Source organism: Mycobacterium neumannii, assembly GCF_002245615.1.
GTDB lineage: Bacteria > Actinomycetota > Actinomycetes > Mycobacteriales > Mycobacteriaceae > Mycobacterium > Mycobacterium neumannii_A.
The window spans coordinates 56145-137681 of the sequence record NZ_NKCO01000014.1; the positions used below are offsets into that span (position 1 = coordinate 56145).

The window sequence follows — 81537 nt, forward strand, 5'->3', positions numbered from 1 at the left end:
TCACCTCGGTCTGATATGTGGGCCTGGAATCCGGCCTCGCGGCGCGGTCACGCGTTTGCCACAACCAGCACGGCCGCCACGCGTGCCCCAATGGTGTGCAGCACGCGAACCGACTCGGCGGCGGTGGCGCCGGTGGTGACGATGTCGTCGACGACGAGCACTTCGTCCGCGACGGGCCGCACGACCCGGACCCGGCCGCCGATGTTGCGCTGCCGATCGGCGGTGGACAGCCCGACCGAATCCGCCACGAGAGCGCGTGTGCGCAGCGCCTGGACGACGCCCACCCCCGGCAGGTCGACGACAGCGGTACGCGCAATCCGAGTCACCGGGTCACCGCCACGCCGACGGGCCGACCACCGGCGGGTCGGTGCGGGGACCACCGTCAGCGGGGTATCGAGAAGACCCCAGGTCAGCAGGTGGGAGAGGCCGGCCCGCAGCGCCCCGGCAAGCGGGCGCAGCAGATCATTTCGGCCGTGCTCTTTGACCGCGATGACGACTGCTCGCCGCGGCCCCGCGTAACGGCCCAGGGAGTACACCGGGACGCCGGGATCCACGCGCGGCGAGACGAGGTGCGGATCCTCTGCCCTGACCGTCAGCGTCGCCGCGCACGCCGCGCACCACCGCGTTGACGGTGCGCCGCAGCCGCCGCACTGCAGCGGGAGAACGAGATCGAGCACGCGGTCAGTGTGGCGGTGGTGGGTGACACGGGTACTCCGTGGGCATGCAGGACCAACGGGAGTCGTGGATCGTCGATTGCCTGGTGAGTGCGTTCGCCGATCTGATGAAGGCCGATCCAGATGCGTTCCGGACCAAGTTCCGCAAGATGGCGGCCGAGCCCTTCGCCTTCTTCCGCGGCAGCGCGTGCGTCTTCTACGGCGACGTCGCCGCGCGCGAGGACCGCTGGGCCGACGAGCGCACCAGCCGGGTGTGGATCCAGGGCGATCTGCACACCGAGAACTTCGGCACCTACATGGACGGCGAAGGCACGCTTATCTTCGACGTCAACGACTTCGACGAGGCCTACATCGGTCACTTCACCTGGGACCTGCAGCGGTTCGCGGCCAGCGTCGCGCTGATGTGTTGGCAGAAGGCGCTGTCGGACCACGAGATCAGCAGGCTGATAAACACTTTCGCACACGCCTACGTCGATCAGGTGCGGTGGTTCCTGCAGGCCGACGACGACACGGGCTTCTCGTTGAATCTCGACACCGCACGCGGCGCCGTGCTGTCCGCGTTGCAGAGTGCGCGATTGTCGACGAGGGCCGAGATGTTGGATCGTCTCACCGTGGTCGACGACTGGGACCGACGCTTCCGGGACGCCGCGGGCGTACGCCGACTCGAGGACGCCGAACGCGACAACGTCGAGGCCGCGTTCGTGCGATACCTCGAGACCATCCCCAAAACCAAACGGTTCCAAGGCATCACCTACGACATCAAGGACGTGATCGGCAAGACGGGTCACGGTATCGGCAGCGCGGGTCTGCCGACCTACACCGTGCTGATCGAGGGATTCAACCAGGCGCTGGACAACGACGCCGTGCTGTCGATGAAGCAGGGCAACATCGCGGCGCCCAGCCGTGTCGTCGAAGAGGCGGGCCTGGGCCGGCATTTCAAGCATCACGGCCACCGAACGGCGGTGTCACAACGTGCGCTGCAGGCGCATGCCGATCCGCTGCTCGGCTACACCGACATCGACGGCGTCGGGTTCGTCGTGAGCGAGTTATCGCCGTATGCAGCTGATCTCGACTGGAGCGAGTTGACCGAACCGGACGAATTGGACGAGGTGATCGAGCAGCTGGGGCGGGCGGTGGCCAAGGTGCATTGCGTCGGGGATGCCGACAGCGACCAGAAGGTGGTCGAGTTCCAGACCGAGGAGGCGATCGACGCGGTCATCGGCGACCATGTCGACGAGTTCTCGGCCGACCTCGTGACGTTCGGGCTTCAGTACGCCCGCATCGTGCGTGACGATCACCGCCATTTCGTCGAAGCGTTTCGCGAAGGCCGCATTCCGGGGGTCACGTCGACCTGACCCGGTCAGCGCAAGACGATCGAATCGCCTTGCAATGTCACTGGTTTCGACACCAACGGACGCGTTGCCGGTCCGTTCGCCACCGTGCCGTCCAGGTTGAACTTGCTGCCGTGGCAGGGGCAGTTGATCGTGGCGCCTGCGACGTCGCGCACCGTGCACCCGGCGTGAGTGCAGGTGGCCGAAAATCCCACGAAATCACCCGCCGTCGGTTGCGTCACCACGGTCTGGTCGACGATGACACCTCCGCCGACCGGGACGTCGGCGACGTTTGCGAGGATCGCAACCGGCGCCACCGCGCTACCGGTCGTCGTCACGGCCGACTCCTCGGCGGCGTCGGGATCCTTGCCGTACGTGCTGCAGGCCCCCAACGCGGTACCAGCGATTCCGAGCCCCGCACCCGCAAGGAATTGTTTGCGTCGCATAGCGATTCCTTTCCTCAGAACCTCAGCCCGCTGGTCTGGAAGAACCACAGCGCCGAAGTGAGCCAGACGTAGACCAACCCGAAGAACACCAGTCCCCCGACGACGGGAAGCACCCAGCCGTGAAGCCCGCCGCGCGTCAACAGGATCATCTTGGTGACGAAGACCCCGTAGAAGAAACAGCCGAACAGCGAGTGAAACAGCACCCGGCTGTCGGTTTCGGCGAAGCCGAGAGCGTAGAGGCAGTGCACGGCCACCGGCACAGTGGCCAACACCGCCAACCGCCCCGACCACTTGTGGGCCGTTCCTATCCACGTCGGCGCGCGCCCACCGGGCGTCAACCGGTACATCACGAACGCCGAGAACAGTTGGAACAGCGCCAACGCAATCGCGAGGGTGGCCAGCCACGACTTCACCGCCGTGCCGCTGGAGAACCCCGCCACGTTGATCGAGAAGAATTGCGGCTCATGGATCTTGCCGAACACTCCGAGCGCGACGGCGACCATTGCGCCGAGGCTGACGGCGATCAGCATCCCCGCTGCGCCGGTGTTGCGGGTGGCGACGGGATCAGACATCGCTGCCGCCGCTCTCCCGCTCGTACACAAGGAGGCCGGCGCGCGCTTCGGCTGCCGGCGCGGTGAACACCCAGCTCTTCTCGCCGATCGTCAGCAACCCCTTCACCGCATTGCCCTCGAGATGGCCGTCGAGAACGCTCACCTAGTCCTGGCTCGTCGCGTTGACGACACCGTCCTCGGCGTCGCCTCGGAGCCACACCTCGACCGAGTTGCCGTCACAGGCGTACGCGATCGCCTTGCCGCCGTCGAGCGATATCTCCAACGTGATCACGCCGGTCGCGGTCGGCACGGTTCCGACGTAGTCAGCCTTGGCCGGGAAGCCCGTCGCAGGCGGTGACGGCGTGGTCGTCGGCGCCGCAGCGCTCGGCGTGGTGACCGATTCCGCCGCCGGGGCGGCCACGGGCCCTTGCTCCTGAAAAACGTTGCCGAGCCACAGCGCGATCCCGAGCACGGCGACCGCGCCCAACGTGATCAACGGACCGCGAGTCTTCATCTTCACTCCTGGCTGATAGCAAACGCCTGCGGCGTCGTTCTGTCAGCACAACGAGACTCACCCGCAGACGGTTCACGGAACCTGCCGCGAAATCTGCGCGGGGGTCGGCTGTCAGCCCGGCAGCACGGGTTCGGCGCCGGGCACCAGCAGCGGACGCACCTCGGCCCACGCCGGATCGTCCTCGGCCACCGAGCCGGACAGTTGCACGACCCCGCGGGCGTCGGCCACGTACACCGTCGACGGGTTGGCCGCCACGGTGGTGACCGGCATCAGCAGGTTGCGGCTCGGCCCGTCGGAGTTAACGCCGTCGAGGTTGACGTAGGAGACCGGATGCGCAGGATCGGTGCGACTGACCACGATGTCGTCGCCGGTGCGCCATGACAGCGACACCACGGTGTTGCCCAGGCCGTAGCCCAGGCGTCGCGGGTAGGTCAGCGCGTAGCCGCCGCCGGGGGTCTGTTCGACACCGGCCAAAACGACCCGGCCGTCGATCACCATCGCCGCGCGGGTGCCGTCGCGCGACAGCTGCAGTTCGGTGATCACGCCGGGAAACCTGCTCGACACCAGCGTGGAGTCGACCGGTATGCGCGCCGGCTGGCCCGACGCGTCCTGGATGACACGCACGACGTTGTTGCCGTCGATCACCACCCACACCGCGTTGTCCAGCGACCAGCTCGGCCGCGACAGGCTTCGGGCATCCAACACCTGCGACGCGGCCCCGCCGAGCGCGCCGACCCACATCGACGACGCCATATCCGGTGCGTCCGGCCGCACCGTGACGATCGACGCCACCTCCTGGCCCGTGCGGGACACCGCCGCCGCGGTCTGGTTCGGCATCTGCCCGAACTGTCCGGGAACCCGCGGCGCCCGCCGACCGTCGAGCGCGACCAGCGAACCGCCCACCAGCGCGTGCAGGCCCGCCGCCACTCCCGAGGCCGCGCCCGGGTCGGTGGCCGCCACGTCGGAGGTCTCCCACCCGTCGGTGAACCGGTCGTCGAGGGCGGCGCCGTCGGCGTTGATCACGTACGGCCCGTTGACCCCCGCACGGGACAGCGTCCAGATGAGTTGCGCCGCAAGCAGTTGCCTGCTGTGCGGATCGGTGGTCGACAGGTTGTCCAGATCGATTTTGGCGCCGCCGTAGCCCCGGCCGACGCCCATCTTGCCGCCGTCGGCGCGGGTGACCGGGCCGCGCAGTTTCAGTGGCGGTTCGAGGAGATTGCGGACGGTCTTGGCCATCTCCGGTCGCGGCCCGGCGATCAGCTTGCTCACCAGTTCGGTGGCCAACTGGTCGGGATCGGACACCGCGACATAGCGCGGATCGGGCACCACGGTGCTGCCGGTCGGGTCGACGAAATACAGGGTGTTGCGTCGATAGGTGGCCTGAAACTGCTGCCAGTCCAGGAAGACGCCGTTCGGCAGCTTGTCGATGCGCCAACCGTCGGCGGTCTTGACCAGTTCGATCGGCCCCGGGTCTGGCAGCGCGCCTTCCCCCGTTTCGAACACACCCATGTCCGACAGCGATCCGAGGATGTCGGCGCGCATGGTCACCGACACCCGGTCGGGACCGCGCGTCTCGACGAACACCACGTTGTCGATCAGCAGCGCGCTGCCCGCGTCATCCCACGCTTGCGAAGCGGATTCGGTCAGGAACTGGCGCGCAGCCAGATGCCGGTTCGCGGGATCGGCGGTGGCCTTCAGGAATTCGCGCAGCAACACGTCGGGATCCATGCCCGGAGTCGGCTTGGGCAGGCTCGGCGGGGCGGGCCGGTCGACGGTTCCGATCGCTTGCGGCGAGGACGAACTGGGCACGCCCGCACAGCCGGTGAGAACCAACGCCAGCACGCTCAGGACTGCCAGCAGGATTCTCACACGGACTCCTGCGCGGGTTCGCGATCGTGGCTGCGCGGCGGCGCATTGTCGGGTCCAACGGGTTTGAGCGGCAGCGGGCTGGTGGTCACCTTGTGCCCGCGGACGAGCGGCAGCGTGAGACGGAAGCAGGCGCCGTTACCCGGCTCACCCCAGGCCTCCAGCCTGCCCTGGTGCAGGCGGGCGTCCTCGATGCTGATCGCCAAACCGAGACCTGTGCCGCCGGAACGACGCACCCGCGAGGGGTCCGACCGCCAGAACCGGCTGAACACCAGTTTCTCCTCGCCGGGCCGCAGTCCCACCCCGTGGTCGCGGACGGTCACGGCGACGGTGTCGTCGTCGGCGGCCATCCGGATGCGGACAGGTTTGTGCTCGGCGTGGTCGATGGCGTTGGCGATGAGGTTGCGCAGAATGCGCTCCACGCGCCGCGGGTCGACCTCGGCGATGACCTCCTCGGTGGGCATGTCGACGACGAGTTCGACGTCGGCGTCTTGGGCCAGGTGCCCGACGTTGTCCAACGCGCTTCGCACCGTCGACCGCAGATCCAGCGACTCGACCGACAGCTCGGCGACACCGGCGTCGTGGCGGGAGATCTCCAACAGATCGTTGAGCAACGTCTCGAACCGGTCGAGCTCGCTGACCATCAGCTCGGTGGACCGGCGCAGCGCGGGATCGAGATCCTCGCTGTGGTCGTAGATCAGGTCGGCGGCCATGCGCACTGTCGTCAACGGGGTGCGCAGTTCGTGGCTGACGTCGGAGGTGAACCGGCGCTGCAGGTTGCCGAACTCCTCGAGTTGGGTGATCTGGCGGTGCAGGCTCTCGGCCATGTCGTTGAACGAGACGGCGAGGCGGGCCATGTCGTCCTCGCCGCGCACCGGCATGCGTTCGGTGAGGTGGCCTTCGGCGAACCGCTCGGCGATGCGCGACGCGGAGCGCACCGGCAGCACGATTTGGCGCGCCACCAGCAAGGCGATCGCGGCGAGCAGGCCGAGCAGCACCACGCCGCCGGTGGCCATCGTCCCGCGCACCAGCGCGATCGTGGACTCCTCGTTGTTGAGCGGGAAGATCAGATAGAGCTCGAGGTTGGTCACCGATGACGACGTCGGACTGCCGACGATCAGCGCGGGCCCGGAGAAGCCGTCGGTGTGCACGGTCGCGTACTGATAGCTGACCTGGCCGGCCTTGACGAACTCCCGCAGCGTATTGGGCACCTGCTGGACCGGGCCTGCCGCGGTCGCCGCACGCGGCCCGTCACCAGGCACCACCAGAACCGCGTCGTAGGTTCCCGCCAGGCCCGGTTCGGCGTCAGCGCTGCGATCGATCAGCGTGTTGCGCGCCAACTGCAGGCTGCTGTCGAGCGAGCGGGTTTCCTCACCGCCGACGATTCCGCTGACTGTGGTGCGTGCGCGGTCGATCTGCTCGGTGGCCGCGCGGACCTTGACCTCGAGGATGCGATCGGTGATCTGGCTGGTCAGTACGAACCCGAGCACCAGGATCACGGCCAGCGACAGGCCCAACGTCAACGAGACGACACGCAGCTGCAAGGAGCGCCGCCACGCCAAGCTCAACGCCCGGCCCAGCGCTCCCAGCCCCCGCACCAGCGGCGCCGAGCGCCGATGGATGCGTCGTCTGGAGCTGAAGATCACGGCGCCCGCCGAGCGGTCAACAGGGCGACCGCCAAGCGGTCGGGGTCACGACCACGGCCGACAGCCGTGCATGTCACGGCGGTCCGGCCTTGTACCCCACTCCTCGAACAGTGAGCACCACCTGCGGGTTCTCAGGGTCCTTCTCGACCTTCGCCCGCAACCGTTGGACATGCACGTTCACCAAACGGGTGTCCGCGGGGTGTCGATAACCCCACACCTGTTCGAGCAGCACATCACGAGTAAACACCTGCCGCGGTTTGCGCGCCAACGCCACCAACAGGTCGAACTCCAGCGGGGTCAGCGAGATCTGCTCGCCCTGACGGGTGACCTTGTGCGCGGGCACGTCGATGTCGACGTCGCCGATCGACAGCATCTCGGCCGGCTCGTCCTCGTTGCGCCGCAGGCGGGCCCGCACGCGGGCGACGAGCTCTTTGGGCTTGAACGGCTTCATCACATAGTCGTCGGCGCCGGACTCCAGGCCCAGTACGACGTCGACGGTGTCGGTCTTGGCGGTCAGCATCACGATCGGCACGCCGGAATCCGCGCGGAGCACCCGGCAGACGTCGATGCCGTTCATGCCGGGCAGCATCAGGTCGAGAAGGACCAGATCGGGCCGCAGCTCGCGGACCGCGGTCAGCGCTTGGGTGCCGTCGCCGATGACGGCGGTGTCGAAGCCTTCGCCCCGCAGCACGATGGTGAGCATCTCGGCGAGCGACGGGTCATCGTCGACAACCAGAATCCTTTGCCTCATGGAGACCATGGTGTCACCGAATTGCGATAAACCCCGGCTACCACACGGCGCGTTTCGCGCTTTGACCGGCGAATGGCGCCGAACGGGGCTAGTGAGCGTCCAGTTCGGCGGCGAGCGCGACCGGATCGACGTCGGGTCCGGCGACCTTCCAGCGGCCGCACCACTGCGATGCGGCCAGTGCGGCGTAGACGTCGGAGGTGCGTTGCTGTAGCCCGCCGTCGCGCTCGTAGGCGTCTTTGGCCCGGTCCACCTCGGTGTTGGCGCGCTGCTCGGCGCGCTGGGCCGCCAGTTCTACGGGCACGGCCAGCAGCACCTGTGCGTGCGGCCGCGGAAGCGCGAGGCGCTCGTACTCCAGGGCGCGCACCCACTCGACGACCTCGCCGTCGGCGCCCTGGCGAAGGCGCGCGGCGCTGTAAGCGGCGTTGGACGCGACATAGCGGTCCAGGATGACGACGTCGTAGGTGTCCTGCAGGCGCTCGATCTCGGCTCGGGCGCGGGCACGGTCGAGCGCGAACAACACCGCCATCGCGTACACGGAGTCGGCGAGGTCACCGTGGGATCCGTGCAGCGCCTCGGCGGCCACGTCGGCCTCCACCGACTGCCCGTAGCGCGGAAACGCCAGGCTCGTCACCGTCCTGCCCTCGGCTTCGAACGCGGTTCGAAGTCCGTTGGTCAACGTGCGCTTACCCGCTCCGTCGACCCCTTCGATGACCATCAGCACGGCTGTGAGACTAGCTTTGCCCAGTCGCCGCCCGCGCCATCAGACGTCGTGTTCGGCCGGATCGGGGGCCGTCTCCCGAGAGATCGCCCGGAGGCGTTCGAGGTCGGCCGGGTGAAGGTCGGCTTGGGCGGCCATCGCGTCCATCAACAGCTCGATCTGGCGGCGCAGCGCGGGCACGTACTCCTCACAGTGCTCATTGTGCGCATGCGCGATGAGCATGCGCAGCACGCGCAGCACGGTGGCGACGACGTTCGGCTGGCCCACCGAGCTCTGGCGAATTTGGTCGAACGCGTGCGCGACGTACTCCTCGTGCGACAGATCCCACGGGCGAAGAAGGATCCTGTCGTCAGGTCCGCACACCGCTGGCGGTGGCATGTCCGCCGTCAGCAGTTTGCGCATCATGCTGCCGAGGCGCAGCATCACGTCGGCCGCGGTGGTCGGGTCGTTGATGGCGGGGCTGAGCGCACGCAGGGCGATGTCGACCAGTTGGCGGATCCCGAAGTCGACGTCTTGCTGCATGGTGCGGATGTCGGCCACCTCCACCGTCGACATCAGCTTGCGCTCGACGCGGTCAGGATCGGCCGGCTTCGGCCACAGGGTCATCAGTACCTCACCCTGATGGATGTAGGCGCCGGTGCGGGTCTCCAATCGCACGACGGTCGCGGGCGGGACGGCGGCGAGGATGTATCTGCTCGCCGACTGGGTGACCCAGCCGTCGCTGCCCGCATGGACCGTGAGGTGCTCGCCCGTACCCGGTGCCGGCGGGTGCGGGGCCGGTGTCTCCATACGCGTCTGCCGCGCCTGCTCGTCGATGACTGTGTCGGCCTCCGCGGCGATGGTGCGCACCACCTCCCCCACCTGGAGGCCATAGGCCAGCCGATTGAGGTAGGCGATGATCAACAGCACCGTCACCACCGCCAGCACGACCGCCGCCGTCATCGACACCCGCGGCGCATTCGACATCGGGTCCCCGCTGATATGGCGAAGGGTCAGCACACAGAACACGAAGGTGCCCACCAGCAGGCCTATCACCGACTGGCTGAGCCGGTCCCGGATGAACGACCGCATCACCCGGGGGGAGAACTGGCTGCTGGCCAGCTGCAGGCTGACCACCGTAAGCGAAAAGACCACCCCGGCGGTCGTGATGGTGGCGCCGGCGACGGTGCTCAGTAACCACGTCGCCGCATTGCTGTTCATCTCGAGTGTCAACGGCAGCGAAGTGTCCACGCCGATGACGTCGTCGAGATAGGCCGTCACCTCCGCTAAGGCGATGCCGCCCACCAGGACCAGCGCGGGCAGCGCGAAGAGGCTTTCGCGGAAGTGGTAGAGGGCGGTGGAGATCCGCAGCGCCGACGGTCCGCTGAAGGGACGCATCATACCGTCGTGCACCTGATGTGTTGTGCGCCATGCCATTTGCTTGGGACAGGTGCGCCCTTGCTGCGCTCCCATGGGCAGAGTGGTTGGAGAGCGACGCGACTCGGCGGCGTCGCGCCGCCTCCGACCGAAGGACGGATGGTGAGGGTCGTCATGGTTCTCCCGGTGTAACAGAATGCCTTCGCCTACCTGGAGTTCCGGCTGCCGGTGTGGAGCGCCTCCTGCCAGTCCGGCACCCGGGGCAGCCCACTAGGACCGCGCCGACAGCATCCTGCGAGCCGGGCATGGCCTCGGGTATACACCAAGCAATGTCAACCGAAACGCCTCTGCTGCTGGTGCTTGACCTCATCGGCACGTTCGCGTTTGCTCTCAACGGCGCCCTCGTCTCACTGCGCGCAACGCGTCTGGACATCTTCGGCGTCGTCACCGTTGGCATGCTCACCGGCCTGGGCGGTGGCGTCATCCGCGACATCCTTCTCGATTCGCTTCCGCCTGCGACCTTCGTGGACTGGCGTTATCTGGCCGCGGCAGCGGGCGGCGGCGTCATTGCGTTCGCCCTGAGCCCTGCGCTCGAGCGGTTCACGATGCCCATCACCATCGCCGATGCCGTGGGGCTGAGCGTGTTCGCGGTGCTCGCCGCCTATAAGGCGCTGAACCTCGAGTTCGGCGTCCTTCAAGCGGTCATCGTCGGCACCATCACCGCCGTGGGCGGAGGGACCATCCGCGATGTGGCGATCGGGCAGGTGCCCACGGTGTTCCGCAGCGAGCTCTATGCGATACCGGCGATGACCGGCGCGGCCTGCGCGGCGATCCTCCACGGGCTCGGCGTCCAGAGCATCGCGGCGACGCTGAGTGCCGCGGGGGTGTGCTTCGTGATCCGCATCGTGGGCGTGCAGTTCGATCTCCACGCGCCCCGTCCCCCTTGGCAACGTTGAGGCCCACTGGCCCAGTCAGAACCGCCCGCAGTTAGACGCTGTCGGCACACCCTTGAATCGGTCCGCGATCCACTGCATGGCGGGTTCACCGTCGACCAGCATGGGCAGGCCGTGGTTGACCATCGCCTTGTTGAGGAACGGCGGTTGTTCGTTGGTGCGCGCCTCGACGTCTGCGCCCTGAGCGCACCAGTCGCGACCCATCTGCATCGCCGGCGCCCACGGGACCAGCGGGTCGTACCGGTTGGCGTTGATGAGTACGGGCGCATTGGGTTTCATGCGGCCCAGCTTCTGCTCGTCGAACAGCGACTTGAACGGCTCCTGCTCGACGAGTTCGAAGATGTCCTGATTGAAGTACGGCTGCAGGTGCCGGAACATGAACTTCGTCAGCGTCTCTGCGACGCACTGGTCCTGCACCTTGAAGAGCATGTCGGCGCCGCGCGGTGTCAGCGTCGCCCGGATCGCCGCCTCGTGTTCGGGGTAGGCCGTCATTACCCCGTTCAGCGCATAACCCACCGCTCCGATCAGCATGCTGCCGTCGATGAACGGGAACAGCGCCTTCAGGTCGGCGGGCGGCGCCCCGGCGTAGGAGCCAACCACGTCGAGTTCGGGGGCGTAACTCTCGGCCATCTCCGCTGCCGACGCCGCCGCACCCCCGCCTTGTGAGTAACCCCAGAACGCCAGCGGGCCGTCGGGGGCAAGCGAGGTGCCGGGCAGCTTCTTGGCGGCGCGGGCCGCGTCGAGCATCGCGTGGCCCTGCGACACCCGGTTCGCGTAGGTGTGCAGCCCCGGGGTGCCCAGGCCCTCGTAGTCGGTCATGACGATCGCGAACCCGCGCGCGACCATCGTCGCGACGAACAACTCCTCGTAGTTGAACGCGATGTCGAGGTACGGCGACCAGTGGATACCCTGATTGAACTGCCGCGACGGTGCGCACTGATCACCCTGGCCCTGGGTGCCCGGCCCGTAGACGATCAGCGGCCGCGGCCCGCCGAACGGCCACGGCGCATGCGGTTCGAAGTACGTGCCGGTGACGACGTTCGGGTTTCCCCGAGCGTCGTTGCTGCGGTACATGATTCGTGTGCCGTCGGCCATGATCATGCCGAGTTCGCCGGACGGTTCGAGCACCAGGCGCGAGGGCTCCGTGCGGACCAGATCACCGGGTTTGCCCGGCGGCAGCGGATCCGGCGGCGTATAGAACGCCTGGTATTCGTCCTCGTTGAAATAGGGGTGGTGATCGTCGATGGTCGGGTCGTCGGCCGCTGCGGGCGCGGGGGTCCCGAAGAAAAAGACCATGAGGGCAATCGCGATTCCGACGATGCGACCCATCGATCGGACGTTAGCAACGAAAATCGTTTCATGAGGCCTGTTTCCGGCTCAAGCCTCGCGCCATGGCGGTCGAGCGATGAGTTCGCGCGCCGGCGCAAGTCTGCTTACCCGAAACCCTTTCGTGACGAGGAGGCGCTGGGAATGACGACTCATGCGGTCGGAACGCGTGAACAGTGGCGAACGGCCTACGAGCGGCAGCTGGCCAAGGAGAAGGAGCTGACCCGCAGGGTCACCGAGCTGGCGCAGGAGCGGCAGGCGCTGCCGTGGGTGCGCGTGAACAAGCAATACGAGTTCGACACCACCGCGGGCCGTCGCACGCTCGCCGAGCTGTTCGACGGCAGATCACAGTTGATCGTGCGGCACTTCATGCACGGGCCGAAGACCCCAGAGGGCTGCCCGGGATGCACCTTCGAAACGGACAACCTGGTCGGCGCGGTGGCTCACCTGGCCCGGCGCGACGTCACGTTCATCCTGTCGTCGCGTTCGCCGTTGCCGGTGTTGACCGCCTACAAGCAGCGGATGGGCTGGGACATCGAGTGGGTGTCCTCCGGCGACACCGACTTCGACGCCGACTTCTTCAGCTACATGCACGTCCCGACGCCGCGCCGCGACTTCGGATCGGGCAGCGGCAGCATGCTCGACGTGATGGAGCTGATGGCGCTGAGCTGTTTCGCGCTGGAGGACGGCGTCGTCTACCACACCTACTCGACCTACGATCGCGGCACCGAAGCGCTGAACGCCACCTGGCAGCTGTTGGACCGCGCGCCCAAAGGCCGCGGCGAGGATTTCTCCGACTGGCCGCGCAAGCGCGACGAATATCCGGCGTAGCGCCGCTTGGGGGTTGCTGCACGCCTCCTGTGAACCTGCTTGGGAGGCAGCGCATCAGCCATCGCCCGGTTCCACACTGGCAGTCACACCCTGATCGAAGGAGCCCGTCCGATGTTCGGAACCCGTAGGGCGTACCCGCTCTGGTTGGCCGTCGTGGCCGGCGCCGCGCTGCTCGGCTTGTCCCCGTTGGCCAACGCCGAGCCGGCGAACTGCACCAGCGCCGATCTCGAAGGCGTCCGCGCCGGGGTCGACGCGTCAACGTCGGCCTACTTATTCACCCATCCTGACCTCAACGGCTTCATGAGCACCCTCAGAGGCATGTCGCGTGAGGGGGTGGCCGAGCAGGTGACGGGATACATGGCCAGCCATCCGCAGGAGAACGCCGAGATGGCGGGTATCCGGCAGCCGCTGATGGACCTGAAGAACCACTGCGGGGGATTGGACCCGACACCCTAACCACTGCAGCACAACCCGTCCGGGGCCCCGAGAACGAAAGCCCCCGGCACGCGGATGTGCCGGGGGACCTTCGGGTGACGATCAGTAGCGGTAGTGCTCGGGCTTGTACGGGCCCTCGACGTCGACACCGATGTACTCGGCCTGCTCCTTGGTGAGCTTGGTCAGCTGACCGCCGAGTGCCTCGACGTGGATCTTGGCGACCTTCTCGTCGAGGTGCTTGGCCAACCGGTACACCGCGTTGTCGTACTCGTCGTTCTTGGTCCACAGCTCGATCTGGGCGATGACCTGGTTGGAGAAGCTGTTGCTCATCACGAACGACGGGTGGCCGGTCGCGTTACCCAGGTTGAGCAGCCGGCCCTCGGACAGCACCACGATCGACTTGCCGTTGTCGAAGATCCACTGGTCGACCTGCGGCTTGATGTTGAGCTTCTTGGCGCCCGAGCGCTCGAGGGCGGCCATGTCGATCTCGTTGTCGAAGTGGCCGATGTTGCCCAGGATCGCCTGGTCCTTCATCGCGCGCATGTGATCGAGCGTGATGATGTCCTTGTTGCCCGTCGAGGTGATGACGATGTCGGCCTCGCCGATGGCCTGCTCGACGGTGACCACGTCGAAGCCGTCCATCAGCGCCTGCAGCGCGTTGATCGGATCGATCTCGGTGACCGACACCCGCGCGCCCTGGCCTGCCAGCGACTCCGCGCAGCCCTTGCCGACGTCGCCGTAGCCGCAGATCAGCACCTTCTTGCCGCCGATCAGCACGTCCGTGCCGCGGTTGATGCCGTCGATCAGCGAGTGCCGGGTGCCGTACTTGTTGTCGAACTTGCTCTTGGTGACCGAGTCGTTGACGTTGATCGCCGGGAACGGCAGCTCACCGACGGCCTCGAACTGGTAGAGGCGCAGCACGCCGGTCGTCGTCTCCTCGGTGACGCCCTTGACCGACTCTGCGATCTTCGTCCACTTCGTCTTGTCGGTCTCGAAGCGCTCGCGCAGCACCCCGAGGAAGACCTTCCACTCCGCCGGATCGTCGTCCTCGGCGGGCGGAACCACACCCTGCTTCTCGTACTGTGCGCCGCGCAGCACCATCATCGTGGCGTCGCCGCCGTCGTCGAGGATCATGTTCGCCGGCTCGCCTTCCCAGGTGAGCATCTGCTCGGCGGCCCACCAGTACTCCTCGAGCGTCTCGCCCTTCCACGCGAACACCGGGGTGCCCTTCGGCTCCTCCGGCGTGCCGTGCGGGCCGACGACGACGGCCGCGGCGGCGTGATCCTGGGTGGAGAAGATGTTGCACGACGCCCAGCGGACGTCGGCGCCCAGCGCCGTCAGCGTCTCGATCAGCACCGCCGTCTGCACGGTCATGTGCAACGAGCCCGAGATCCGCGCGCCCTTGAGGGGCTGCACGTCGTGGTACTCCTCGCGCAGCGCCATCAAACCGGGCATCTCGTGCTCGGCCAGGCGGATCTCCTTGCGGCCGAAGTCGGCCAGTGACAGGTCGGCGACCTTGTAGTCGATCCCGTTGCGGGAGTCGGCCTTCAGCTCAGTCATGTAGAGCCCCTTTTCATTCGTCATTGCCTATGAGCGCACAGATGTGCGCACGGCGACATCCATGTAGACATCCAAAGCCTGCGGGCTCGCGGGACAGGCGCTTGTGCGGTGAAACCGGCCGTGGCGCTCTGACAGCTAAGGAATATCGATAACACCGTAGCGTTCGGCGAAGGGCGTCATCAATCGGGCCAGGTCACGGGCCACGTCGTGACCCTGGGCGGGCGATGCGCTGGGGTCGGCTTCCGGCGGCATCGAGACGTAGCTCATCGCGAGCCGGACGATGGCCCTGGCCAGCACTCCGGCATCCTCTTCGCTGGTCTTCACCCAGCTGTCGACGAACGTCTGCGTCAGCCGCCGACTGCAGTGGATGATGATCGGACCGCTGTCGGTGGTGATGAGCTGTAGCAGATCGGGCTTGGCCTCGCCGGTCAGCAACGAGATCACCAGCGGGTCGGCTGCCGACTCGGCGAAGAAGTCGCGGAAGCCCTGGCTGAACGCGGCGAAGACGTCGCCGACGTTGCCCGCGATGGCGTCGTCGATCTGGTCGACGAGCCGGTCGGCCAGGCGCATCGCGTATGCCTGCGCCAGCCCCTGGCGCGAGCCGAACTCGTTGTAGATGGTCTGCCTGCTGATGCCTGCCGCCTTGGCGACGTCGGCCAGGGTGATCGCCGACCAGTCGCGGGTGAGCAGCAGTTCGCGCATGCCGTCCAGAATGGAATCGCGCAGCAGCACCCTCGACGCTTCGGCGTACGGGATGCGCTGCGCGGTCCGGCGCGGGCTGTTCACACGCGCGAGACTAGTCGTCACGGACGCGCGACCTCGACCATCTCGAAGTCGGACTTGGCCGCGCCGCAGTCCGGGCAACTCCAGTCATCGGGAATGTCGTCCCACCGTGTGCCCGGGGCGATCCCGTCCTCGGGCCAGCCCTTCTCCTCGTCGTACTCGAATCCGCACTGCACGCAGACGAACAGTTTGTAATCCATCTGTTGTTCCTTTTCTCGGGTTGGGGGTCATATCGGTTCGAAGTCGACCTTCTCCCGCACGGCGCAGTCGGGGCAGCACCAGTCGTCGGGAATCTCGCTGAATGGTGTGCCGGGTGAAAAGCCCTCCCGCGGAGCGCCTTTGGCCTCGTCGTAGACGTAGTCACAACCCGGGCAGCGGTAGGCGGTCACTGAACCGTCCCCGCGTACCGGGCCACCGCCTTGTCACGCACGCGAGGGTGGATGTTGACCCGCGCGATGTCGCCGTCGTAGTGGTCGAGCACCCGATGATCCATCACCTTGCGCCACAGCGGCGGGAAGTACGTCAGCGCGATCATCGACGCGTAACCGCTCGGCAGGTTCGGCGCGCCCTCCATGCTGCGCAGCGTCTGGTAGCGCCGGGTCGGGTTGGCGTGGTGATCGCTGTGGCGCTGCAGGTGATACAGGAACAGGTTGGTCACGATGTGATCGGAGTTCCAGCTGTGCGCCGGCGCGCAGCGCTCGTAACGGCCGGACTCGAGTTTCTGGCGCAGCAGCCCGTAGTGCTCGAGATAGTTGACCGTCTCGAGCAGCGTGAAGCCGAACACCGCCGAGATGACGATGTAGGGAATCAAGGCCCAGCCGAAGACCGCGATCAGCGCGCCGTAGAAGACCGCCGACATCGCCCAGGCGTTGAGGACGTCGTTGGACCAGTGCCACTTACTCTTGCCTGCGCGCTCGAGCCGCTTGGCCTCCAGCTCCCACGCCGACCTCAGTGATCCGAAGACGCTGCGCGGCAGGAACTCCCAGAACGTCTCACCGAAACGGGCCGATGCGGGGTCCTCGGGGGTCGCGACGCGGACGTGGTGTCCGCGGTTGTGCTCGATGTAGAAGTGGCCGTAGCAGGTCTGTGCCAGCGTGATCTTGGCCAGCCACCGTTCCAGCGAGTCCTTCTTGTGTCCCATCTCGTGGGCGGTGTTGATGCCGACTCCGCCGAGCAGGCCGACCGACAGCGCCAGGCCGATCTTGGCGGGCCAGCCCAGTCCCCCGTCGAAGCCGAGCCAACTCAGATCCGACGCGGTGAACAGATAGGCGCCGACGATCACGCTGGCGTACTGGAACGGGATGTAGGCGTAGGTGCAGTAGCGGTAGTACTTGTCGTTCTCCAACCGCTCCATCACCTCGTCGGGTGGGTTCTGCCCGTCCGGCCCGAACTTCAGATCCAGTGCAGGCAGCAGGATGTAGAGCAGGATCGGCCCGATCCAGAACGGCACTTGCGCGGCGGCGTGCCAGCCCCACTGGTTGAACGCCCAGACCAGCGGCAGCATGACGAACAGTGCCGTCGGCGCGATCAAGCCCATCAGCCACAGGTAGCGCTTCCTGTCCCGCCACTGTGCGATGCCCGGTTCCGGTGTCGTCTGCGTGGTCATTGCCCGCCTCCTGGAGTGAGTGCCATCACGTCTTGAGGTTGACTATAAGCCGCAATTTGTCTGCTGTCTAGACACAACAGTAGATTTTGTAAAGCATCTTGGTGCGCGATGACCCGCGAGCGCCCAACCTTGGACAGCCCGGCCCCCGCGATCGGGTTGCGCGCTCGCGCAGGTGTGGCGGGCTACGCCGAGAGTGTCTGGCTTTCGCGGCGGCCGAGCACCGAGTGACGGCGGCCGTAGAGGAAGTAGATGACGACACCGATCGCCATCCAGATCAGGAAGCGGATCCACGTCAGCGCGGTGAGGTTCAGCATCAACCACACGCACGCCACGATCGAGGCGATCGGTAACCACGGCACGCCGGGCACCCGGAAGCCACGCTCCAAGTCGGGCCGGGAGCGTCGAAGCACGATCACGCCCGCGGACACCAGCACGAACGCGAACAGCGTCCCGATGTTGACCATCTCCTCGAGCTTGCCGATCGGGAACACCGACGCGGTGATGGCCACCAGCACGCCGACGATCAGCGTGATGCGCACCGGCGTGCCGTGACGTCCGGTCCTGGCCAGCCCACGCGGAATCAAGCCGTCGCGCGACATCGCGAAGAACACCCGCGTCTGGCCGAGCACCAGCACGATCACCACTGTCGTCAGACCCGCGAGCGCACCGATCGAGATCACCTTTGCCGCCCAGTCGATCCCGTTGGCGCTGAATGCCGTTGCGAGGTTGGCTTTCTCCCCCGCCTCGCGCAGTTCGGTGTAGTGCACCATGCCGGTCAACACCAGGGCCACCGCGACGTAGAGCACCGTGACGATCCCGAGCGAGGCCAGGATGCCGCGGGAGACGTCGCGCTGCGGGTTCTTGGTCTCCTCCGCGGTGGTGGCCACGACGTCGAACCCGATGAACGCGAAGAACACGATGGAGGCGCCGGCCAACAAGCCGTACCACCCGTAGCTGCTGCCCTCGGCGCCGGTGATCAGCGAGAGCAGCGATTGGTCGGTCCCCCGTCCGCCTTCCCCGGGTTCGGCCGGCGGCACGAAGGGCGAATAGTTTGCCGCCTTGATGTAGAACGCCCCGACGGCGACGACCAGAAGCACCACGGCCACCTTGATCACGGTGATCGCCAGGCTGACGCCGGCGGAGAGCTTCGTCCCCAAGGCCAGGATGGTGGTGACGAAGGCGATGATCAGCAGTGCGCCCCAATCCAATTGCACCACACCGAGATCCGCTGTCCCGCCGCCGAACTCGAACACCTCGCCGAGGTAACTCGACCATCCCTTCGCGACCACCGCCGAGGCGACCGCGAACTCGAGGATCAGGTCCCAGCCGATGATCCAGGCGATGAACTCGCCGAATGTCGCGTAGGAGAACGTGTAGGCGCTGCCCGCGACCGGAACCGTGGAGGCGAACTCCGCGTAGCACAGCGCGGCCAACCCGCAGGCGATCGCGGCGAGGACGAACGAGATCGAGATCGCCGGCCCGGTGATGTTACCGGCGGTCGAGGCGGTGATCGTGAAGATACCCGCCCCGATCACTACGGACACCCCGAACACGGTGAGGTCCCACCAGTTCAGGTCCTTGCGTAACCGGGTGTCCGGGTCATCGGTGTCCGCGATCGACTGCTCCACCGACTTCGTCCGCCGAGCCATCGCACGTCCTCCCGTTGGGTCCGTTTCGGCAATCTACCGAGTACCGTGCACCCAATGGGGCGGAGTTATAAACACGTGGCCGTGATCGGGGGCAGTCTCGCGGGCATGTGCGCGGCCCGGGTCCTCTCGGACGTCAGCGATCGGATCACCATCTACGAACGCGACGACCTGCCCGACGATCCCGCCAACCGCGCGGCCGTGCCGCAAGGCCGCCACGTGCATCTGCTGATGGCCCGCGGCGCCGAGGAGTTCGAAAGCCACTTCCCCGGCCTGCTCGCCGACATGGTGGCCGACGGGGTGCCGATCCTGGAGAACCGGCCCGACTGCATCCACTTCGGCGCGGCCGGCCACGTGCTCGGCACCGCACACCGGTTGCGCGACGAGTTCACCGCCTACGTGCCCAGCAGGCCGCAACTCGAATGGCAGATCCGCAAGCGGGTGAAGGACATCGACAACGTCGACTTCGTACACGCCGGCGTCGTCGAACCCGTCTACGACGCCGCGCTGGAGCGGGTGACCGGTGTGCTGCTCGATTCGGGTCAGATCGTCGACGCCGATCTGGTGGTCGACGCCGCCGGCCGAGGCACCCGACTGCCCGCGTGGCTGGAGAAGTGGGGTTACTCGCGGCCGGCCGAGGAAACGGTCGACGTCGGCATCGCCTACGCCAGCCACCAGTTCCACGTCCCCGAGGGCCTACTGGCCGAGAAGGTCGTGGTCGCAGGTGCTTCGCGAGAACAACCGCTCGGCATCGGCATGCTGTTCTACGAGGACGGCAACTGGAACGTCACAGCCTTCGGTGTGGGCAAGGTGCCGCCACCACAGACCGTCGAGCAGATCCTCGACCTGGCCGACGAGATCCTGCCACCGCACGTGTCGTCCGCGCTGCGCCAGGCCACCCCGCTGGGCGAGACGGCGTTTCACCGGTATCCGACGAGTCGGTGGCGCCGCTACGACACCCTGGAGCGCTTCCCGGCGGGCATCATCCCGTTCGGCGACGCCGTGGTCAGCTTCAACCCGACATTCGGCCAGGGTATGACCATGACGGCGATCCAGGCCGGCAACCTGCGATCCGTGCTGGCATCCGGGGATCCGGACGTGGCCGGTCGGCTCGCGAAGGCGACCGCCAAGACGACGTGGCCGGTCTGGGTGATGACGGCCATCGGCGATCTTTCGCTGCACAATGCGACCGGCGAGTCGAAGTGGTGGTACAAGCCGGTCGGCGGGCTGTTCGATCAGTTCCTCGGCGCCGCGGAGACCGATCCCGTTCTCGCCGAGTGGTTTCTACGCCGGTTCAGCCTGCTCGACAGCCTCTACATGGTGCCGTCGCCGCGACTGGTGGGCCGCACCATCCGGCACAACCTGCGGCTGTGGCTGGCCGAGAAGCGGGCGGGCAAACAAGCGGTCAGGGTGCCTCAATCGGCGTGAACCTCGCGCAAGCGGGTAATTTCGTGGCCATGACGGAGACGCGATGAGCGCGGGACTGTTCGGGCTTCTCGACGACGTCGCGGTGCTGGCACGGTTGGCCGCCGCATCGGTCGACGACATCGGGGCGGCCGCGGGACGCGCGACCGCCAAGGCGGCGGGCGTCGTCATCGACGACACCGCCGTGACCCCGCAGTACGTTCACGGGCTGGCCGCAGAGCGCGAACTGCCGATCATCAAGCGCATCGCGATCGGCTCCCTGCGCAACAAGCTGCTGTTCATCCTTCCCGCCGCGCTGTTGCTCAGCCAGTTCCTGCCATGGCTGCTGACACCGCTGCTGATGCTCGGCGCGACGTATCTGTGCTACGAGGGCGCCGAGAAGGTGTGGGGGCGTATACGGGGCCACGACCACCACGCCGCCCCCGTCGCGGAGGTGGGTGAGGACGCCGAGAAGTACATGGTGACGGGCGCCATCCGCACCGATTTCATCCTGTCGGCGGAGATCATGGTGATCGCGCTGAACGAAGTGGCCGATCAGTCCTTCTGGCCGCGGCTGATCATCCTGATCGTCGTGGCGATCGTGATCACGATCGCGGTGTACGGCGTCGTCGCCGGCATCGTGAAGATGGACGACATCGGGCTGCGACTGGCTCAACGCAGTTCGACGTTCGCGCAGAAGATCGGCCGCGGCCTGGTGGCCGGGATGCCGAAACTGCTTGCGGCGCTGTCACTCATCGGCACGGTCGCGATGCTGTGGGTCGGCGGCCATATCCTGCTGCTGGGAACCGACGAGTTGGGCTGGCACCTGCCGTACGGCTTCGTGCACCACCTCGAGGAGATCGTCCGCGATGCCGTGGGCGGCGTCGGCGGCGTGCTGGCGTGGCTGGTCAACACGGCCGCGTCGGCGGTCATCGGCCTGGTGGTCGGCGCGATCGTCGTCGCGGTGGTGCATGTGTTGCCGTTCGGCCGCCGCCCCAAGGAGGACGCGGCGCACTGAGCGTTAGATGCCGACCGTCGCGCGGAACAGCTTCGTCGGTTCGGTGGCCGCCAGCCGGATCGGCCCCTCGTCGGCGGGCACCCACGCCGCGGATCCCCGGGTCAGCGTGACGGTGCCACCCTTGGCGTGCACCACCGTCGAACCCTCGGCGCACAGCAACAGCTGCGGACCGTCGTGCCGCGTGGGCGCGTCGATTTCGTAACCGAGCCTGTCGGCGTCGATGTCGAGCACCGACAGCGAAAACTCCTGAGCCGGTGTGCGGTACACCCATTCGATGCCGTCTTCGACGTTTTCGGGCCGGACCACCACGTCCTCGGCGGGCGTGAAGTCGAGCACCCGCAACAACTCGGGGACATCGACGTGCTTGGGCGTCAGCCCACCGCGTAACACGTTGTCGGAGTTGGCCATCACCTCGACACCGACACCGCTGAGATAGGTGTGCAGGTTACCCGCGGGCAGGTAGATGCCTTCGCCGGGACTCAGGGTGATGCGGTTCAGCAACAGGGACGCCAGCACACCGGCGTCACCGGGATACCGTTCGCCGAGTTCGAGCACCGTCTTTGCCTCGGCCGCGAATTCGTCTCTGCCCGAACACACGTAGTGGATGGCCCCGTCGATCACCGCGGGCACCAAGACGTCGACATCGGGTTGCGGCGCGGTGATCCAGGTCGTGAACAGCGCGCGCAGTCCGTCACCGTCCGGTTGACCGGAGAGCAGGTTGACGAACGGATCGAGATCGCTGACCTCGAGCGCACGCATCAACTCGATGGTCCGGGCCACCGGCCGGAAGCCGGCGAGCGCCTCGAACGGCCGCACGGCGACGATCAATTCGGGCTTGTGGCTGGGGTCGCGGTAGTTGCGGTTGGGTGCCGAGACCGGGATACCGAGCCTGTTCTCCCGTTCATAGCCCTCCACCGCCTGCTCGGCGCTGGGATGCGCCTGCAGCGAGAGCGGCTCGTCAGCGGCCAGCACCTTGACCAGAAACGGCAGCGCCTCGCCGAAGCGCGCGCAGACCGCCGCGCCCAACTGCCCCTCGGGATCGTCACGCAGCGCATCCAGTAGCGAAAGCTCACCGGCTTCGGTCTCCAACATGGCCGGGTCACCGGGATGGGCGCCGAACCAGAGCTCGGCTTCGGGATGTGCTGTGGGACTGGGCTTTCCAGTGAACTCGGCAATGTCCGTGCGCGAACCCCAGGCATAGGTCCGCACCGCTCCGCGTAGCAAGTGCACTTGGCTAACCTCGAACTAGTTTCAGGTAGACGGCGGTCATCTCCAAGCGGACGGCGAGCATGGCCAACTGTTGTTCCATGCTGCCCGCCGCCGTCGACGCGTCCGGCACGGCTGCTGCCTCCGGCAGTTCCGGCACGTCCTGGGCGCTGATCACATCGACATCGTCCAGATCCGCGGCCCGGGCGGCGACGATCGGTTGCTCGGCATCGGTGGTGAGCACGAATGTGCGCATCCGCCGGGGAAGCGGACCGTCGATCTGTTCGTCGTGGAACATCGACTGCTCCCGGTCCGCCGCCGACGTGCCTCCCATGCCGCCGCGCAGCACCACGAGCGCATCGGCGAAGCCGGCGGCGGCCACGACCCGATGGGCGACGCGCAACATGGTGGCCGCGCAGTGCCGGGCCAGCGCCAGCGTCGCCGCGCTGTCGCCGGCCAGCACCACTTCGCGCTCCGACATCCGTTCGGCCAGTGTCTTGGCCGGATTGGTGAACAGCTCTCGGTTCGCGCTGTTGCGAAGCGCCTCGGCGTCGAGTTCGTCGGCCATCGCGTGGAGATCGACGTGCATGGTGGGGTCGACGACGTCGAGGGTGGCCAGGCCTGCGGCGAGGTAGCGCACGAACCCGAAGTCGTCGGGCACCCACACCCTGGGCGACAGCACCGCCGCCCGCCCGGCCGCGACGTCGCGCAGCGGCCCTTCATACGGCGCGGCGACCACGATGCGCGCCCCGCGGCGCACTCCGGTGGCGGCCGCGTTCACCAGAGCGGGATCGCCCGGGTCATCGCCCGCGACGACCAAGACATCCAATGGGCCGATCCACGGCGGCACCTCGGAGGCGACGACGATGGGCGCGGCCACCGATCCGCCCCATGCCGAAGCGAGCAGCGATCCGGCAGTCTCCGCATTGCCGCGACCGGCGACCCAGATCACCGTCCGCGGTGTCCCGTCGGTGCGCAGCGAATCGAGTTCGCCCTCCGCGAGCGCGGCGGCGGTGGCACGCACCTGGGCGCCCGCCATCGACGCGGCGCGCAGCAGCCCGTCGCGGTCGGCGCCGAGCAGTGCGTCGACGTCGTCGAGGTCGATGATGGCGGCCGAAGGAGACGGCCCGGTGGTCACGTGACCACCTCGGAGTTGGACGGGAGTCGCCCACGGACGGTGTCGGAGACCTGTCCGACGATCCGGTCGACCTCGTCGGTAATGCGGGCTTCGACGTTGAGTCGCAGCAGCGGTTCGGTGTTGGACATGCGCAGGTTGAACCAGGTGCCCTCACCGAGGTCGACGGTTACACCGTCGAGGTGGTCGATGGAGTGGATCCGGTTGCCGAACGATTTGAGCACCTCGTCGACGCACCGCTCGGCGTCGGCGACGGTGAAGTTGATCTCGCCGGACGCCTCGTAGCGCTGGTAGTCGGCCATCATCTCCGACAGCGGCCGGTGTTGTTCGCCGAGCGCGGCCAATACGTGCAGGGCGGCCAGCATTCCGGAGTCGGCGCCCCAGAAGTCGCGGAAGTAGTAGTGCGCCGAATGTTCTCCGCCGAAGATCGCACCGGTCTCGGCCATCAGCGCCTTGATATAGGAGTGCCCGACACGGCTGCGAACCGGCGTACCGCCGCGCTCCGTCACCAGTTCGGGCACTGCCCGCGAGGTGATCAGGTTGTGAATCACCGTGGCGCCGATCTCCCTGCCGAGTTCCCGCGCAGCGACCAACGCGGTCACCGCTGACGGCGAGACCGGATGCCCTTTCTCGTCGACGACGAAACACCGGTCGGCGTCGCCGTCGAACGCCAGGCCGATATCGGCGCCGGTCTGCAGGACGAAGGCCTGAAGATCGGTCAGGTTCGCCGGATCCAGCGGATTGGCTTCGTGATTGGGGAACGTGCCGTCGAGTTCGAAGTACAGCGGCTCCAGCGTGATACCCGAGATCGGTCCGAGCACCGCGGGCGTGGTGTGGCCTGCCATGCCGTTGCCCGCGTCGACGGCGACCTTGAGCGGTCGCAGGTCGGCAAGGCTCACCAGCGAGCGCAGGAACTCGCCGTAGTCGGCCAACACGTCGCGGTCGCTGATCGTGCCGTCCGCACCGTCGTAGCCGGGGACGCCGGCGATGACCTCTTCGGCGATGGTCGACAGGCCGGTGTCCTTGCCCACGGGTTTGGCGCCGGCGCGACAGAGCTTGATGCCGTTGTAGGCGGCCGGGTTGTGGCTGGCGGTGAACATCGCGCCGGGGCAGTCCATGAGGCCCGACGCGAAGTACAGCTGGTCGGTCGAGGCGAGTCCGATCCGCACCACGTCGAGGCCCTGGGCGGTCACGCCGTCGGCGAACGCGTCCGCCAGTGCGGGTGAGCTGGCCCGCATGTCGTAGCCGACGACGACCTGCGAGGCGCTGTCTCGGACGAGGCGGGCGAAGGCGCCGCCCACGTCGGCGACGAACGACTCGTCGAGTTCCGTACCGACCAAGCCGCGCACGTCATAAGCCTTGATGACGCGATGAACCGCCGCGGCGGGCCGGGACATTAGGACTCCTTGTGACACGGACTACTACTGGCGCCAGCCTAACGGTCCGGCCAGACGTGCACGTCGGCTAGTCGGTGGGGTCCGGCAGCACCCGCAGATGGCCTCGGCGGCGGCCGTTGGACTCGGGTCGCCTGGCAGGCGGCGCCATCAGCGAGCCTCCAGGTGCACCGGTGACGGGGTCGGAGAACCCGGTCGCCATCCGGTTGATCGGCGGAGCGACGTCGCGCCCCTCCCGGACCGCATCGGCCAGCGCGACGAGGTCGTCTTCGTCGGGGTGTGAGGGCAGCGGGCCGGCGTGCCGCACCAGTTCCCACCCGCGGGGCGCGGTGACGCGGCCGGCGTGCACGACGCACAGGTCCCATGAATGCGGTTCGGCCACCGTCGCGAGGGGGCCGACGACCGCCGTGGAGTCGGCGTAGACGAATGTCAGCGTCGCGACCGCATAGTGCGGACACCCGGGCCGGCAGCAGCGACGGGGAACGTTCACAGCGGAAGGCTATCGTGGCCGCACTCCGCATGCCGCCGGACACGCGCAGCCTGCCGACGGCCGATCTCGAACCGTTACGATCCAGTTCATCGCGCACGAAAGGAGCACCCAAGCGGTGGCCAAGCGTGGACACATGCGCGCGCGCCGGGGTCGCGGGATGCGCGGGCCGTTACTCCCCCCGACCGTGCCGGGCTGGCGCAGTCGCGCCGAGAGGTTCGACATGGCGGTGCTGGAGGCCTACGAGCCGATCGAGCGGCGTTGGCAGGACCGGCTGGCGACACTGGACGTCGCGGTGGACGAGATACCACGCATTGCGCCCAAGGATCCCGACAGTGTGCAGTGGCCGCCGGAAGTGATCGCCGACGGGCCGATCGCGCTGGCCCGGCTGATCCCGGCGGGCGTGGACGTCAGGGGGAACGCAACACGCGCGCGAATTGTGCTGTTTCGCAAGCCAATCGAGCGGCGGGCCAAGGATTCAGTCGAGCTCGAGGAGCTGCTGCATGAAATCCTGGTGGCTCAGGTCGCCACATATCTGGGCGTCGAGCCTTCCGTCATCGACCCGACGATCGACGACGACTGATCTCGCGGCTCAGATGATTCCGCGCTTGAGGCGGCGACGCTCGCGCTCTGACAGGCCGCCCCAGATCCCGAAGCGCTCGTCATGCGCCAACGCGTAATCCAGGCAGGCGTCGCGCACCTCGCAGCCCTGGCAGATGCGCTTGGCTTCGCGCGTCGAGCCGCCCTTCTCCGGAAAGAACGCCTCGGGGTCGGTTTGGGCGCACAGCGCCTTCTCCTGCCAGAGTTCGTCCTCCGGTGTCAGTGCCGGCGCCACATCGATCGGGTCGGGCACCAAACTCAGCTGGGGACGCCGGGGCGTCTCAACCGGTGCCGGTTCCGAATGGGCGTGCGGCGCGCTGTCTACTGAGCCGAAGACTCGGCTGTCGAACCGAACCAGACGATCGAAATCGCCGTACTCAAAAGACATCTTCCGCCTCCTCACCTGGTCTCGTTGATCCCCTATAAGTGGCCCGCAGAGATGCGGAACACTTCCAATTCGAACAAGTGATCGAATCTCGGTCTGCGGCACCGGAACCGGATGGCCTACCGGGAAATGACACTGCTGTGATTACACACGCGTCAGTCGCCCTGGTCAAGCTCTAGAACAGGAATTCATACCATTCCGTGATCGAAATACGGCGAGTCGTGACCTCGGCGTGTCCATCACACTCCCGCCCACCGGCCCGGGCCGCCACTCCTGCCCGTACCGAATTCGGTTGGACGGCCTACGCTCGGTCGATGTGAAGGTCACCGTACTGGTCGGCGGCGTCGGCGGCGCCCGCTTCCTACTTGGCGTGCAACATCTGTTGGGGCTTGGGCAGTTTGGTGGCGCTAAAGGTACTGCTGGGACTGATGATACTGCTGAGCACGAACTGACTGCAGTGGTCAATGTGGGTGACGACGCGTGGATGTTCGGCGTGCGGATCTGTCCGGACCTCGACACCTGCATGTACACCCTCGGCGGAGGTATCGATCCCGAACGCGGCTGGGGACATCGCAACGAAACCTGGCATGCCAAGGAGGAACTCGCGGCCTACGGCGTGCAGCCCGATTGGTTCGGCCTCGGCGACCGGGACCTGGCGACACATCTCGTCCGCAGCCAGATGTTGCGCGCGGGCTATCCGCTGTCGCAGGTGACCGAGGCGCTGTGCGCGCGATGGGCCCCCGGGGCCAGGCTGCTGCCCGCCAGTGACGACCGCAGCGAAACCCACGTCGTCATCACCGATCCCGGACCCGGCGAGTACGCCGGCGAGAAACGTGCCATCCACTTTCAGGAGTGGTGGGTGCGATACCGGGCGAAAGTACCAACGCACAGCTTCGCTTTCGTCGGCGCCGAAAAAGCCACTGCCGGACCCGGCGTCGCCGAGGCCATCGAAGCCGCCGACGTCGTGCTCATCGCGCCGTCCAACCCGGTGGTGAGCATCGGCGCGATCCTGGCCGTACCCGGTATCCGCGGCGCGCTGCGTTCGACACCGGCGCCGGTCATCGGCTACTCCCCGATCATCGGCGGAAAGCCGTTGCGCGGCATGGCCGATGAATGCCTGTCGGTGATCGGCGTGCCGAGCACGTCCGAAGCCGTCGGCAGGCACTACGGCGCGCGCTCCGGTGTCGGCATTCTCGACGGCTGGTTGGTGCACGACGGAGACGGCGCGGCGGTCGACGGTGTCGAGGTGCGTGCGGTGCCACTGCTCATGACCGATCCCGAGGTCACCGCCGAGATGGTTCGCGCCGGAATGGATTTGGCAGGCGTGAAGCCATGAGCGGCGACCATGGCTCAACGGCGCCGCCGAGCGGCGACCATGGCTCGGCCGCCGCGGTGGAGCTGCTGCCCGTTGCGGGGTTGCCCGAGTTCCGCCCCGGCGACGACCTCGCCTCGGCGATCGCCGAGGCCGCGCCGTGGCTGCGCGACGACGACATCGTCGTGGTCACCAGCAAGGTGATGTCGAAGTGCGAGGGCCGCATCGTCGACGCGCCGATCGACCCCGAGGAGCGCGACGTGCTGCGGCGCAGGCTCATCGACGCCGAGGCGGTCCGCGTGCTGGCGCGTAAGGGACGCACGCTGATCACCGAGAACGCGATCGGCCTCGTTCAGGCCGCCGCGGGTGTCGACGGCTCCAACGTCGACTCCGCCGAACTCGCGCTGCTTCCAACCGATCCCGATGCCAGCGCCGCGGCACTGGCGTCGGCGCTGCGCGAGCGGCTCGGCGTGACGGTCGGCGTCGTCGTCACCGACACCATGGGCCGGGCCTGGCGCAACGGGCAGACCGACGTGGCGATCGGCGCGGCCGGCGTGACCGTGCTGCACGGTTACGGCGGTTCGGTCGACCGGCACGGCAACGAACTGATCGTCACTGAGATCGCGGTCGCCGACGAGATCGCCGCGGCAGCGGATCTGGTGAAGGGCAAGCTGACCGACATCCCGGTCGCGGTGGTGCGCGGGTTGCGGCTGCCCGACGACGGTTCCACCGCGCGCCGGCTGGTTCGGGCGGGCGAGGAGGACCTGTTCTGGCTCGGCACCGAGGAGGCCATCGCGCTCGGCAGGAGTCAGGCGCAGCTGCTGCGCCGGTCGGTGCGGCAGTTCACGGCCGAGCCCGTGGACGCCGAGCTCGTGGAATCCGCTGTCGCCGAGGCCCTCACTGCGCCGGCGCCGCATCACACCCGACCGGTGCGGTTCGTGTGGCTACAGGATCCCGCCCGACGGGAGGTCCTGCTGGATCGGATGAAAGACAAGTGGCGCGCCGACCTCACCGCCGACGGGCGCGCCGCCGACGCCGTCGAGCGTCGCGTCGAACGCGGCCGGATCCTCTATGACGCACCAGAGGTCGTCATCCCATTTTTGGTGCCCGACGGCGCGCACGACTATCCGGACGCCGACCGCACGGCCGCGGAGCACACGATGTTCACCGTCGCGGTCGGCGCGGCGGTGCAGGCGCTTCTGGTGGCGTTGGCGGTGCGGGGTGTCGGGAGCTGCTGGATCGGGTCGACGATCTTCGCCCCCGACATCGTCCGTGAGGAGCTCGACCTGCCCCACGACTGGGAACCGTTGGGCGCGATCGCGATCGGCTACGCGCAGGACGGGCCGTCCGGCCCGCGGCCTCCCGTGCCGACCGACGAACTGCTGGTGCGCAAGTGAGCCTGCACGCATCAGCGGTGGAGGTGCTGAGCCGTTGGCGCGCACCGGATCCCGCACAGGACACCCTGCGGCACGCGGTGCTGGCGTTCTTGGCGGCCCGACCCGACGGTTGCCTGCGTGAATGCGTCGCGGGCCACGTCACCGGGTCGGCCCTCGTGCTCGACCACGCCGGGACCCACGCACTGCTGACACTGCACCCCCGGTTCGGGCGATGGCTGCAACTCGGCGGGCATTGCGAGCCGACCGATCCCGATGTCGTGACGGCCGCACTGCGAGAGGCCACCGAGGAGTCCGGCATCGGTGGTCTCACGATCGACCCGACCATGGCCGCGCTGCACGTCCACCCCGTCACGTGCTCGCTGGGGGTGCCGACCCGTCACCTCGACATGCAGTTCATCGTCCACGCGCCCGTCGACGCCGAAACCGCCATCAGCGACGAGTCTTTGGACTTGCGGTGGTGGCCGCTGGACGCGCTGCCCGAGGATTGCGACTTCGGTCTCACCCAACTGGCGGCGGCCGCCCGCGCCAGGTGATTTCGGTGTCATCCGTTGCGCTCAGCGCAACCAACGACACCGAAATCGCGGGCTAGACGTCGGTCGAGAACCGGATCCCGCCGTCTGGGATCGTCACGCCCGGCCACACGCGTGCACCGCGCAACAGTTCGCAGCGGGCACCGATGTCGGCGCCGTCGCCGATCACGCCGTCGCGGATCAGCGCGCGCGGGCCGATGCGGGCCCCGAACCCGACGATCGAGCGTTCGATCACCGCGCCGGCGCCCACCCGCGCGCCGTCGAAGATGACCGCGCCGTCCAACCGTGCGCCCCCGGCGATCTCGGCACCTCGACCGACCACCGCGCCGCCGATCAGCAGCGCCCCCGGTGCGACGCTGGCGCCGTCGTGCACCAGCTTTTCACCGCGGTGCCCGCCCAACGCGGGTGACGGCGCGATACCGCGCACCAGATCCGCCGACCCCCGCACGAAATCCTCCGGTGTGCCCATGTCGCGCCAGTAGGTGGAGTCGACGTAGCCGCACACCCGGAGCCCGTCGGAGAGCAGGCCCGGGAACACCTCGCGTTCGACCGAAAGCGCCCGGCCCTTGGGGATGCGCTCGATCACCTCGCGCTTGAACACATAGCAGCCCGCGTTGATCTGATCGGTCGGCGGGTCCTGGGTCTTCTCGAGGAAGGCGGTCACCATGCCGTCGGAATCGGTTGGCACGCAACCGAATGCCCGAGGGTCACCGACACGCACCAGGTGCAGCGTCACGTCGGCGGCGTTGTCCTCATGCGAGTTCAGCAGCGCGCGAAGGTCGGCACCCGACAACACGTCGCCGTTGAACACCAGCGCGGTGTCGTGGCGCAGCTTGCCCGTGACGTTGGCGATGCCGCCGCCGGTGCCCAGCGGTTCGGTCTCGACGACGTATTCGATCTGCAGGCCGAACTTGGACCCATCGCCGAACTCGGACTCGAACACCGCGGCCTTGTACGACGTGCCCAGCACGACGTGCTCGATACCGGCCTCGGCGATGCGCGACAACAGGTGCGTCAGAAACGGCAAGCCGGCCGTCGGCAGCATCGGCTTGGGCGCGGACAGGGTCAGCGGCCGCAGCCGGGTGCCCAAACCACCGACGAGGATGACGGCATCGACGTGTGCGGGATTCACTTGCGCCGTCCTTTCGCCCGGTTGCGTCGTGAGCTGCGGACCACCAGGCCCGCACGCGCGGCGAGCGAGCTTCGGATCGTCCACCGCAGCGGACCCTGCCACCACCTGGGGTACCGATCCGCGAGGAAAGTGTAGGTGCTGGTGTGATGGGCGGCCAAGTTGCGCGCGGGGTCCTTGCCGGTCGCGTGCCCCTTGTCGTGCAAAACCTCGGCGGCCGGCACATACACGTTCTGCCAGCCCGCCCGCGACAGCCGATCACCGAGGTCGACGTCCTCCATGTACATGAAGTAGCGCTCGTCGAAGCCCGAGATCTCCTCGAACGCCGACCGGCGCAGCAACAGACACGATCCCGACAGCCAGCCGACGGCGCGTTCGCTGGGCTCCCGGCGCTCTTGGCGGTATTCGGCGGTCCACGGGTTGGACTTCCAGAACGGTCCCACGACGGCGTGCATCCCGCCGCGCACGAGGCTGGGCTGGTGCCGCGCCGATGGATACACCGAACCGTCCGGGTCGCGGATCAGCGGGCCGAGCGAACCCGCATGCGGCCAGCGGGCAGCGGCCTCCAGCAGGATGTCGATGCTGCGCGGACCCCACTGCACATCGGGGTTGGCCACGATGAAGAAGTCGTTGTTGTCCGAGTCCGTCAGGTACTCCGCGACCGCGCGGTTCACCGCGCTGCCGTATCCGAGATTGCCGCCGGTGGGCAGCAATCGGACGTTGGGATAGCGTGCGAGCGCCTCTTCGGGTGCGCCGTCGGTCGAGCCGTTGTCGGCCATCACCACTGTCACCGGCCGGTCGGTGGCATGCGACAGCGTCGCCAGGAACCGGTTGAGGTGTGGACCCGGCGAGTACGTCACCGTGACGACCACCAACTCGTCACTCATGTGCCACCCGTTCCGAACTCACGGCGTCGAGGGTATCGGGCCGCCACGCCCGTACCGCGACAGCGCATCCGCGAGCGCCTCGCGCCACGGTCGCAGCGGGGTGAGGCCGGCATCGGCGGACCGCCGGCCCGACAGCGCCGTGTACGTCGGGCGCTGCGCGGGCCGTGGGCTTTCGGCGCCGGCGACGGGCCGCAACCGCCCGGGGTCTGCGCCGACGGCCTCGAAGATCGCGCGCGCCTGGTCGTAGCGGCTGGCCTCCCCGTCGTTGGCGGCGTGCAGCACCGGTGCACTGATCGCGCCGTCGGCGATCTCCAGCAGCGCCGCGGCGAGGTCACCGGCGTAGGTCGGGGATGCGGTCTGGTCGGCCACCGCCTCGACCGTTTCGTCGCCGGCGGCCTTTCGGCGCATGGTCGCGGCGACGTCCGTACCGTCGCCGCCTTCGTACACCCACGACGTGCGCACGACGTGTGCGCCGGGCAGGGCGGCCAACACGGCCCGCTCCCCAGCGAGTTTGGTGCGGCCGTAGACGTTCACCGGCGCGGTCTCGTCGTCGATCTCATACGGGCGGCGCGCTGCGCCGGAGAACACGTAGTCGGTCGAGATGTGGATCAGGCGGGCGCCGACGGCGGCGCACGCCCGCGCGAGGTGAGCCGGTCCGTCGGCATTGACCGCGTGCGCACGGTCCTGTTCGGTCTCGGCCGCGTCCACGTTGGTGTACGCGGCGCAGTTGATCACCACGTCACCGGATTCGATGACACGCTGGGCGGCCGCCGCATCGGTGATGTCGAGCTCCGACGACGTCAGCGCCAGCACCTCGCGGCCCTGCTGGCGGGCCTGAGCTGCGAGAACCCGACCGACCATGCCGCCTGCACCGGGAATGACGATCCGGCCCGGCCCGCGAGAAGTCATGGTCACGAGTCTGGCACGCCGAGGCGCGCTACCCGCTTCGTGCCCGTCTCGCCAGTAGCCTGGGCTGATGCCCGGTCGACTGCTCCGTGTCATCGCCGTGTCCGCGGCCTTGGCGATCGTGGTCGGTACGGGCGTCGCGTGGGGCAAGATCCGCTCGTTCGAATCCGGCATCAACCACATCTCGTCGATCGCGCTGGGCGAGGGCGGCGAAGACGGCGCGATCGACATCCTGCTCGTCGGCATGGACAGCCGCACCGACGCGCACGGCAATCCTCTATCCCAGGAGGAACTGGCGACGCTGCGGGCGGGCGACGACGAAGCCACCAACACGGACACGATCATCTTGATCCGCGTCCCCAACAACGGAAAATCCGCGACCGCCATCTCGATCCCGCGCGACTCCTATGTCGAGGCACCGGGAATCGGCAAGATGAAGATCAACGGCGTGTACGGCTCGGAACACCTCGAGAAGATGACCGAGCTCGTCGAGCAGAAGGGCGTGGACCCGGCCGAAGCCGAGCCGCAGGCCAAGGAAGCCGGACGCGAAGCCCTGATCAAGACCGTGGCCAACCTCACCGGCGTCACCGTCGACCACTACGCCGAGATCGGACTGCTGGGCTTCGCGTTGATCACCGACGCCCTCGGCGGCGTCAACGTGTGTTTGAAAGAGCCCGTGTACGAACCGCTTTCGGGAGCCGACTTTCCTGCCGGCTGGCAGAAGCTCAACGGCCCGCAGGCGCTGAGCTTCGTCCGGCAGCGCCACGATCTGCCACGCGGCGACCTCGACCGGGTGACGCGTCAGCAGGCGGTGATGGCTTCCCTTGCGCACGAGGTGATCTCCGGCAAGACGCTGTCGAGTCCGGCCACCTTGAACCGCCTGCAGGATGCCGTGCAGCGCTCCGTCGTACTCTCCGACGGTTGGGACGTCATGCAATTCGCCGAGCAACTGCAGAAGCTGGCCGCGGGCAACGTCGCGTTCGCCACCATTCCAGTGCTGCAGGAGAACGGTTGGAGCGACGACGGGATGCAGAGCGTCGTGCGCGTGGACCCCAGTGAGGTCAAGAGCTGGATCGAAGGCCTGCTGGACGAGCAGGACGAAGGTAAGACCGAGCAGATCGCCTACACGCCCGACAAGACCACCGTCGAGGTGGTCAATGCCACCGAGGTCAACGGCCTGGCCGCCGCGGTGTCGCAGGTGCTGACCAATAAGGGGTTCACCCCCGGCGCGACGGGCAACCACGAGGGCGACCCGGTGGCCAGCAGCCAGGTGCGCGCCAACAAGACCGATGACCTTGGCGCACAGGCTGTCTCGAAGGACCTGGGCGAGTTGGCGATCGTCGAGGACCCGTCGGTGGCCCCGGGGCACGTGCGCGTGGTGCTGGCCGACGACTACACCGGTCCGGGTTCGGGCCTGGACGGCAGCAACGTTCCGACGCTGACCACCGATTCGGTGGCCGTCGGCTCGACCGAGACCGCTCCGCCCCCGTCGCCGATCCTGACCGCCGGATCCAACGACCCGGAGTGCGTCAACTAACGTCGACGAGCGTGACGACCGTCAGTGGGGCAATCCTCGACCCGCTCATGGCCTCGGACCCCGCAGGCCCCCGCATCACCTACTACGACGACGCGACCGGCGAGCGCATCGAGTTGTCCACCGCCACGCTCGCGAACTGGGCCGCCAAGACCGCCAACCTGTTACGCGACGAGTTGGACGCAGGCCCGTCGTCTCGCATCGCGGTCCTGCTGCCCGCACACTGGCAGAGCGCCGCCGTGTTCTTCGGTATCTGGTGGATCGGCGCCGAGGTGGTGCTCGGGGACGCTTCGGTGGACTCCGCCGATGTCGCGCTGTGCACCGCCGACCGGTTGGCCGAGGCCGACGGGGCGGTCGGGATGGGCAGCGGAATAGGCGAGGTCGCGGTGCTGTCGCTGGACCCGTTCGGCAAGCCCGCGGCCGATCTACCGGTCGGTGTCACCGACTACGCCACCGCGGTGCGGGTACACGGCGACCAGATCTCACCGGAGCGCATGCCCGGCCCCGCGCTCAACGGCCGCGGCGTCGACGAGGTGCTCACCGCGGCCCGCCAGTCCGCTGCGGCACAGGGTTTCACCGCATCCGACCGAGTGCTGTCCAGCGCCGGATGGGATAGCGCCGACGAGCTCGTCGACCACATGCTGGCCGTCTTCGCCGTCGGCGCCTCGCTCGTGCAGGTGGCCAATCCCGATGTCGCGCTGGCCGACCGCCGCAGGGCCACCGAGAAGGTCACCAAGGGCTGAGAGCCATATCGGCGAAATGGGGCTTTCGCCGACGCGGAAGCCCTCGCAGTGCCACGCTGGAGGACGTGATCGACCGGCGCGAATTCTTCGTGCTGTCGGCGGGCGTGGCGGCCGCCGTCGTGGGCGGCTGTTCGTCGAAGACGCCCGAGCCGGCGTCGGCCGATCGGGCCTCGGGGCCGGGATTCGACATCACGTTCACCCCTGCCGAGGTTGACGTCGACCTCGGCGGAGTCACCGTCCGCACCTGGGCGTACGGCGACAGGGTGCCCGGCCCGGAGATCCGCATCCGCAGAGGCGACAGGATGCGCGCACAGCTGGACAACGGGCTGCCCGCCCCGACCACCATCCACTGGCACGGTCTGGCCATCCCCAACCCCATGGACGGCGTGCCCGTGTTGTCGCAGCCCGCCGTACCCGCGGGCCAATCGTTCACCTACGACTTCGTCGTGCCCGACGCCGGGACGTACTGGTACCACTCCCATGAGGGCACCCAACTCGACCGCGGGCTGTACGGCCCCCTGATCATCGAAGACCCCGCCGACGGCGCCGACTACGACGACGAACTCGTCGTCGTGCTCGACGATTGGGTCGACGGCACCGGCCGCACCCCCGACCAGGTCCTTGCCGAACTGAACAAGGCGGGCATGCCGGCGATGCCGAACATCCCGGACGCCGGCATCAACCCGGCCACCCCGCTCGGCGACGACGGCGGCGACGTCACCTACCCCTACTACGTCATCAACGGACGCGTGACCGCCGATCCGGAGGTCGTCGATTACCGTGCCGGACAACGCATTCGACTGCGTGTCATCAATGCCGGTTCGGACACCGCGTTCCAGGTCGGTGTGCCCGGACACCCGCTGCGGGTGATCGCGACCGACGGGTTCCCGGTCGAGTCCAGGCAGGCCGATTCGGTCATCCTCGGGATGGGAGAACGGGCCGATGCGATCGTCACCCTGCACGCGTCGGCGCCGGTCATCGCCGCGGCGTACCGCAAGGACGGCTACGCGAGGCTCGACATGCGCGTCGACAACAAGGCAGGCACGGGCAACATCGACGACTACGTCGCGACGCTGCGGACCCAGCCCCCGCTCGACACCGCGACGCTGGCGGCCACACCCGAGGTGAACCTGCCCGACCGCGCCGCCCAGCAGGTCATCGACATGCGGTTGGCCGGTCCGGTCAACGGCTACACCTGGACGATCAACGGAAAGCGCTACGACCCGCCCCGCGACGGATACGCGGTGGCACGTGACCAACGCGTGCGCATCCGCTATGTCAACGAGTCGAAGATGTTCCACCCCATGCACTTACACGGCCACACGTTCCAGGTGATGGGGGCCGACGGCCCGCGGGCCCGCAAGGACACGGTGCTCGTCGCGCCGCTGCGCACCGTCGACATCGACTTCGACACCGACAACCCCGGGCGGTGGATCACCCACTGCCACAACACCTATCACCTCGAAGCGGGGATGGCCACCTTCATCGAGTACACCTGAGCGGGGCTACTTCAGTAGCGCGCGGGACATCACCACGCGCTGAATCTGGTTGGTGCCCTCGTAGATCTGGGTGATCTTGGCGTCGCGCATCATCCGCTCGACCGGGAAGTCGGTGGTGTAGCCGTAACCGCCGAACAGTTGAACCGCGTCGGTGGTGACCTCCATCGCGACATCGGAGGCGAAGCACTTCGACGCCGAGGAGATGAACCCGAGTTCGGACTCGCCGCGTTCGGCCCTGGCGGCGGCGGAGTACACCGTCAACCGCGCGGCCTCGATCTTCATCGCCATGTCGGCGAGCATGAACTGCACCGCCTGGAAGTCAGCGATCGGTCTCCCGAACTGCTTGCGCTCCTTGACATATGCGATCGAGGCATCAAGCGCGCCCTGCGCGATGCCGACCGCTTGCGCACCGATGGTCGGCCGAGTGTGATCCAAAGTGGCCAGCGCGGTCTTGAAACCGGTGCCCTCCTCGCCGATGATCCGGTCGGCGGGGATCCGGCAGTCCTCGAAGTACAACTCGGTGGTGGGCGATCCCTTGATGCCCATCTTCTTCTCCTTGGCGCCGATGGAGAAGCCGGGATCGTCGCGGTGCACGACGAACGCCGAGATGCCGTTGGCCTTCTTGTCCGGATCGGTCACCGCCATCACCGTGTACCACGTCGACTGGCCGCCGTTGGAGATCCAGCACTTGGCGCCGTTGAGCACCCACTCGTCACCCTCACGGCGGGCCCTGGTGCGCATCGATGCGGCGTCGCTGCCGGCCTCGCGTTCGGACAGCGCGTACGACGCGACGGCTTCACCGGCGGCGATCGACGGCAGCACCTGTTTCTTGAGTTCCTCGCTGCCGCGCAGCAACAGACCCATCGTGCCCAGCTTGTTGCAGATCGGGATCAGCGACGACGATGCGCACACCCGCGCGACCTCTTCGATCACGATGCACGCCGCGATCGAGTCGCCGCCCTGACCGCCGTACTCCTCGGGGATGTGGATGGCGGCCATCCCCGACGAGGTCAGCGCCGCCAGCGCCTCGTCGGTGTAGCGCGCCTTCTCGTCGACGTCGGCCGCGTGCGGGGCGATCTCCTTCTCGCACAGATCGCGCAGCACCGCACGCAGTTCGTTGTGCTCGTCGGAGAGCTGAAAGAGGTCGAATGACGGGTTGCCGATGGCCATGAAAAACTCCTTGCTACTCGCCGGTAACCCTACTCCCGCGGGTCCGGCTCCCTATTCGCCGAGGAGGCGGTCGCGCAGCGCCGCATCCTTCTGCAGCACCGTGTCGTGCAGGTCGGCCTGGAACTGTACGACCCGCTTGCGCAGCGCCGCGTCCGCCGACCCGAGGATCCGCACCGCCAGCAAGCCCGCGTTGCGGGCGCCGCCGATCGACACCGTGGCCACCGGCACGCCTGCGGGCATCTGCGCGATTGATAGCAGCGAGTCCAAGCCGTCGAGCTTGGCCAGCGGCACCGGCACGCCGATGACGGGCAGCGGGGTCGCCGAGGCCACCATGCCCGGCAGATGCGCCGCCCCGCCTGCCCCGGCGATGATCACCTCGATACCGCGGTCCGCGGCGCTCTGGGCGTACTCGAGCATGCGGACCGGCGTGCGGTGTGCGGAGACGACGCCGACTTCGAAGGGCACATCGAACTCGGCCAGCGCGTGGGCGGCGTCCTCCATCACCGACCAGTCGCTGTCGCTGCCCATGATCAGGCCGACCCGCGGCGCAGCAGCACTACTCATGTGGATCCCATCCGTCCGTCCATTCCGCGTGCGACAACCAGTGTGCCGCCCTGGCCGCGCGTTCGCGCACATCGGCGACGAACGCGTCGTCGTCAAGAGAACCGGCGGGCGCGCCGAGAACGTTGACGTGACCGATCTTTCGGCCGGGCCGCTCGGCCTTGCCGTAGAGATGCACCTTCGCGTCGGGCATCCTGGCGAACAGGTGGTGCAGCCGCTCGTCCATCGCCATCGTCGGTGTCTGTTGTGCGCCAAGCACATTGGCCATCACCGTGACCGGGACGACCTGGGCGGTGTCGCCAAGCGGATAGTCGAGGACCGCACGCAGGTGCTGTTCGAACTGGCTGGTCTGCGCACCGTCCATGGTCCAGTGCCCGGAGTTGTGCGGGCGCATGGCGAGCTCGTTGACGAGCAGGGTGCCCTCGACGGTTTCGAACAACTCGACGGCCAGCACCCCGACGACCCCGAGTTCGGAGGCCAGCCGCAAACCCAATTGCCCAGCCGCTGAGCGCAACTCGTCATCAAGGCCCGGCGCCGGTGCGATCACCTCGACGCAGATGCCGTCGCGCTGCACGGTTTCCACCACCGGCCACGCCGCGCCCTGCCCGAACGGCGAACGCGCCACCAGGGCCGCCAGTTCGCGCCGCATGGCGACCCTCTCCTCCACCATCACGTCCGCCCCGCCGTCCAGGTAGCGCTGCGCGGCCTCGCGCGCCTCGGCGACGTCGCCGGCCAGCGTGACCCCGCGGCCGTCGTACCCGCCGCGCACGGTCTTGACCACGACGGGACCTTCGATCCGTGCGGCGAACGCGTCGATGTCGGACAGGTCATCGACCGCCGCGAACCGCGGCACCGGCGCGCCGAGCGCCTCGAGCCTGCGGCGCATCACCAGCTTGTCCTGGGCGTGGATCAGCGCCGACGGCGGAGGAGCCACGTTGACACCGTCGGCCTGCAGCTTCTCCAGGAGTTCGGCAGGCACGTGCTCGTGGTCGAAGGTCAGCGCGTCGGCGCCGGAGGCGGCACGGCGCAACGCGTCGAGATCGGTGTGTGTGCCCAACACCACATCCGGGCTCACCTGCGCGGCCGGGTCGCCGGCGTCCACGGCGAGGACGCGCAGCGTCTGGCCGAGCGCGATCGCGGCCTGATGGGTCATTCTGGCCAGCTGACCACCGCCGACCATGGCCACCACCGGCGGCCCTTTGGGGTTCTGTGACACGTCTTCATGGTGTCATGACCACGCCGCGGGGTCGGTTCCGATGCACCGGCTGCGACCTGCATGAGTACACGTAGAGTGCGGTATTTCCGTACACTGCCCTGTTGTGTCCTTTACCGATGCGACGATCGCACGGCTGCCCCGCCCGGTACGGCCGTACTTCGAGCGGCATCACGAACTGATCAAGTTCGCGATCGTCGGCGCGACGACGTTCCTCATCGACACATCGGTCTTTTACACGCTCAAGCTGACGGTGCTCGAGCCCAAGCCGGTCACGGCCAAGATCATCGCGGGCATCGTCGCGGTGATCGCGTCCTACATCCTCAACCGCGAGTGGAGCTTCCGCGACCGCGGCGGCCGCGAGCGTCATCACGAGGCGCTCCTGTTCTTCGGCGTCAGCGGGGTCGGCGTGCTGTTGAGCATGGCGCCGCTGTGGATCTCCAGCTACGTGCTGATGCTGCGGGTGCCCGAAGTCAGCCTGACCGTGGAGAACATCGCCGACTTCATCTCGGCCTACATCATCGGCAACCTGCTGCAGATGGCGTTCCGGTTCTGGGCGTTCCGGCGCTGGGTGTTCCCCGACGAGTTCGGCCGCAACCCGGACCGGGCGATGGAGTCGCTCACCGCGGGCGGGCTCGCCGAACTCCTCGAGGACCACCACGAAGGGGTGACCGCCGAGCACGCCGAAGGCAACGTCACCCCGCTGCGCCGCCCCGGCCGACGCGCCCGCGGCGCCGCTCAGCTCGGCGACTCCTCCGAGCCCAGGGTGTCGAAGACCTCGTGATACAGCAGCGAGTGGACCCGCTCCACCCGCGGGATGTCGTCGAACGCGATCGGGTCTTGGGCCGCTGACTCGAAGATCAACGTGCCGGTCCGCAACATGCGGTCCAGCAGTCCGTGCCGGAACTCGACGCTGTTGACCCGCGCCAGCGGGATGTCGATTCCCGACCGGGTCAGCACCCCGTGCCGGAACATCACCCGGCGGTCGGTGATCACGAAGTGCGTCGTCCACCAGCTCAAAAACGGCCAGATCGTCAGCCACCCGATGATCACCAGCCAGATCGCGCCGATCACGATCAGCACGACGTTGCGGGCGGTCTGATCCCACTCCATGGTGTTGACGTAGCCGGCGCCGAACGCAGCCAGCGCGGTCACCAGCAGCAACACCAGGACCGGCCCGATCAGCCACTTCCAATGCGGATGGCGGTGCAAGACCACCTGCTCGTCCGAGGCGAGCACGTTGTCGGGATAACCCATGCGATGACCTTAAAGCGAAATCACTGGTCGGGCCGCAGATGGACGATGTCGCCTGCGGAGACGGTAATCGACCGGCCGTCGGCATCGATGACCAGCCGACCCTGCTCGTCGACGTCTTGCGCCACGCCGACGACCTGCTGATCGCCGGGCAGCAGCGCGCGGACCCGCCGGCCCAGCGTGAGGCTGCGGGCGCGGTAGTCGGCGGCAAGGCCGGCGTCGGCGCCTACGGCTCGAGCCCACGACTCGACGCGGTTGCCCAGTTCGTGCAGCAGCCGCACGACCAGGCGTTGCCGATCGGGTGCCGGGACATCCAGGTCCACCAGCGAGGTGGCCCCCTCGACGCCGACGTCCTCACCGCGCAGCGAGACGTTGAGCCCGACGCCGAGCACGACGGCCTGTTGACCACCCGCGACCTCGGCCAGGATTCCGGCCAGCTTGCCGCCCCCGGCCAGTACGTCGTTGGGCCACTTCAGGCCGGCCGTGACACCGGTGTCGGCGACCGCGTCGACGACGGCCACGCCGGTCGCCAGCGGCAGCCAGCCCCAGGCGGAGCTGGGCGCCCCGGTCGCGTCGATGCCCACCGACATCGTGATCTGCGCGAACGGCACTGCCGACCAGCTGCGACCCCGGCGGCCACGGCCCGCGGTCTGGTTCTCGGCGATCAGCACCGCGCCGGCGATGTCCTCGCCACCCCCGGCACGTGCGATCAGGTCGGCGTTGGTCGACCCGGTCTCGGCCACCACGTCGATACGCCGCCACGCGCGCGAACCGGCGAACACCTGCTCGCGCAGCACCTCGACGTCGAGCGGAGCCGGGCGCGCGGTCATCGGAATCGGACTCCCATCTGAAGACGCGTTCGGCCCTCACTACTACCACCGGCGGGTCTGCGCGCGGTGCGCAAGGCGTCCTTAAGGGGACCTTAAGGACGCGCCGTCGGTCGCGCGCCGGTCGTTCGTTAGCATCGACCACCATGACCTCCGTTCAGAAGCCGTCGGTCGAGCCGTCAGGCGAACACGAGATCGACATCCACACCACCGCGGGCAAGCTGGCCGATCTGCGCAGGCGCGCCGAGGAGACCTTGCACCCGGTCGGCGAGGAAGCGATCGAGAAGACACACGCCAAGGGCAAGCTCACCGCTCGTGAACGCATCCTGGCGCTGCTCGACGAGGGCTCGTTCGTCGAACTGGACGCGCTGGCCCGCCACCGCAGCACCAACTTCGGGATGGAGGCCAACCGCCCGCTCGGGGACGGCGTGGTGACCGGTTACGGCACCATCGACGGCCGTGAGGTGTGCATCTTCAGTCAGGACGCGACAGTCTTCGGCGGCAGCCTCGGCGAGGTGTACGGCGAGAAGATCGTCAAGGTGCAGGAATTGGCGATCAAGACCGGCAGGCCGTTGATCGGCATCAACGACGGTGCGGGCGCGCGCATCCAAGAGGGCGTGGTCTCACTTGGCTTGTACAGCAACATCTTCCACAACAACATCCTGGCCTCCGGCGTGATCCCGCAGATCTCACTGATCATGGGCGCCGCGGCGGGCGGCCACGTGTACTCCCCCGCGCTGACCGACTTCGTGATCATGGTCGACCAGACCAGCCAGATGTTCATCACCGGACCCGACGTCATCAAGACCGTCACCGGTGAAGAGGTGACGATGGAGGAACTCGGCGGCGCGCACACCCACATGTCGAAGTCGGGGCTGGCGCACTACGTGGCCTCCGGCGAGCAGGACGCGTTCGACTACGTGCGCGAACTGCTCTCGTACCTGCCGAGCAACAACTACGCCGACCCGCCGCGCTATCCGGAGGCGGTTCCCGAGGGGCCGATCGAGGACAACCTCACCGACGAGGACATCGAGCTGGACACGCTGATTCCGGACTCCCCGAACCAGCCCTATGACATGCACGAGGTCATCACCCGCATCCTCGACGAGGACGAGTTCCTCGAGGTGCAGGCCGGTTACGCGCAGAACATCATCGTCGGGTTCGGCCGCATCGAGGGCCGCCCGGTCGGCATCGTGGCCAACCAACCGACACAGTTCGCCGGCTGCCTGGACATCAACGCCTCGGAGAAGGCCGCCCGGTTCATCCGGACCTGCGACTGCTTCAACGTCCCGATCGTGATGCTGGTCGACGTGCCGGGCTTCTTGCCGGGTACCGGCCAGGAGTACAACGGCATCATCCGGCGCGGCGCCAAGCTGCTCTACGCCTACGGGGAGGCCACCGTCGCCAAGATCACCGTGATCACCCGCAAGGCCTACGGGGGTGCCTACTGCGTCATGGGGTCCAAGGAGATGGGCGCCGACGTGAACGTCGCATGGCCGACCGCGCAGATCGCGGTGATGGGCGCCTCGGGCGCCGTCGGCTTCGTGTACCGCAGCAAGCTCAAGGAAGCGGCGAAGAACGGCGAGGACGTCGACGCGCTGCGCCTGGAGCTGCAGCAGGAGTACGAGGACACCCTGGTCAACCCCTACATCGCGGCCGAACGCGGCTACGTCGACGCGGTGATCCCGCCGTCGCACACGCGCGGTTACGTCGCGAACGCGCTGCGGTTGCTGGAACGCAAGATCACGCAGATTCCGCCCAAGAAGCACGGGAACATTCCCCTGTGAGCGGGGCGAACAATTCAGCTCCTGTGAGCCCGAATAACGGCTCAGCACCCGCAGGCGACGGAGAGGCCGAAGTGACGGTGACGGACGAGCAGAGCGCCGCCCAGCAGGATCACGAGGCGCACATCCAGGTCGTCAGGGGTGAGCCGAGCCAGGACGAGCTCGCCGCGCTGATCGCGGTGCTGGCCGCCGCGTCGAGCGTGCCGTCCGAGCCGCGCGAGCAGGAAGAGAACCTCTGGGGTCATCCCGTCGACCGGCTGCGGTACACGCCGTTCAGCTGGCAGCGGGTGACGCTCGTGGAACGGGCACACATGCGCCGTCGATGACGCGCGTCGTCCTCGCCTCGGCGTCCTCCGGCCGTCGAAAAGTCTTGCGGCAGGCCGGAATCGATCCGCTGATCGTGGTGTCCGGCGTCGACGAGGACGCCGTCGTCGCCGGGCTCGACGACGCGGCGACACCAGCGCAGGTGACGGTCGCCCTCGCCACGGCCAAGGCCGACGCCGTGGTCGCCGAACTCGATCCGGCGGTCGGTGCCGACTGCGTCGTGATCGGCTGCGATTCCATGCTGTTCCGTGACGGGACGTTGGCGGGCAAACCCGCCTCGGCCGAGGCCGCACTTGCCGGGTGGCAGCAGATGGCCGGCTCCTCCGGCCGGCTCCACACGGGTCACTGCGTGATTCGGTTGCAGGACAACGGCATTGTGTGCCGGCTGGCCGAAGCCGAGGCCACCACCGTGCACTTCGCGTCGCCCTCGAGGGCCGACCTAGAGGCCTACGTCGCCAGCGGGGAGCCGACGGCAGTGGCGGGCGGCTTCACCCTCGACGGTTTGGGCGGCTGGTTCATCGAGGGCGTGGACGGCGACCCGTCGTCGGTGATCGGCATCGGACTGCCCCTGGTCCGCGGCATGTTCGAGCGCGCCGGGCTGTCGCTGGCCGACCTCTGGCGCGATAACCCGGTCACCTGATCCCACGGGGCATGCGTGCCTCGGTAGGCTCGGGTTTGTGCCTCTACCTGCCGATCCAGACCCTGCCCTGCAGTCATACGCCCATCCCGAACGCCTGGTCACCGCCGACTGGTTGTCGGCGAACCTGGGCAGGCCGGGACTGGCCATCGTGGAGTCCGACGAGGACGTGCTGCTCTACGACACCGGCCACATACCGGGTGCGGTCAAGATCGACTGGCACACCGACCTGAACGACCCCCACGTGCGCGACTACATCACCGGCGAACAGTTCGCCGACCTGATGAACCGCAAGGGCATCGCCCGCGACGACACCGTGGTGATCTACGGCGACAAGAGCAACTGGTGGGCGGCATACGCCCTCTGGGTGTTCACGCTGTTCGGTCACCCCGACGTCCGGCTCCTCAACGGGGGCCGCGACCTGTGGATCTCCGACGGCCGCGAAACCACGCTCGACGTGCCGACCAAGACCAGCACCGGCTACCCCGTCGTGGAGCGCGACGACGCGCCGATCCGCGCATTCAAGGAGGACGTTCTCGATGCACTCGGGAAGGCGCCCCTGATCGACGTCCGCTCGCCGCAGGAGTACACCGGGGAACGCACCCACATGCCCGACTATCCCGAGGAGGGCGCGCTGCGGGGCGGCCACATACCGTCCGCTCGGTCGATTCCGTGGGCCAAGGCCGCCGACGACAGTGGCCGGTTCCGCAGCCGTGCCGAGCTCGAGGATCTGTACGGCTTCTTGACCCCCGACGACGAGACGATCGTCTACTGCCGCATCGGTGAGCGTTCGAGCCACACCTGGTTCGTGCTGACCCACCTGCTGGGCTTGCCCGGCGTCCGCAATTACGACGGTTCGTGGACCGAATGGGGCAACGCCGTTCGGGTGCCTGTCGTGGCCGGGTCCGAACCAGGGGATGTGCCGGGCTCCTCATGAGTGCAATGCCGGCCGCGCTGGCGGAGGTGGTGACGGACTTCAAGGAGGTGCAGGGGCAGGACAAGCTGCAACTGCTCCTGGAGTTCGCCAACGAGTTGCCTCCGCTGCCCGCCGACCTCGAAGAGGCCGCGATGGAACCGGTGCCCGAATGCCAGTCGCCGCTGTTCCTGCACGTCGACGCCGACAACCGCGAGCATGTCCGGCTGTACTTCAGCGCGCCGGCAGAAGCGCCGACCACGCGTGGGTTCGCCGCGATCCTGGCCGTGGGGCTCGACGACCTCTCTGCCGACGAGATCCTGGCCGTACCCGACGACTTCTACTCCGAATTGGGGCTCGCTGCCCTGATCAGCCCGCTGCGGTTGCGCGGGATGTCGGCGATGCTGGCCCGCATCAAGAAGCGGCTGCGCTGACGCGCTCGGGCCGAGCGATCACTGGTGCAGAATTCTGGGCCTCGCCTCAAGGGCCGGAACCGTACCTGGATGAGGGCTCGCGGATGTGTGGGGCAGCCGCGGTTTATTACTCGCGGGTAAGGGACCGGCTCGCCGAGACCTCAGCAGGGCCGCATAAACTCCCTCCGTTACATTCTTAAAGACGTTTCTTAGACATGCCACCAGGAGGCGCAGTGCCCAGTCACGCCAGCTCGAAGATCTCCAAGGTGCTGGTCGCCAACCGCGGGGAGATCGCGGTCCGGGTGATCAGGGCCGCTAAGGACGCCGGGCTGCAGAGCGTGGCGGTGTACGCCGAACCCGACGCCGACGCTCCTCACGTACGCCTCGCCGACGAGGCCTTCGCCCTGGGCGGGCAGACCTCGGCGGAGTCGTACCTGGTGTTCGAGAAGCTGCTCGACGCCGCCGAGAAGTCCGGAGCCAACGCGATTCACCCGGGCTACGGATTCCTGTCCGAGAACGCTGATTTCGCGCAGGCGGTCCTCGACGCCGGCCTGATCTGGATCGGGCCCAGCCCGCAGTCGATCCGCGACCTCGGTGACAAGGTGACCGCCCGCCACATCGCCGCGCGCGCCCAGGCGCCGCTGGTGCCGGGCACCTCGGATCCGGTCAAGGACGCCGACGAGGTCGTCGCGTTCGCCAAGGAGTATGGCGTCCCGGTCGCGATCAAGGCCGCGTTCGGCGGCGGCGGCCGCGGCATGAAGGTGGCCCGCACCATCGAAGAGATCCCTGAGCTGTACGACTCGGCGGTCCGCGAGGCTGTCGCGGCGTTCGGCCGCGGTGAATGCTTCGTCGAGCGCTATCTCGACAAGCCCCGCCACGTCGAGGCTCAGGTGATCGCCGACCAGCACGGCAACGTCGTCGTCGCGGGCACCCGCGACTGCTCGCTGCAGCGCCGCTTCCAGAAGCTGGTCGAGGAGGCGCCCGCGCCGTTCCTGACCGACGCTCAGCGCAAGGAGATCCACGAGTCAGCCAAGCGCATCTGCAAGGAGGCCGGCTACTACGGCGCAGGCACCGTCGAGTACCTCGTCGGCCAGGACGGGCTGATCTCGTTCCTCGAGGTGAACACCCGTCTGCAGGTGGAGCATCCGGTGACCGAGGAGACCTCGGGCATCGACTTGGTGCGCCAGCAGTTCCGCATCGCCAACGGCGAACCGCTCGACATCACCGAGGACCCGACGCCTCGCGGCCACTCCATCGAGTTCCGCATCAACGGTGAGGACGCCGGTCGCGGCTTCCTGCCCGCCCCCGGCCCGGTCACCACGTTCGTGCCGCCTACCGGCCCCGGTGTGCGGCTGGACTCCGGCGTCGAGAGCGGTTCGGTCATCGGCGGCCAGTTCGACTCGATGCTGGCCAAGCTGATCGTCACCGGCGCCAACCGCCAAGAGGCCCTGGAGCGGTCCCGTCGCGCGCTGGACGAGTTCACCGTCGAAGGGCTGGCCACGGTCATCCCGTTCCACCGGGCGGTCGTGTCCGATCCCGCGTTCATCGGCGATGACAACGGTTTCACCGTGCACACCCGCTGGATCGAAACCGAGTGGGACAACACGATCGAACCGTTCACCGGCGGCGATCCGATCGAGGAAGAGGACACCGTCCCGCGGCAGACCGTGGTTGTCGAGGTCGGCGGCCGCCGGCTGGAGGTGTCGCTGCCGGGCGACCTCGCGCTCGGTGGCGGCGGCGGTGCGGGCGGCGCCGGTTCCAATGTCGTGCGCAAGAAGCCCAAGGCCCGCAAGCGTGGCGGTGGCGGCGGAGCGGCGGCCTCCGGCGACGCCGTGACCGCGCCGATGCAGGGCACCGTGGTCAAGGTCGCCGTCGAGGAGGGCCAGGAGGTCTCCGCCGGTGACCTCGTCGTGGTGCTCGAGGCGATGAAGATGGAGAACCCGGTCACCGCGCACAAGGACGGCACGATCACCGGCTTGGCGGTCGAACCCGGCGCTGCGATCACCCAGGGCACCGTCCTCGCCGAGATCAAGTGATTTCGGTGCGCAACCGATCGCGCAGCGAGCGTTAGCGCACCGAAGTCGCCATGGAGCCCGTCGAAATCAACGCCGGCGCATGGTATTTGCGCGCGCCGCGCGACGACGAGCTGATCGACGACGGCCCCGCGCTCGCCGAGATGGGTGAGACCGATCCCGGTTACATCGCTCGTTGCCGCGCGCAGTGGTTGTCCGACACCGCATACACCTGGGCGGTGTGTGAACCGACCACCGGCGAGATGCTGGCCGAGATCAGGATCGACCCGCAGGCCGCGTTGGTGCACACGCGATTTCGCGACGGCTACGCCGATGCGGCCGCGATCGCCGAGCACTCCGTGCGCCGCTTCGCGACGGCGATGCTGGGCCTCACTCTCACCTGATTGCCGGCTCGCCGACGTGACCTGACATCACCTGACGTCGATGTCGCGACCCGTCGCCAGATCGGCACAATCCACCGCGACGACGTCGTCGCGCGCCGCCAGGAACGAGCGTGCGCCCTCGTCTCCGTGGACCTCTTCGAGCAGCGCGGCCCAATGCCTGCGCGCGATCACCACCGGGTGGCCCGGCGATTGCCCGTAGCGGGCACGCGCGATACCCGACTCCGACGCCACCGCCGCGTCCACCACCCGACGCACGACGTCCGCTCCGACATCGGGGGTGTCGACGGTGTGCAGCACGGCGTAATCGGCCTCGACCGCCGAGATCCCGGCCCGCAGCGACGCCGACAGACCGTCCTCCCAGGCCTCGGCGAACACTGCGCGCGCAGGCTGCGGGGCCTCGACCACCGCCGCTCCCAACACCACCACCACATCGCCACATCCGCCGCCCCTCAAGGCCTTGACCGCGGCTCTGAGCCATTCACCTTGGGCTGCAAGCACTTTAGGCATCCCATAGCGGGTGCCCGCGCCTGCGGCCAGCAGCACACCGGCGACGTTCGGCGTCATGGCGCACCCACTCTCCGATGTGACTCTAGTTTCGTCAAATTTGTCATGGCGTCAGTGGTCTTGACCGCTGTGACCAGCGGTTACGGTGGCGGTCTTGATAGCGATTGTGCATGGTCAGTTAGCAGCGTAGGGTTCAGTCCAGGTTGAGTTCACAGCCGAGCTGGAACGTCATCGACGTGCAAGGGTAGAACTCCCCGCCTCTGCTGCGACGGCTTTGAATACGCAGGGCCCAAATTTTTGACGTGAACCACAGTACGAATGAGACATTCACTGATGGAGTCACACATGTCTAATCCTGATTTATCTGTCGTTGCTGAAGTGCAGTCCGACGACACCCGCGACTGCCACACTGCGCACTTCGCGACCCGCCGGGTGCAACCGGACACCGCGATCGTCTCCGCCCACGGCGAGATCGACGCCGCGAACTCCCAGGAGTTTGTCGACTACGCGATGCGCCACGCCACAGAGCTCGAGCGCATCGTCGTCGACCTGTCGGGCGTCGAATTCTTCGGCACCGCAGGGTTCTCCGCGCTGCACACGCTCAACGTGCGCACCGCAGGCGAGAAGATCGAGTGGGCGCTGTTGCCGAGCGCGTCGGTCAGCCGCTTGTTGCGCATCTGCGATCCGGATGCCGCGCTCCCCGTCTGCGACAGCATCGAGACAGCGCTCGCAGACGGCAAGAGCACCAAGCCCCTACTGCAACTGGTCCCGGAGTCGAGTTAAGGACTTCGCGAGCAGACGCGACACGTGCATCTGCGAGATACCAACGCGCTCAGCGATTTGCGTCTGGGTGAGTGACTCGAAGAAGCGCAGCAGCAACACGGTGCGTTCGCGTTCGGGCAGCGCAGCGAGCAAGGGCCGCAACGCTTCCCGGTTCTCGATCTGGTCGAGACCCAGGTCGACGTCGCCCAGCGTGTCGGCGATCGCTGGGGCGTCCTCGGTTCCGCTGCCGCCGCTGTCGATCGACAGCGTGTTGTAGGAGCTCCCTGCCACCAGGCCCTCGACGACCTCGTCGCGGTCCATGCCCAGCTCGGCTGCCAGCTCCGACGCCGTCGGGGCGCGGCCGAGCCGCTGCGACAACTCCGCGGTGGCGGCGCCGAGTCGCAGATGGAGCTCCTTGAGCCGCCGCGGCACCTTGACCGACCAACTGTTGTCGCGGAAATGCCGTCGGACCTCGCCCATGATGGTGGGCACCGCGAACGAGACGAAGTCCGAGCCGGCCTCGACGTCGAAGCGGATCACCGCATTCACCAGCCCGACACGGGCCACCTGCACGAGATCCTCGCGTGGCTCACCGCGCCCGTCGAAGCGCCGCGCGATGTGGTCGGCCAACGGAAGGCAGCGCTCGACGATGCGGTCGCGCTGCCGCTGAAACTTCGGCGAGTCCTCCGGCACGTTCTTCAGCTCGCGGAACATGTCGGCGACATCCGCGTACTCAGAGTTCGAACGCGACGACGAACCCTGTGACGTCGACGGCGTCACTGCAGCGTCGCTCGTCTCGTCGTCATGGAGATCCCGAACACCTGGGCGTTCTCGGGCCCCTGCCCGTTCTCGAAGGTCGTCACCTCGTCGGTCAGTGAACTCAGCACGTGCCAGCTGAAGCTACCGGGCGCCAGGATGTCGGAACTCTTACACGTGGTGGACGCATCGATGACGACGGCGTCGTCGCGTGGGTCGATGACGAGCAGCAGCACAGAGTTGGGTACTGCGGATCGGATCAGCCTGGTGCAGGCCTCGTCGACCGCGAGACGCAGGTCGGCGACGGCATCGAAGTCCAGGTCTTCGAAGGTCGCCACCGCGGCGACCAGGGTGCGCAGCACCGCAAGGTTCTCGAGTTCGGCGGCGACCCGGAGTTCCACCGACCGCGCGCCGTGCCCGTGCCCATTGTTCTTGTTGGCGACGTCGGCCATTTGACCTCCCGGCAATGTCGAAGCGAGATTACCCCAGGTCGGATCCCACCTAACCACGAGTACTCCGGTGACCCGCGAACGACGACGTGTGCCGCACGCCGGCGCGGGTATTTATCCGGTCATGGCGAAGCTCCCACTCCGAACGCGACCGAGCAAACGGTGAACACGACTGTGAGCAGCGGCGTTTTGACGGCGCGACAAAGTAAGACTTCTCCATGGTGGGGGTTCAATACCCCCCTGCATCCAGGGGCCAAACATGCGACTTCGCCGTAGCGTCGTCAGCGGCCCCGGCCTGCGGAGGGTGCGTCGCGGTCGCGGGTTCTCCTACGAACATCCCGACGGCACCCCGGTCACCGACGAGAAGACCCTGCAGCGCATCAAGGATCTGGTCATCCCGCCCGCCTGGAAGAAGGTGTGGATCTGCCCCTACCCCAACGGGCACATCCAGGCGGTGGGCACGGATGCCGCGGGCCGACGCCAGTACCTCTACCACCAGAGGTGGCAGGAGGAGCGCAACGAGGAGAAGTTCGACCGGGTCCTGGAGATGTCGGCGGCGCTGCCCGAGATGCGCAGGCGTATCGCCGCGGACCTGCGCCGCCGCGGGCTGCACCGCGACCGGGTGCTGGCCCTCGCACTGCACCTGGCCGATCTCGGATACTTCCGGGCGGGCTCTGAGCAGTACGCCGAGGAGAACAACTCGTACGGCATCGCGACGCTGCTCTGCGAGCACGTGACCCTGCAGCGCGACGCCATCGAATTCGACTTTCCCGCCAAGAGCGGCGTGCGGCGCACGCTGCTGATCGACGACCCCGAAGCGGTCCGCTCGATCCGCGCGCTGTTGCGCCGCCCGGAGCGCACCGAGCGGCTGCTGGTGTGCCGCAACGGTTCGAGCTGGATCGACATTCACGCCGACGACCTGAACACGCGGTTCAAGGAGCTCGTTGGGGATCGGTACACGGTCAAGGACCTGCGGACCTGGCACGGCACCGTGCTGGCGGCGGCCGCGTTCGTCGATGCCGACCCGCCGGTCAACAAGACTGTGATCAAGCGCGTCGAGTCCGCGGTGATGAAGGAAGTCGCCGAGGAACTCGGCAACACACCCGCGGTGGCCCGAGGTTCCTACGTCGACCCCCGAGTCGTGCAGGGCTACGAGTCCGAGCTCACCATCGCCTCGGCCGCCCGGCGCGCCGCGACGATGAAGACCCTGGCCGAACGGCAGGAGGTGCTTGACCGCGGCACGGCCCGACTCATCCGCAAAGTTGCCAAAGGTCAGTAACCCGACGGGGTTCCGTTGCCCAGATAGGTCATCCCGGCCTCGTTGAGCAACGCCGCATCGAGCAGGTTGCGGGTGTCGACGACGACGGCTCCGGGCGCGTGCTCGGCGATCAGGACCCAGTCCAGTTCGCGGAACTCCGGCCACTCGGTGAGCACCACGATGGCATCGGCGTCTTTTGCCGCCAGATATGGATCGTCGACGGCGACGATCGACGATTCCCGCAACCGCGACTGATCCATCGCCCGGAGCCGCGGGTCGTATCCGGTGACCTGCGCCCCGGTCCGGCCCAGGTCGGCGCAGATCGTCAGCGCCGGTGAATCGCGCAGGTCACTGGTGCCCGCCTTGAACGTCAGGCCCAGCGCGGTGATGCGGGCGTGGCCGAGCGGGGTGGCCATGAACCGGCCCAGCGTCGACGCGATTCGCGCGGACTGGGCGGCGTTCGTCGAGCGAGCCGATTCGACCTCGGGCAGGTCTACCCCCGCCACCTTGCCGGTGTGCAGGATGGCCGCGGTGTCCTTCGGCAGGCACGATCCGCCCCACCCCGGTCCCGGTTGCAGGAAGTGCGGACCGATGCGCACGTCGGCGCCCATGCAGCGAGTGACGTCGGCGATGTCGGCGCCCATCCGGGCGCACAGCCGGGCCAGTGAGTTGGCGTAGGAGATCTTCACCGCGAGAAAAGCATTGCTGGCGTACTTCGCCAACTCCGCGCTTTCCGGGCTCATCCGAAAAATCTGCGCGTGGTTTCCGTGCACGTGCGACACCAGCTCGGCGGCTTCGTCGTCGTCGGCGCCGATCACGATGCGGTCCGGGTTACGGAAGTCGTATACGGCGTGGCTCTCGCGGAGGAACTCGGGATTGGAGACCGCGCGAATTCCAGCGTGTCGCAACCGCTTTTCGATCCGTCGGGTGGTGCCGACCGGAACCGTCGACTTGAGCACCAGCACCGAACCCGGTCGCAGCACGGTGGCGAGTTGCTCGACCGCCGCGTCGACCGCCGACAGGTCCGCCGATCCGTCTGATCTGCTCGGCGTGGGCACGCAGATGAACACCACGTCGCACTCAGCGAGATCGGGATACTCGACGGTGAATTCGAGCGTCGCGGAGTTTAATCCGCGACGAAGCAGCTCGGCCAGGCCGGGCTCGTCCAGCAGGGGAACACCGCTACGGAGTTGCTCGACGCGGCCGGCGTCGACGTCGACGCACACGGTGTCGTGACCACGTTCGGCCAGACACACCGCGGTTGTCAGGCCGACGTAGCCCGCACCGGTCACCCCGACTCGAAGGGTGTTCATGCACAGTCCTTCAACAAGCTCTCGGTGGCGTCGAGCACGCGACCGACCGTGATCAGCAGCAGCCCCCGGTGCGGTCGGTCGGCGTGCGGATCGCCCTTGTCGCCGGCCCACACCGCGATATGCGGACCCGTTCCCCGCGGCCCCCACCGGTTCGGCGGTGTCGGACCGAACAGCAGCACCGACGGAGTGCCGGTCGCAGTCGCGATGTGTCCGACGCCGGTGTCACCACAGATCAACAAGCGGCAATCGTGGATCAGTGTGACGAGTTCGAGCAGGCCGAGAGTGCCTGCGAGCACGCTGGATCGGGGCAACCCGGCGGCGTCGGCCACTGACCGGGCAAGGTCGACCTCACTGTCATCGCCGGTGATGACCACGTCGTGGCCGCGGTTTCGCAGCGCGGCGGCGACCTGTCCGAAACGCTCCGCTGGCCAGCGCCGCGCGGCGTATGCGGCGCCCGGATGAATCACCACCGTCGACGAGCGGTTCCGATAGCCGTCCGGCCGCGGGATCGCCAAATTCTCTGAATCACAGGTGATTCCGGCCCACTCGAGCAGCGCGCACCAGCGGTCGACCTCGTGCAGTTCGGTCCGCCACGGTGGGCCGTCGACCCCGGGATATGCGGGATGCCGGTGGCTGATCAGGGTTCGGGGCCCCATCGCGAGCAGATCGGCGATGCTTTCGGGGCCGGAGCCGTGCAGGTTGACCGCGAGTGCGGGCGGGTGGCGGCGGGGACGCAGCCGGCCGAGGCCGGGTGTGGGGTGGAGTTCGTCGACCAAACCGATGAGCATCACCAGATCGCGGTAGCGTTCCGGGGCGGCGAGCACGATGTGGGCGTCGGGGTGTGCCCGCCGCAGCCCACGCAGCGCGGGAATCCCGGTGAGTAGATCCCCGAGGCCCAGCGCACGCAGGACCACGATGGTCTCCGGGAAGGTCTCCGGGGTCACGGCCACGAAGACTCCGTCGACGCGCACACCACCAGCTCGCGCACCTCGCACCCGGCCGGCTGAGACAGGGCGAACACGACGGTATCGGCAACGTGTTCGGGCTGGTTGAGCTTGGCGTCCGGCGGCGGCTTGTACTGCTCGTCGCGGTTGTCGAAGAACGCCGTGTGCATACCGCCGGGGATCAGCGTCGTGACACCCACCTCCCCCGCAAGTTCCGCGGCCAACGCGCGGGAGAATCCGATGACTCCGAATTTCGAGGCGCAGTACGCGGTCGCGTCGCTGACGGCCTTGATCCCCAAAGTCGATGCGCACGTGACGATCCGGCCACCCGTGTTCTTCAGGTACGGCAACGCCGAGCGGATCACCGCCGCGGTGCCCAGCAGGTTGACGTGGATGACGCGTTCCCAGTCCTTGACCGCGACGTCGGCGAGCTTGCCGCACATGTCAGTGCCTCCGGCGGTGAACACGCCGTGAATCTGACCGCCGACCTGATCGGCCAATTCGCGTACCGCCGCGTCCACCGCCTCGGAGCCGGCGAGATCGGCTTTCGCGAAGGCCACGCCCGGTTTCGGATCGTTGCGGTCGATCACCAGCGGTGTTCCACCCTGTCGCGCAACGGCTTCCACCGTGGCCGCGCCGAGTCCCGACGCGCCGCCGGTGATGATGATGTTGCCCAGAGCCATTGAGAATTCCTTTCGGTTCACGACCGCGCTGCGGCGATCAGATTTGACGATGAGTAGCCGGCGACGGTCGGCAGCAGCACGACCTCACCGCCGTGGCGGCGGACCACGTCGACCTCGGGAAGGTCGGCCTCGGTGTAGTCGCCGCCCTTGACCCAGATGTCGGGCCGCAGTTGCTCCAGCGCCGCTTCGGGTGACAGTTCGTCGAAGATCACCACGGCGTCGACACATGCCAGTGCGCCGAGCACCCGCGCCCTGTCCTGATCCGCGACGACGGGCCTGCGCGGTCCCTTCAGCGCGCGCACCGAGGTGTCGGAGTTCAGCAGCACCACCAGCGCGTCGCCGAGATCGCGCGCCTGCCGCAGCAGGCGGACATGACCGGTGTGCAGCAGGTCGAAGCAGCCGCCGGTGGCGACCAGCCGGCCTGCGCGCCGGCGCAAGTGGTCCCGGACCTCGGCGATGTCACCGGTGAGCGCGGTCGACGTTGTCGCCGAATGGGTTCCACCGACTGTCGCGGCGCTCGACACGCCAACCGCACCGCCTGCGGCGACGAACCTGCTGGCGGCGTCCACCGCGTCGGCGACGGCGTCGTGGACGCCCCTACCCGCCGCGAGTGCCATGGTGGCCGCGATCGCGAACCGGTCCCCCGCGCCGCAGGTGTCGCCGTGGTCACCCCGTGCGGCCGAATCCCGCACGGGGTGGTGCTCGTTGCCGGTGTCGGTGGCCACGAGTGCACCCTTGGGGCCCAGGGTCACGCACACCGCTCGCGCCGCCCACTGTTCGCGCAACGACTCCGCCGAGCGTCCCGCCGCCTCGTCCAGGTTCGGGGTGACCAGCCAGCAGCCCGAGACAGGTTCGGTCCCGCGCGGATGCGGGTCCCACACCGTCGGCACTCGCTGCGCGGCCGAGGCGACGAGCTTGCGAATCTCACCGTGCGCGGTGATGCCGCGCCCGTAGTCGGCCACACAGACCGCGGCGGCCTGCCCGAGCACCTCGGCCACCTCGGGGGATAGCGCGTCGCCGGCGGCCGCTCCGTCACCATGGTCGAGCCGCAGCATGGACTGCCCGGCCGCACGGATCCTGGTCTTGCACACCGTATTCCCGGCCATCGGCAAACCGATGACCCGCACGCCGGCATCGGCCAGCAGGTCGGTCAGCGCGCGGCCTTCGGCGTCGTCGCCAACGGCGGTCACCAGCACCACATCGCAGCCCGTCCGCGCGGCGAGTACGGCGGCCAGTCCCGCCCCGCCCGGTCGTCGCCATATCCGTTCGGTGTCGACGACCGGGACGGGCGCCTCGGGACTGAGCCGGGTGGCGGTGCCTTCGATGTCGACGTCGAGCATGCAATCGCCGATGACGACCAATGGCTCACTCATGGGAGACCCCCAGCAGAACCTCGTCGACGGCGATGCACAGCGCGTGCACGAGGAGCAGGTGGACCTCCTGGACCGTCGCGGTGGTCGACGCTTCGACACAGACGGCGTCGTCACACATCGCGGCGAGGGGATTGGGCTCGGGGCCGGTCAACGCCCATGTGGTGAGGCCGGTTTCGTGTGCAGCCTTGACGGCGGCGAGCACATTCGGGCTCGTCCCGCTGGTCGACAGTGAGACCAGTACGTCGCCCGGCCTACCGTGTGCGCGCACGCCTCTGGCGAATATCTCATCGATCCCGTAGTCGTTGCCGATCGCGGTGAGCGCCGAGGTGTCCGCGTGTAACGAGATGGCGGACATGGGCATTCGATCGTCTCGGAAGCGGCCGACCAGTTCCGCGGTCAGATGTTGCGCCTCGGCCGCGCTGCCGCCGTTGCCGCACGCGAGTAACCGGCCGCCGGTGGTGAGGACATCGGCGAGCCGTCGCCCCCACGCGGCCAGCTTGGGCGCCTCCGGTGTGAGGTGGCCGGCCGCCCGTGACAGTGCGGAGAAGTGGGTTTCGATCGTCGGATTCATTGCCGTCCTCCAATTCGGTTGACCGCGTCGAGCAGTTCGTCGTCGGTGATGCCGTCCAGGCACGGGTGCCCGGGCACCGGGCAGTCACGGGCCCGGGTGAGCCGACAGGGGGCCTGTTGGTCTCCGAGCCGAATGACGGTGGACCCGTAGGGGCCCCACTGTGAGGCGGGCACGACGGGAGCGAACAACGAGACCACCGGTGTGCCGACGGCCGCCGCTAGGTGGGCGGGCCCGGTGTTGGGTGCGATCACCATCCGCGCCGCGGCGTAGACGGCCGCCAACGTTTCCAGGGTCGTGCGCCCCCCGAGGTCGGTGGCCGACTCCCCCGCTACCGCCGCGGTGAGCTCGCGTTCACCGGGATCGCCGGTGACGACCACCCGGCACCCGGCGGTGACGAGTGCTTCGACCATGCCGATGCTGCGCCGGGTGGTCGGTCGACGCGCGGGCACGGCGGCTCCGGGATGGAAGACGATGAACGGCGCGTCGCCCAATGATTCGGCGATTCCGGTGAGCAGTGGCGGTGGTTGGCGCACCCGCAGCCTGCCGTCGTCACCGTCGGCCAGCTCACAACCGGCCGCCGTGGCCAACGACAGCGCGCGCTCGGGCTCGGGTATGCCGTCGGGAACGTGGTGGCGCAGGTCGAGCAGTGTTCCGGGATAGTCCTCGCTGATCGCCCCGACCCACGGCACCGAAGCCATCCGGCAGATCAATGCCAGCGGCAGCGGGGACTGATGAAACGACGTGAAGATGTAGACCCGCTCGGGGGCGATGTCGCGCAGCTGTTTGACCATCGCCTCCACGTGTCCCGCGGTCAGCTCGGGTGAGTCGAAGTCCACCCACGGCGCCTGAAACTCGATGATGTCGTCGACGCCGGGCAGCAGCTCGGCGGCGGCTCGCCCGCGCGGCCCCGCCAGAAAGGTGACCTCCTCGTGTGTTTCGGCCACGGCGCGGACCGCGGGGCCGGTGATCAACACGTCCCCTGCGCTGTCCAAGCGCGCAACGATTGCCCGGCTCATCGGCAGTCCCTGAGCACCATGGACACCGCTTCGTCGAGGCTCGTCGCGACGCGCGCCTTTTTCAGGGCCTCACTGATCTCGTGGCGCAGCGTGCGGTCGGTGGGTACGAGTATCGCGTCGGCGCCCGCGGACAGCGCGGCCTCGACGTCTCCGCCGGTGTCGCCGATCATCACGCACCGGGAGGGGTGGACGCCCAGCGCGGCGGCGGCGTCTACGACCATGCCGGGAGCGGGTTTACGGCAGCGGCATTCGTCGTCGGCGTCGTGCACGCACAGGTGCCACGAGTCGAACGGGCCCAGCGCCGAATCGACCTCCGCGTTGACGGATTCGAGTTGTTGAGTGGTGATCAACCCCTTGGCCACGCCGGACTGGTTGCTCACGATGGCCAGCTGTAGCCCGTTGCGGCGCAGCCGGTCCAATGCGCCGGTTACGCCCGGTAGCGGGCGGACACCGGCCGGATCGTTGAGGTACGGCCCGTCCTCGATGATCGTGTCGTCGCGGTCGAGCAACACCGCCAGCGGCGGGTCGCGCCGCGCGGTGCGAAACGCCCACTCCCCGGCCAACCGGTGCCACACCGCGACCGGCGGGATCAGCGCGCTGGTGAGCGCCATCCGTGCGGCCTCGGTGAAGGTTCGCGGGCCGGACCAGAACCGGCGGATCGCGAACTCCCCGGTCAGCAGCGCCCACGCGGCGACGGCGGTGCGCGCGACGCGCCACCGACCCGCCACCACGCTCAGCGCCGCGACGACGGCTGCGGCCGTAGTCACCGAGTGGGCCGGGAGCCGGCCTCGACCCTCACCGATCGCCGAGCGCCACCGCCTGCCGAACTTGCGGCGAAGCAACGCGTTGTCCCGGTTGCCGATCTGGGCGCGCACGCTGCTCATCAGCGTGGCGTTCGCGACCGGATGGGTGCAACGGCGGGATCCGCGGACAATACCGTTGCCGGCCTGAATGATTCGCAGCGCGATGTCGGAGTCCTCGCGGTAGGCCCGGGGGAACCGATCGTCGAACCCGCCGACGTCGACCAGGACGTCGCGCCGGAACGCCATATCGGCCGTGATCCATTTCGCCTCGGCAAGTCGCTGGGTGCGTTGTTCGTCGTCGGTGGCCTTGCGGCCGGCCACCCGCAGCACCTCGATCACCGCTTGTGAGCCGGCGGCCGACTCCACGTCGGCCTTGGCCAGGTCCTCGGCCAGCGCAGTGAACCAATCGAGTTGCGGGACAACGTCATCGTCGAGGAAGCACACCCATTCGGTCCGGGTCGCACGCCAGCCCGTGTTGCGCGCGGCCGCCGGTCCTCGTCCGCCGCTGCGCAGCACCGTGACCGGAAGCCGTGAGTCCACCTCGAGCGGCGGATGAGGCTGCGGGCGGTCGTCGACGACGATCACCGCAGCGGGTGCCGGCCCGGCGGAACCGTCGAGTTCTGCGACCAGGCGGTGCAGCGACGGCCGTCCGACCGTCGGCACCACGACCGCGAACGACGGCGTCATCGGGGTCGCCTCACGATGTACGGACCGATCGCCAGCACGTCGATCGGTGCGCTGCCGAAACATTCGAGCGCATCGCGCGGGCTGTCAACCATCGGTCGCCCGGCGGTGTTGAAGCTGGTGTTGACGATCACCGGAACACCGGTGCGGGCGGCGAACCTGCTGATCGTGTCGTGCAGCAGTGGGTGGCCGCGGTCGACAGTCTGGATGCGTGCGGTGCCGTCGACGTGGGTGACCGCGGGGATTCGGTCCCGCCACTGGGCGGCGACCTCGTGCACGAACAGCATGTACGGACTCGGAATCGGTCCGCCGGAGAAGATCTCGGCGGCGCGTTCGGCGAGCACCATCGGGGCGACGGGCCGGAACTGTTCACGGCCCTTCACGGTGTTGAGTCGCTCCAGGTTTTCGATGCGCCGGGGGTCGGCCAGCAGTGACCGCTGGCCCAGCGCGCGTGGCCCGAACTCGGCGCGACCCTGGAACCAGCCGACGAGTTTGTTGTCAGCCAACGCGTCTCCGATCACGGCGGCCAGATCCGCCGGCCGCTCGTGAGGTATCGCGGCTTCGATGAGCACCGCGGCGATCTCGTCGTCGGAGAAGCCGCGACCAAGCGCCGCCGACGGCATCGACGCAATCGGTTCACCGGCGTCTCCCGCCAGCGCCAGTGCCGCGCCCAGCGCGGTTCCCGAGTCCCCCGCCGCGGGTTGCACCCACACGTTCGAGAAGCCGCCGCTGCGGAAGATCTTCGAGTTGGCCACGCAGTTGAGGGCGACACCACCTGCCAGACAGAGGCTTTCGTGATCGGTACGGTCGCGAAGCCAGCCGACGAGGTCGAGCAGCACTTCCTCGACGACCGCCTGGACGCTGCACGCCAGGTCGGCGTGCTCGGGTTCGGGTCGGTCCAGCGCATGCCCCTTCCCCGCGCCGGGCGCCCGGGCGGGAGTGATCGAGTTCCAGTCCACCGGTTCGGTGCGGAAACCACCGTCGGCGCACGCGTAGACCGCCTCGCGGAACCTGTCGGCGAACCGTGGCGTCCCGTAGGACGCCATCGCCATCACCTTGTACTCGTCGCTGGAGCGCTTGAATCCGAGGTGCTCGGTGAGGCTTTCGTAGAACAAACCCAGCGAGTGCGGAAGCGACTGAGTCGCGAGCACATCCAGCTTGTGGTCGCGATAGCTGCCTGCCAGCATCGAGGACCGCTCGCCGCGGCCGTCGACGACCAGCACCGCGCAATCGGGGTGGGGGGAGGCCAACGCGGTGGACGCGGCATGCGCGACGTGATGGCGGACGTGCCGCACGCTGCCCGGGTCGAGACCGGGCAGCGCGGACCGTAGGAAACGGGGGGCCCGGTCGGCGTAGAGCGTGCGCAGGTACTCCCAATCGCGGTCCAGGCCGGCGAGCCCGTCGGTGGACTCGTCCATCAGTCGCGGATCGTAGGAGTATCCGACCAGATCCAGGTCCGACGGTTTCAGGCCCGCCTGCTCAAGGCACCAACGCGCCGATTCCACCGGCAACTCCCACGTCGAGAACGGCACGGCCTGTTTGCCGTGCTTGCGGCGCGTGAACCGCTCCTCCTCGGCGGCCGCGACTATCTGACCGTCCACCACGAGCGCGGCAGCCGGATCGTGGAACACCGCGTTGATCCCGAGAATGCGCATGACTCCCTCAACTCCCCTGCAGTGCAGCGGTTGCCGACTGCCGGCGGAACCAGTCGACGGTCATCGACAGGCCCTCGGTGTAGCTGACTCGCGGACGCCACCCCAGCAGCTCGCGTGCCAGCGAGATGTCGGGACACCGGCGCTGCGGGTCGTCCTGCGGTACCGGACGGAAGTCGATCGGCGAGTCGCTTCCGGCCAGATCACGGATGAGCTCCGCGATGCGCAGCACCGTCAGTTCGTCGGGATTGCCGACGTTGACCGGTCCGGTGCAATCGGATTCGCCCAGGGCGATCAGCGCCGCGACGGTGTCGCCGACGAAGCACAATGACCGGGTCTGGGCGCCCATTCCGTTGACCGTGATCGGCTCACCTGCCAGCGCCTGATAGCAGAAGGTCGGCACGACCCGGCCGTCGTCGTGCCGCATCCGCGGTCCGTATGTGTTGAAGATCCGCGCCACGGCGATATCGGCCGACCGCTCTCGCAGATGGGCGAACGTCAGCGACTCGGCGAACCGCTTCGCTTCGTCGTAAACGCTGCGCGGACCGATCGGATTGACGTTGCCCCAATACGATTCGCGCTGCGGATGTTCCAACGGATCGCCGTAGACCTCGCTGGTGGAGGCCAGCACAAGCCGTGCACCGCACCGCTGCGCGAACTCAAGCATGTGTGAGGTGCCGAGCGCCCCGGTGCGAAGCGTGTGGATCGGCAGCCGCAGATAGTCCACCGGCGAGGCAGGCGATGCGAGGTGGAAAACGGTGTCGATTCCCGACGCCAGATCGGGCAGCGGCTCGCTGATGTCGTGCGCGACGAACCGGTATCCGGGCCGGTCCACGAACAGGTCGGCGGCGGTCGGCGCGCTGGTGGACAGGTCGTCGACGCAGGTCACCTCAACACCGCTGTCGAGCAGTCGCTCGCATAGGTGTCCTCCGAGAAACCCTCCGCCGCCGGTGACCAGCACGCGTTTGATGTCATGCATCGTTTGCCTTCCGATTCCGCGGGTAGCCGTCTGGGTCATGCAGGGCCCAGCTTCCACCGACGTCTCGTTCGTGATCGCCAGCCAGAACCGCGCCGCGGAGTTGTCGACCGTGGTGGCCAGGCTGCTCGACACCACGCCGTGCCCCATAGTCGTGGTGGACAACGCCTCCACCGACGACACCGCCGCGATCATCAACGGCATGGCGGCACGGTCGGCCGGCCGCCTTGAACTCGTCGAGCTCGACACCAACCTCGGCGCGGTCGGCCGCAACGTCGGGGTGGCGGCGTGCCGCACGCCGTACGTGGCGTTCTGCGACGACGACTCCTGGTGGATGCCGGAGGCGCCCGAGATCGGTGCAAAGACATTCGAACGGCACCCTTCGGTGGGACTGCTTGCCGCGCGCACGATCGTCTGGCCGCAGCGCCGGGAGGATTCGTTCTCCGCGATGCTCGCCGACAGCGCGCTCGGCAGGCGGCCGGACCTGCCGGGTCCATCGATCCTGGGCTTCATGAGTTGCGCGGCCATGGTGCGCAAGCGGGCGTTCGAAGAAGCCGGCGGCTTCAGCCCCATCCTGCACTTCCGCGGGGAGGAGCAACTGCTCGCGCTCGATATGGCCGCGGAAGGCTGGGACCTCTGCTACCACCCCGACCTGCTGGCCATTCACCAACCGTCCCCGGTGCGCGCCACATCCGCGGCCCAAGCCGCACGAGTGCTGCGCAACGATGTCCTCACCACATGGCTGCGACGCCCGATCCGCCAATGCCTCAGTGCAAGCGGGCGCTTGGCCGTGGCGGCGCTGCGCGACCGCGACCATGCCAAGGGTGCGGCCCAGGCCGTGGCCCGGATTCCTGCGGTGGTCGTCCAGCGGCGACCGCTCCCCCGTGAGCTCGAGGACGCAGTGACCCTGCTGGAGTCGGGCTGAGCCGGTCATCCGGACGACAGGCTCGTCGCCGGCTCCGGTCGCGGGATCCGCACCGGCACCAACCGGTCGTAGATTCTCTGAGTGTCGGCGGCGACTCGGTCCCACGAGTAGCGGGCCCGTGCGCGATCCCGTCCGGCGGCGCCCATGCTCTGCCTGAGGAAGTCGTCGCGAAGCAGTCTGTTCACCGCCTTGGCCACCTCGTCGGGCCGCTCGGGCTTGACCAGCTGTCCGGTCACGTCGTGCACGACGGTGTCGAGCATTCCGCCGACCGCCGACGCCACCACGGGCACGCCGCACGCCATTGCCTCGAGCGGCACGATGCCGAACGGTTCGTACCAGGGAGTGCACGCCACCACGTTGGCCGATCGAAGAATCGCGGGCATGTCCGTCCGGGACACCGATCCGTACAGCCTCACTCGGCCCGCGACACCCAATTGCGTTGCCAGATTCATCAATCGACGCGCCTCGGGATCCGACCCGAGTTGCGACGCGTCGGGTCCACCGACTATCACCAGTTCGGTTTCGGGCAGATGAGGCAATGCGCGCACCACGACGTCGAAACCCTTGCGGGGCACGAACCGGCCGACGCTGACGATGCGGTGCCGCTCGGATCGCGGCGCCACAGGGCCTTCCGGGCTGAACAGGTCGAGGTCGACGCCGCAGGGCACCACTGAGATCCGGTTGCGGGAGCGGCCCATTCGCATCAGCTCGAAGACCTCGTCGGTGCAGGTGGCCGCGACCCAGGTGGCGGAACGCGCCACCGTCGCCTCCAGGCGCAACCGTTCCGGCGGGCTGGTGTCCTGCACACCCTGGTGGCGCCGTTTCACCACGCCCAACGCGTGAAACGTCTGGACCGCAGGCAGATTGAGATGGCGCGCGGCGAGTTGCGTTGCTATACCGGACATCCAGAAGTGGGCATGCGCGACGTCCGGTCGATCCGCAGCCCAGTCGGAGTCGAGAAACTGGGCGAACGGACCCATGTACGAGAGGAGCTCGTCCTTGGGCAGCGGCTCCGGCGGGCCGGCCGCGACGTGCACGACGGTGTATCCCTCGGGTGTCACCACGCGGTCAGGCAGGTCCGGGGCGTCCCTCCGGGTGTAGACGCTCACCTGATGACCGCGTCTGGTCAGTGCCGCCGACACCTCGGCGACGTGTACGTTTTGCCCACCGGCGTCGACCCCGCCGAGCGCGGCGAGCGGGCTGGCGTGTTCAGACACCATTGCGATCTTCATCGGCGCCCTCCTTTTCGTTGTCATCGACAGCACTCGTCGATGAGGTCGTCCCATTGCGCGAGGAACCGATCGATTCCGAACTGCGCCATGGCGAAATCGCGCGCCGCCTTACCCGCCGCCGAGGCGGCCGCGCCGTCTGTGACGAACGACGTCAAAGCGCGCGAAAGTGTGTCCATATCGGCGCTCACCACGCCGGCCTCGGGCGGCACCACCAGCGGTGCCATCGTCGATGCGACGGCGACCACCGGCATCCCGATGAACATCGCCTCGATCAGCGACAGGCCCAAAGACGTCCATCGGGCGGTGTGCAGGAACACGCGGCGGCGAGCCACCTCGGGCAGTAACACCGCGGTGGGCACGTCGCCCCTTCCGCGCACCTGCGGACTCGTGATGCATTCGCTGAGAACGTCGGTATCGATGCCCCACACGTCGATCGGCACCTTTTGCCCGAACGCCGTCAGCAAATCCGCACCGACCGTGCGCCAGCGGCGGCAGGGTTCGTTGATCATCGTCGCCGCGGCCGCGACGTCACCCCGGTAGAGCGAGCCCGGATCGGCAATCCCGTGTGTGATGACGCGGGCTGGCGCGACACCGTTGTTCCACATGAGCCGGTTGAAGTCGGTCACGTGCACGAGCGGGATGTCGCTCCGTTCGGCAACCGGATGGACGCTGTCGACCGCGAACGGTCGTGGCACGTTGTGCTCCACGTATACGGCGGGTACATCCAGACCGGGTCGCCGTCCCAACCATCGGCTCGTCAGCTCGATCTCTTCGGGACGCTGCAACACCACCAGATCGATGTGCTCGTCATATAGGTCGCACAACGAAACCTCTTGCGTACGTGGCCAGTTCCGGCCACAGAGTCCTCGGCCGTCGGCATCCCTCGCGCGATTCACAGGTAACACACAGCGATGACGGCCCGCGACGAAGGACTCCGTCCAGGACCCGTGTACGTGCCAGAGCAACACCGAACGCGGACTCGAGACGACCGACATGTGGCCCGCCTACCCGAGCCCTGACAAGCAAAACGGTTCCCCCACGACTCTTCGCATCGCGGACGAGTGCCGATTCGTATTCCGGACTGTCGAGGTGGCGGCGCGAATGAGCGGCCGCTTCGACCACCGTTTCGCTATGTGGGCCGGGGGTACACCAGTGGGCATGTCAGACAGCGAAGGCCTGCCCGACGACGTTCCCGTGGCCGACGCGGTGGAACAGCAGCGCGCCGCCAGCGAACCGGTTCTCGACGAGGAGGCGGGCGCTGATTCGGACCCGAATCCGCCTCTTGAGGCGTCGCCCGCCGACTGGCAGGAGCAGCTGGAGGCGGTCGAGATCGACCCCGAGGATGACGTGGCGGCGGAGTAACCCCGGACGCGGGAGCGTTTAGTCGTTCAGGCCCTCGGGAACCCGACACCTGCGCGAGGAAGTTCCTCGTGGTTGGACTGATCCACTGCACTGCGGAAGGTGAACATGACCGAGAAGAACAGTGGCCCTGAAGAAGGCATCAAGGGCGTCGTCGAGGACGTGAAGGGCAAGACCAAGGAAACGGTTGGCACCGTCACCGGCCGCGATGACATGGTTCGCGAAGGCAAGGCCCAGCAGGACAAGGCCGATGCCCAGCAGGACGCCGCCAAGAAGGAAGCCGAAGCGGAATCCGCGCGCGCAGGCGCCGAGGCTGCCGAAAAGCGCCAGGAGAACGAGCAGTAACCGATCCAAATCGGGAAAAGCCCAGCCGAACCGGCTGGGCTTTTCTCTTTTCAGTTTTCAGTGCGTCAGCTACTCGGTTTCTGCCGTTGCGCTTCGGGATGTTCTGCGTACCAACGATCTTCGATCTTACGTACCCGCAGATGCTCGATGAGCAGCCAGCCGCCGCCGATGATGAACAGCGCAGCCGACCCGCTGCCCAGTCCGACGCCGACGCCGTGTTCGTCGGCGCCGTGAGCCGCCAGCGCCGAGACGAACAGCACCAGGGCAATACCGATGAGGATCAGCCCCGGCATGTTCTTGGTGTCCTTCATCGACTCGCCGGCGTGGGGACGCGTCGTCCTCGCGTGGTCGACGGGATCCTTCGGGCTTTTCATCGGTACTCCTCTCTCGGCATACCTCCGCCCGGATATGGGCTATTGACAACGCTAGAACTACCCGACCGCAGGGGGTCAGAAACCGGCCGAACGCCGGCCTTCACTCATACGGCGGGTACTGGTCGGCCCGCAGGGCCCTTGCGAGATGAGCGGCGTTGCGGGCCAACGCGGCATTCGTCGACGCGACGGGCTCGGGCACTTCGTCGAGGTCCTTGTAGTCCTTGCTCTGCATCGCTTCGCCGGTCCAGTAGGTGCCAGCCTGGGCCGAGATGGTGTAGCCGATGTCGTTGAGGCCTTGAAAGCAGTCGGCGATCACTTTGTGAGCACCGTCCTCGTTGCCGACGACACCGACCACGGCGACCTTGCCGACCATGATCGGCCGGCCGGCGTCGTCGGTGCTCGACAGTTCGGCATCGAGGCGTTCCAGCACACGCTGCGTGACGCTGGACGGATGCCCCAACCAGATCGGGGTGCACAACACCAAGATGTCAGCGCCCAAGAGCTTTTCGCGGATCTGCGGCCACTCGTCACCGTCGCCCATGTCGGCCTCGACGCCCGGTGCGATCGCGTAATCGACACAGCGCAGCACCGCCGTCTCGACACCCGCACCGCGCAGGTTCCCGCAGATGTGTTCGGCCATCAATGCGCTGCTCGACTCGGCGGGGCTGGGTTTGAGGCTGCAGACCAGCGCTACGGCGGCCAACGGGCGGTCGGCGTTCGCCGGTGTGCTCATCCGCCGAGCACCGCGGAACCGGTGAGGGCGGGCATGCTCGTCGTGAGCACCAACAGCATCGACGTCACCAGGAACCATCCCGCACCCTGCCACGCGGTCGACATCTCGCCCTTTCGCCAGTTCTGGTAGGCGCGGAAGAAGGCGCGGGCCCCGCCCAGGAGCAGGACTGTGGGCGCAGCGAGCGCCAGCAGGGTCCGTTGAGGCGCGCCGCAGGCCAGGGTGTCAGCCGTCGCGCCCTGGCAGGTGCTCACCCACACCATCGCGCCGAGCAGGAAGATGGCGCCGGTGGCGCCGATACCGATGGCGAACCGCACCGCGTCGCGGATGCCGGTGTCGAAATGCCTCAGCTCGCTGGGACCGTGGTACACGACGAGAACTCCCGAATTTGCTGCGCAATCAGCGGAACAGGTTTGACGCAGCGCAGAGTTCCCGGTCAAAACGTCCGGTAAACCTCAATCTCGAACGCGATAGTGTGCGGTGAGCAGCAGCCTGTCGTAGGTCGACCGCGGCGGCAACTCCTCCTCATAGGTGAGTCCGAGGAAATCCCTGGCGATTTGCTCGGCCAGGATTCGCAGCTTGGTGTTGGTTTCCTGCGACCGCCACCGGAGCAACTCGAACGCCGAATCGGCGGAGATCCGGTAGATCAGCATCAGCATCCCTTTGGCCTGCTCGATCGGACCGCGGGCCTCCGCCATCTCGGTGACCGCCGCACTGAAGGCCCTGTCGCGCCGCTGCAGCGTGGACGGGGTGACGTCGACATAAAACCCGTGGGTTCCGACGACCTGATCGTTGTCGTCGAAGAGTTGGTCACCGACCACGACCACGTGGTGCACCTCGCCGTGGGTGTCGATGATCCGGTGGCGGGTGGAGAACGCGCCCGACGTACGGCGGATCTCATCCAGCGTCGCCGCCACCTGGCGGTAGTCGTCGGGATGTTTGTGTGACAACACCAGCTCGGTCGTCGGCTCCGTCGTACCCGCTTCGTAGCCGTGCATCCGTTCGACTTGCGGCGACCACTCCCAGCGTTCGTCGGCGAAGTAGAACCGGAACCAGCCCACCCGATGCGGGTCGCCACCGGCAAGCGCCTGCTCGACGGGTGTCTGCCCGTCGGTATCGGGCAACTCGTCAGTCATGATCGCGGGTTAATGCCGGTGATCGCACACGTGTATTCCAGCACGATCGTCCACTGGTTTCTCGGACAAGCACCGGATCGGCCGACGCGGGATGTCGGGGTCGCGCCTTACGATCCGTCACGTGAGCGTAAAGCTGTACCTGGCTTCGGCCTCGGCGGCGGGCGTCGGGCCGTGGCTTCTCGGGGTCGCCCCGCAGTGGAGCCTCGCGCTCGGGCTTGTCGTGCCATTGGTGCTCGCCGCACTTCCGCGCTTCCTCGCAGGCACGCTCGTAGGCGTCACCACTCCCGGCGCACGCGAGGACCTCACCGCCGCGATGTCGGGTGCGGAGTTCGAGGATCATGTCGCGCGGGTGGCCCGGTCCTGCGGAGCGCCGGTGATAATGACCGCGATCACCGGAGACTGGGGCGTCGACATCATCGTCGGCAAGCGACCGGATCGCCTTGCCATCCAGTGCAAACGACAGGCGCGCCCCGTCGGCGCGAGCGCCGTGCAGGAAGTGGTGGCCGGGGCGCCCATGCAGGACTGCACCAGGACGATGGTCGTCACGAACCACGAATTCACCGCCGCCGCACGCAAACTCGCCGAACTTCATGGATGTGAGCTGGTCGGCGGCGCCGACCTCCCGCGGTTACGGTCGACGATCCGGCGACTTCTGGAGCCGTCGCCGCCCTGATGCCCGAACGTGCCGTTTCATACGCGACACGCCACGAGAAGCGGATGAGACCGCACAATCGCGGCGGCAAAGCTGTGGATAACGTGGGCTCTCACGCCGAACGATGTCGTGGCGGGGCGCGACCGTTGCGGCCATGGAAGATCTCGACTGGCCGTTTCGAGCAACCGAGGCACTCGACGCGGGACTACTGACGTTTCGCGAGTTGCGGCAGTTCCACACCGGTATCTATCCCGGGGTGTGGGTGCCGCGGGGGGCCGAGCTGTCGGCCGTCGACCGGGCCAGAGCCGCCTGGCTGTGGTCACGCCGACGCGGCGTATTGGCAGGCCTATCGGCGTCGGCAATACACGGCTCGAAATGGATCGAGTCTGACGTCCCCGCCGAACTCGTGTTGTCCAATCGGCGACCGCCGAAACAGATCATGGTCCACAGCGACACACCGTTGCCGGAGGAGATCGAGATGGCCCACCGGATGCCCGTGACGACGCCGGAGCGCACCGCGTTCGACCTCGGCCGCCGGCTCCCGCTCGATGAAGGGGTTCAACGCATCGACGCGCTGATGAATGCGACTGACCTCAAGCCCGCCGACGTCGACGAGGTGGCGCAGCGCCATCCCGGCGTGCGCGGCTTGCGGCAGCTGCGCCGAACACTGGAACTCGTCGACGGCGGCGCGGAGTCGCCGTACGAATCACTGAGCCGACTGTTGCTGATACAGGCTGGATTTCCGCGTCCGGAAACCCAGATACGGGTGCTCGACGGTTCGGGGCGCGTGGTCGCACGCATCGATCTCGGATGGCGGCAGTACCGCGTCGGCGTGGATTTCGAAGGCGCACACCACTGGACTGACCCGCGACAACGTACGGCCGATGCCGAGCGGTACTGGCTGCTACCGCGTCTCGGCTGGAACGACATCCGACTGACCAGCGGCATGTTGCACAACCAGCCGCGGGTCTTTCTCGAGCGAGTTGGCGAGGCGCTGATCGCCCGCGGCTGCCCGAAAACATGGTGACCGTGCGGTTTCATACGCGAATTCGGCGTGTCGCGGATGAAACCGCACGATCGACCGGTCACAGGACGCTACAGGATCGGCCTGCCGCCGGTCACCGCGATCCGCGCGCCCGTCACGTAGCTCGCCTCGTCAGAGGCCAGCATCACGTAGACCGGCGCCAACTCGACCGGCTGACCCGCACGGCCCAGCGGCGTGTTCTCACCGAACTGTTTGACCTTCTCCGGCGGCATCGTCGACGGGATCAACGGCGTCCAGATCGGACCCGGCGCAACGCTGTTGGCGCGAATACCCTTCTCGCCCAGCATCTCCGCCAAGCTCGCGGAGAAGTTGGCGATCGCCGCCTTGGTGGCCGCGTATGGCGCCAGCTTCGGGTTCGGCATGTCGGAGTTCACCGAGGAACTGCCGATTATCGACGCACCGGCGCCCATGTGCGGAAGCGCGGCCTTCACGAGGTAGAAGTACGCCCCGATGTTGAGCCGGAACGTGTAATCCCACTCCTCGTCGCTGATTTCGTCGAGGGTGTCGTGAGTCATCTGGTAGGCGGCGTTGTTGACGAGCACATCGATGCCGCCGAATTCCTCGACGGCGCGGTCCACGACGGCGCGGCAGTGCGCCGGGTCGGAGAGATCACCGGGCATCAGCACACATTTGCGCCCGGCGTCCTCGACGTACTTCTGGACCTCCTTGGCGTCGCCGTCCTCGTTCAGGTAGGCGATCAGCACGTCGGCACCCTCCCGCGCGTAGGCGATCGCGACCGCGCGGCCGATTCCGCTGTCGCCTCCGGTGATGACCGCGCGCTTACCGGTCAACCGACCCGACCCCTGGTAGCTCGTCTCGCCGCAGTCGGGAGCCGGGGTCATCTCGCTCTGCACGCCGGGCGGGGACTGCTGCTGTTCTGGAAAACTCATCGATGGCCTCTCAAGGTCGCGGAATGTCTCGCCCTCGGGGTTACCCCCGCGTGCTTCGAATACTCCGCGGCACGTCGGAGGAGCCGCTGTTTGACATGTGTTCACTACGATGAAACGCATGGCCGAGTCCCGACGGCGGCTCTCCCCCGCCGACCGACGCAGCGAGCTGCTGGCGCTCGGTGCCGAGGTGTTCGGTCATCGGCCCTACGACGAGGTCCGCATCGACGAGATCGCCGAACGGGCCGGAGTGTCCCGGGCGCTGATGTACCACTACTTCCCGGACAAGCGGGCGTTCTTCGCCGCGGTGATCCGCGCCGAAGGCGAGCGGCTGTTCGAGGCCACCAACGTGCCGCCGCAGCCCGGGCAGAGCCTCTTCGACCAGGTGCGTGAGGGTGTGCTCGCGTATCTGCGCTACGACGACGAACACCCCCATGGCGCATGGGCCGCCTACGTGGGCTCGGGCCGCTCCGATCCCGTGCTGCGCGGCATCGAGGACACCGACAACGATCGTCAGGCCAACCGCATCCTCGGTCGCATCCACGCCGCCGTCGGCGACGACCTGGACTCCAAGGTGGAGCGCGATCTACGCATCACCGTCTACGGCTGGCTGGCCTTCACCTTCGAGATGTGCAGACAACGGCTCATGGACCCGTCCATCGAGGCGGGTCCGGTCGCCGACGCGTGCGCACACGCCCTGTTCGACGCCGTCGGACGGGTCGGTGGCATCCCTTCTGCACTCCGCGAAGCGGTCTCGCCGAACCGCCGCTGAGCTGCGATTTCGGTGCGCTGACTAGCGCTGGACGATACCTACAGCACCGAAACCGCCAGAAACGTGTCGGTGGCGGGGTGCACGATGGATGTCGATGAGCAAATCCCCCCTCGCCCGGTTCAGCGACCTGACCCGGGAATGGTTCACTGGCACGTTCGCCGAGCCGACGCCCGCCCAGGCCCAGGCCTGGTCGGCGATCGCGGACGGGGACAACACGCTCGTCGTCGCGCCGACCGGGTCCGGTAAGACGCTCGCGGCGTTCCTATGGGCAATCGACCAACTGGCCTCCGTTCCCGCCGAACCACGAGCCGGCACCAAAGTGCTGTACGTCTCGCCGCTCAAGGCGCTGGCCGTCGACGTGGAGCGCAACCTGCGCACCCCGCTGACCGGCATCGCCCGGGTGGCCGAACGGCGCGGCGTGCCGGCCCCGCAGATCAGCGTCGGCGTGCGCTCCGGCGACACCTCCCCGGCGCAACGGCGCGAACTGATCGCCCGACCGCCCGACGTCCTCATCACCACTCCCGAGTCGCTGTTTTTGATGTTGACCTCGGCGGCGCGCGACACCCTGGCGAACGTCCAGACCGTCATCGTCGACGAGGTGCACGCCGTGGCGGCCACCAAACGCGGCGCCCACCTCGCGCTGTCGCTCGAGCGGCTGGACCAACTTCTGGACAGACCCGCGCAGCGGATCGGGTTGTCGGCCACCGTCCGACCCCCCGAGGAAGTGGCGCGGTTCCTGTCCGGTCAGGCCCGCACGACGGTCGTGGCGCCGCCCGCCGCCAAGACGTTCGACCTGTCGGTCCAGGTGCCGGTGCCCGATATGGCGAACCTCGAGAACAACACCATCTGGCCCGACGTCGAGGAACGCATCGTCGACCTGGTCGAGTCGCACAACTCGTCGATCGTGTTCGCCAACTCGCGACGGCTCGCCGAACGACTCACGTCGCGGCTCAACGAGATCCACGCCGAACGCACCGGCCAGGAGCTCGAGACGGGACCCAACACCGGCGTCGCCGGCGGCTCGCCCGCGCACATCATGGGCAGTGGGCAGGCGTCGGGTGCACCCACGCTGCTGGCGCGTGCGCACCACGGTTCAGTCAGCAAGGAACAGCGGGCCATCGTCGAGGACGACCTGAAAAGCGGCCGGCTCAAGGCCGTCGTCGCGACCTCGAGCCTGGAACTCGGGATCGACATGGGCGCAGTCGATCTGGTGATCCAGGTGGAGGCCCCGCCCTCGGTGGCCAGCGGGCTGCAGCGCATCGGCCGCGCCGGCCACCAGGTCGGCGAGATCTCGCAGGGTGTGCTGTTCCCCAAGCACCGCACCGACCTGATCGGCTGCGCGGTGACGGTCAAGCGGATGCTTTCCGGTGAGATCGAGACCATGCGGGTGCCGACCAATCCGCTCGACGTGCTCGCGCAGCACACGGTCGCCGCGTGTGCGCTCGAACCGCTCGACGCCGACCGCTGGTTCGACGCCGTGCGGCGCAGTGCCCCGTTCGCCACCCTGCCGCGCAGCGCGTTCGAGGCGACGCTGGATCTGCTTTCGGGTAAGTACCCGTCGACGGAGTTCGCCGAGCTGCGACCTCGCCTGGTGTACGACCGCGATACCGGCACGCTGACGGCCCGGCCGGGTGCACAGCGGCTGGCGGTCACCAGCGGCGGCGCGATCCCCGACCGCGGGTTGTTCACGGTCTATCTGGCCACCGATTCCGAAAAGCCCTCCCGGGTCGGGGAACTCGACGAGGAGATGGTGTACGAGTCCCGCCCGGGCGACGTCATCTCGCTGGGCGCGACGAGCTGGCGGATCACCGAGATCACCCACGACCGCGTCTTGGTGATCCCGGCGCCGGGCCAGCCGGCGCGACTCCCGTTCTGGCGCGGCGACGGCGTCGGCCGCCCGGCCGAACTGGGCGCCGCGGTCGGGGCGTACACCGGCGAGCTGGCCCGCCTCGGTAAGGACGAATTCGACCAGCGTTGCCGCTCAATGGGTTTCGACCAGTTCGCCGCCGACAATCTGTGGCAGCTGATCGACGACCAGCGCCAGGCCACGGGTGTCGTCCCTTCGGACGCCACGTTCGTCGTCGAACGGTTCCGCGATGAGCTCGGCGACTGGCGCGTCATCCTGCACTCGCCCTACGGTCTGCGGGTGCATGGCCCGCTCGCGCTGGCGGTGTCGCGACGGCTGCGTGAGCGGTACGGCATCGAGGAGAAGCCGACCGCGTCCGACGACGGCATCATCGTGCGGCTGCCCGATACCGAGGACGCGCCTCCTGGCGCGGACCTTTTCGTCTTCGACGCCGACGAGATCGAGCCGATCGTCACCGCCGAGGTCGGAGGGTCGGCGCTTTTCGCGTCCCGTTTCCGCGAGTGTGCGGCCCGCGCGCTGCTGCTGCCGCGCCGCCATCCGGGTAAGCGATCCCCGCTGTGGCATCAGCGCCAGCGCGCCGCGCAATTGCTCGACGTCGCGCGCAAGTACCCCGACTTCCCGATCGTGTTGGAGGCGGTGCGGGAGTGCCTGCAGGACGTCTACGACGTGCCCGCGCTGACGGAGTTGATGCACCGGGTCGCCCAGCGCCGGTTGCGCATCGTCGAGGTGGAGACCACCACGCCGTCGCCGTTCGCCGCCTCGCTGCTGTTCGGCTATGTCGGCGCCTTCATGTACGAGGGCGACAGTCCGCTGGCCGAACGCCGCGCGGCGGCACTGTCGCTGGACAGTGTCCTGCTCGCCGAACTGCTGGGCCGGGTCGAGCTGCGCGAGCTGCTCGACCCGCAGGTGATCACGAGTACGACGCGACAACTGCAGCATCTGAGCGAGGACCGGCGGGCCCGTGACGCCGAGGGCATCGCCGACCTGCTGCGGCTGCTGGGCCCGTTGACCGAAGCCGAGATCGCCGACCGCTGCACGACTTCCGACATCGGCGGCTGGCTCGAGGGCCTGCGTGCCGCCAAGCGCGCGTTGACCGTGTCGTTCGCCGACCAGACTTGGTGGGCCGCCATCGAGGACATCGGCCTGCTGCGCGACGGCGTGGGTGTGGCCGTGCCGGTCGGGGTGCCGGCGGCGTTCACCGAATCGGTCGACGACCCGTTGGGTGAGCTGCTAGGCCGCTACGCCCGCACCCGAGGACCGTTCACCACGCACGACGTGGCGGCCCGGTTCGGCCTGGGCCTTCGCGTCACCGCCGACGTACTGGGCCGAATGGCGATCGACGGCAAGCTGATTCGCGGTGAGTTCACCGATCTACCGGTCACCGACCCCGCCGCCGCCGAGCAGTGGTGCGACGCCGATGTGCTCAAGATTCTGCGGCGCCGGTCGCTGGCGGCGCTGCGCGCGCAAATCGAGCCGGTCAGCACCGCGGCGTACGGGCGCTTCCTTCCCGCGTGGCAGTCGGTCGGTTCGACACACAACAGCGGCGTCGACGGGCTCGCCGCCGTGATCGATCAGCTTGCGGGCGTGCCAATTCCGGCTTCGGCCGTCGAGCCGCTGGTGTTCGGTCAGCGTGTCCGCGACTACCAGCCCGCCATGCTCGACGAACTGCTGGCCTCCGGTGAGGTCACGTGGTCGGGAGCCGGCCAGATCGGCGGCGGCGACGGGTGGATCGCCTTCCACGCCGCCGAGTCGGCGCCGTTGACGTTGACCGCCCCCACCGAGATCGAGTGCACCGACACCCACCGGGCGATCCTCGACGCGCTCGGTCGCGGCGGCGCTTACTTCTTTCGTCAGCTCGCTGACACCTTCTTGCGTCAGCTCGCGGACAATCCGACCGAAGACCACAAGAACGCGCTGTGGGATTTGATCTGGGCGGGCTGGATCACCGGCGATACGTTCGCGCCGGTGCGCGCGAAGCTGATGGGCACCCGCGGGGCGTCGGGGCGGCGCAGCGCACCCGCGCACCGGCAGCGGCGACGGGCGCCGCGGTTGAGCAGCTACAGCGTCGCGCACGCCCAGACCCGCAACGCCGACCCCACGGTGGCGGGCCGGTGGTCGGCGCTGCCGGTCGCCGAACCGGAATCGACTGTGCGCGCGCACTTCCAGGCCGAACTGCTGCTCGGCAGGCACGGGGTGCTGACCAAGGGCGCCGTCGGCGCGGAGGGCGTGCCCGGCGGCTTCGCGATGCTCTACAAGGTGCTGACGGCGTTCGAGGACGCCGGCCGGTGCCAGCGGGGCTATTTCGTCGAGTCACTCGGCGGCGCCCAGTTCGCCGTCGCCTCCACAGTGGACCGCTTGCGGACCTATCTGGACAGCGTCGACCAGGACCACCGCGAGTACCACGCGGTCGTCCTGGCGGCCGCCGATCCGGCCAACCCCTATGGCGCCGCACTTCCGTGGCCGACACGGCGATCCGATGACGACGTCACGCACCGCCCCGGTCGCAAAGCCGGTGCGCTGGTCGCGATGGTCGACGGCGAACTGGTGTGGTTCCTCGAACGTGGTGGGCGCTCGCTGTTGAGCTTCACCGAGGACACCGACGCGCACGTCGCCGCCGCCGTGGCCCTGGCCGATCTGGTCAGCAGCGGTCGGGTCGGATCGTTTCTCGTCGAGAAGGTCAACGGCGTCCCGGTTCTCGAACCGGGCGCGGAAGGTGAGCGCGCCGCGGTGCACGACGCTCTGCTGGGCGCTGGGTTCGCCCGGACACCGCGCGGCCTGCGGTTGCGGTGATGAGAGCCTGCGCGACAACCAGAAGGCGCTGACGGATGCCCGAAGGCGACACGGTCTATCGCACCGCCACCAAACTGCGCGAGGCGTTGGTGGGCAAGCAGCTCACGCGTTGTGACGTGCGGGTGCCCAAGTTCGCGACGGTCGACCTGACGGGCTGCGTCGTCGACGAGGTGATCAGCCGCGGTAAGCACCTGTTCATCCGCGTCGGGGACGCCAGCATCCACTCACATCTGAAGATGGAGGGTGCCTGGCTGGTCGGCGGCCAGATTCGGCGGGTGCCGGAGTACAAGATCCGGATCCTGTTGCACACCAGTGATTCCCGAGCTGCCGGTGTCGACCTCGGCGTGCTGGAGATCCTGCAACGCGACCACGATATGGAAGCCGTCGCACACCTCGGCCCCGACCTGCTCGGCGACGATTGGGAACCGCGCGTCGCCAGGGCCAATCTCGTCGAGGACCCGGAACGGCCGCTGGCCGAGGCGCTGCTGGACCAGCGCGTGATGGCGGGCGTCGGCAACGTCTACGCCAACGAACTCTGCTTCGTCACCGGCTACCTGCCCACCACCCCGGTCAGCAAGGTCAAAGACCCGCTGCGCATGGTGCAGCGGGCCCGGGACATGCTGTGGCTGAACAGGTCCCGCGTCAACCGGACCACGACCGGCGACACCCGCGGCGGTCGCGACCTGTGGGTCTATGGCCGGCGCGGCCGACCGTGCCGACGGTGTGGCACGCCCATCGAGTCGGACTCGGCGCGTCCCGACAAGCCGGGCGATCGCGTCTCGTACTGGTGTCCGGTCTGCCAGACCTGAACCGCGCCGAAACTGCCGTTTATGACGGGTTTCGGCCGATTCCCATCAGAAACCGCAGTCTCGCCGCGCCCGGAGGCGTTACGGCAGCGCCAGCCGGACGATCTTGCGCACCACCGTCGCGAACTGCCGCGGCAGCGACCCCGCGTTGTACGGGATCCCGTAGCGGGTGCAGATGTCCTTGACCTCCGCGGAGATCTCGGCCAGGCGGTGCGCGGGGATGTCGGGGAACAGATGGTGCTCGATCTGGAACGACAGGTTGCCGCTCAGGATGTGGAACAGCTTTCCGCCCGTCAGGTTCGCCGAACCCAACACCTGCCGGAAATACCACTGACCGCGCGTCTCGGCCTTGGTCTCCTCGACGGAGAACTCCTGCACGTCGTCGGGAAAGTGGCCGCAGAAGATGATCATGTACGCCCACACGTTGCGCATCAGGTTCGCGGTCAGGTTCCCCGCGACGACCCACGGCGCGAACGGCCCGGCCAGCAGCGGGAACGCCACGTAATCCTTGAGCGTCTGGCGTTTGGTCTTGCGCCAGATGCCCTCGAGGATCTCGCGCTTGTCGGCGATCGTGATCTCACCGGCGCGGATGCGCTCGGTTTCGAGTTCGTGCAGCGCGACGCCGTACTGAAACAGCACCATCAGCAGGAAGGCGTAGACGGGGTTGCCGAGGAAATACGGCGTCCACTTCTGGTCCTTGCTCATCCGCAGGATGCCGTAACCGACGTCGCGGTCCATCCCGACGATGTTGGTGTAGGTGTGATGCATGTAGTTGTGCGAGTGGCGCCACTGCTCGCCCGGGCAGGCGGTGTCCCACTCGAAGCCCCGGCTGGAGATGTTCGGATCGCCCATCCAGTCGTATTGACCGTGCATGACGTTGTGGCCGATCTCCATGTTGTCGAGGATCTTCGACAGTCCCAGCAGCGCGGTGCCCGCCAGCCAGAACGGCGGGAACACTCCGCCGAACAGCAGGGCCCGCCCGCCGATCTCGAATGCGCGCTGCGTCTTGATGATTCGACGGATGTAGGTGGCGTCGCGCTCACCGAGGTCGGCGATCACGCGATCCTTGAGCGCGTCGAGTTCGCGGCCGAAGGCCTCGGCCTGCTCGGCGGTCAGACTGATCTTCTTGCCCGCCACCGTCTTTTCGAGGGTGTGCGGTTTCGAAGTGATGTCGGTGATGACGGTCATGTCGAACTCCTTTCGGTTTCTACAACGCGAGGTCGACGTCGCCGACAGGAGCCGAGACGCAGATCTGCACGTCTTCGTCCTCCGCGGTCGACACCGCGCCGGTGACCAGGTTCTTCACCACGCCGCGCGTCTTGCGGCGGGTGCAGCTGTGGCAAATGCCCATTCGGCATCCGCTTTCGGGGGTCAGGCCGGCGTTTTCGGCCTGCTCCAGCAGCGGGCGGCCGTCGTCGGTCACTGCCACCCCGCTATCGGCGAACGTGATCGTGCCGCCCGAGGGTTCGGCGGGCACGGTGTACGTCGGGGGCACAAAGCTTTCCGAGTGCACGTTCGTGCAGTGCTCGCGCACGGCCGACGCGAGTTCGGGCGGGCCGCAGACGAACACCGCATCGGGGTCGGGCATCGCCGCCTCCACATGCGCGGGGCCGAAGCGACCGGTCAGGTCGGAGCCGGCCGTCGACCGCGTATAGCCGTGCAGTACCCGCACGCCGGTCATGGTGTCGAGCTCGGCGCGGTAGCACGCGTCCTCGGCCGAGCGGGCGTAGTGGATGAATGCCACCTCGCCGCCGTACCCGCGGGCTCGCAGCGTCCGCGCCATCGACATCACCGGTGTGATGCCGCTGCCGCCCGACACGAACAGGATGCGGCGCGGCGCGTCGTCGGGGAGCACGAAGTCGCCGCCGACCGAGTCAAGACCCACCACCATGCCGGGGCGGGCGTTCTCGCACAGGTAACCGGAGACCAGCCCGCCGTCGTGGCGTCCCACCGTCAGCTCGAGGTAAGGGTCCCCCTCGGCGTTGGCCGGAGAGTACGGCCGGGTGCGACGACGACCGTCGATCTCGACCGTGAGGTTGATGTGCTGTCCGGCGCGAAAACCGGTGAACGCCTGATTCGGCTCCAGCGTGAGGGTGACGCTGCGCGGCGTCTGCCGCCGCACCGCGACGACTTCCGCGCGAGCATCTGAGCGCGTCCACGTGGGCGCGACAAGCTCGGTGTATCGGTCCACGCCATGGGGGCCGGTGAGCAGGTCGACCAGCGGTGACCCGAGCACCCTGTCCCGGAGACCACGCGTCAACGTTTGAGTGAACATATGTACACCGTCCCTGCATGTACAGCGCCTCGTCAACCCATTCACCCAGGTTGTGGTATGTTTCACACAGTGAACAGTCGTACGCCTGGCTCACGGTCGAGCCGGTCGGGACGGTCACGTTCGCGCGAGCACCCGCGCACGACCATGTCCCGCGAGGAGCGCAAGGAGGCCACCCGGCAGGCGATCGTCGCGGCGGGCCTCAAGTTGCTCGAGGACCGCAGCTTCTCCGCGCTGAGCCTGCGGGAGGTGACCCGCGAAGCGGGCATCGTGCCCGCGGCGTTCTACCGGCATTTCGAGTCGATGGAAGCCCTGGGCCTCGTCCTCATCGACGAGTCATTCCGCAGCCTGCGCGACATGCTGCGCGGGGCCCGCGCGGGCAGGCTCGACCCGAAGCGGGTCATCGAGTCCAGCGTCGACATCCTCATCGACGGCGTGAACGAACGGCGCGAGCACTGGCGGTTCATCGGCCGCGAACGGAACAGCGGCGTCACCGTTCTGCGCTACGCCATCCGCACCGAGATCCGGCTGATCACCTCCGAGCTCGCGATCGACCTGGCCCGTTTCCCGAACCTGAACACGTGGAGCAGCGAAGATCTCAACATCCTGGCCAGCCTGTTCGTCAACGCGATGATCGTGATCGCCGAGGCCATCGAGGACGCCCACGACCAGGCCGCGCTCAACGAGATCAAACGAGTGGCGGTCAAACAGCTGCGCATGATCGCAGTCGGTGTCGCGGGATGGCGCAGCAGCGGGTGAAACCAGGCGCGGGTTAGCGTGTGCTGCATGCCGCACCTCGAATTGGCCTACCCCCGTCCCGACATCGCTGTGCTCACGCTGAACCGCCCCGAGAAGCTCAACGCGCTGTCTTACGAACTGGTCGAGGACCTCCACGCGACGCTGGCGCAGATCGACTCCAACAACGAGTGCCGCGTCGTCGTGCTCACCGGAGCCGGACGGGGGTTCTGCTCGGGTCTGGACCTGACCGATCCCAACCCGGAGAAGACAGGCCAAGGAACGGAGTTCCCGCGTTCGGGAATGCGTTGGCAGGAGCGCATCGCCGACCTGACCGCACGCATCCACCGGCTGCGCCAGCCGGTGATCGCCGCGGTGAACGGGGTCGCGTACGGCGGCGGAATGGGCATCGCGCTGGCCTGCGACATCCGCATCGCCTCGGAGTCGGCGCGCTTCTGCACCCAGTTCATCAAGCTGGGTCTCGGTGGCTGCGACATCGGGGTCAGCTACACGCTTCCGCGGATCATCGGCGTCGGCCCGGCGTTCGACCTCATCCTCACCGCGCGCGCCGTCGACGCCCCGGAAGCGCTGAGGCTCGGCCTGGTGTCGCGGGTGTCGACCGACGAAGCGATCGTTTTCGACGCCATGGCGATCGCCGAGACACTCTGCGGCTACGGCAAGTTCGGCCTCGAGTCGACGAAGCAGGTGCTGTGGGCGAACCTGGAGGCGTCGAGCCTGGAAGCGGCCCTGCACTTGGAGAACCGCAGCCAGATCCTGGCCTCGACCAGCGGCGAAATGCGCGAGGCTAGCGAGGCGTTCCGCCGCCGTCCACGATCATGACCGTTCCGGTGATGTAGCTGCCGGCATCCGAAGCCAACAGCAGGGCGGTGCCGACCATCTCGTCGGGCGACGCGAGCCGTTTGAGGAAGGTGCTGCGCGCCATCCCGTCGACGACATCCTGCGGGTTGTTGCGCATCATGTCGGTGTCCACCGGTCCGGGAGCGATCGCGTTCACCCGGATGCCCGAGGGCGCGAACTCGGCGGCCATCGATCGGGTGAACGACATCAGTGCGGCCTTGTTGGCAGAGTAGATCGAGGTCAACGCCGAGAAGTTGAACGCCCCGACCGAGACCATGTTGATCACACTGGCTTTCGCGCTGGCCTTCAGGTAGGGCAGGGCCGCCTGCACCAGGAACACCGGCCCGCGCAGGTTCACCTCGAAGGATTTCGTCAACGCATCGGGCGTCATCTCACCCAGTGGTTGCGCCAGGGCATTGGCGGCATTGTTGACCACCACGTCGACGCCGCCGTACTCGTCGACGGTGCGCTGCACCAGCGCCTCGAGGGAGTCGACCTCACCCAGGTGGGTCGGCACGCCGACGGCCTGACCCCCGAGGCCGCGCAGATGCTGCGCCGCCTGCTCGCAGGCCTCGGGTTTGCGGCTGGCCACGACGACGCGGGCACCGGCCAGGACGAAGCCCTCGGCCAGCGCGAGGCCGATGCCCCTGGTCCCGCCCGTGACGATCACGGTGCGGTCGGTCATATCGAAGAGACGGTCGAACGAAGCGCGGTCCACGGCCGTCAGTCAAGCAGATGGGCCTGACCTCAGATGCAACCGCTCACGCTGATCCGTCGTCCGACGTTCGCGCACACGTTGACGTTCGGCGCCGGTGGTGGCGGGACGTACACCGGTGGTGGTGGCGGCCGTCGCGTATACCAAACTGACGCCGCCGCTGAAGGCGGAGGGGTATGCTTCGGTGGACGTCGACGCACACAACAACACTTAGTATACAAA

At 67.9% G+C, this 81537-nt stretch carries 85 protein-coding genes and 1 pseudogene; 33 read left to right on the forward strand and 53 right to left on the reverse strand.

From position 1 onward, the window contains the following. Positions 1-47: 47 nt before the first annotated feature. The gene (locus tag CEX88_RS16810) at positions 48-677 is read right to left on the reverse strand and encodes a ComF family protein (RefSeq protein ID WP_094294343.1); all 630 of its coding nucleotides are present in this window, start codon (positions 675-677) and stop codon (positions 48-50) included. Positions 678-721: 44 nt separating this feature from the next. Here CEX88_RS16810 and CEX88_RS16815 point away from each other — a divergent pair, with 44 nt between their 5' ends. Next, positions 722-2029, forward strand: coding sequence for a DUF2252 domain-containing protein (locus tag CEX88_RS16815; RefSeq protein WP_094294344.1), 1308 nt, complete (start codon positions 722-724; stop codon positions 2027-2029). Positions 2030-2034: 5 nt separating this feature from the next. On the opposite strand, the gene CEX88_RS16820 is transcribed toward CEX88_RS16815, so the two are convergent. The 9 genes from CEX88_RS16820 to CEX88_RS16855 all read right to left on the reverse strand — a co-directional run bounded on the left by CEX88_RS16820 (position 2035) and on the right by CEX88_RS16855 (position 9877). Then, complete coding sequence (locus tag CEX88_RS16820; RefSeq protein WP_094294345.1) at positions 2035-2451, reverse strand: QcrA and Rieske domain-containing protein; 417 nt, start codon at positions 2449-2451, stop codon at positions 2035-2037. A 14-nt stretch (positions 2452-2465) separates the two neighbouring features. Continuing rightward, positions 2466-3023: a DUF6529 family protein gene (locus CEX88_RS16825; RefSeq protein WP_094294346.1), complete on the reverse strand. Its 558-nt coding sequence runs from the start codon at positions 3021-3023 to the stop codon at positions 2466-2468. Then, positions 3016-3165 (reverse strand): hypothetical protein, encoded by a 150-nt coding sequence (locus CEX88_RS26080; protein WP_202931533.1) that lies wholly within the window; start codon positions 3163-3165, stop codon positions 3016-3018. The genes CEX88_RS16825 and CEX88_RS26080 overlap by 8 nt, the downstream gene beginning before the upstream one ends. Next, positions 3166-3516 carry a hypothetical protein gene (locus CEX88_RS16830; protein ID WP_126315888.1) on the reverse strand — a complete coding sequence of 117 codons (351 nt, stop codon included), beginning with the start codon at positions 3514-3516 and terminating at the stop codon, positions 3166-3168. Positions 3517-3627: 111 nt separating this feature from the next. Beyond that, positions 3628-5385 (reverse strand): MtrAB system accessory lipoprotein LpqB, encoded by a 1758-nt coding sequence (lpqB, locus tag CEX88_RS16835; protein ID WP_094294348.1) that lies wholly within the window; start codon positions 5383-5385, stop codon positions 3628-3630. Continuing rightward, complete coding sequence (gene mtrB, locus CEX88_RS16840) at positions 5382-7028, reverse strand: MtrAB system histidine kinase MtrB (RefSeq protein ID WP_094294349.1); 1647 nt, start codon at positions 7026-7028, stop codon at positions 5382-5384. Before mtrB ends, lpqB begins: the two co-directional genes overlap by 4 nt. Before the next feature lie 73 nt (positions 7029-7101). Next, positions 7102-7788: a two-component system response regulator MtrA gene (gene mtrA / locus CEX88_RS16845; protein WP_064345844.1), complete on the reverse strand. Its 687-nt coding sequence runs from the start codon at positions 7786-7788 to the stop codon at positions 7102-7104. Positions 7789-7867: 79 nt separating this feature from the next. Continuing rightward, entirely contained in the window at positions 7868-8500 is a 633-nt protein-coding gene (locus CEX88_RS16850; protein WP_094294350.1) for a dTMP kinase, read from the reverse strand. Positions 8501-8539: 39 nt separating this feature from the next. Continuing rightward, on the reverse strand, positions 8540-9877 hold the full coding sequence (locus tag CEX88_RS16855) for a DUF2254 domain-containing protein (RefSeq protein ID WP_238382090.1): 1338 nt from the start codon (positions 9875-9877) through the stop codon (positions 8540-8542). Between the two features lie 305 nt (positions 9878-10182). On the opposite strand from CEX88_RS16855, the gene CEX88_RS16860 reads away from it, so the two are divergent. Then, positions 10183-10809: a trimeric intracellular cation channel family protein gene (locus CEX88_RS16860; RefSeq protein ID WP_094294351.1), complete on the forward strand. Its 627-nt coding sequence runs from the start codon at positions 10183-10185 to the stop codon at positions 10807-10809. 15 nt (positions 10810-10824) lie between these two features. On the opposite strand, the gene CEX88_RS16865 is transcribed toward CEX88_RS16860, so the two are convergent. Next, a complete protein-coding gene (locus CEX88_RS16865; protein WP_094294352.1) occupies positions 10825-12135 on the reverse strand; it encodes a lipase family protein in 1311 nt (436 codons plus the stop codon). A 141-nt stretch (positions 12136-12276) separates the two neighbouring features. Between CEX88_RS16865 and CEX88_RS16870 the strand changes: the two genes are divergently transcribed. Next, a complete protein-coding gene (locus CEX88_RS16870) occupies positions 12277-12963 on the forward strand; it encodes a DUF899 domain-containing protein (RefSeq protein WP_066848995.1) in 687 nt (228 codons plus the stop codon). A gap of 111 nt (positions 12964-13074) precedes the next feature. Next, positions 13075-13419 carry a heme-binding protein gene (locus tag CEX88_RS16875; protein ID WP_094294353.1) on the forward strand — a complete coding sequence of 115 codons (345 nt, stop codon included), beginning with the start codon at positions 13075-13077 and terminating at the stop codon, positions 13417-13419. Positions 13420-13500: 81 nt separating this feature from the next. Here the strand turns inward: CEX88_RS16875 and ahcY are convergent, their stop codons facing one another. The 6 genes from ahcY to CEX88_RS16905 all read right to left on the reverse strand — a co-directional run bounded on the left by ahcY (position 13501) and on the right by CEX88_RS16905 (position 18996). Beyond that, positions 13501-14958, reverse strand: a complete 1458-nt coding sequence (gene ahcY / locus CEX88_RS16880) for an adenosylhomocysteinase (protein WP_064426922.1) — start codon at positions 14956-14958, stop codon at positions 13501-13503. Positions 14959-15093: 135 nt separating this feature from the next. Then, positions 15094-15744, reverse strand: coding sequence for a TetR family transcriptional regulator AlkX (gene alkX, locus CEX88_RS16885; RefSeq protein ID WP_238382091.1), 651 nt, complete (start codon positions 15742-15744; stop codon positions 15094-15096). Between the two features lie 17 nt (positions 15745-15761). Beyond that, on the reverse strand, positions 15762-15941 hold the full coding sequence (locus CEX88_RS16890; protein WP_064394752.1) for a rubredoxin: 180 nt from the start codon (positions 15939-15941) through the stop codon (positions 15762-15764). Positions 15942-15968: 27 nt separating this feature from the next. Next, positions 15969-16130, reverse strand: a complete 162-nt coding sequence (locus tag CEX88_RS16895; RefSeq protein WP_094294355.1) for a rubredoxin — start codon at positions 16128-16130, stop codon at positions 15969-15971. Continuing rightward, entirely contained in the window at positions 16127-17347 is a 1221-nt protein-coding gene (locus tag CEX88_RS16900; protein ID WP_094294356.1) for an alkane 1-monooxygenase, read from the reverse strand. The genes CEX88_RS16895 and CEX88_RS16900 overlap by 4 nt, the downstream gene beginning before the upstream one ends. A gap of 182 nt (positions 17348-17529) precedes the next feature. Next, on the reverse strand, positions 17530-18996 hold the full coding sequence (locus CEX88_RS16905) for an amino acid permease (RefSeq protein WP_066849007.1): 1467 nt from the start codon (positions 18994-18996) through the stop codon (positions 17530-17532). A 54-nt stretch (positions 18997-19050) separates the two neighbouring features. On the opposite strand from CEX88_RS16905, the gene CEX88_RS16910 reads away from it, so the two are divergent. Continuing rightward, positions 19051-20421 carry an FAD-dependent oxidoreductase gene (locus CEX88_RS16910; RefSeq protein ID WP_094294357.1) on the forward strand — a complete coding sequence of 457 codons (1371 nt, stop codon included), beginning with the start codon at positions 19051-19053 and terminating at the stop codon, positions 20419-20421. A gap of 43 nt (positions 20422-20464) precedes the next feature. Next, positions 20465-21415, forward strand: a complete 951-nt coding sequence (locus CEX88_RS16915; protein WP_066849013.1) for a DUF808 domain-containing protein — start codon at positions 20465-20467, stop codon at positions 21413-21415. A 3-nt stretch (positions 21416-21418) separates the two neighbouring features. On the opposite strand, the gene manA is transcribed toward CEX88_RS16915, so the two are convergent. The 4 genes from manA to CEX88_RS16935 form a co-directional block, all read right to left on the reverse strand. Then, entirely contained in the window at positions 21419-22645 is a 1227-nt protein-coding gene (manA, locus tag CEX88_RS16920) for a mannose-6-phosphate isomerase, class I (protein WP_066849016.1), read from the reverse strand. Between the two features lie 4 nt (positions 22646-22649). Continuing rightward, entirely contained in the window at positions 22650-23759 is a 1110-nt protein-coding gene (locus CEX88_RS16925; protein ID WP_094294358.1) for a TobH protein, read from the reverse strand. Next, positions 23756-25153, reverse strand: coding sequence for a phosphomannomutase/phosphoglucomutase (locus CEX88_RS16930; protein WP_094294359.1), 1398 nt, complete (start codon positions 25151-25153; stop codon positions 23756-23758). Before CEX88_RS16930 ends, CEX88_RS16925 begins: the two co-directional genes overlap by 4 nt. Positions 25154-25220: 67 nt before the next feature. Next, positions 25221-25640 (reverse strand): DUF3499 domain-containing protein, encoded by a 420-nt coding sequence (locus CEX88_RS16935; RefSeq protein ID WP_064345814.1) that lies wholly within the window; start codon positions 25638-25640, stop codon positions 25221-25223. A gap of 157 nt (positions 25641-25797) precedes the next feature. Here CEX88_RS16935 and CEX88_RS16940 point away from each other — a divergent pair, with 157 nt between their 5' ends. Further along, positions 25798-26220, forward strand: coding sequence for a metallopeptidase family protein (locus tag CEX88_RS16940; RefSeq protein ID WP_064394761.1), 423 nt, complete (start codon positions 25798-25800; stop codon positions 26218-26220). A 9-nt stretch (positions 26221-26229) separates the two neighbouring features. Here CEX88_RS16940 and CEX88_RS16945 read toward each other — a convergent pair whose 3' ends face one another. Beyond that, entirely contained in the window at positions 26230-26490 is a 261-nt protein-coding gene (locus tag CEX88_RS16945; protein ID WP_231744793.1) for a WhiB family transcriptional regulator, read from the reverse strand. A gap of 448 nt (positions 26491-26938) precedes the next feature. Here CEX88_RS16945 and cofD point away from each other — a divergent pair, with 448 nt between their 5' ends. The 3 genes from cofD to CEX88_RS16960 are packed head-to-tail and all read left to right on the forward strand — an operon-like array spanning position 26939 to position 29864. After that, positions 26939-27958: a 2-phospho-L-lactate transferase gene (gene cofD, locus CEX88_RS16950; RefSeq protein WP_094294360.1), complete on the forward strand. Its 1020-nt coding sequence runs from the start codon at positions 26939-26941 to the stop codon at positions 27956-27958. Continuing rightward, positions 27955-29331 (forward strand): coenzyme F420-0:L-glutamate ligase, encoded by a 1377-nt coding sequence (locus tag CEX88_RS16955; RefSeq protein WP_094294361.1) that lies wholly within the window; start codon positions 27955-27957, stop codon positions 29329-29331. Before cofD ends, CEX88_RS16955 begins: the two co-directional genes overlap by 4 nt. Then, entirely contained in the window at positions 29328-29864 is a 537-nt protein-coding gene (locus CEX88_RS16960) for an NUDIX hydrolase (RefSeq protein ID WP_066849030.1), read from the forward strand. Before CEX88_RS16955 ends, CEX88_RS16960 begins: the two co-directional genes overlap by 4 nt. A gap of 52 nt (positions 29865-29916) precedes the next feature. Here CEX88_RS16960 and manB read toward each other — a convergent pair whose 3' ends face one another. The 3 genes from manB to rfbD are packed head-to-tail and all read right to left on the reverse strand — an operon-like array spanning position 29917 to position 32786. Continuing rightward, positions 29917-30993: a mannose-1-phosphate guanylyltransferase gene (manB, locus tag CEX88_RS16965; protein ID WP_066849032.1), complete on the reverse strand. Its 1077-nt coding sequence runs from the start codon at positions 30991-30993 to the stop codon at positions 29917-29919. Then, positions 30990-31877: a glycosyltransferase family 2 protein gene (locus CEX88_RS16970; RefSeq protein WP_068196739.1), complete on the reverse strand. Its 888-nt coding sequence runs from the start codon at positions 31875-31877 to the stop codon at positions 30990-30992. The genes manB and CEX88_RS16970 overlap by 4 nt, the downstream gene beginning before the upstream one ends. An 18-nt stretch (positions 31878-31895) precedes the next feature. Continuing rightward, positions 31896-32786, reverse strand: a complete 891-nt coding sequence (gene rfbD, locus CEX88_RS16975; protein ID WP_094294362.1) for a dTDP-4-dehydrorhamnose reductase — start codon at positions 32784-32786, stop codon at positions 31896-31898. A 67-nt stretch (positions 32787-32853) separates the two neighbouring features. On the opposite strand from rfbD, the gene CEX88_RS16980 reads away from it, so the two are divergent. The 3 genes from CEX88_RS16980 (at position 32854) to CEX88_RS16990 (ending at position 36559) form a co-directional block, all read left to right on the forward strand. After that, positions 32854-34320, forward strand: a complete 1467-nt coding sequence (locus tag CEX88_RS16980; protein ID WP_202931534.1) for an LCP family protein — start codon at positions 32854-32856, stop codon at positions 34318-34320. Then, positions 34308-35060, forward strand: a complete 753-nt coding sequence (locus tag CEX88_RS16985; RefSeq protein ID WP_202931535.1) for a TIGR03089 family protein — start codon at positions 34308-34310, stop codon at positions 35058-35060. The genes CEX88_RS16980 and CEX88_RS16985 overlap by 13 nt, the downstream gene beginning before the upstream one ends. Before the next feature lie 65 nt (positions 35061-35125). Continuing rightward, positions 35126-36559 (forward strand): multicopper oxidase family protein, encoded by a 1434-nt coding sequence (locus CEX88_RS16990; protein ID WP_094294364.1) that lies wholly within the window; start codon positions 35126-35128, stop codon positions 36557-36559. Between the two features lie 6 nt (positions 36560-36565). Here CEX88_RS16990 and CEX88_RS16995 read toward each other — a convergent pair whose 3' ends face one another. The 3 genes from CEX88_RS16995 to CEX88_RS17005 are packed head-to-tail and all read right to left on the reverse strand — an operon-like array spanning position 36566 to position 39506. After that, on the reverse strand, positions 36566-37729 hold the full coding sequence (locus CEX88_RS16995) for an acyl-CoA dehydrogenase (protein ID WP_068196727.1): 1164 nt from the start codon (positions 37727-37729) through the stop codon (positions 36566-36568). Positions 37730-37780: 51 nt separating this feature from the next. After that, complete coding sequence (gene purE, locus CEX88_RS17000) at positions 37781-38293, reverse strand: 5-(carboxyamino)imidazole ribonucleotide mutase (protein WP_082694051.1); 513 nt, start codon at positions 38291-38293, stop codon at positions 37781-37783. After that, positions 38286-39506, reverse strand: a complete 1221-nt coding sequence (locus CEX88_RS17005; protein WP_274381117.1) for a 5-(carboxyamino)imidazole ribonucleotide synthase — start codon at positions 39504-39506, stop codon at positions 38286-38288. Before CEX88_RS17005 ends, purE begins: the two co-directional genes overlap by 8 nt. A gap of 103 nt (positions 39507-39609) precedes the next feature. Here CEX88_RS17005 and CEX88_RS17010 point away from each other — a divergent pair, with 103 nt between their 5' ends. Beyond that, complete coding sequence (locus CEX88_RS17010) at positions 39610-40287, forward strand: GtrA family protein (protein WP_064394773.1); 678 nt, start codon at positions 39610-39612, stop codon at positions 40285-40287. Here the strand turns inward: CEX88_RS17010 and CEX88_RS17015 are convergent. Together CEX88_RS17015 and CEX88_RS17020 are read right to left on the reverse strand one after the other, a co-directional pair. Further along, entirely contained in the window at positions 40242-40760 is a 519-nt protein-coding gene (locus CEX88_RS17015) for a PH domain-containing protein (protein WP_094294365.1), read from the reverse strand. The two genes, CEX88_RS17010 and CEX88_RS17015, sit on opposite strands and share 46 nt — an antisense overlap. A gap of 20 nt (positions 40761-40780) precedes the next feature. Next, positions 40781-41587, reverse strand: a complete 807-nt coding sequence (locus CEX88_RS17020; RefSeq protein WP_094294366.1) for a biotin--[acetyl-CoA-carboxylase] ligase — start codon at positions 41585-41587, stop codon at positions 40781-40783. A gap of 143 nt (positions 41588-41730) precedes the next feature. Here CEX88_RS17020 and CEX88_RS17025 point away from each other — a divergent pair, with 143 nt between their 5' ends. The 7 genes from CEX88_RS17025 (at position 41731) to CEX88_RS17055 (ending at position 48071) form a co-directional block, all read left to right on the forward strand. Beyond that, positions 41731-43371 (forward strand): acyl-CoA carboxylase subunit beta, encoded by a 1641-nt coding sequence (locus tag CEX88_RS17025; protein ID WP_064394776.1) that lies wholly within the window; start codon positions 41731-41733, stop codon positions 43369-43371. 71 nt (positions 43372-43442) lie between these two features. Beyond that, positions 43443-43694 (forward strand): acyl-CoA carboxylase epsilon subunit, encoded by a 252-nt coding sequence (locus tag CEX88_RS17030; RefSeq protein WP_238382092.1) that lies wholly within the window; start codon positions 43443-43445, stop codon positions 43692-43694. Beyond that, complete coding sequence (locus tag CEX88_RS17035) at positions 43691-44332, forward strand: Maf family protein (RefSeq protein WP_094294367.1); 642 nt, start codon at positions 43691-43693, stop codon at positions 44330-44332. Before CEX88_RS17030 ends, CEX88_RS17035 begins: the two co-directional genes overlap by 4 nt. Positions 44333-44369: 37 nt before the next feature. Next, complete coding sequence (locus tag CEX88_RS17040) at positions 44370-45266, forward strand: sulfurtransferase (protein WP_068196710.1); 897 nt, start codon at positions 44370-44372, stop codon at positions 45264-45266. Next, positions 45263-45676, forward strand: coding sequence for a SufE family protein (locus tag CEX88_RS17045; RefSeq protein WP_068196707.1), 414 nt, complete (start codon positions 45263-45265; stop codon positions 45674-45676). Before CEX88_RS17040 ends, CEX88_RS17045 begins: the two co-directional genes overlap by 4 nt. A 212-nt stretch (positions 45677-45888) precedes the next feature. Next, positions 45889-47691, forward strand: coding sequence for an acetyl-CoA carboxylase biotin carboxylase subunit (locus CEX88_RS17050; RefSeq protein ID WP_064417298.1), 1803 nt, complete (start codon positions 45889-45891; stop codon positions 47689-47691). A 50-nt stretch (positions 47692-47741) separates the two neighbouring features. Next, a complete protein-coding gene (locus tag CEX88_RS17055) occupies positions 47742-48071 on the forward strand; it encodes a hypothetical protein (RefSeq protein WP_094294368.1) in 330 nt (109 codons plus the stop codon). 27 nt (positions 48072-48098) lie between these two features. Here the strand turns inward: CEX88_RS17055 and CEX88_RS17060 are convergent, their stop codons facing one another. Beyond that, entirely contained in the window at positions 48099-48635 is a 537-nt protein-coding gene (locus tag CEX88_RS17060; protein ID WP_094294369.1) for a nucleotidyltransferase family protein, read from the reverse strand. Positions 48636-48920: 285 nt separating this feature from the next. On the opposite strand from CEX88_RS17060, the gene CEX88_RS17065 reads away from it, so the two are divergent. Then, positions 48921-49358, forward strand: coding sequence for an STAS domain-containing protein (locus CEX88_RS17065; RefSeq protein WP_094294400.1), 438 nt, complete (start codon positions 48921-48923; stop codon positions 49356-49358). On the opposite strand, the gene CEX88_RS17070 is transcribed toward CEX88_RS17065, so the two are convergent. Both CEX88_RS17070 and CEX88_RS17075 read right to left on the reverse strand, forming a co-directional pair. After that, on the reverse strand, positions 49329-50051 hold the full coding sequence (locus tag CEX88_RS17070) for an RNA polymerase sigma factor SigF (RefSeq protein ID WP_276019014.1): 723 nt from the start codon (positions 50049-50051) through the stop codon (positions 49329-49331). The genes CEX88_RS17065 and CEX88_RS17070 overlap by 30 nt on opposite strands. Before the next feature lie 62 nt (positions 50052-50113). After that, the gene (locus tag CEX88_RS17075; protein WP_068196692.1) at positions 50114-50545 is read right to left on the reverse strand and encodes an ATP-binding protein; all 432 of its coding nucleotides are present in this window, start codon (positions 50543-50545) and stop codon (positions 50114-50116) included. A gap of 256 nt (positions 50546-50801) precedes the next feature. On the opposite strand from CEX88_RS17075, the gene CEX88_RS17080 reads away from it, so the two are divergent. After that, on the forward strand, positions 50802-51821 hold the full coding sequence (locus CEX88_RS17080; RefSeq protein WP_094294370.1) for a DNA topoisomerase IB: 1020 nt from the start codon (positions 50802-50804) through the stop codon (positions 51819-51821). Here the strand turns inward: CEX88_RS17080 and CEX88_RS17085 are convergent. From CEX88_RS17085 to CEX88_RS17125, 9 genes are read right to left on the reverse strand one after another with little or no spacing between them, the layout of a single operon-like run. Next, positions 51815-53113: a UDP-glucose dehydrogenase family protein gene (locus CEX88_RS17085; RefSeq protein WP_094294371.1), complete on the reverse strand. Its 1299-nt coding sequence runs from the start codon at positions 53111-53113 to the stop codon at positions 51815-51817. The two genes, CEX88_RS17080 and CEX88_RS17085, sit on opposite strands and share 7 nt — an antisense overlap. Further along, a complete protein-coding gene (locus CEX88_RS17090; RefSeq protein WP_238382093.1) occupies positions 53110-54063 on the reverse strand; it encodes a glycosyltransferase family 9 protein in 954 nt (317 codons plus the stop codon). Before CEX88_RS17090 ends, CEX88_RS17085 begins: the two co-directional genes overlap by 4 nt. Then, on the reverse strand, positions 54054-54740 hold the full coding sequence (locus tag CEX88_RS17095) for an SDR family oxidoreductase (protein ID WP_094294402.1): 687 nt from the start codon (positions 54738-54740) through the stop codon (positions 54054-54056). The genes CEX88_RS17090 and CEX88_RS17095 overlap by 10 nt, the downstream gene beginning before the upstream one ends. A gap of 17 nt (positions 54741-54757) precedes the next feature. Further along, entirely contained in the window at positions 54758-56113 is a 1356-nt protein-coding gene (locus CEX88_RS17100) for a PfkB family carbohydrate kinase (RefSeq protein WP_094294372.1), read from the reverse strand. After that, positions 56106-56684, reverse strand: a complete 579-nt coding sequence (locus tag CEX88_RS17105) for a D-sedoheptulose-7-phosphate isomerase (RefSeq protein ID WP_094294373.1) — start codon at positions 56682-56684, stop codon at positions 56106-56108. The genes CEX88_RS17100 and CEX88_RS17105 overlap by 8 nt, the downstream gene beginning before the upstream one ends. After that, complete coding sequence (locus CEX88_RS17110; protein WP_094294374.1) at positions 56681-57700, reverse strand: glycosyltransferase family 9 protein; 1020 nt, start codon at positions 57698-57700, stop codon at positions 56681-56683. Before CEX88_RS17110 ends, CEX88_RS17105 begins: the two co-directional genes overlap by 4 nt. After that, on the reverse strand, positions 57697-59190 hold the full coding sequence (locus tag CEX88_RS17115) for an HAD-IIIA family hydrolase (protein ID WP_094294375.1): 1494 nt from the start codon (positions 59188-59190) through the stop codon (positions 57697-57699). The genes CEX88_RS17110 and CEX88_RS17115 overlap by 4 nt, the downstream gene beginning before the upstream one ends. After that, on the reverse strand, positions 59187-60842 hold the full coding sequence (locus tag CEX88_RS17120) for a carbamoyltransferase family protein (RefSeq protein ID WP_094294376.1): 1656 nt from the start codon (positions 60840-60842) through the stop codon (positions 59187-59189). Before CEX88_RS17120 ends, CEX88_RS17115 begins: the two co-directional genes overlap by 4 nt. A 7-nt stretch (positions 60843-60849) precedes the next feature. Then, complete coding sequence (locus tag CEX88_RS17125) at positions 60850-61818, reverse strand: NAD-dependent epimerase/dehydratase family protein (protein WP_094294377.1); 969 nt, start codon at positions 61816-61818, stop codon at positions 60850-60852. Between the two features lie 37 nt (positions 61819-61855). Here CEX88_RS17125 and CEX88_RS17130 point away from each other — a divergent pair, with 37 nt between their 5' ends. Further along, positions 61856-62740 carry a glycosyltransferase family 2 protein gene (locus CEX88_RS17130; protein ID WP_094294378.1) on the forward strand — a complete coding sequence of 295 codons (885 nt, stop codon included), beginning with the start codon at positions 61856-61858 and terminating at the stop codon, positions 62738-62740. Between the two features lie 5 nt (positions 62741-62745). On the opposite strand, the gene CEX88_RS17135 is transcribed toward CEX88_RS17130, so the two are convergent. Continuing rightward, positions 62746-63972 carry a glycosyltransferase gene (locus CEX88_RS17135; RefSeq protein ID WP_094294379.1) on the reverse strand — a complete coding sequence of 409 codons (1227 nt, stop codon included), beginning with the start codon at positions 63970-63972 and terminating at the stop codon, positions 62746-62748. A gap of 20 nt (positions 63973-63992) precedes the next feature. Next, positions 63993-64967 carry a glycosyltransferase gene (locus CEX88_RS17140; protein WP_094294380.1) on the reverse strand — a complete coding sequence of 325 codons (975 nt, stop codon included), beginning with the start codon at positions 64965-64967 and terminating at the stop codon, positions 63993-63995. 163 nt (positions 64968-65130) lie between these two features. On the opposite strand from CEX88_RS17140, the gene CEX88_RS17145 reads away from it, so the two are divergent. Beyond that, positions 65131-65334 carry a hypothetical protein gene (locus CEX88_RS17145; protein ID WP_094294403.1) on the forward strand — a complete coding sequence of 68 codons (204 nt, stop codon included), beginning with the start codon at positions 65131-65133 and terminating at the stop codon, positions 65332-65334. A gap of 105 nt (positions 65335-65439) precedes the next feature. After that, entirely contained in the window at positions 65440-65676 is a 237-nt protein-coding gene (gene mbp1, locus CEX88_RS17150) for a microaggregate-binding protein 1 (protein WP_064346013.1), read from the forward strand. 65 nt (positions 65677-65741) lie between these two features. Here the strand turns inward: mbp1 and usfY are convergent, their stop codons facing one another. The 4 genes from usfY to CEX88_RS17170 all read right to left on the reverse strand — a co-directional run bounded on the left by usfY (position 65742) and on the right by CEX88_RS17170 (position 67916). Next, positions 65742-66050 (reverse strand): protein UsfY, encoded by a 309-nt coding sequence (gene usfY / locus CEX88_RS17155; protein ID WP_094294381.1) that lies wholly within the window; start codon positions 66048-66050, stop codon positions 65742-65744. Positions 66051-66150: 100 nt separating this feature from the next. Further along, positions 66151-66783 carry a flavodoxin family protein gene (locus CEX88_RS17160; protein WP_094294382.1) on the reverse strand — a complete coding sequence of 211 codons (633 nt, stop codon included), beginning with the start codon at positions 66781-66783 and terminating at the stop codon, positions 66151-66153. Beyond that, positions 66780-67151: a hypothetical protein gene (locus CEX88_RS17165; protein WP_094294383.1), complete on the reverse strand. Its 372-nt coding sequence runs from the start codon at positions 67149-67151 to the stop codon at positions 66780-66782. The genes CEX88_RS17160 and CEX88_RS17165 overlap by 4 nt, the downstream gene beginning before the upstream one ends. Before the next feature lie 84 nt (positions 67152-67235). After that, positions 67236-67916 carry a PAS and ANTAR domain-containing protein gene (locus CEX88_RS17170; protein WP_094294384.1) on the reverse strand — a complete coding sequence of 227 codons (681 nt, stop codon included), beginning with the start codon at positions 67914-67916 and terminating at the stop codon, positions 67236-67238. Between the two features lie 91 nt (positions 67917-68007). On the opposite strand from CEX88_RS17170, the gene CEX88_RS17175 reads away from it, so the two are divergent. Both CEX88_RS17175 and CEX88_RS17180 read left to right on the forward strand, forming a co-directional pair. Next, positions 68008-68589, forward strand: a complete 582-nt coding sequence (locus tag CEX88_RS17175) for a restriction endonuclease (protein ID WP_094294385.1) — start codon at positions 68008-68010, stop codon at positions 68587-68589. A 133-nt stretch (positions 68590-68722) separates the two neighbouring features. Beyond that, on the forward strand, positions 68723-69595 hold the full coding sequence (locus CEX88_RS17180) for a hypothetical protein (RefSeq protein ID WP_094294386.1): 873 nt from the start codon (positions 68723-68725) through the stop codon (positions 69593-69595). A gap of 68 nt (positions 69596-69663) precedes the next feature. Here CEX88_RS17180 and CEX88_RS17185 read toward each other — a convergent pair whose 3' ends face one another. Next, entirely contained in the window at positions 69664-70503 is an 840-nt protein-coding gene (locus CEX88_RS17185) for an SDR family oxidoreductase (RefSeq protein ID WP_064417314.1), read from the reverse strand. Between the two features lie 118 nt (positions 70504-70621). On the opposite strand from CEX88_RS17185, the gene CEX88_RS17190 reads away from it, so the two are divergent. The 3 genes from CEX88_RS17190 to nei2 all read left to right on the forward strand — a co-directional run bounded on the left by CEX88_RS17190 (position 70622) and on the right by nei2 (position 76738). After that, positions 70622-71272, forward strand: a complete 651-nt coding sequence (locus CEX88_RS17190; RefSeq protein WP_094294404.1) for a TetR/AcrR family transcriptional regulator — start codon at positions 70622-70624, stop codon at positions 71270-71272. 94 nt (positions 71273-71366) lie between these two features. Next, positions 71367-75929 carry an ATP-dependent helicase gene (locus CEX88_RS17195; RefSeq protein WP_094294405.1) on the forward strand — a complete coding sequence of 1521 codons (4563 nt, stop codon included), beginning with the start codon at positions 71367-71369 and terminating at the stop codon, positions 75927-75929. Positions 75930-75964: 35 nt separating this feature from the next. Beyond that, positions 75965-76738, forward strand: a complete 774-nt coding sequence (gene nei2, locus CEX88_RS17200) for an endonuclease VIII Nei2 (RefSeq protein ID WP_094294387.1) — start codon at positions 75965-75967, stop codon at positions 76736-76738. A 78-nt stretch (positions 76739-76816) separates the two neighbouring features. Here nei2 and CEX88_RS17205 read toward each other — a convergent pair whose 3' ends face one another. Then, on the reverse strand, positions 76817-77923 hold the full coding sequence (locus CEX88_RS17205) for a fatty acid desaturase family protein (RefSeq protein WP_094294388.1): 1107 nt from the start codon (positions 77921-77923) through the stop codon (positions 76817-76819). Positions 77924-77942: 19 nt separating this feature from the next. Further along, positions 77943-79010, reverse strand: coding sequence for a ferredoxin reductase (locus CEX88_RS17210; protein ID WP_094294389.1), 1068 nt, complete (start codon positions 79008-79010; stop codon positions 77943-77945). 69 nt (positions 79011-79079) lie between these two features. Between CEX88_RS17210 and CEX88_RS17215 the strand changes: the two genes are divergently transcribed. Then, complete coding sequence (locus tag CEX88_RS17215; RefSeq protein ID WP_066849772.1) at positions 79080-79766, forward strand: TetR family transcriptional regulator; 687 nt, start codon at positions 79080-79082, stop codon at positions 79764-79766. Positions 79767-79793: 27 nt separating this feature from the next. Further along, a complete protein-coding gene (locus tag CEX88_RS17220) occupies positions 79794-80582 on the forward strand; it encodes an enoyl-CoA hydratase/isomerase family protein (protein ID WP_094294390.1) in 789 nt (262 codons plus the stop codon). On the opposite strand, the gene CEX88_RS17225 is transcribed toward CEX88_RS17220, so the two are convergent. Next, a complete protein-coding gene (locus CEX88_RS17225) occupies positions 80548-81318 on the reverse strand; it encodes an SDR family NAD(P)-dependent oxidoreductase (RefSeq protein WP_094294391.1) in 771 nt (256 codons plus the stop codon). The genes CEX88_RS17220 and CEX88_RS17225 overlap by 35 nt on opposite strands. 29 nt (positions 81319-81347) lie before the next feature. Then, positions 81348-81537 (reverse strand): annotated as a pseudogene (locus CEX88_RS26370) (hypothetical protein); the annotation flags it as partial.

Bases quoted from the DNA above. Each gene is read 5' to 3' on its own strand.
- CEX88_RS16815 (WP_094294344.1), top strand. From the start codon at position 722: ATGCAGGACCAACGGGAGTCGTGGATCGTCGATTGCCTGGTGAGTGCG.
- CEX88_RS16820 (WP_094294345.1), bottom strand. From the start codon at position 2,451: ATGCGACGCAAACAATTCCTTGCGGGTGCGGGGCTCGGAATCGCTGGT.
- CEX88_RS16825 (WP_094294346.1), bottom strand. From the start codon at position 3,023: ATGTCTGATCCCGTCGCCACCCGCAACACCGGCGCAGCGGGGATGCTG.
- CEX88_RS16830 (WP_126315888.1), bottom strand. From the start codon at position 3,516: ATGAAGACTCGCGGTCCGTTGATCACGTTGGGCGCGGTCGCCGTGCTC.
- mtrA (WP_064345844.1), bottom strand. From the start codon at position 7,788: ATGGTCTCCATGAGGCAAAGGATTCTGGTTGTCGACGATGACCCGTCG.
- CEX88_RS16855 (WP_238382090.1), bottom strand. From the start codon at position 9,877: ATGATGCGTCCCTTCAGCGGACCGTCGGCGCTGCGGATCTCCACCGCC.
- CEX88_RS16860 (WP_094294351.1), top strand. From the start codon at position 10,183: ATGTCAACCGAAACGCCTCTGCTGCTGGTGCTTGACCTCATCGGCACG.
- CEX88_RS16865 (WP_094294352.1), bottom strand. From the start codon at position 12,135: ATGGGTCGCATCGTCGGAATCGCGATTGCCCTCATGGTCTTTTTCTTC.
- CEX88_RS16870 (WP_066848995.1), top strand. From the start codon at position 12,277: ATGACGACTCATGCGGTCGGAACGCGTGAACAGTGGCGAACGGCCTAC.
- CEX88_RS16875 (WP_094294353.1), top strand. From the start codon at position 13,075: ATGTTCGGAACCCGTAGGGCGTACCCGCTCTGGTTGGCCGTCGTGGCC.
- ahcY (WP_064426922.1), bottom strand. From the start codon at position 14,958: ATGACTGAGCTGAAGGCCGACTCCCGCAACGGGATCGACTACAAGGTC.
- CEX88_RS16890 (WP_064394752.1), bottom strand. From the start codon at position 15,941: ATGGATTACAAACTGTTCGTCTGCGTGCAGTGCGGATTCGAGTACGAC.
- CEX88_RS16900 (WP_094294356.1), bottom strand. From the start codon at position 17,347: ATGACCACGCAGACGACACCGGAACCGGGCATCGCACAGTGGCGGGAC.
- CEX88_RS16905 (WP_066849007.1), bottom strand. From the start codon at position 18,996: ATGGCTCGGCGGACGAAGTCGGTGGAGCAGTCGATCGCGGACACCGAT.
- CEX88_RS16910 (WP_094294357.1), top strand. From the start codon at position 19,051: ATGGGGCGGAGTTATAAACACGTGGCCGTGATCGGGGGCAGTCTCGCG.
- CEX88_RS16915 (WP_066849013.1), top strand. From the start codon at position 20,465: ATGAGCGCGGGACTGTTCGGGCTTCTCGACGACGTCGCGGTGCTGGCA.
- CEX88_RS16930 (WP_094294359.1), bottom strand. From the start codon at position 25,153: ATGTCCCGGCCCGCCGCGGCGGTTCATCGCGTCATCAAGGCTTATGAC.
- CEX88_RS16940 (WP_064394761.1), top strand. From the start codon at position 25,798: ATGCGCGGGCCGTTACTCCCCCCGACCGTGCCGGGCTGGCGCAGTCGC.
- CEX88_RS16955 (WP_094294361.1), top strand. From the start codon at position 27,955: ATGAGCGGCGACCATGGCTCAACGGCGCCGCCGAGCGGCGACCATGGC.
- CEX88_RS16970 (WP_068196739.1), bottom strand. From the start codon at position 31,877: ATGAGTGACGAGTTGGTGGTCGTCACGGTGACGTACTCGCCGGGTCCA.
- rfbD (WP_094294362.1), bottom strand. From the start codon at position 32,786: ATGACTTCTCGCGGGCCGGGCCGGATCGTCATTCCCGGTGCAGGCGGC.
- CEX88_RS16980 (WP_202931534.1), top strand. From the start codon at position 32,854: ATGCCCGGTCGACTGCTCCGTGTCATCGCCGTGTCCGCGGCCTTGGCG.
- CEX88_RS16995 (WP_068196727.1), bottom strand. From the start codon at position 37,729: ATGGCCATCGGCAACCCGTCATTCGACCTCTTTCAGCTCTCCGACGAG.
- purE (WP_082694051.1), bottom strand. From the start codon at position 38,293: ATGAGTAGTGCTGCTGCGCCGCGGGTCGGCCTGATCATGGGCAGCGAC.
- CEX88_RS17015 (WP_094294365.1), bottom strand. From the start codon at position 40,760: ATGGGTTATCCCGACAACGTGCTCGCCTCGGACGAGCAGGTGGTCTTG.
- CEX88_RS17020 (WP_094294366.1), bottom strand. From the start codon at position 41,587: ATGACCGCGCGCCCGGCTCCGCTCGACGTCGAGGTGCTGCGCGAGCAG.
- CEX88_RS17025 (WP_064394776.1), top strand. From the start codon at position 41,731: ATGACCTCCGTTCAGAAGCCGTCGGTCGAGCCGTCAGGCGAACACGAG.
- CEX88_RS17035 (WP_094294367.1), top strand. From the start codon at position 43,691: ATGACGCGCGTCGTCCTCGCCTCGGCGTCCTCCGGCCGTCGAAAAGTC.
- CEX88_RS17045 (WP_068196707.1), top strand. From the start codon at position 45,263: ATGAGTGCAATGCCGGCCGCGCTGGCGGAGGTGGTGACGGACTTCAAG.
- CEX88_RS17055 (WP_094294368.1), top strand. From the start codon at position 47,742: ATGGAGCCCGTCGAAATCAACGCCGGCGCATGGTATTTGCGCGCGCCG.
- CEX88_RS17060 (WP_094294369.1), bottom strand. From the start codon at position 48,635: ATGACGCCGAACGTCGCCGGTGTGCTGCTGGCCGCAGGCGCGGGCACC.
- CEX88_RS17065 (WP_094294400.1), top strand. From the start codon at position 48,921: ATGTCTAATCCTGATTTATCTGTCGTTGCTGAAGTGCAGTCCGACGAC.
- CEX88_RS17070 (WP_276019014.1), bottom strand. From the start codon at position 50,051: ATGTTCCGCGAGCTGAAGAACGTGCCGGAGGACTCGCCGAAGTTTCAG.
- CEX88_RS17075 (WP_068196692.1), bottom strand. From the start codon at position 50,545: ATGGCCGACGTCGCCAACAAGAACAATGGGCACGGGCACGGCGCGCGG.
- CEX88_RS17080 (WP_094294370.1), top strand. From the start codon at position 50,802: ATGCGACTTCGCCGTAGCGTCGTCAGCGGCCCCGGCCTGCGGAGGGTG.
- CEX88_RS17085 (WP_094294371.1), bottom strand. From the start codon at position 53,113: ATGAACACCCTTCGAGTCGGGGTGACCGGTGCGGGCTACGTCGGCCTG.
- CEX88_RS17095 (WP_094294402.1), bottom strand. From the start codon at position 54,740: ATGGCTCTGGGCAACATCATCATCACCGGCGGCGCGTCGGGACTCGGC.
- CEX88_RS17100 (WP_094294372.1), bottom strand. From the start codon at position 56,113: ATGAGTGAGCCATTGGTCGTCATCGGCGATTGCATGCTCGACGTCGAC.
- CEX88_RS17105 (WP_094294373.1), bottom strand. From the start codon at position 56,684: ATGAATCCGACGATCGAAACCCACTTCTCCGCACTGTCACGGGCGGCC.
- CEX88_RS17110 (WP_094294374.1), bottom strand. From the start codon at position 57,700: ATGAGCCGGGCAATCGTTGCGCGCTTGGACAGCGCAGGGGACGTGTTG.
- CEX88_RS17115 (WP_094294375.1), bottom strand. From the start codon at position 59,190: ATGACGCCGTCGTTCGCGGTCGTGGTGCCGACGGTCGGACGGCCGTCG.
- CEX88_RS17120 (WP_094294376.1), bottom strand. From the start codon at position 60,842: ATGCGCATTCTCGGGATCAACGCGGTGTTCCACGATCCGGCTGCCGCG.
- CEX88_RS17125 (WP_094294377.1), bottom strand. From the start codon at position 61,818: ATGCATGACATCAAACGCGTGCTGGTCACCGGCGGCGGAGGGTTTCTC.
- CEX88_RS17130 (WP_094294378.1), top strand. From the start codon at position 61,856: ATGCAGGGCCCAGCTTCCACCGACGTCTCGTTCGTGATCGCCAGCCAG.
- CEX88_RS17135 (WP_094294379.1), bottom strand. From the start codon at position 63,972: ATGAAGATCGCAATGGTGTCTGAACACGCCAGCCCGCTCGCCGCGCTC.
- CEX88_RS17140 (WP_094294380.1), bottom strand. From the start codon at position 64,967: ATGTCGGTCGTCTCGAGTCCGCGTTCGGTGTTGCTCTGGCACGTACAC.
- CEX88_RS17145 (WP_094294403.1), top strand. From the start codon at position 65,131: ATGTCAGACAGCGAAGGCCTGCCCGACGACGTTCCCGTGGCCGACGCG.
- mbp1 (WP_064346013.1), top strand. From the start codon at position 65,440: ATGACCGAGAAGAACAGTGGCCCTGAAGAAGGCATCAAGGGCGTCGTC.
- usfY (WP_094294381.1), bottom strand. From the start codon at position 66,050: ATGAAAAGCCCGAAGGATCCCGTCGACCACGCGAGGACGACGCGTCCC.
- CEX88_RS17160 (WP_094294382.1), bottom strand. From the start codon at position 66,783: ATGAGCACACCGGCGAACGCCGACCGCCCGTTGGCCGCCGTAGCGCTG.
- CEX88_RS17170 (WP_094294384.1), bottom strand. From the start codon at position 67,916: ATGACTGACGAGTTGCCCGATACCGACGGGCAGACACCCGTCGAGCAG.
- CEX88_RS17175 (WP_094294385.1), top strand. From the start codon at position 68,008: ATGTCGGGGTCGCGCCTTACGATCCGTCACGTGAGCGTAAAGCTGTAC.
- CEX88_RS17180 (WP_094294386.1), top strand. From the start codon at position 68,723: ATGGAAGATCTCGACTGGCCGTTTCGAGCAACCGAGGCACTCGACGCG.
- CEX88_RS17185 (WP_064417314.1), bottom strand. From the start codon at position 70,503: ATGAGTTTTCCAGAACAGCAGCAGTCCCCGCCCGGCGTGCAGAGCGAG.
- CEX88_RS17190 (WP_094294404.1), top strand. From the start codon at position 70,622: ATGGCCGAGTCCCGACGGCGGCTCTCCCCCGCCGACCGACGCAGCGAG.
- CEX88_RS17195 (WP_094294405.1), top strand. From the start codon at position 71,367: ATGAGCAAATCCCCCCTCGCCCGGTTCAGCGACCTGACCCGGGAATGG.
- nei2 (WP_094294387.1), top strand. From the start codon at position 75,965: ATGCCCGAAGGCGACACGGTCTATCGCACCGCCACCAAACTGCGCGAG.
- CEX88_RS17205 (WP_094294388.1), bottom strand. From the start codon at position 77,923: ATGACCGTCATCACCGACATCACTTCGAAACCGCACACCCTCGAAAAG.
- CEX88_RS17210 (WP_094294389.1), bottom strand. From the start codon at position 79,010: ATGTTCACTCAAACGTTGACGCGTGGTCTCCGGGACAGGGTGCTCGGG.
- CEX88_RS17220 (WP_094294390.1), top strand. From the start codon at position 79,794: ATGCCGCACCTCGAATTGGCCTACCCCCGTCCCGACATCGCTGTGCTC.